Source organism: Shewanella amazonensis SB2B, from assembly GCF_000015245.1.
GTDB classification, from domain to species: Bacteria; Pseudomonadota; Gammaproteobacteria; order Enterobacterales; family Shewanellaceae; genus Shewanella; species Shewanella amazonensis.
On record NC_008700.1, the window covers coordinates 786029 to 901371 of the forward strand.

Sequence of the window (115343 nt, forward strand, 5' to 3'; positions counted from 1 at the left end):
GTCTGGCGCCGGACTCTGCTTGCGTCACATTGTAGTAGTAGTCCACCAAATCGGCACTCTTATACACGCCGCCAATCTCTATGCCTGCGGCGCCCCAAGACCAGGCGAAGGACTTTCTGGCACTGAGTTGCCATTCGTAGCCGTTGTGTACACCGGTGACGTCGTAAAACACACCAGTGGTCAGGTCGAACACAGGCGTGTACCAGGTCGCGCTCAGACCGCCGAGATAAGACAGATTGCGCTCTACCGGCTCAAGTTTGGGTGGCTCAACCCCCGGACGAACAATGGGACCGGTATTGGGTTTGTAGCCGAGGATATCCGACAGTAATAACTTGCCAAATCCATCGTACTCAAAATAGATACCGTCATCGTTTAACTGCCCTTGTACGTCCACGCTCAACCAGTCGGTTTCGTAGAGGCTGTATCCCAGGGTGAAATTCTCAACGTAAAAGTCTTCGCCGTAGTAATACCAGCTTGGCAGCACATAGGTGGTGATGTCTTCGGTTTTTTTGCGGGGGTTTTCCAGTATTCCATAGCCAAGGGCCAGCGAGACCTGCCAGTCTCCCGGTGTCACTGTTTGCAACTCTTCAGCTTTCACGGGGAAAGCCAGAGACAGCATCAGCATAAACAGTATCAGGGGTTTCATGGGTTATTTTTTATTAGCGCTTTTGAAATAAGTTTGTGTGTTTTTCGGGCTCTTTGCCCAGAGATTATCACGATAATCTGTGCTCTCCAGCAAATACTGGAAAAGGCTACAAAATGCTACATCACTCCGAAGTGTTTTGATTTTGTATCAATTGTGAAATCTGTCTACAAAATGCTACATCAAAGTGTTGAGGTTCTTCCTTCAGACGGTGCTTAGATGATGCCTTCCTGACCGGTTTTTCACCGGCGGACGAGCAAGCATTCCAATAACAACATCGGAGATAGCGTCTTGAAACTGAACCTCGTAACCAGTGCTGTGGTAGCGACCCTGTATGGGGCTGGCAGCATGTATGCGGCGGCCAGCTTGAACGTCAACGAGCAGCATAAACTCGAACCCCTGAAGCTGACTACTGAACAAATCGCTCAATTGCAGAGCGGCTCACCCGTTACCGAGGATAGCCTTGGTCACGGTGAAGGTCTGAATATCCAGATCACCCCGCAGTCCCGCCGCTTCGAGTACGAAGAAGGCCTCAGCGGTGAACATGTTTACATCGTTACCTTGCGCGACAAGCCGCTGGCCAACTCCGGTGTGGGTATCCAGGCTCGCAGTGCCAAGGGTGGCAAAGGCAAACTTTTTGTTGCCGGTAAGCCAGTGTCCAACGAAGTGGCTGCTTACCGTTCAAAACTGCTCAGCAAACAAAACGATGTATTGGCTGCGGCGTCCGCCGTTGTGGGACATCGCGAAGTGCGTGCCCAATTCACCAATGCCGTAAACGGTTTCTCCATGGCCATGACCCGGGACGAAGCCAAGCGTATGTCAGAGGTAGCCGGTGTTGCCACAGTGCGCCGCGCCAAGACTTACGAGCTGCTGTCCGATGCAGGTCCGGAGCTTATCCAGGCCAATAAGATTTGGGATGGCAGTGTTACCCAATCCGTACCTTACAAGGGTGAAAATGTGATTGTCGGTATCGTGGATACCGGTGTGAACACTGACCATGCCTCTTTTGCCGATATCGGTGGTGACGGTTACGATCACACCAACCCATGGGGCGCGGGCAACTACGTTGGTGACTGTGCCAAAGAAGGCTTCGAAACCCTCTGTAACGACAAGCTGATTGGTGTACGTTCTTACCCTGTTATTACCGACAACTTCACCAGTGGTGTGTTTGGTGATACCCGTCCAGCCGTGGGTGAAGATTACCAGGGCCACGGTTCACACGTGGCATCGACTGCGGCCGGTAACGTGCTCTTTGATGTGCCATTCTCATCGCCAACGCCTGATGCTGTCTCTGATGGTGCCATCATCAAGGAAGGCCTGTTCCCCCGTATCAGCGGTGTAGCACCGCACGCAAACATAGTGTCATACCAGGTATGTCACCCTTCCAACGACGTGGGTGAGTTCCGCGGTTGTCCGGGAGAGGCGCTGATCGCCGGTATCGAAGATGCCATCAGCGATGGTGTGGATGTGATTAACTTCTCCATTGGTGGTCAGGATTCTCACCCATGGAGCGACGATGTGGAGCTGGCCTTCCTGGCCGCCCGTGAGGCAGGCATTTCTGTGGCTGCTGCTGCTGGCAACTCAGGTCAGCCCGTTGGCTACAAAGAGTATTTTGGCGCCATCGACCATGCATCTCCCTGGCTGATGAACGTGGCTGCCACCACCCACGACCGTGAAGTGGTTATTGAGACCAAATTGACTGACCCCATGGGTGGCAACGAAACTCCCCGTTGGAGCGAAATCGTCGGCGGCGCCATCAACGACACGCCTGTGACAGGCATGGTGGTACAGGCCAAAAACTTTGGTGACGAATACTGCGGTACGCCATTCCCGGAAGGTACCTTTGACCTTCAGGATAGCGGCGGCAATCCGGTCGACGTGATTGTAGTTTGTAAGCGCAACAGCCTGAGCGATCCCAATGGTATCGCCCGTTCAGCCAAGGCCGATAACATCAAGGCCGGTGGCGCCGATGGCATGATCATGTACAACTATGCCAACAACGATCCTCTCGTTGCTTTGGCCAAGTACTCTGTGCCATCTATCCATATCACCAAAGAAGAGTGGGATGGTCGCTACGATAACGGCATGGCGGGTTATGGCCTGAGTGATTGGCTGGCCAAGGGCACAGACCACATGTTGACCATAGGCAGTACCCGCATTGAGCGTGAGTTGAACGCGGAAAATGCGGATTGGCTGGCGCCTTTCTCTTCCCGTGGCCCAAGCCCATCAACCCCTGAAGCGCTGATCCCGGCCGTTGCCGCGCCCGGCGTGGATATTTACGCCGCCTTTGCCGACGAGCATCCGTTTACAGCAGCCCCAGGCTCAGGTGACTATGCTTTCCTGAGCGGTACCTCCATGGCTTCTCCCCATGTAGCCGGTGCCATGGCGCTGCTCAAACAGGCTCAGCCTTCCTGGAGTGCCACTGAAATCCAGTCAGCCCTGGCCATGACCGCTGAAAACAAGGTGCAGTATCGCCGCCTCAACGAAGCGACCGGTGATATTGAACTGGCATCCACTTACCGTGCCGGTACCGGCCGTATCAACGTGGCCAACGCCGTGCAGGCCGGCCTCATCATGGATGAGACTGCCGATAACTTCCGCGCTGCCGACCCACTCAATGGCGGTACCGTTCACAAGCTGAACACCCCTCAGCTGGTGAACTTCAGCTGCAAGCCAAAGTGTCAGTGGATCCGTACTGTAAAAGCGACCAAAGATGGCAGCTGGTCTGTGACCCATGATGATGTGGTGAACTGGGCGTTTGATTCCCGCTCTCAGTCTGTTCAGAACGGCGTTAACATCAAGGTCAGCCCGAGTGAATTCACCCTGGCAGCCGGTGAAACCCAGACGATAGTGATTGAAGCGTCAATCATGGATACCCAGGACTGGTTCTCCAACGCCGAAGTGGAGCTGCACTCCAACCTGATCTTCTCCGAGACCAGCGGCAAGGCACCTGAGGCTCACTGGCCTGTGGTGTTCAAGTACGACATGAACGACATGCCTGCCCGTTTGGCTGCTACTGCGCACCGTAACGAAGGCAACGCCGTTCTCAAGGGCATTAAACTGCCCGAGGGTGACAACATCCATGGTCGTATCTTTGCGCCGGTGAAAGCCGATGTGCAGACCCTGGTACTGCCAAAGGATGACGACAACTCTTTCCCATGGAGCAGCAATGCCGACATGTCGGTGCCCATGGATCAGCGTTTGGATGAAGCCACTGCTACCGTGATGATTGACGTACCGGCCAATGCCCGTCGTCTGATCGTGGAGTCCTTTGGTACCACTGAATCACCACTGGAAGGCAACTTCGACAAGGGTAACCTGCTGGTGTACGTAGGTAAGGATTACAACGGCAATGGCCAGGCGGATCCGTTCGAGGAATTGCTGTGTGTGTCCAACCACATCACCTACAACAACTTCTGTAACATCAATCAGCCGGAAGAGGGCCAATACTGGGCTGTGTTCTACAACCCACGCAAAGGTTCTGCCCAGAACAACTACCATGATTTCCCGGAAGAAACCTTCCAGTATGCGGCGACCGTGGTCGTCGATGAGTTAGCCAATGGTTTGACCGTGGATGTACCAGTCAGTAATGGCAAGGAACCTGTGGATGTACAGGTTAACTGGGCTATGCCTGAAATGGTCGAAGGTGATGTGTACTACTCACTCATCGACTTTGGTACCTCAGTAGCCAATGCGGGCAACATAGGCAAATCTGCATTTAAACTGACCCGTGGTAAGGATGATGTCAGCCTGAACGTGCCCCAGACCGGTGCAAAAGAAGGTGATGTGATTCCGTTCACCTTTACCGTGCTGCCCAACGATTCGGGTGCTGACCGTGCCTTTACCATCAGCGCAGATGTACCTGCTGATCTGAGTCTGAGTGCCGAAGATGTGTTGACCTCGTCCAAAGCCATGGTGACCGATATCAAACTGGAAAACGGTAAGCTGACCATCAGCGGTGTTCAGCCCGATACCAGCGATTTGGCCCCTTCCTACAATATTACTACCAACGCTGACGATGCCATGTGCCGTACGCCGGACTTTGGCAACAGCAACCCCGGTGGTTATGTGAACCTGGAAGAGTTCCGCATCTACCCGATCTTCAGTGGCTTTGCCCCTGTGGAATACGATGCCAATGGCCGTGCCATCAGGGGTAAGGACAATGACATCCTGACCCGCAACGGTATTGTACTGCCTATCGATCTGATCTTCGGTGGCCGTTACGACAGTTTCCATCTGTACAACAACACCGAAAACCTGAATGCCAGTCAGCAAAACGCCCTGGATATCCATGCCCACGGCATAGTGTCTCTGTGGGAAGGTCAGCCCTTCTTCTTCCCATACCATGACATCTTCCCGTACAACAGCTTCCCCTATGAAAGTATCGGTATGCTGTGGCGCGGTTATGGCCTGGCAGCGGATGCAACCAAGGCCATTCTGGCCACCCCGCTGAATAATGGTTTCGGTGATAAATCCGGTATCAGTATCGCCAGCACCCAAACCGGTTGGGCCATTCTGGAGTACGACAATGCCCGCTCCTACCTGCCGGCAGGTCGCGATGCCAATCGTGTGTACCAGTGGCAGGAAATGGATGACAGGTTCGACTTCGAGCTGATCTTCAACGTCAATACCCGCTTCGGTGACGGCGAGTACGAGATGATGATGGCCTATGACAACCTTAACTTCGACGGTGATGGCCGTGGCTCCATCGGTCTGCAGGGCTTCCGTGGTGGTATTTACCCTTACGGTCCGCTGGAAGGTTATAAGGGCGAGCTTGTAGCCTTCGATAACCTGGATGAGAAACTCGAAAACGGTCTGGTGATCTGTTACGACTACCAGGGCCCTGAGTCCTCTCAGTTCGAAGTAACGGCATGGACCAAGGTCAAGCCAAGCGCAGCGGGTAAGACCCTGGCCTTCAACGCCGTAAGCCAGGTTGAAGGCATGGCCGATATCGACATCAGCCACGAGATCGCTGTACCCGGCAATATCACCATGGGTGCCATTGCCGACCAGAGCGTGAACGAAAACACCACGCTGGAAGGTATCGAAGTGCGCTATGCCGACGAGCAAAACAGCGTTAACCAGATTACCGTGACCGGTGAACACATCACCGCCACCGTATCCGGTAACAGCTCTGGCAGCACCATCAGTATCACGCCGGAAAAAGATTTCCATGGTGAAGTGGAAGTGACAGTGACTGTAAGTGATCTGGAAAACCCAAGTGATGCTGCTTCGACCAGCTTTATGCTGACCGTAGTATCTGATGGTGTTGAGCCACAGCCTCCAGTGACGACTCAGCCTGAAACGCCAACCAGCAACTCTGGTGGTGGCAGCACGGGTCCTCTGGCACTGATGATGTTGCTTGCTCTGGGTCTGCGCCGTCGCTTCCTGTCAAAGTAATTGACGGTGAACAACGTCAACTGCCCATAATGCAGTTCAGGCCCGCAAGGTGAAAATCGTGTCCGGGCCTGCAAAACCCAAAACCACCGCGTCAGCGGTGGTTTTTTTATGTCAACTTGATGTCACAAAGATGTCATACTCTGATGCCATTGCATTGGAGGAAAACTCAGGGCTATGTGGCAGATTTTCGTGCGTTTTTTCATGTTGGGATTGACCAGCTTCGGTGGGCCTGCGGCCCATATCGGTTACTTCAGACACACCTTTGTCAACGAACTCAATTGGGTCGATGAAAAGCGGTTCGGTGCCCTGGTGGCATTGTCGCAGTTTTTGCCCGGGCCCGGTTCCAGCCAGCTGGGATTTGCCATCGGACTCACCCGTGGCGGCCTTGGTGGCGCGCTGGCAGCGTTTATTGGTTTTACCCTGCCATCGGCCATGTTGATGTATCTGCTGGCCGTGACCAGTGCCAATCTGCTGGGGCAGTCCTGGTTTGATGGTCTGATCCACGGACTTAAACTGCTTGCCGTGGTGGTGGTGATGGATGCCTGTCTTGGCATGTTCCGCCAGTTTTGTCAGCACAGGGCAGCAAGACTGATTATGGCTGCCAGCACCATAGCGCTGCTGCTCTTCGGACTCAGTTGGGTGCAGTTTGTTGTACTGGCTCTGGCGGCCGTGGTCGGTGTGATCTGTTTGTCGCCTGCGGGAGAGGCGGGGGGCAAGCTTGCCGGCATCGGCTGGGGCTGGCTGCTGGCCTTTACGCTGTTCCTTGTCGGCGCCTTTTATGGTGTCGAAGCCTTCAGCGGCGGCAGTGAGGCCTGGCTTGCGGCAGTGAACTTTCAGGCTGGCTCTCTGGTGTTCGGCGGTGGCCATGTGGTGCTGCCGCTGCTGGAAGGGCACTTTGGTGAGCTGATGTCGCCGGACAGATTTTTGACTGGCTATGCTGCTGCCCAGGCAATCCCCGGCCCCATGTTTACCCTGTCGACCTTTTTGGGCGCCGATGCAGCGACCGGGGATGCTGTGCTTGGCGCTGTGATTGCGACCCTGGCTATCTTCCTGCCGGGCTTTTTATTGTTGCTGGCGTTTCTTCCCGCCTGGGAGGGCCTGAGCCAACGCCCCAGGGTTGCAGGTGCCGTGGCGGGCGTAAATGCTGCCGTGGTGGGACTGCTGCTCAGTGCGCTCTATCAGCCGATATGGCTCTCTGCTGTGGTGGGTCCCATGGACATGGCACTGGTGGTTGCCGGTTTTGCGGCCTTAAAGGTGCTCAGGTTGCCCATTCTCGTGCTGGTGGCAGGCTTTGCACTGATTGGTGGGGTTTTGCTGTAAGGGATGGACTCAACATAATAAAAAAACCAGCGCCAAGGCGCTGGTTTTTTTATTGTCAGACCGGCAATTACATGCCGAGAAATGACTTGGACTTGGTCTTGCGAATTTCTTTTTCATCGGACCATTCGATAAGGCCGGTTTCCAGATCCATCAGACGCATGGTCATCTTGTAGTACACATCCTTGGTGCTGCCTTCCTGCTTGACGATACTGGACAGGTTGCCATAGAGCATGTACTGGGCGCCGATTTGGCGTCCAAAGCGGATGGCTGTTGATGGGTCAACCATGCCTGAGTTGTTTTGGTAATCCAACTGCTTACGAACGGCATCCACCTTGGTCATATCGATAAAGCGGAACTTGCCGGAGCGCAGCAGCTTGTTGCTGATGGAGTCGGTCACTGACTCGGTATCTATGTGCTCTGAGGTTTTGTTTTTGATTTTGTCCACGAAGATGATGGGACGTTGTTTGGCAGTCATGGCGACCACTGGCGGGAAGGTCAGCATGCTGTCCACCATCTTGGCGGTAATGGCCTGCAGATCGGTGGAACCGAAGTTCTCATTCACCGTTTCCACTTCGGTGGCGTCTCCGTACTCAACCCTGGATTGACAGGCGCCCAGGCCAAGGGACGCTGCCAGGATGAAAATCAGTTTGAAGTGTTTCATAGTCAGTTCCATTTACTTTTGATGTTGATTGAATAAAAGCGGATGTTGCTGCCCGTGTCAATCGCCCATACCAGGGTGGTCTGTCCGGGACGTATCTCTATGTTCCTGCTGGCATTGCCAAGGGTAACACTGTAATCGCCCTCAGGTAAAAACCGGCGGCCAATCTGTGCCTGTTTTGGCAGGGTCAACCAGCTGCGTAAATCGGCCTGTTCGCTTAATACATTAAAAATCTGCATGGCCACGGCGGCGCCATCAAATTCGTCCCGGCGTTTTTTGCTTTGGCTTTCCACACCGCGGGTCAGCTCTGATTTGGCATAGACCCGGGCAGCCTGGCGAATGAGCAGCGCGGGCAAGTCCTCTTTAAGGGCATTGATGGCGAGTGCATCAATGTTGGTGATGGTCGCCGGTTGCAAGGGGGTATCCAGTCCCATCAGACTGAGGGGTTGAGGCGCAGGACCACTGCTGCCATAGGTTGGCAGCGACACAGTTTGCCAGTTACCGCTGATGGTAAAGGGGACTGTCAGTGGCTGCTTGGCCAACACAAAATCTCGCTCCAGCAGCAGTACCAGTTGACCGTCCTGTTGGCCGGGCAATATGGCGTCGCCGAACCTGTCTTTAAATTCCTCATACTGAGGCATGGCGAGTTTTTTGGCCAAACGCACTAAATCCTGCTCCAGGTATGGATTACCCGGGAGGATTTGAGCGGCCTTGCGATAATCGATAAAGGCGTCGTTTTCTTCACCCAGGAGTTCATGGATAAGGCCTGTGGTGTAGTAGCTGTAGGCATTTAAGAAAGAACTGGTGACCTGACCTGCCTGCTGTTCGAGGCGGTTTATTTCACTATCCACGGTTCCGTTGGCCATGGCCTTGACGGACTCTTTGGATTTTTCATAGCGTTTTTGCTCCTGCGCCTGTAATTCGTTGGCCCGGCGCACCTCCACCAGAGCCCCTTCAAAGTCGTATTGAATCAGGTAATTGAGCGCCTGATACTGGTGTAGCATCACACGCTCAAATCCCGGCCCCCGGTAGGGAATAACATTATCATTCAATACCAGACTGCCGGCATTGGCACCGAGGTTGCTGAGGCTGACGGTGGCCTGGTCGTCGAATTTGGCATAGGCCGCAATGGCACTGCGGTAATAGTCCTGGCTTGCCTTAAAGTCGCCTCCGATCTGGGCGACCCGTCCCGCTTCCTGCGCATAGAGCAGGCCATCTTTGCCGCTGAGCTCAGAGCTCATTTGTGTCAACGGCGACAGGGGTGTTGGGCCCGAAAGGGCTTGCTTTACCTGTGCCATCTGCGCCGGATAACTCATAAAGAAGCCGCCCATGGCGCAGCCGCCAAGGAAGAGCGCTGTCATGAGTACTGGGGCCCGTTGACTCACAGTGGCGTCTCTCCCGCGTTCATCGTGTGCGCTTGTGCGGCCATGGTGACGCGTTCCAACAGGGTGATGCCATCGAGATGGTCCAGCTCATGCTGAAAGATTCGGGCAATAAAACCATCAAGACGACCGGAGTAAGCATTGCCCTGTAAGTCCTGCCACTTGGCTTCGACCCAGCGATGGCGAGCGATAGACAGCCTTTTTCCCGGAACCGACAGACAGCCTTCTTCACTCGATTCCCATTCTGAAGATCCCGACAGCAGCGCAGGATTGACCATCACCATGGGCTCCATCAGGGGCGCATCGGGATAACGCTCATTGGGGCGGGATGCGACGATGAAAAGCCGCTGGCTCACACCAATCTGAGGCGCGGCTATACCCACGCCTTTGGCCTGCAACATGGTGGCCATCAGGGTTTGCGAAAGCCTCTCCAGACTGTCATCAAATACAGTGACAGGTGCGGCTTTTTGGTAGAGCACCGGGTCACCTGTGATGGCGATGGGGGCGGTTTGGATGCTGGCCATGAAATTCCCTGTTCCTGCGGCGGATTATTAGTAGTGCGGCGGCGGTGTTTCTTCCGCCTGGGTCGCGATATTGCTCGGTTCCATCGCCTTTAGCTTACTCACCAGCATCTGGATGGCGTGAGTTTGCTTGGCAACAACATCGTTGAGCTTAATGACTTCCTGATTAAGCTCTTCCACTGTCATTTCGGTGAAGGCGAGCTTGGTTTGCAGCTCTTCGATTTGCTGTTGCATTGCCTTTATATCTGTTTGCATTGTTACCTCGTTGACCAGTATTCCACTCTGCCACTGCTGCTGATACTGGCAACAGGTGTTTGTGGCAGGCCGGTTTCGGCCACTGAGTATACAACGGCACCTTTGTTTTGCGGTCGATTGGAGAGACTTACCTGCCAGCGACCGGTTACTTTTCCATCTTTTGTTTGCCAGCGAAGCACTTCCCGAAAGGGGGTTCCCGTGAGCAAGGCCGTATTGCTTTGGCTGAAGCGGGCGGCAGAAAAGGTCATGGTGCGCTGCTTTATCCGTAATTCGCTGATGACTTTGCCTGTTTGGCTGGCAAAAATCCGGGCATCGGCCTTGGCGTCGGCGGCAAAGGCCAGCTCACCGTCGGAGGATATCGCCACTGCCAGTACCCGAGCGTCAAATTGCTGAGTTTGCAATGGCTGTCCGGTATCGGCCTGCCAGAGAATGGCTTGATAGTCGTTGCCTCCGCTGAGTGCCAGCTTGCCATCGGCCGACAGCGCCACGCTGTTGACCTTCTCGCTGTGTCCAAGGAAACGGATAAGTTTGGTTTGCCCGGCCACGAGAGACATCACTGAGCCATCGGCGAGTCCTATCAAGAGGCCACCGCCATCAGAAAGCGCCAGCGCCTGCCCGGCTGAGGGCAGTGACCAAAGCCCCACCTGAGCGCCGTCATCTATCCTCCACAGTGCAACTGAATCCCGGCTTAATGAGGCGGCATAAACGCCGTTGTCCGACAGGGCAAGGGCAATGGACTCGTTACTGGTTGGTCCGTGCTGCCATCTGTGCTTGAGGGTTTTGGGAGAGAGTTGCCACAGCTCAACACCAGCGGACTCGGTGCTGATGAGCGCCAGGCTGGCATCCTGGCTCAGGGTTGCACCATAACTTGGTGCGTCACTGAGCACCAACACCCCATCGGCTTCCTTCGGGGAACAGCCTGACAAGAGCACAAAAACCAGTGCCAGCCACAGATTACATAGGTTGAACTTATTCCACATGCCCAGGTCTCATTGCTGTCTGTATTTCCGGACAGCCCCCGCTTGGTGCTGCCCATGGCATAAGCTTAGTAACTAGTATAAAGTGGGGCGGTTTGATGAATAACAAAGGTTATTGTAACCACTTGAGGACGCTAAGGAAGCTTCAATGAAATCTATTTATAAATACTCACTGGTCGCCCTGGCCGTAGTAGGTTTAACTGCCTGTAATAAAGAAGAAAAAGCAGCAGAAGTTGCACCAGCTGTTTCCCTGACCACTGAGGCCCAGAAAGAAGCTTACAGTGTTGGCGCTTCCATCGGCAGCTACATGTCTGGCCACATCAAGGAGCAGGAAGCTCTTGGTCTGCCAGCCGATCGCGCTCTGATCGTTGAAGGTTTTGCCAACGGCCTGAATGGTTCCCTGAAGCTGACCGAAGAAGAAATGCAGACTGTGCTGCAGAATCTGGACAAGAAGCTGAACGACAAGCGTGTGGCTCAGGCTGAAGCGATGGCCGCCAAGAACCTGGAAGACGGTAAAAAGTATCAGGAAACCAACAAGGCCAAAGAAGGCGTAACCACCACTGAGTCTGGTCTCCAGTACGAAGTATTGGTTGCCGGTGAAGGCGACAAGCCAGCCGCCGAAGATGTGGTTGAAGTTCACTATGCCGGTACCCTGATCGACGGCACGCCATTCGACAGCTCTTACGATCGTGGCCAAACCGCGAAGTTCCCTCTGAACCGCGTTATCGCCGGTTGGACTGAGGGTGTGCAGCTGATGTCTGTAGGTTCCAAGTATCGCTTCGTGATCCCGGCTGAGCTGGCCTATGGTGAGCGTGACAACGGTACCATTCCTGCCAACTCGACTCTGGTGTTTGAGGTGGAACTGGTGTCCATCGAAAAAGCCGCCGCTGCCGAAGCCGCTCCCGCACAGTAATAGTGACTGTTGGAGTACAAAGACGCCTCAGGGCGTCTTTTTTTTGGGGAAAAACCACCTCAAATGTCCGGAAAGTGATTGAGCAAGATTTTGAATTTGGTGCAATAATAACAACTCGCCGAATCGCGTTCTGGAGTACCAATGAAGCAGGTCGATTTTCGAACTATCGATAAAATTTTCATCCGCATGTCCATTAACGACAAGATGTGGGTTGTGTTTTTGCTGTTTGTACTGGCACTGGGAACCACTGCCGGGTTGCGCTATTCCCAGAGTGTCGATGCCATAGAGGCAAGCTCGCTCAAGGCTGCAGAAGCCCGATTGGCAGGTATGCTGGACACGCTGAATGCCACCGGCCAGTTTGAGAAAGCCGCCAGTCTTGGATTAACCACGGGGCGTGGCAAAAATCGCCATGATGGGGATTCAGTCACCGTCAGTGCCATTGCGGCCAATGGCCAGAGCTACTCGCTGGAACAGGATGTTCGCAGTCAGGAGAGCAAGGCACGCTCTGCGGCCAGTGCTGGCCTGCTTTGGACTGGCTTGTGGCTGTTACCGTTTGGCCTGTTTTTATACTGGGTGGCCACCTTTATCGGCGGTGCCCTGTGGGTGCTGTACACCACCACAGAGAAAATTGGCTCAGGGGATTTGACCTCTCGTTTAGGCTTCCACCCGGGGCGTGATGAGTTCGGTACCATTGGCTGTGCACTGGATAAAGCCATGGACACCCTCACTGAGCTCGTTAAGGTGGTGAAAGCCAACGCCGACACCCTGAGTGATACTTCCGAGTCCTTTGAGCGGGAAATGAAGCAGAGCCTGCAGCAGATTAATCGCCAGTATGTGTCGCTGGACTCGGTTGCCACAGCCATGGAAGAAATGACGGCTTCAGCGCAGGAGGTGTCCAATATCTCCCGTCAGGCCACCGAAAAAACCGAGCAGGATGCCACCCAGGTGGAAAGCAGTTTCCAGCGGGTGCAAAAGGCCATTTCTGACATTGAGCAGCTGTCGGGGCTGATTGAACAGGCCTCAAGTTCAGTGGCGACGCTCAATGTAAACACGACACAAATCAACGAAGTGATCACCACCATTAATGCGATTTCTGAGCAAACCAACCTGTTGGCGCTCAACGCCGCGATTGAGGCGGCCCGTGCGGGCGAACAGGGCAGGGGCTTTGCCGTGGTGGCAGACGAGGTGCGCACCCTGGCAAGCCGCACCCAGGCGGCAACCGTTGAAATTCAGGCCATGATTGAAAAACTGCAGGGCGAGAGCCGTAACATCGCCAATATTACCGAAAAGACGGTCAGTCAGGCCCAGTCAAGCAGTGGGGTTATTGCCAACATAGGCGCGGATGTGAGGGGTATTGCCGACTCCTCCCGTGCCATTACCGACATGAGCATCCAGATATCCACCTCCGCCGAAGAGCAGAGCAGCGTGGCCAACAGTATTGCCGCAGAGCTCAGTGACATCCGTAACCAGTCCAACACCATACGTACGGTGGCGGAGCAGTCATCGGAAGGGGTCGCCAGACTCGCTGAGGCCTCTCGCTCCCTGGGTAAGGTATTGGCCCGTTATCGCACCAATTGATGCTGGCGGTTTGCTGAAAGTCTCAGTTGTAGTTTGTCACTGAGATTGAAACCGAAAAAAGGACGCCGATGGCGTCCTTTTTGTTAAAGCCAGCGTTTTCGGTAAAACAGCCAAAGCTGCAATACCACCAACAGCACCAAAATGGCGCAAAAGAGGGCAAAGGCCCAGGGTGTGTCGGCGCCGGGGATACCACCGATATTGACGCCAAGCAGCCCCGTCAGAAAACCCAGCGGCAGGAATACTGCGGTCACCAGCGACAGAAAATACAGCCGCTGGTTAAGCTCTTCGGATTGGCGGCTCATCAATTCTTCCTGGGTCACGCTGGCCCTGTCCCTGAGGGCATCGAGGTCTTCAATGGCGCGGGTGAGGCGATCGCGAATTTCCCGCATTTTCAACTGTTCACTCTTTTTAAACAGTTGCCCGGTTTCGGTTTGCAGCGTGGTAAAGGCTTCCCGCTGCGGCGCCAGATAGCGGCGCACCATGACGGTTTGGCGCCTGAGATCGGCAATGTCGTTTCGCAAATCCTTGCTCTTGCTGCCGACGACCTGGTCTTCCAAGAGATCCAATTTCTCTTCAAGCTCGTGAATAAAATCGGTTTTGCGGGTGGTTAACTTGTCACACAGGGACAGAATAAACTCAGCCGGTGTCGCGGGGCCCGTTCGGGCTTCTATCAGGGCGGCTATTTCTTTGACGGATTGCAGGCTACGACGACAGGTGCTCACCACCCTGTGCTTATCGGCAAACAGCCTAAGCGCCACCATGTCTTCCGGTGCTTCGTCAGGATTGAGATTTACTCCGCGCAGCGCCAGCAGCAGACCGCTGTCTGCCGCTATGGCCCTTGGCCGGGTATCTCGGGACAAGAGGGCATCAATTTCAAGTTTGGGCAAATCGGTTCGGTGCAACCACTCCCGTGCGGCTTGGGAATGATAATTGAGGTGGACCCAGATATTCCCCTGTTCGGGGCTCCAGGCGCTCAGCGTGTCCTCATCGAGGGGGTGTCCGGCCCGATCGCCGCTCAGCCAATAGCTGTAGATGAATCCCTGTGACATGTTTGGTTCCTTTTCAAAGCTTTTCATGACACTAGCCCAGAGCGGGGAGAGGATTCAAGTACCGCTTTGGTGCGGCGAAGAGGCAAGAGCCGCGTGTATAGGATAAAATTTCCATATCGATAACGATGTTTGAATCACAGTGGATAGATTATGGAGTACGAATTTCGCCGCAACGGCCTGGATGGTTCCGTGATGGCTCGTTTCAGCATGGAACATGAGGTGATGGGGCGATGGTTTGGTGAAGAGCTGGGTGACAAGCCCGCTGCTACGGCAGCTGTATTAACGGCTATTGCCGCGATTCAGGCCGGGGAGCTGCGTGAGTGGCGCTTGACGGGCCGGGAATTCAGCCTGGAGCTGGATGAAGAGCAAGCCAGGGTCTATGCCAACGTGCTGGGGTATGACAACCAGGATGAGCTGGACGATGGCATGTCCCTTTACGATGCAGAGCTTGAGGCCAGCTGTGGCCTCGAAGATTTAGAAGCCGCCCTGCAAAGCTGGCAGGCATTTTTAGTTGAAACCCGCTGAAACCCGGGGATTGAAAAAGGCAGCCTCGGCTGCCTTTTTTGTGTTTAGCGGTTCAGGTATCTGACCGCCATCTCGGTGCGGGATTTGGCGTTGGCCTTTCGCAGCAGGTTTTTCACGTGTACTTTCACCGTGCCTTCACTGATGTGCAGTTGCTCTGAGATCAATCGGTTGCTCAGGCCTTCTGCCAGCTGTTCGAGGATCTGCAGCTCTCGCGGTGTCAGGGCATCTATCCACTCGTTTTCGTCGGTCGCATTTTTCAGCTCAAACAGGTACTCCTCCACCGCTTCGCTGATCACTCTGTGCCCCAGCATGGCGTGTTTGAGTTTTTCAAGCAGCAGATCCGGCTCTGTGTCCTTGAGCAGGTAGCCGTCGGCACCGGCCCGCAGCAGGCGGATTACATCCTGTTTAGCATCAGACACTGTCAGGATAACGATACGGGAGGTGACGCCTTCCTGGCGTAAGCCGTTGAGGGTATCGAGACCCGTCATGCCTTTCATGTTCAGGTCCAGCAGTATAATGTCCGGCTCGTCATTGGCCACCGCACTCAGAGCATCCAAACCGCTGCCTGCTTCCCCAAACAGAGTGAAATCCTTATCAGATGCAATGAGCTGACAGATACCGCGGCGCAGCAGAGGGTGGTCGTCTACCACCAGAACTGAATAGGGCTTACCCATGTTGACTTGACTCCTGATGTGGGGGAAGTGTGAGTGTGACAGTTGTACCACCGGCTTCATTGCTGGAAAAGCGCAGTTGGCCCTCGAGCTTGCTGGCTCGCTCGTGCATGATGCCAATGCCGAAATGCTGATCCCGCTCTTTGAGGTGTTCTATACCAACACCATCATCACTGACACTGATATTGATCATACCTTCGTTATTCTTAGCGCATTGAATCACAATTTCACTGGCGTTGGCATGTTTTATGGCATTTAAGGTGGCTTCGCGGGTTAATTGCAGTATGTGAATGTGCTGGTTGGCGCCAAGCAGTTGCTCGCGGATACCGTAATCCAGGGTGAGCTTGGTGTGCGTTTGACTGCGAAGCTGCTCCAACATGGCTTCGAGCGCGTGTTTGAGATTGGGCTCTTTGATGGTGAGGCGGAAGGTTGAAAGCAGTTCCCTGAGCTGCACATAGGCGGTGCTCACGCCTTCATTGATTTCATTGAGTTGTTGCTCGACTTCAGGGTTGCGGCAGCTGTCGTCAAGGCCTTTTCTGAGCAGGGTGATTTGGATTTTGAGGAACGAGAGCACCTGCCCCAGCGAATCATGCAGCTCGCGGGCAATCACACCCCGCTCTTCCATCAACGCCAGTTGCTGACGCTGCTCGGCTGATTGATGGATAAGAATGGAACGGGCCAGCATGATGGCGAAGTTCTCAAACAGGGGGCGATTGGGCGCCTTGTCTGACACCATCTCGAGGTAGCCCAAATCCGTATGCTCAAAGGTGAGTGGAAAACGGCACGAAGCTTCAATCTCTGCCGGCCAGCCACCTTCGGCTTCAATGGCTTCTTCTATGTCCCCTTCGTCCTGAATAATCAGTCGCAAATAGTCCAGCTGTTCATATTGTTTGAGCTGATCCAACGCTGCTTTCAGTGCGCGGTAATCGAGGGTTTTGCCGTGCAGCATCACCAGGTTGTCGTAGAGAAAGTTGAGTTCCTGATTGGCACGGGTCAGTGCGAGGGTTTTTTCCTGAACCTGAGACTCAAGATCCCCATAGAGCGCAGACAACTCCTTGGCGGTGGAGTCCAGTGCATCGGCCAGCGCCTGCAGCTCGATATACTCAGTCTGGGGCATGTCCACATCGAAATTGCCTTTGGAAATGGTGTTGGCGGAGAGCATCAATTGGTTTAACGGCTCCACCACCTTGCGCTTGGTGTAGCGCACCGCCACCAGAGCAATGGCAAGCATCATACCCAGGCCCAGTAACTGGCTGGCTGCCAGCAATTTTAATTTAAAGGCGGCGTGATGTTCGGTTTCCAGCACGAACAGGTCGATGGTATCGACAAAGTCCTTTAACGAAGAGGCATACAGGCGCGAGTTTTCCTCTTCGATGAAGTATTTCATCACCTTCCATTTGTCGATAACCAGCAGATATTGGTCTTTCAGGCGTTGGGGGGTACTCCAGTTAAGGGAGTTTTTGAGTGCAGGTGAGTAGAGGGTGGCTTCAAACTCACGGATTTTGTCTTCGGCCTCTTCACTGCCTGAATTGGCGTAAAACATCAGCCGGTAGCTTTGCATCCGCAGTGAGCCGGAGGCATTGATTGCCCGGGCATCGCCAAGGCTGTACGACAGGTTGGCGAGCGCAAAGATAGATAGCCCACTGGAGAGCAGGATAAGCACCATCATCAGTCCGAGAATTTTGGAGGTGAGACTGCCACGTTTCATGAAATTTCCTGTCGGCAAGGGCGCTGGCGTTTGCAACTAAAGCCTATGTTCTACATTAGCTTTTTCTTTATCACATCTGCCCTCATGCAAAAGTGTGAACAATAACACATCCAGAGTTTGATCTTGTGCAAACTTTGACTTGGATACCACTTAATGGGTATGTAAAAGGAGGGTTAACAGGACTACTTTTGACCCTGGAGATGTCGTGGGTATTTCAGAAACACAAAAACTAACACGGAGATGAGATGGTGAAAAAGCTAACCGGAAAATCCTTTGCGCTGAGCGCATTGGTCGCCGCCAGCTTTGTAGCTGCCGGTGCGATGGCCAGTGATAAAACCGAGCCACGCAATGACGTATACAAAGACAAATTCAGCAAACAATATAACAGTTGGCACGCGACTGCCGAAAGCGAAGCTATCACAGATGCGCTGGAGCAGGATCCTGCACTGGTGATTTTGTGGGCTGGTTACGGTTTTGCCAAAGACTACAATGCCCCCCGTGGTCACATGTATGCTCTGACTGACGTGCGTAACACCCTGCGTACCGGTGCTCCAACCTCAGCCGAAGATGGCCCGATGCCAATGGCTTGCTGGAGCTGTAAGAGCCCTGACGTGCCCCGTCTGATTGAAGAACAGGGCGAATCAGGCTATTTCACCGGTAAGTGGGCAAAAGGCGGCGCCGAAGTGGCCAACACCATCGGTTGCAGCGACTGTCACGAAAAAGGCACCCCTAAACTGCGCCTGTCTCGTCCTTTTGCTTCCCGCGCCATGGAAGCCATTGGTACCCCATTCGACAAGGCTTCCAAGCAGGACAAAGAATCCATGGTGTGCGCCCAGTGCCACGTGGAGTACTACTTCGAGAAGACTGACGATCGCAAAGGTTTCGTGAAGTTCCCATGGGACGGCGGCACCACAGTGGAAAACATGGAAGTCTATTATGACGCCATCCAGTTTGCCGACTGGACCCACGCTGTGTCCAAAACCCCAATGCTGAAAGCGCAGCACCCAGGTTATGAAACCTGGAAACTGGGTACTCACGGTCAAAACAACGTGTCCTGTGTTGACTGTCACATGCCGAAAGTCACCAATGAACAGGGCAAGAAGTTTACCGATCACAAAGTGGGCAACCCCTTCGATCGTTTCGAAGAAACTTGCGGTACCTGCCACAGTCAGGACAAAGAACACATGCTGACCGTCTACAAGGACAACAAGTCCAAGGTGATGGAGCTCAAGTCCAAGGCTGAAGCTCAGCTGGTTGCTGCTCACTTCGAAGCCGGTGCTGCCTGGAAAGCCGGTGCCACCGAAGATGAAATGAAGCCTATCCTGACCAACATCCGTCACGCTCAGTGGCGCTGGGACTACGCCATTGCCTCTCACGGCGTGTCTGCACATGCTCCAGCTGAAGCACTGCGTGTACTGGGCACTGCCGTAGACAAGGCTGCCAACGCCCGCGTTCAACTGGCTCAGTTGCTGGCCACCAAAGGCGTGAAGCAGCCTATCGAGCTGCCGGACATCTCTACCAAGGCCAAAGCTCAGGCTGCTCTGGGTATGGACATGGACAAGATGAACGCCGATAAGGCCAAGTTCAAGCAAGAAATGCTGCCCAAGTGGGAAGCAGACGCCAAGGCCCGCGAAGCCACTTACAAGTAAGCAGCAAACCCCAAGCCTGCATACACAAAGCCCCCGCAATGCGGGGGCTTTTCTTTGGCAGACGTGAGTAATAGAGCGGCTTATTTGATGAGTTTCAGCAGTGCTCTGAAACTGTCGCCTACCGCATGATGTTGCAGTTCAAACAGCAACGACTCGACGTTGGTGAGTTTGGCGCCAGCCTCACCCATCATTTGTAGTCCCAATGCTTTGTTCTCGGCGGTGCGCGACCCCATGGCGTCGGCCACCAGATGCACATCAAAGCCGTTGTCCAGCATGTCGCGGCAACTTTGATACACACAAATGTGGGTTTCTATGCCGCACAGCAGCACCTGCTTGCGTCCGGTATTGTTAAGCGCTTGCTGAAATTCATCGCAGGCCCAGCCACTGAAATGTTCTTTGGGAATTGGGCTGAAGCCTTCCAGCACCAGTCTGAGTTCTTCAGAAGTGGGTCCCAGTTTGTCTGGTAATTGCTCCAACCAGAGAATGGGTATATCAAAAATTCTTGCCCCGCTTATCAGGGTGATCAGCTGCTGGTGCATGGCTTCTGAGTTGTACATCAGTCGGGCCAGTTTGCCCTGAACATCCACGACGACAAGCACAGTTTCACTTGGCTTAAGCATGTATCGCCTCCTTGGTTTTACCCAGTTAACCCCTTTTTAATGCCGCTGCCAATACGCCGAAAGTCAAATGCACCACCTTGGTGCGCCGTCTGCATAAGTGCACTTTTTTTGTGCGAATTTATGCGCTCAATTTGTGCGTAAAATGTAATAAATATATTAAAAACATTGGGTTGAAACTTTGGCGCGATGCTTGAAATGTCTTTGTCAGGCAAGACATACAACAATCAGCGGAGGCCGGGAATGAAACTGGTGAGTGCAATCATCAAACCCTTCAAACTCGACGATGTGCGTGAAGCCATCGCCGGCATGGGTATCGAAGGTATGACAGTAACCGAGGTCAAAGGTTTTGGCCGTCAGAAGGGGCACACCGAACTATACCGGGGTGCCGAATATCAGGTGGATTTTCTGCCCAAGATAAAGCTGGATATCGCTACCAAGGCTGAAAATGTCGAGCTGCTGTTGGAGGCCATCGTAAAAGCGGCCCATACCGGCAAAATCGGTGACGGTAAAATCTTTGTCACCGATTTAGAGCAAGCGGTCCGAATTCGGACCGGTGAAACTGACGACGAAGCACTGTAAGGGGAAGCGAGATGGAAGAAATCAGCAAACTGGGCCTGACAGTGGCCGAACTCAGATTCGCACTGGATACCTTTTACTTTTTGATCTCCGGGGCCTTGGTCATGTGGATGGCGGCAGGCTTCGCCATGTTGGAAGCGGGTTTGGTGCGCTCCAAAAACACCACTGAGATCCTCACCAAAAACGTGTGTCTCTATTCAATTGCCTGTATCACCTACCTGATAGTGGGCTACAACATCATGTATGTAGACAACCCTGAAGCGGGTTGGTTGCCAAGCTTCGGTACCCTGATTGGTACCCAGGCCGCCGATGCCGACCACTCCCTGGAATCAGACTTTTTCTTCCAGGTGGTATTTGTGGCAACCTCTATGTCGATTGTGTCCGGAGCCGTGGCTGAACGCATGAAACTCTGGGCCTTCCTGGCGTTTTCTGTGGTGATGACTGCAGTTATCTATCCGGTCGAAGGTTTCTGGACCTGGGGTGGCGGTTTTGTCAGTGCAGCAGGTTTCGTGGACTTTGCCGGTAGCGGTATTGTGCACATGGCCGGCGCTGCCGCCGCACTGTCCGGCGTGATTTTGCTGGGCGCCCGCAAAGGTAAATATGGCCCATCGGGTCAGGTCAACCCTATCCCCGGCTCCAACCTGCCAATGGCGACTCTGGGTATGTTTATCCTGTGGATGGGCTGGTTTGGCTTTAACGGTGGCTCCCAGTTGATGGTGTCTGATGCCGCCAACGCCGCCTCTGTCGGTAAGATCTTCGTCAATACCAACTCGGCTGCGGCTTTCGGTGCGATTTCCGCCCTTGTCGTTTGCAAAATGATTTGGGGCAAGGCCGATTTAACCATGATCCTGAACGGTGCGCTGGCAGGTCTGGTGGCCATTACCGCAGACCCCCTGTCACCTTCCCTTGAGTTCGCCGCAGCCATTGGTTTGCTGGCAGGTGCTCTGGTCGTGTTCTCTATCGTGGGCTTTGATCGCATCAAGATTGATGACCCCGTAGGTGCTATATCTGTACACGGTGTGGCCGGGGTGCTGGGTTTGCTGTTGGTACCTGCATCCAATGCCGATGCGACCCTGGGCGGACAGCTGTTTGGTATTTGTGCCATCTTCGCCTGGACTTTCGGCGCCTCTTTCCTTGTGTGGTTTGTCCTTAAGGTGACCATGGGGATCCGTGTCAGTGAAGAAGAAGAGTACAATGGTATGGATGCCTCCGACTGTGGTATCGATGCCTACCCCGAGTTCGTGACGGTGAAAACCGCCGGTTAAAGGCAGTCAAACTCCGAAAAACAGCAGGCTCAGGCCTGCTGTTTTTGTTTTGCTTGTATTTGCCAAAGCTGGGGAGTGATACTGATTTAAGCCTTGATATCAGGCCAGGCGCACCATGCTGAGGATGAATGGAGAGCGGGGTTGAAAGGAGAGTTGGAGATGCGGATAAAGAAATTACTCGTACTGACTATGCTGCTGAGTGTGGGGGCCTTTGCCGGGCAGGTGGTGGTGCGAAAGAGTGATGAAGCCTTCGATGCCTTTGCGGTACGTGACCAATTGGCCCGGGAGCATCAGTGGCAGGAGGCTATACGGGCTCAACAGCAACTGGACATACTGCAATCTCTGCCACTGGGTTGTGTATTGGTGCCACAACCTTATCGTTATTTCAGCTGCAATGGCCTCTTCTACCGACCCTATTTATGGCAGGGACGAGAGCTCTACATTTCCGTTCCCAATCCCAAGGCAGGCGGACAACCTGCTAACCAATCACTCGAGGGAAAAGAGCGTTAAACTTTTGTTACTTATTGCGTGGGCTTTTCATGCCAAATTGACGTAGTCTCAAGTGAGGCCAATCGATTTTGGAGGCGCCGATGTCTGCAAGAATACTCTGTTGCCTGTTACTTCCTTTGCTGGTGTCCTGTGCCTCCACTCCCGAGCATGAGCATCAAACCAGTGTCAGTACCTTATTTCACGATGAAATTTTTGCGCCAGTCAGTGGCTTGCCTTCCCCCGAAGAGGTCTTTTCTTTGCCGCCTGGCGTGGCGCAGGAATTAAGGCGCGCCTTCGAACGCCAGCGCAACATGCCCGGGGGCGACAATCAGCTGGCCCACACTTGGCTCTCTTCTCAGCTTGCTGCGGCCGACGGTGGGTTCAGTTATCAGGACAACGATACCCGTATCGCGACCGATACCTATTATGACAGGGCCGGGAATTGCATGTCGTTAGTGGTATTGGCGACGGCCATGGCCGATGCACTCGGGGTCGCCGTAGACTTTCAGGATGTGTTGGTTCAGCCGGTTTGGGACCGACAAGGGGACTTCTATCTGGTCAACGGTCATGTGAATCTGCGCCTGTTACCGCCCTCGGAAGCGAATGTGGTGCATTTGCGAGGTCCGATCCTTGTGGATTTTCTCCCCGAGCGCGCAGTGCGCGGCTATGACAGGGTACGTATCAATCGCAGCATGCTGCTGGCGATGTTTTACAATAACCTGGCCGCCGAGGCGCTTATCAATAGAGAGCATGACAAAGCCTATGGCTTAATTCGTATGTCGCTTGCGCAGAGTAATACCTTTGTGCCGGCCCTCAATACCCTTGCCATTTTGTATCGCTATCATCAACGGGAAGATCTTGCTGAGGAGGTGTATCGGCAGGCGCTGAAGCAAGAGCCTGAAAATATGACCACCCTCTACAACCTGGCGCTGATTCTCTCTGCCCAGGACCGGCTCGACGAGTGGGCCGATGTGCACAAGGTGCTGGAACTGGCCAGGATCCGCAATCCCTATTACTACTACGATATGGCCGAGCAGGCATTGTCTGAGCATGAATATCAACAGGCGGTAAACTGGTTTTTACAGGCCGTGGAAAAGGCTGACTACCGCCATGAGTTTTACTTTGGACTGTCCCAGGCCTATTGGGCGTCCGGTAATCCCAAGAAAGCCAGGCAAAGTATGGAAAAAGCCCTGGCACTCAGTGGCGATGATGGAGATAAACGGCGTTATCAGGCCAAGTTGAACGCCATGGCAAGCCATTAAGCCGCTATCTGGGCTACACCTGTATATCATATTTGGCCCGAGGGTTTCCTTGGGTCATTAATTTGCCATAATAATGCATTTTTATTCAATGATTTATGTTATTCCAGCACGCCCGCCGCTGTCATTATCCCCGAGCACTTACTCTGGCTATCTGAACCAATCAGTCCCTTATGTCGTACACTATCCGTTAGAGCCTGACGAGTCCTTTACTGTGTCATCGCAGGTCCATCGCAGATATGGGTTGTCGCGGAGAAACAGATGTTTAATCAAAAATTGAAGCAATCATTGGCCTCTTATCGGTCGGAAATTCAACGATATCAGGCGCGGGCAGCCGCCGTCAGCGCGTCAACGGCGATGATAGAATTTTTGCCGGACGGCACTATTGTCACCGCCAATGACAATTTTTTGTCCCTTGTGGGATACCGACTCGAAGATATCCAGGGAAAACATCACCGTATTTTTTGTACTCCTGAGTATGCCAACAGCCATGAATACAAAGCATTTTGGCGAAGTTTGGCAGCGGGGGAACACGCCAGTGGTCGCTTTTTACGGCTTGGTCGGGATGGCAAAAATCTGTGGCTTGGCGCCTCTTACAATCCCATTCGCAATGAAGAAGGCAAGGTGGTGAGCGTCTTGAAGCTGGCAGCGGATGTCACGGAAATTGTGGAAATCGAAAACGAACAGCAAAGCATGATAAATGCAATCGATCGTTCCATGGCGGTAATTGAATTTACCACAGACGGCGAGGTAATCCGGGCCAATGAAAACTTTTTGGCCGTAACCGGATATCGTCTGGATGAAATCAAGGGGAAACACCACCGGCTTTTTTGTGCGCCAGAATATGCGGCCTCACAGGAATATAAGCACTTCTGGTCTCGCTTGAATCAGGGGGAGTTTTTTACCGGCCGTTTTCAGCGTCAGGATAAATTGGGACGGACAATTTGGCTCAGCGCCACCTATAACCCTGTGTATGACGCGCGCGGTGAGCTGTATAAAATTGTCAAGTTTGCCAACGACATTACCGAGCGGGTGAATCAACAGCAGGCAGAGTCGGCCGCTGCCGTGCTGGCGTATGATATTGCGCTGACTACCGACGCCAATGCGCGCAGCGGTGCCCAGGTGGTACAGTCCACCGTTGAGGTGGTGAGAGGCATTGCCGAGGAAATTAATCTTGCTGCCAGGGGCATTGAGGATGTGAGCAACCAGTCGGAGAAGATAGGCAATATCGTGCAAACCATTCGCAGTATTGCCGATCAGACCAACCTGCTTGCCCTGAACGCGGCCATTGAGGCTGCACGGGCCGGGGAGCAGGGCCGCGGCTTTGCTGTCGTGGCCGATGAGGTTCGCAGCCTGGCGGCACGAACCGCCAATGCCACAGTCGAAATCGTTGATGTGGTACGCCAAAATCAGGTCTTGTCCCAGGCAGCAGTGGCTAACATGGAGCAGAGCAAACACAAGGTTGAGCAGGGCGTTGCCCTTGCCGTGGAGGCCGGCGAAGCCATAGAACAAATCCGGGAGGGGGCACAGCAGGTCGTGGCCGCAGTGCAGGAGTTTAAATTACAGCTGGATAAATAAGTCAGACCGCTGAATACACCGCCAATATGGCATCAAGCTGACAAACAAAAGGCTCCCGGGGGAGCCTTTTCTCTGTCAGCGTTACAACTGTAGCGCCTTGTCCTGGAACGACAATGTTGCCATCTGTCCCTGATCCTTAAGCTCAAGTTCCCGAATCTGGAAAGGGGCTTTCAACCCGGAGCGTTCAATCAGCTCCGCGGATAGCGGGAGAGTCAGACTGTCGCTGCCCTCGAACCAGCGTGCCGCTGCACTGCTGTGAATAGCGACTTCTTTCCCATTGCTGTCCGTTCCCGTGAGAACTGCCGAAAGTGCATATCTGCCGGCATCTGCCAGTTCCAGATTAAAGGTGACTGCCACCGGCGTCTCGCCTTGCCATTGTACACGGGCGTCGGGTAACACCCGGCCGCTGGGGGCAAAGTGTTTGAACGCCGTCTTAATGGTGCGCTTCACTGCAACCCCATCGACACTGCTCTGAACATCTATCAGCAATTCGCTGAGCTCAGCAGCAGACTCAGGTACAAAGCCCTCGGGCATGGCAGCGCTGAATGCGCCATTTTCCAGCGTCAGTGGCAGTGGCAATTCCTGGGTTCCTTGCCTGAGCCTGGCCTTGGCACTGCTTAACGGCCCCAGTCCATCCAACGTCAGTGAACCTGCCAGGGACTGCCCCAGGCTAAGGCCCATGGGCGCTCTGAGATGTAACACCAGCGGGCTGCGTTTTTCCTTCACATTCACCAGATACTGACTACGGGGGTCAACGGCAGTTCGCACCTTGAGACGGTATTCCCCTGCAGGGGCGGCGCTGGATAACAAGAGCGCACTCGAGTCATCATTCATGCCCGCCGACGCCAGTGCTTCGGCATTGGCCATGGAGCGCACCAGATTAGGCACCTGTGCACCTTTGGGGGCAGAAAGCTCCAGCGATGCAGGTTCAATGGCCGGGGCATGGAACAAGGCACCGGAACTCATGTCGGCCCTTGGGGCGAGACGTATGACGGCGCCCCCCTGGCTGATAGTCAGGGGAAGACCTTGATTCAGCGCCTCTCCCGATACCGGGAACCAGTATTCATCACTGGCTACCAATTGGCTTCTTTGCCATTGTCGGGGCTGATATTCACCCGACATAGGGGACACAAATTGGATGTCATCCCGGCGAGTGTTTAGCCCTTGTGTGACAGGCGCCTGAATCTGGCTAAAACCCATGTCGCCAGAGGACAGAGGAGACAGCTGTACCAACTGCGCTCCCATGGCTGCGGCGTTGTCTTGGCTGTTTTCTCCCTGACAGGCGCTAAGCATCAGTGACATCAATACCGCAGCGGCCAGTTTGTTGTGAGTCATCATGGTCGCGCTCCTATATGCGATTGCGGATAAAGACGTCGAGGCCAAAACAGGCTCGGCGACTCTGCTGATGGCTTAATGGTTCGCTGCCCCAGGTTTTTTGCTTGTCCTTGAACCAGACGGTACCCGCGGCACTCTGTGAGCTGCATTCCAGGAAACCGTCCGAGCAATCGTCCAGCCAGTTTTGGGTGGTTTCAAGGGCGACCTGATTTTGATAGCCACCGCAATAGCTGTCGCTGTCCCAAATGGCGGAATCCACATCCGAGCCCACCACAACTTCAAAGGGTTTGCCAAGGGCTGGGCGCCCAGCTGTACCCTTGAGCCAGTTGGCATTGTAGTAGGACATCCAGCTGACCTGTTGCTGTTTCACGGCATCGCTGCCGTAACCCAGCAACCAGCCGAGGGTGGTTTCGAACACATTACCCTCAGTCACGGCATCGGCCAGTGGTGTACCGGCACTGGAGGGTGCCAGCGCTATGACCCGCGAAGTGGCATTGATTACCTTGGGGTAGCGCGCGTCCCAGGTGGGGTTGGAGAGGATCCAACGCACCACATTGCCACCATTGGAGTGGGTGAGCAGTACCAGATCGTCGATATTTTTACTGTCGATAAAGCTGCCCAGCTGGCTGGCGAGGCAACCGGCGGCGGCCTCATCCCACATATACTGGTCAAAATCGCAATTGATGACGGTGTAATTGGCGCTGTTGGGCAGACCCTGGCGGACGGAGTTGACGAATTCACCGGTCCAGTAGTCGTTAAGCGCATCAGTTTGATGACCTGTGCCATGAATAAAAGCTATTCCTGACGCGGCCAAACTCAGGGGGCTGACTGCAAACAGACCCAGAAGCATTAGCGTGTTGGCTGTCTTCATTTGTCTGATCTCTATGCTTGTAATTATATGGTTTTGTTGAAACAGGTAGGACGTCCGACCTGCGCAATTAACCTATCGCTAACATTTTCAGGCTGGCAAGTCTTTTAAATGGTACGCTTGTACTGTTTAGGGTGGTGGCTCGACACGCTGGTTTGGTGCTTTTGCTCTATCTGATTATCTTGTTGATATAAAATATTATTTATTCTTATTGCGATTCGATGGTGTTTAAAACTGCATGAAAAAACACCAAAATTTATTGCGGTACGCAATTCTGTATCAAGGGGCTGTCTTACGATGAGAAATTATTGTGTTCGGTGGTATTGCAGCCAGGTGAGCCGGATAGCTCTGTGCCGCTTACTTCAGATAATTATGAATTTTCATGATATAAAAATAATATAATTCAATATGATAAATTTGAATTTGTGAAAAAAGTATATCTTGATTGCCACCGCTTCGTTTAGTCGCTAAATTGACAGGGTCATAACAGATAGAGAGACACCTGATTTAACCCATTCCGGAGCTTGCAAAGCCTATGTATTACCAAAATGATGACGTTCGTATTAATGAAGTAAAAGAATTGCTGCCACCTATCGCCATTCTCGAGCGATTTCCTGCAACAGAGAACGCATCTGCCACGGTTTTTAATGCCCGGAGCAATATTCACAACTTGCTGGCAAAAAAAGACGATCGCCTGCTGGTCGTGATTGGCCCCTGTTCAATTCACGACCCCGAAGCGGCGCTGGAATACGGTCAGCGTTTGCTTGCACTGAGAGAACAATATAGCGACCAGCTGGAAGTGGTGATGCGGGTGTATTTTGAAAAGCCCAGAACCACGGTTGGCTGGAAAGGCTTGATAAACGATCCCTACATGGACAACAGCTTTAAGCTGAATGATGGCCTGCGCACGGCCCGCAAGTTGTTGTTGGAATTGAACCACATGGGCATGCCGACTGCGGGTGAATTTCTCGATATGATCACGCCCCAATATGTTGCTGACCTCATGTGTTGGGGGGCCATTGGCGCTCGCACCACTGAGTCTCAGGTGCACAGGGAGCTGGCGTCCGGTCTCTCCTGCCCGGTTGGGTTCAAAAATGGCACCGACGGCACCATCAAAATTGCCATCGATGCCATAGGCGCGGCGGCTGCGCCCCACCACTTTTTGTCGGTGACCAAGTTTGGACACTCAGCCATTGTGTCCACCAAGGGTAATCCGGACTGCCACATTATTCTTCGCGGTGGTCGCGAGCCCAATTACAGCCGCGAGCATGTCGCCAAGATCCAGACCGAGCTGCAAAGCGCTGGGTTGCCTGACAATGTGATGATTGATTTCAGCCATGCCAACAGCAGCAAACAATTCACTCGCCAGATGGTTGTCGCCGATGATGTTGCCGGTCAGCTTGCCGATGGTAACAAAGGGATTTTCGGTGTGATGGTTGAAAGTCATCTGAATGAAGGTCGTCAGGAGCATATCCCGGGCGTGCCGCTGGAATATGGCAAAAGCGTCACAGATGCCTGCCTTGGCTGGGACGACAGCGCCAAGCTGCTCGCTACCCTGAATCAGGCCGTGCTGGCAAGGCGCGAGCGTAGCTGATATCAAAAAGGCGCCTGAGGCGCCTTTTCTTTTACTTATACTTACTTTTTCAGGTTTTGCGCCAAGTACTCATTGGCCTTGGCCAGGCTGCCAAAAGAATTAATCAGATTTCGACGTCCCTTTTCCTGAAGCTCCGGATTGCCTGATTCCATCATCATCCATACCCAGGTTTGGATCAAAGTGAGCGGTGGGTATTGAACTTGTGCAGAATCTAACATAAATCGCCCTTAAGTTATTGTATTTCACAGAAATTAATTCTGAACTCTTATGTCGGACCAAAAAAATGTGCCAGGTCGGACACTAAGGTGGTCACAGATTAGCAAATTCTTTTTTCTTGTATAACCTCAGAGACGCCCGGAGGCGAAAAAAATCGGCTTTGGTAGTAATAAAGTGTCATATTTATTTGGCTTGAGTAAGTCGAAAGATTGATTTGGTCGCCACTTTAATGGAATGAAGTACTATGAATGTGCCTGTGTCACTGCCTGTGTCACTGCCTGTGTCACTGCCTGTGTTACTGGCGACTACGGGGACGGTCATCAGCACCTTGGTCAACAATTATCGTGAGTTTGCCAACAACAAGACGTTCAAACCCGTTTCAGGGTGATAGAATCCCTCTCAAACTCCCTTTCGTCTTATATCTATGCGCCCAACAGCCTATTTTGAAGGCCCCATCGAAAAGCTGAACTGGAAAGTACTTGGCCTGCTATGGCCCTATTTACTTGAGTTTAAAGGACGTATTTTGCTTGCGCTGCTTTGCTTGCTGATTGCCAAGCTGGCGAGTGTAGGCATGCCGTTTTTGTTGAAGGGGTTGGTCGATGACCTGGATGCAGGCAGGAGTGAAGCCCTGGTTGCCGTACCATTGGGGTTGGTGCTGGCATACGGTGGAACCCGCTTGTTGATGTCCATTACCGGGGAAATCCGCGACACCCTGTTTGGTCGTGTCACAGAGCGGGCCATCCGCCGATTGGGACTGGCGGTGTTCGATCATTTGCACCGCCTTGATCTGGACTTTCACCTTGAGCGCCGTACCGGTGGTCTGTCCAGAGACATAGAAAGGGGCACCAGTGGCGTGAGTTTTCTGATGCGCTTTATGGTGTTCAACATAGTGCCGACCTTACTGGAAATCGCCTTGGTGGTGGGTATCTTTTTTGTCAAATACGGCTGGCAATTTGCCGGTATCACTCTGGTTTCAGTCATCCTTTATATCGGCTTCAGCGTGGTCGCCACCGAATGGCGTACCGAATATGTGCGTCAGGCTGCCAAGGCCGATTCCGTTTCCAATACCCGCGCCATCGATAGCCTGTTGAACTATGAAACCGTGAAGTACTTTAACAACGAGCGCTTCGAATCGGCCCACTATGACAAGGCGTTGGAAGCCTGGGAAACGGCCAAACGGAATAACCGCCTGTCGTTATTTGCCCTCAACGGCGGGCAGGCATTGATTATTGCGATTGCCATGACAGCCATGATGGCACTCGCTGCCAAGCATGTAACCGAAAGCCAGATGACACTGGGCGATTTTGTGCTCATCAATGCCTTTATGATGCAGCTCTTTATGCCGCTGAACTTTTTGGGCTTTGTATACCGGGAAATTCGTGGCGCACTGGCGAACATTGAGCGAATGTTTGGCCTTTTGGACAAAACGCCGCGCATCGAAGACAAGACCGATGCTGTGAATTTTGCCTGCCAACGGGGGGAAATTCGGTTTGAGCAGGTTAACTTCAGCTACGACGAGCGCACCATTTTGTCGGATGTGAGTTTTACTGTGGCTCCCGGGGAAAAAGTGGCCGTGGTGGGTGACAGCGGCGCCGGAAAATCCACCCTGATTAAGCTGCTGTTTCGCTTCTATGACGTCGATTCCGGGCGTATTTGCATTGATGATATGGATCTTCGCGACATGACCCAGGACAGCCTGAGAAGAGCCATCGCCATAGTGCCTCAGGATACAGTGCTCTTTAATGACTCGTTGCTTGAAAACATCCGCTACGGCCGCCCGGATGCCAGTGATGAAGAGGTTCGGGCCGTAGTACGTCATGCGCATCTGGCTGATTTCGTTGCGGCATTGCCATCGGGTTGGGACACCAAGGTGGGTGAGCGCGGCCTTAAACTCTCTGGCGGGGAAAAGCAGCGGGTTGCCATTGCCCGGGCCATGCTCAAGGGCTCTCCGATTCTGGTGTTTGATGAAGCCACCTCTTCACTGGACAGCCGTGCCGAGAAGGCGATATTGGATGCCTTGAAAGAAGTGGCCACCGGACATACCAGTTTGGTGGTTGCCCACAGACTTTCGACCATAGTGGATGCCGACCGCATTTTGGTGCTGAGCAAGGGACGCATTGCCGAGCAGGGGACCCATAAACAATTGCTTGCAATGGATGGTCTTTACGCCAGGCTTTGGCATATCCAGCATGAGCAAAAGATGAAGTGAAGTTCAGGTGTGATTCAGCAAAGCGCTCGCATAATCTTCAAAAGTATAAAAATTGTCACGGAGTCGCTATGCAGAACATCGCCTTGCTCGTCAATTTGGAAGGTATGAGTGAAAAAGTCACCACCGACTGGAACGCGGTTTCGGCGACCTTGAAAAAGCGCCAGGTGACTCAGGAAGCTTTGGTGGATATCTACGCACAGCTATGTGCGGGGCTTAAGGTGTCGACCCGAGGATTGACACTGGCCAAGCTAAACGCAGACATGGTGTTGGACAATGTGATCCGTAGTACCCAAACTGCCAGTTATCCTTCGGCAGGTTTTTACGGCTAGGACTAATCATTTAGAGGTGGGGGGTTTACGCCATCCCTCACACAGCAGTGGCAAATGCTTTTCCCCTTCGGCAGGCGTCAATCGAATGATACGCCCGTCCCTGAAACAGAGCTGTTCACCTTCAATCTCGGTCAGTCTGTCGCAGTTCTGACAACTGCTACTGCGAGGTTTTACCTCGGGCATGTTTGGCTTGTTCACAATCCGGATCCTGAGCTTTAAGTGGTTGATCCAGCCCCCACTTTACTCCCTAAGTGTTAACTGAATCAATCTTTGGGAGGCCATTATACTCAAGACGGGTTAAGTTTAAATTAAAACTTAAGTCGAGTATGTACCCCGTTGCTTTCGTGCAACACAAGGGCGACTTTTTACTAAAGTTGTACAAAAATTATCCGATATATAGGCTGAGTCGACTTGTGTCAGGATCGAGGTAATCCATGGAAATTCGCCCTCCCCAACCCAATCACGGTGCCACCGTGTCTCAAGTGGCAAAAGATAAAAGCCCTGTCGCTGGTAAAAACCATGGTGAGACGGTTGCCGTCGTTGCCAGCCAGAAGACAGCCGCACATTCAAGCCGTGCCTTGATGAACGCTGCGATACTCTCTGCACAGCAGGAGGTTAATTTAAGTGCAGCCGACGAACCCATGGTATTACTGTATCGTGCCGCTATCGAAGCCATTAATGAACAGCTCGCGCCCACAATGGGGGAACAGGCCATTGAGCGCCTCGCCGAGGAAGGTGTTGATACCTCACCCGAAGCCACGGCTGGCAGAATAGTTGATTTTGCCACCCAATTCTTCAGCCTCTATCAGTCTCAAAATAGCAGCCAGCCATTGGAACAGCAGTTGGAAGGGTTTATGGGGGTGATTGGCGGTGCTATTGATCAGGGCTTTAAAGAGGCCAGAGACATACTCAGTGGTCTTAAGGTGCTGGAAGGGGATATCGCAGATGGCGTTGATAGGACCTACGCTCTGGTGCAGCAGGGGCTTAAGGATTTTGCCCAGAAGATGAATCCACAAAGTAAAGAAGAGAGTGCAGCAGGATAAACGCCTCCGATAAAAAGGGTTTTTATTTTTTTCTCCCTTGCTTATGCTGGAACTGCAGCCACAGAGTAGGGGAGGCGATATGTGGGTTGAAGGCCGGGTGTTGCAGCGAAGGGATTGGACCGACAAGTTGTTCAGTCTCAGGATTGACGCCAAAATAGCGCCCTTTATCGCGGGCCAGTTTATCAAACTCAGTTTACCCAGCGAGGATAAGCGCATTGCCCGTGCTTATTCTCTGGTTAACCCTCCCAGAACCGATTATATCGAGGTGCTGGCCGTTGCCGTTGAAGAGGGCGAGCTCTCTCCAAGGCTGCAGGACTTAAGCCCTGGTGATGTACTTCAGGTTTCGGCCAGTGCAACCGGCTTTTTAACCTTGAATGAATTACCCGACGCTCCTGCAGCTGGGCGTCAGCTTTGGATGCTGGCCACAGGCACCGCCGTTGGCCCCTTTATTTCCATGCTTGGCACCGAGGAGCCCTGGCAAAGGTTTGAACACCTGGTGCTTGTGTATGGGGTTCGCCGGGCTGAGGATTTGGCTTATCTTGACGAGTTGCAAGCCCTGGCAGCAAGCAGGCCCGGACTGCAGCTCATCTTATCGGTTACCCGGGAGTCAGTACCCGGAGCCATGCAACTGAGGATACCCGATGCGTTGGCCTCTGGCGCGCTCGAAGCTGCCAGCGGCCTTACATTGTCTGCCGAGCATTCTCAGGTGATGATTTGTGGTAACCCCGAGATGGTTGCAAGCACCCAGGCATTGTTGCTGGAACGTGGTCTTAGTAAAAACCTTCGCAGGGCACCCGGGCAAATCACCGTGGAAAAATACTGGTAAACACACAAGGAACTCTCCATGAAGCTTTTATGCTCTGCACCTTCGCCTTATTCCCGCATGGTCCGAATCATGGTGCGCTACCTGGAATTGGATGTCGAAGAGCTGAACACCAATCCATTGGATAATGGTGATACCTTGCTCAGTGCCAATCCGCTGGGGCAAATTCCCTGTTTGTTTTTGAACGATGGCGCCGCCTTATATGACAGCGAAGTGATCTGCCGCTACCTTGATGCGACCTACGCCAAGAGTCAGTTGTTTGGTGAGCCTGGTTTGGATTGGCATGCCCAGTGCCAGTTTTCACTGCTGAAAGGGCTTATCGACAGTGCAGTAAAACTGCGGCAGGAACAGATGCGTGAAGAAGAGGGGGTACGCTCAGCGTTTTGGACCTCGCGTTTTGAAGAGGCGCTCTTGAGGGGGATTCGTGAGCTTGAGCGTCAGGGCGCAGGTTCTTCTGACCGCATCAATGCCCGCAGCATGGCGTTGGTGTGTTTATTGGATTATATGGACTACCGACATCCGGCACTGGAATGGCGTAACCTTGCTCCCGCTCTGACACTGTGGTTTGAAGAGGTACGCGAACTGCCAATATTCCGTGAAACCCGTCCGGATATTGTCTGCTAAACATCGGTAATGCGTCGCCCTTTGGGGAGTTGACGTTTGTTTTTTTCACCGAAATGTCCATACAGCTCTTCGGTCAGCCCATACCTGGCCCGACGATCTGAGTGTGGTACCCGGCGGTCTTCAAAGTGCTGATAATGGCAATGGCAAGTTTCTGCGTTACAACCTTTCAGCGGGATAGCAGGTGCTTCACCGGATAGAAATCTGTGCCCATCAATGGCCTGTCTGGCGTTACAGTCATTCAGGCCTGCAACCACACTGACACAATGAAATGGATGCAGCCCCTGTGGTCGCGCGCCATTGATTCTGGCCTGATGCTCAACCTCTTCGAGTGATTCATAGACACCATAATCCTTGGGTATCTCCAACTCGTGGGGCACAACAGCGCGCTTTTTGTGTCTGCATTCCCTGTTTCGTTGATGCCAGTGATCCGATTGATACTTACTGTAAACAAACCAGCCTACTGACAAAGCCAGAGCCAGCAACAGCAAAAACACGTCCATGATGCTCGCCCTCTGTCGGTAAACAATTAAGTTTCAGTTTAGTTTAGTTTGAGATAATTCGCGGTTTGCTTGCAGTGCAATATTGTAAGGCATTGAGTAATATTGATAAATTTCATTGATACAGCTAACAATTTGACGAGTTTAAGTTGTCAGAGGAGACCCCTTGGATTACCCTATCTGTAGTGATAATAATTATCATTAGTTTGTTTTGGTTTAACCAAATTCTGGGAGTTCGAGATGAAATTGTCCAAAGGGGTATTGTTAGCAGGCTTGGCCTGCTTGACCGGCTCTGCCATGGCGGCTGATACGTTGACTGTCTATTCCTATCGGCAGGCGTTTTTGATCGAGCCCATACTGGCAGAATTCACAAAAGAAACTGGCATTCAAACCCAGCTGGTATTTGCCAAAGATGGCATAGCAGAGCGTTTGCAACGTGAAGGTCGCCTGTCTCCGGCGGATTTGGTATTGACCTCCGAGTTCTCAAAGCTGATGGAACTGGTTGATAAGGATCTGGTGGACAAGGTGCAAAGCCCCGTACTCGAGAGCAACATTCCAGCACAGTTGCGCTCTGTCGATGGCGATTGGTATGCCCTGACGGTGCGTACCCGCAGCCTGTACTCTTCAAAAGAACGGCTGGGTAAGCTGGATATCGACTATGAAGATCTGGCCGATCCCAAATACAAAGGTAAAATCTGCACCCGCAGCGGTAAGCACCCCTACAACATCTCACTGGTCGCTTCCATGATTGCCAATAAGGGCGAGGCCGAAACCAAAGTGTGGCTCGAAGGCCTGAAAGCCAATCTGGCGCGTAAACCTCAGGGGAATGACAGGGCCCAGGTCAAGGCCGTAAAGGAAGGCCTGTGTGATATCGCCATTGGCAACAGCTATTACTTTGGTGCCATGATGCAGGACCCTGAGCAAAAGAGCTGGGCCGAAGCCGTATACATCAACTTCCCAAACCAGGCTAACCGCGGCACCCACATCAATGTGTCCGGCATGGCCATGCCAAAATATGCTCCCAACAAGGAGCAGGCCGTTAAGCTGATGGAGTTTTTGGCATCGGACAAGGCACAACATGCCTATGCTGAAGTCAATATGGAATACCCTGTAAAAGTCGATGTAAAGCCCTCAGAGATGGTGGCCTCCTGGGGCGAATTCAAAGCCGACACGCTGGCCATTGAAAAGCTTGCCGAGTATCACGGTGCTGCCGTGAAATTGCTCGATGAAGTGAAATTCGATCTCTGACGATAGCATTCGCCTAATTCGTGCGGCGCCAACGGAGGGCGCCGCCTCTGGAATACACTATGGTAGTTGGATTGCCCAAGCGCTGGTCGTTTTTGGGTTTTTTTATTGCTTTTCTGTTTTTAACGCCGCTGCTGGCGCTGTTGGCTACCGCCGCCTTTCCCGATGGCGAGGTGTTTGCACACCTGGCCGACACAGTGCTGCCCACCTATATCCTCAATACCCTGCTGCTGATGCTGGGTGTTGGCTTGCTCTCGGCACTGCTGGCGATTCCCGCAGCCTGGCTGGTGGCGCGCTGCGAAGTGCCGGGCAGACGCTTTTTTCAATGGGCTTTGCTGCTGCCACTTGCGATGCCAGCCTATGTGGTGGCCTACGTATACACCGACCTGCTTGACTATCCTGGGCCAATCCAGCGTGCCGTGAGGGCGCTGCTTGGCATTGATGCCGGCGCCGACTATTGGTTTCCTGATATCCGCAGCCTTGGCGGGGCCACGCTTATCCTGGCGTTTGTGCTTTTTCCGTACATCTTTTTGCTGGCCCGCACCGCCTTTATGGAGCAATCACTGAGTTTGCTGCAAGCATCCCGTTTGATGGGCGCCAGCGAGCGGGAAAGCTTCTGGCGTTTGGCACTGCCCATGGCAAGGCCCGCCATTGCAGCCGGTGTGGCGCTGGTTGCCATGGAAACTGCCGCCGACTTCGCCACTGTCAGTTATTTTGCTGTGCCTACCCTGACCACGGCGGTGTACGACACCTGGCTTGGCTATGGCAGTCTGGCCTCGGCTTCCAAGCTGTCGATGATCATTTTGGTGGCGGTATTTTTACTCATCTGGCTGGAGCGATTTGCCCGGCGCAGGCAGCAGCTGTTTCAGCGCCAGGCGCTTACCGGACAAATCCCCCGCCTGCGTCTGGGACGCTGGCGTTGGCTGGGCTTGGGCTATTGCAGCTTGTTGCTGTTTCTCTCTTTCCTGTTACCCTTAGCCATCCTGCTGGGCTATGCCGTGCGCTACTTTGATCTGAGCTGGCAGGGCGATTTCTGGCGTTACAGTTGGAGCAGTTTTTCACTCTCCGCCATCGCAGCCGTGCTTTGTGTTGTATTTGCGCTGGTGCTGCTGTTTATTGCCCGTATCAGCCCGCGAGCGCAGGATGCGATGCCCGCAAGGCTTGCATCAACGGGTTATGCCTTACCGGGTACAGTGCTTGCCATCGGCGTACTGGGACCCCTGACCTGGCTCGATTTTGGTCTTAACGATTTCTGTGCCTGGCTGGGCATTGATGGCCCCGGGCTGCTGTTTACCGGCAGCACCATCGCCCTGATATTTGCGTTTTGTGTGCGCTTTATTGCCATTGCCATCGGAGGCATTGAAAACAGCTGGCGGCGGCTGTCGCCTTCCCTCGATATGGCGGCGCTCTCCATGGGGAGGGGGCCGGTTGGCCTGTTCTTCAAGGTGCATTTACCGCTGCTTCGCACCGGCATTTTGGCCTCGTTGCTGCTGGTGTTTATTGAGGCCATGAAGGAGTTACCGGCAGCGCTGCTGTTAAGACCCATTGGATTTGAAAACCTTGCAACCAAGGTGTTTGAGTATGTGTCCGATGAGCGGCTGGAGCAGGGGGCTCTTGGCGCCATAGTGATTGTATTGGTGGGACTGATTCCTTTGGTGTTTTTAAACCGTTCCATCGAGAAGGAGAGCTGAGATGTCGACGTTAAGCATTCAGGGACTTCACAGTGATTATCGAGGCGAGCAGGTGTTGCGCGGACTCAACCTCACCCTGACCCAGGGCGAAATCACCGCACTGCTTGGCCCCAGTGGCTGCGGAAAGACCACCCTGCTCAGGACCATCGCAGGGCTACAGGACATCTCGGCCGGCAGCATTGCCATCAATGGCAAAACGGTCAGTGCAGATGGCTGCTTCGTTGCACCGGAAAAGCGCAGCATAGGGATGATATTTCAGGACTATGCGCTCTTTCCTCATCTCACCGTTGCCGACAATATCCTCTTTGGGGTCCGTCAGCTTGATAAACAAAGCCGCAGCGTCAGGCTTGAGGAAATGTTGAGTCTGGTCAAGCTGGAGGGGCTCGGTAAGCGTTATCCACATGAGTTGTCGGGTGGTCAACAGCAACGGGTGTCCATTGCCAGAGCTTTGGCCTATGAGCCGGATCTTCTTTTGCTGGATGAGCCTTTTTCCAATATTGATGCTCAGGTACGCCGGGCCCTGATGCTGGAAATCCGGGCCATACTCAAGGCGCGCAATGTCAGTGCGGTGTTTGTGACCCACAGTAAAGATGAGGCCTTCGCCTTTGCCGATACCCTGGCACTGTTTGAAGCGGGCCGGATAGTGCAGCATGGCATTCCGGAAACCCTGTATCAAAGCCCCAACACACCCTATGTGGCCGATTTTCTCGGTGCCAGCAATTATCTGGATGTGAGGCTCGAAGCTGGGCAACTCATCAGTACGCTGGGGGCTTTCCCATTACCGCAAGACTTTAAGGCAGCATCTGAAACCGGCCGCTGGCTGCTGCGCCCCGAGCAGTTATTGATTGAAGCCAGAGCCGATGGGGCAGGGGAGATACTTGAGCGTCGCTTTCTTGGTAACGGTTGCCATTATCTGGTGCGCCTTGGCGAGCAAGTGCTGGATATCCACAGCCACCTTGGCCATCTTGCCTGTGGTAGTCGTGTCAGCTTGTCTGCTGCGGCTGATACACCGGTAATCTTTGCTTAAACAGGTGATTATTGAGGTAAACCTGTGTAGTTTGTGTTCTGGGAGGACTCAGCATGAACCGGTTTACAATCACTATTTTAGCCCTGGCCGCTATCGGACTGGGCTGCAGCGAAGGAGTGTTGGCCATGGACAGGATCACAGGTAAGGCGTTTGCCAGTCGTTCGGAGGTATATGCCACCCAGGGCATGGCGGCGACCAGCCAGCCTTTGGCCACTCAAGTTGCTCTGGATATATTGAAAGCCGGCGGCAGTGCGGTGGATGCCGCCATTGCCGCCAATGCCATGTTGGGGCTGGTAGAACCCACAGGCTCGGGTGTCGGTGGCGACCTGTTTGCCATCGTCTGGAGCGCTAAAGACAAACGCTTATACGGCTTAAATGCCTCGGGCCGCAGCCCAAAAACGCTCACGCTGGATATGCTTAAGGCGCAGGGACTTGAATTTTTACCGCCCTTTGGTCCATTGCCTGTGTCTGTGCCCGGCGCAGTGGATGGCTGGTTTGAGCTGCATGACCGCTTTGGCAAATTGCCAATGTCGCAAATTTTGTCGCCATCCATTGATTACGCGCGCAAGGGCTTCCCGGTTTCTGAACTCATCGCCTTTTATCTTGAAGGCAGCGCCCGACGTCTCGCCAAATATCCGGGGTTCAGTGAAACCTATATGCCCAATGGCAAAATGCCCGCCAGGGGCGACATCATGAAAAATCCCGCCCTGGCCAACACCTACGAAAAAATAGCCAAGGGTGGCCGGGATGCGTTTTATAAGGGCGACATAGCCCGCAGCATAGACAAGTACATGAAAGCCAATGGCGGTTACCTCGGCTACGAGGACCTGGCCTCACATACCAGTGAGTGGGTTGAACCCGTATCGGTAAATTACCGCGGTTTTGATGTGTGGGAGCTGCCGCCAAACGGTCAGGGCATAGCAGCGCTGCAAATTTTAAAAACGCTGGAGCCGTTTGATTTAAGAGCCATGGGTCATGACAGCGTTGAGTATGTGCACCATTTTGTGGAGGCTAAAAAGCTTGCCTTCGCTGACAGAGCGCGTTTTTACGCCGACATGGCCTTTGCTGATGTGCCCGTGAGTGAGCTTATTTCAGAGCGCTACAACCAAGAGCGTGCCAAGCAGATAGGCCCCAGAGCGGCCAAGTCGGTAGAGCCGGGCAATCCCAATCTGCAGCAGGGCGATACCGTGTATCTCACCACCGCAGACAGTGACGGTAACATGGTGTCACTTATTCAAAGTAATTTCCGCGGCATGGGCTCGGGCATGACACCTCCGGATCTCGGCTTTGTACTGCAGGACAGAGGGCAGTTGTTTGATTTAACGCCGGGGCGCCCTAATTCTTACGCACCCGGCAAGCGTCCCTTCCATACCATCATTCCGGCGTTTGTGACCAAAGACGGTAAACCCTGGCTCAGTTTTGGGGTGATGGGCGGTGCCACACAGCCGCAAATGCATGCGCAAATTATCATTAATCTCATCGATTTTGACATGAACCTGCAGGAAGCCGGCGATGCGCCACGTATTCTGCATTCAGGCTCCAGTGAACCCACCGGCGAAGTGATGACCGATGGTGGTTATGTGAGCCTGGAGTCGGGCTTTTCCATGGAGACGCGTCGAGAACTGGTGAAAAAAGGCCATGTGCTCCGGGATGCCCTGGGGGAGTTTGGTGGTTATCAGGCTATCGGCATCAATGTGGAAACCGGTGTCTATCGCGGTGCTTCCGAGAGCCGCAAAGATGGTCAGGCCGCCGGCTATTAGGGTGAATAACAAGCAATCTTGTGTAATGTGCGTCGGTCGGTGATATTTTTTCCTAAAGTACGGGATAATGTGACCGACAAAGACATACTCAGTAAGGCCTTAATTATATGGATAATCAGGTTATGCCACGTGAACAGTTGGGCGTATGCGCCGAAGGCAATCTTCACGCAGTTTATCTGATGTTCAACGCCAATGAAGGGGTTGAGCAGTCGCTGCGTGCGAGCCTTGCCAGTGTTGCCCAATACCTTTACGACCTCACAGACCAATATGCCGACAGTGCCTTTAATGGGTTCGTGGCTGTGGGGGCTAACTATTGGGACAGTCTCTTTGGTCAGGGGCGCCCGTCTCAACTCAAGCCCTTCCCGGCCATGCACGAAGGCAACCGGGAGGCTCCGGCGCTGGAGTACGACTTATTCGTACACTTGCGGTGTGATCGTCTGGACATACTGCATCTGGTGGCCAATGAAGTGAATCAGATGCTCGATGAGCTGGTGGAGCTGGTGGACGAAGAGCGCGGTTTCCGCTTTATGGATAACCGGGACCTGACCGGATTTGTGGATGGTACCGAAAATCCCCGTGGTCGCCACCGTCAGGATGTCGCCTTGGTGGGGGATGAAGATCCGGCGTTCCGTGGAGGGGCTTATGTGCATGTACAAAAGTTTGCCCATAACCTGTCGAAGTGGCACCGTTTGCCGGTGAAAAAGCAGGAAGACATCATTGGCCGTACCAAGGTAGACAATATCGAATATGAGTCTGCCGATAAGCCTTTGACCAGCCACATCAAAAGAGTGAATCTGAAAGATGAGCAAGGTAACTCGATGGAGATTTTGCGTCAGAGCATGCCCTATGGCTCGGTGAAAGAGCAGGGTTTGATGTTCATCTCTGTCTGCCGTACCCCCTCTCATTTTGAAAAGATGCTGCATTCCATGGTGCACGGCGATGGCGAAGGAAATCACGATCACCTGATGCATTTCACCCGCGCCCTGACTGGCTCATCGTTTTTTGCGCCGTCGCTGGATTATTTACTCCAGGGGCAGGATTAAAAAAAGCGCCCCGAGGGGCGCTTTTCAGTAGGCATTATGGACTTGCCCCAATGTGTGCTGGGTTACTCGCTGTAATTAAACAGGGACTTAACCGTTTCCAGCGTATCTTCGATGGTCTTGATACTGGATGGACAGATAAAAATGGTATCGTCACCGGCGATGGTACCCAGGATGCCTTCGGGTTTGCCGATGGAGTCCAGTAAACGGGCTATTAACTGGGCAGCCCCCGGGCTGGTACGCACCACTATCATGGCCTGGTTATGATCCACATCCAGCACCAGATTCTTCAGTGGACTGCCGGCAGTGGGCACGCCGAGTTCGGCCGGCAGGCAGTACACCATCTCTTGCTTGGCGTTTCGGGTACGTACGGCACCGAACTTACTCAGCATGCGGGAGACTTTGGATTGGTTGATATTGCTGAAGCCTTCGGCCTGCAGCGCATTAACTATCTCGCTCTGGGAACCGAAGCGCTCTTCCTTTAACAGCGCTTTGAAGGTTTTGACGAGGTCATCCTGATTTTTTTGCATAGTGGGCTGCTTTGTTGTTATTCAAAAATCCAGCGTATTTTGCATATTTAAAAGCCAAAAGTCAACAAATCCCCGCTCTTTGTGAATAAAAATGCAGATAATGGCGGCCGTCCGGACGGCTGGTCAAACACCTGTTTCAAATTGCTGACAATCACACCGAAAAATGCCGCTAAACCTTGGCCACAGGCGACTAAGGGATAATTGAAATTTGTGTGACGATGCTTTAATGTGGCGCCATCATTTGAGGATCTACCTCACAAATTCCGAGATATAACGGAGAATACCTATGAAAGTTGCTGTTCTTGGTGCCGCCGGTGGTATCGGCCAAGCCCTCGCCCTACTCCTGAAAACCCAACTGCCTGCTGGTTCCAAGCTGTCTCTGTATGACATTGCCCCTGTCACGCCAGGTGTTGCCGTGGATCTGAGCCACATCCCAACTGCCGTTGAGGTGAAAGGTTTTTGCGGTGAAGACCCAACGCCTGCGCTGGAAGGTGCCGATGTGGTGCTGATTTCTGCCGGTGTGGCCCGTAAGCCAGGTATGGATCGTTCTGATCTGTTCAACATCAACGCAGGTATCGTCCGTAACCTGATTGAAAAAGTGGCAGCGACCTGTCCAAAAGCGTTGGTTGGTATCATCACCAACCCCGTAAACACCACCGTGGCCATTGCCGCTGAAGTGCTGAAGAAAGCTGGTGTTTATGACAAAAACCGTCTGTTCGGTGTAACCACTCTGGACGTTATCCGCGCCGAGACCTTCGTTGCCGAAGCTAAGGGCGTTGATGTAGCCAGCGTGAAAGTAAACGTGATTGGCGGCCACAGCGGCGTGACCATTCTGCCTCTGCTGTCTCAAATTGAAGGCGTAAACTTCAGCGATGAAGAAGTGGCTGCTCTGACCAAGCGCATCCAGAACGCCGGTACTGAAGTCGTTGAAGCCAAGGCCGGTGGCGGCAGTGCGACCCTGTCTATGGGTCAGGCGGCTTTCCGTTTCGGTATGTCTCTTATCCGTGGTCTGCAGGGCGAAGCCAATGTGGTTGAGTGCGCCTATGTTGACGGCGGCAGCGAGCACGCTGTGTTCTTCGCTCAGCCAGTGCTGCTGGGCAAAAACGGCGTAGAAAAAGTACTGCCTTATGGCGAGGTGAGCGCGTTCGAAGCCAACGCCCGCGACGCCATGCTGGACACCCTCAAGGGTGACATCCAGCTGGGTGTAGACTTCGTTAAGTAAGTCGTGTCGATGTGAAGAAACGGAGCCTGGTGCTCCGTTTTTTTATGCCTGAAATCAGCGATTGTGTTGCGACACCGATTTGCTCATATCCCTTGCATTTATGTGGAAACTTATTGGTTTTGTTGTCAAACTGTTAACCACTTAATGCTGTTGCACCTTTACAGGAGTTTCCCATGAGCAAGCTCAGGCCGTTTTCAGGGATAGGTATTGCCGCAGTGCTGGGGGGCTTTTTGCTCTCCTCAGCCACGCAGGGCATTGCTGGTGAGGCCCCCAGGCCGGTTAAGGTCAGCCAGATAGCCCTGGCCGATAATATGAATCAAAGATTGCTACCGGCAGAAGTCAGGGCATCTGAGCGCGCAGGGCTTTCATTTCGGGTCAGCGGCGAAATCATGGACATTTTGGTGCGCCCCGGCGAAGAGGTCAAAGCCGGACAGTTACTGGCTAAGCTTGACCCGGCACTCTACGAGCAGCAGCTGGCAGTGGCCAAAGCCCAGTATGCACTCGCCAAGGTACTCTATGAGCGTAACCTCAGCTTGGTGGAACAAGGGGTGGTGTCGCGCAACGATTTTGACAAATCCAAGAGTAATCATGATGTCGCCAAGGCTGCACTGGATAAAGCCGAAGTAGAACTTGCCTACACCCGTCTGTTGGCCCCCTATGATGGGGTGATTTCCAAGCGCGACAAACGCCAGTTTGAATATGTGCGGGCTCAGGAGCCTGTCCTGAGTGTGCGCAGTGAAAACCTGATTGATGTGAATTTTCAGCTGCCTGAACAGTATATAAGCCCGATCCAAAGTTATCAGGCCAATACCGGTAAGATACTGGTGCCGGAAGTACGTTTTGACAGCCGGGACTCCTGGTTTGCCGCGTCTCTGAAGGAGATGAGCACAGTGGCCGACAGCAGTACCGGCAGTTACACAGTGATCCTGACGCTGCCAATGCCTGAGCAGCTCAACATTTTGCCGGGCATGTCTGCAACGGTACGGGTATCCCTGCCTACCGAAACCCCAATCCCCCCGCCTGAGATCCCAGCTGGTGCTGTGGTGCAGGAAGGAGATAAGACCTGGGTATTTCGCTGGTTGCCTGAGTCGCAGTTATTGCAAAAGGTGGAAGTGGTTCTCGAGGGCCACGTCCTGGTCTCCGGGCTGAATGACGGCGACTTTGTCGTGGTGGCAGGCGCAGATGAACTCAAGGATGGCCAGAGCGCAGTGCGCTGGGTGAAGGAGCGGGGGCTGTGAACATGACAAGAATGATACTGATGCCTCTGGGGCTGATTGTGCTGCTGGGGAGCTGTCGTCAGGCACCGGATATTGAACACACGCCTGCCAGAGTGGCGGTTTACACCATTCCCAGCACCGAAAACCAGGTTACAAGGGTATTCAGCGGAGTGGCCAGGGCGCAGGATCTCACCGCCTTGGCATTTCGTGTTGAAGGCCGTATCGCCCGCATTCCGGTTACCAAGGGGCAAAGGGTTAAGGCCGGAGATGTGTTGGCCGTGCTTGAAAAAAACGACTTTCAAATTGCCCTGAATGATCGTCGTGCTCGCCTGGACGTGACCCGCAAGCAGGCCGAACGCTCCAAAACCCTGGTGGATCAACAATTGATGGCGCAGGCGGAGTACGATCAGATGAATGCGGAATATCTGGTTGCCCGCGCCGAGGCCAGACAAGCTGAGCTGATGCTGGAATATACCAAACTCAAAGCTCCCTTCGACGGTTTGATTGGCGATGTATTTCTCAAGTCCTTTGAAAACGTTCAGCCCGGTACCCTGGTGCTCAGCGTCCATAGAACAGAGCGTATCGAAGTCGATGTGCAGGTGCCCGACCTGCTGATAGCTGTGTCGCGTCGCGCCGAAACCGGTCAACAAAAACAGGGCTTTGATGTGGCCTTTGAAGCCTTTCCAGACAAAAGCTTTATTGGCCACTTGCTGGAAGTAAACACTGAAAAAGATCCCCAATCCCATACCTACGTTGCCACCGTCGCGGTTGAGTTACCCGAGGGGGTTAAGGTGCTCGAGGGGATGCCCGCCAAGGTCACTGTGGATTTGGGCAAGGCTACCTATACCTACCGACGTGAATATCTGTTGCCAATCAGTGCCGTGGTGATGCGAGACGGCAGTGATATTGATTTGCAGGATGCCGGAGTGTGGCTTTACGACTCTGCCACTGGCACCGTTAAATTCAAGCCTGTGCGACTTGGCGTGATTGTGGGCCAAAGTATTGAAGTCGTTGATGGCCTCGCCGATGGACAGCAGGTGGTGACTCAAGGGGCTTCACGCCTCGTGGACGGCCAACAAGTTGAACTGATTCAGGGATAAGGACAGACAATGAGCGTAGCAGGCTATTTCGTCAAAAACTCCGTCATCAGCTGGATGTTTACCCTGATCCTCTTGTTGGGAGGCAGTGTTGCCTTTCTTGGCCTTGGCCAGCTTGAAGATCCACCGTTTACCATTAAAGACGCTGTGGTGATAACCCTTTACCCCGGAGCCACATCCACCGAGGTTGAAGAAGAGGTTACGTATCCGGTAGAGAAAGCGATTCAGGCGTTGCCCTATGTGGACAAGATTAAGTCGCTCAGTACCTCCGGGTTATCGCAAATCACTGTGACCATGAAAAACACCTATGGCCCTGACCAGCTGCCGCAAATTTGGGATGAACTCAGGCGCAAGGTCAATGATATGGCCGCGAGCCTGCCTCCCGGCGCACAGCACCCCATGGTGAACGACGACTTTGGCGATGTGTACGGCATCATGCTGATGATCACGGGTAAAGATTTCAGCTACCGCGAGCTCAAAGACTACGTGGACTATGTAAAGCGTGAGCTGGAGTTGGTGCCCGGTGTCGGTAAGGTCTCGTTGGCCGGTGAGCAAAAAGAACAAATTTTTGTAGAAATGTCAGTGAACAAAGCTGCCAGCTCCAACCTGGACCCCAACCTGATTGCCAACTTGCTCAATTCACAGAATATGGTGTCAGATGCAGGCAATATTCAGGTCTCTGGCGACAACCTCAAAATTCGCACCAGCGGAAGCTCTCGCTCGGTGGAGGAGTTGCAGGAACTCATTATCCCCGGCACCCAGGGCGATAAGCTTATCTATTTGAAAGATGTGGCTACCGTGCGCCGCGGTTATCAGGAAATCCCCACCAATGTGCTCAGTTACAACCGCGAGCGTGCTATCAATCTGGGGATCTCATTTTCATCCGGCGTCAACGTGGTGGCTGTAGGTAAGGCAGTTGATGATAAATTGGCTCAAATCGACTCGGCCCGCCCTGCGGGCATCAAAATTGAGACCATGTATAACCAGCCGGTGGAAGTGGACAATTCTGTCGGCAGCTTTGTTTGGAATCTGATAGCCGCTGTCGTGATTGTGATAGGCGTGCTGCTGTTCTTTATGGGCGTAAAAAGCGGCATCCTGATAGGCCTTATCCTGTTTTTAACCTGTTTGGGCACCTTTGTGTTGATGCTGCAGGCTGAGATTGAACTGCAGCGTATTTCCCTGGGAGCGCTCATTATTGCGTTAGGGATGCTGGTGGATAACGCCATTGTGGTGGTGGAAGGGATTTTGATTGGCCGCCAGCAGGGAAAAACCACCTTGGAAGCATCCGATGCCATTGTAAAGCAAACCATGTGGCCACTGCTTGGGGCTACAGTCATTGCCATCACCGCCTTTGCGCCCATTGGTTTGTCACCGGACTCCACCGGCGAGTTTGCCGGCTCGCTGTTTTGGGTGCTGCTGTTTTCCCTTTTCCTTTCCTGGATCACCGCCATCACCATCACGCCTTTTTTTGCCAGTCTCTTTTTTGGTGATAAAGGGGAGGAACAGCTTGAAGGTCAAACCAAAGACCCTTATGGCGGCGCCTTCTTTACCCTTTATAAAGTCGCACTGGATGTGTGCATGCGCTATCGCTTTATCAGCGTGATTGCGGTAGTGCTGGCGTTTGTGGCGTCTGTGGTCGGGTTTGGTTACGTGAAACAATCATTTTTCCCACCCTCAACCACCCCCATATTTTTGGTGGATGTGTGGCTGCCTGAAGGGACTGATATCCGCGAAACCCAGCGGATAGTAACTGCCATGGAAGATAAGGCTGCGCAGCTGGCGGATGTGGAATTTGTGGCGTCCACCGTTGGCAAGGGATTCCCCCGATTTATGCTGACTTATGCCCCGGAAAAGAATTATGCCTCTTACGGCCAGATAGCCATTCGCACCAGCGCGTTCGAGACACTCGAAGGGGTGATGACCCAGTTCCGCCGCGAAATGGAGGCGGGCTTTCCGCAAACCCAACTCAAGTTTAAACGGCTGGAAGTGGGACCCTCCACCGATGCCAAGATTGAGGCCCGGATCTCAGGACCGGATCCTGATGTGCTAAGAACCCTCGGGGCAGAGGTGCAGGCGGTATTTGCGGCCACACCGGGCACAGTGAATGTGCGCCACGATTGGCGCGAACGGGTGAAATACATAGCGCCCAGGTTTAATGAAACCCAGGCCAGACGTTTGGGCATTGTGAAAAGTGAAGTGGACAAGGCGCTCAAGTTTTCCTTTGCCGGATTGCAGATAGGGGTTTATCGCGAAGGCACTAATCTACTGTCTATCGTGGGTCGGTTGCCGGATGATGAGCGGGTCGATATCGAATCGATGGAAAGCATCCGGATCTGGAGTCCTGTGCTGAACACACTTGTGCCTCTGCAGCAGGTAGTCGATGGATTCGAGGTGAAGTTCGAAGACCCCATCATTCAGCGCCGGGATCGCAAGCGCACACTGACAGTCTTCGCCGATGCCGATTTTGAGTACGACCTGCTGCCTGCTGAGCTGTTTGCCAAAGTTCGACCACAGGTGGAAGCCATCAGCATGCCGCCCGGATATGAACTTGTGTGGGGAGGCGAGTTTGAGTCATCACAGGATGCCCAGGAGTCGCTGTTTGCCATTTTGCCGATGGGTTTCCTGTTTATGTTTTTGGTAACGGTATTCCTGTTTAACTCGGTGCGTAAGCCGCTGGTGATCTGGGCCTGTGTCCCGCTGGCCATTATCGGTATTACCCTGGGATTGTTGGTACTCGATAAACCCTTCAGCTTTATGGCGTTGCTGGGGATGCTCAGTCTGTCGGGAATGCTGCTTAAGAACGGCATAGTGCTGCTTGACCAAATCAATCTGGAAATCAATGAGGGTAAGGAGCCCTTCCAGGCGGTGTTTGAGTCTACGGTTAGCCGCGTCAGGCCCGTATGTATGGCGGCTGTCACGACCATTTTGGGGATGTTGCCGCTTATCACCGATGCCTTCTTTGAGTCCATGGCGGCGGTGGTCATGTTCGGCCTTGGTGTGGCGACAGTGCTGACCTTGCTGATTGTGCCTGTGTTTTACATCATCTTTTTCAAGATACCCTATCGGGCCTACGGCGACTTTCAGAAGTCCAGCGGCTGATAAGAGGCGTTTTTAAGCCTGAATAAAGCGACCCATTCGGGTCGCTTTTCTATCATGGCTCAGATTGCGCAGGGTTCCGGTAACACCCAGTCGTCAGCGAGTGAGGGGGACTTTGGGTTCACAATTGAGCCGCCTGCGAGGCCGTGATAGATTCAATCCCACAAAAAATCCTCAGACGTTGCAGCAGAATGAGTGCAAAAAGCAGGCTATCCCAGAAAGCATGAGATATCTGCACAGGGGGCTCTCTGGCGACGGAGGATGACAGCCCCCACAAAGCGATTTACCCCAAATGCAGGAGCATAGCTGACTATGGCGAACCTTCTTTCCGAGCTTCCAGAAAATCTCTGTGAGGAAGTCTTCGAAACCCTGATTAAGTCTTCAGATTGCCGCATCGAGCGCATCGTCTCTCTGGGGCACAGTACAGCGGCGGGCCAATGGTACGATCAGGACGAGCATGAATGGGTCGTGCTGCTCAGCGGCAGTGCGGTGCTGGCCTATGAAGATGGCACTAGTCTTGCCATGGTTCCCGGCGATTACATCAACATCCCTGCCCATGTACGCCACCGAGTCGAAGCGACCGACCCTGCCATTCCCAGCGTATGGCTGGCGGTGTTTTACGGTTCTTCCAACCAGATAGTGGGCTGATTATTTTTTAAACGCCAGCGCATAAGTCTTTCCTGAAAGACTGGCTCTGCTATACTCTGCGTCCGATTTTTCTACCGGGCCATTCAGTCAGGCCAGCAGACGAGTTTGATTCATGAGTACAGAAGGCGTTGAGATTTTTATTCCCGGCAAACCCCAGGCCCTGGTGACCCCAGAGCCGGTTAAGCTTGCCGATAATAAGCTGGAGTTGCTGGCTCCCGCCAAAAACGCCGATTACGGAATCGAAGCCATTCGTCATGGCGCCGATGCAGTTTACATAGGTGCCCCCGCCTTTGGCGCTCGCCACACCGCCGGTAACAGCATTGCCGACATTGCCCGTCTGTGTGAATTTGCCCACCGTTACCATGCCCAGGTGTTTGTTACCGTTAACACCATCTTGTTTGACTCAGAGCTGGAAGACGCCCGCAAACTGATTTGGGAAGTGTACGAGGCCGGTGCCGATGCCATTATCGTGCAGGATATTGGTCTGCTGGAACTTGATCTGCCGCCGATAGCGCTGCACGCCAGTACCCAGATGGATAACCGGGTGCCGGAAAAGGTGGCTTTTTTGGAGCACGTCGGTTTTTCTCAGGCGGTGCTGGCACGTGAGCTGAGCCTGACTCAAATTCGCGCCGTGGCGGCTGAAACCAAGATGCGACTTGAGTTTTTTATCCATGGCGCCCTGTGTGTGGCGTTCAGCGGCCAGTGCTATATCAGTGAAGCCTATACAGATAACCGCAGTGCCAATCGGGGTGAGTGCTCACAACAGTGTCGTATGCCGGGGAACCTCAGTACCCGCAAGGGTGAGGTGATTGCCACCAACGAGCACATGTTGTCGCTCAAAGACAACAACCAGACGGAAAACCTCGAAGCCCTGATTGATGCCGGTATTCGCTCTTTCAAGATTGAGGGGCGTCTGAAGGACTTGAGTTACGTAAAAAACGTGACTGCCCACTATCGTCAGCAGCTCGATGCCATCATGGCCCGCCGCCCCGAGTTTGAGCCTTCGTCCCATGGCCGCTGTAGCTACAGCTTTGTGCCTGATCCGGACAAGAGCTTCAACCGCGGCAAGACAGATTATTTCGTGCATGACCGTAAGCCGGGCATTGCCGACTTCCGTACCCCAAAATACCTCGGGATTGATGTGGGTAAGGTCAGCAAAATCGCCAAAGACCACATAGTGGTAGACTCCAATGCCGAATTCAATAACGGTGATGGTCTGGGCTTTTTTGCCAAAAACTATGAAAAAGCCCGTTTGTCAGATGACAAACTCACCGGATTCAGGGTGAACCGCGCCGAAGGCAATGTGCTCTATCTCAAGACAGTGCCGGAAGATCTGCGGGTAGGTGTCACCCTATACCGTAACCACGATCAGGCGTTTGAGATGCTGCTGGCTAAAGAGTCGGCCGAGCGTTTGGTGACGGTAAACTTTGCCCTGGCCGAGCGGGAGCAGGGGCTGGCATTGACCGCCTTTGATAACCATGGCCATTCAGTGACAGTGACCGCTGACTTTGATAAGCAGCAGGCCAAGGATATTGACCGCAACTGTGAAGGGCTGAAAAAGAATCTGGGCAAGTTAGGAAACACTGACTTTTGCCTTGGTGAGATTGAACTGGGTGATGCTGCTGCCGTGTTTGCGCCTGCGTCTGTCATTAATAATCTGCGCCGCGATGCGGTGGAGGCGCTTGGTCAGGCCCGTATTCAGGGCTACCAGCGCCCAACGCCCTGGGAGCGTGATGACAGCGTGCGCTATCCCCAGCGCAGCATGACTTACCTCAGTAACGTCGCCAACCAGAAGGCCAAAGACTTCTACACCCGCCACGGTGTGGTTTCAATCCGTGATGCCTATGAGGTGCGTCCGGTAAAAGGTGATGCGCCCCTGATGATCACCAAACACTGCATCCGCTACAGCTACAACATGTGTCCCAAGGAAGTGCCGGGCATCAAGGCAGACCCGCTGCAGATGGAACTGGGTGGCAAGGAATTCAAGCTGGTGTTTGACTGCCACAAGTGTGAAATGCTGGTAGTAGGCTAAGCCCCAGTACCATCAAAAACGGCGACCCAGGGTCGCCGTTTCTATTTCGCCGCTTTTCTCTGTGCACTTTTTATTTAAGGCAATTGGCCGATGCGATAGTCTTGGATGAGCACAAACCGGTAACACAGCAGGAGAAGGTAATAATGGGATTTTTGGATGCCCTGATGGGCAATGCCAGTGAAGTGGATTTGGGCAAGTTAGCGGCCGAGTTGTCGCCTATTCTGGGTGACAACGAAGAGTTGCAACTGGCCTATAAAATGGTGCGTGACCTGTTTGTCTTTACCAGCAAGCGATTGATATTAATCGATAAGCAAGGCGTCACGGGCAAGAAAGTGAGTTATCATTCCATTCCCTACAAGGCGATAGTGCATTTTCAGGTGGAAACGGCAGGCACCTTCGATATGGATGCTGAGCTGAAGCTGTGGATCTCGGGGCAACACGAGCCGCTGGTAAAAGAACTCAAGCGCGGCACCGATGTCGTTGGCATTCAAAAAACCATCGCCCGATACGCTCTGGGTTAACGTATCCCCCTTCCGGAAAGGCCACCTCAGGTGGCTTTTTTGTTGGCCTGGCCTTGCTGGCAGCCATCAAAATGCCGCCTCTATTTAATCTCTATCTCCTCAATCAATACCCATACGATGCGGCTGAATTTGCTCTTAACCAATTGAAAATATTTAAATAGATTTTAAATAGAGATAAAAGGGGGATAGAAACGACACCCGCTGAATTGCCCGGACTCTACAGGCACCGTAAAACCTCAATTGCCGTTAGTGCTTTGTTAACAAGGTTAATAAAGATTGCGGAAAGGGAGGGGGCTTTGGCAACAGACCAGAGTCTTTGCGCGTTATAAAAAGTTCAGCAAAACACTGCAACAATGCAGGGAAGGGTGAGAAGCATGAAAAAGACCATTCTGACATTGGCCATTCAGGCTGCGGTCTTGGGCGGCGTGTCCATGACAGCAGTGGCGGCCGACGAGGTTGAGGTTTCCCAGGTTAAAGGAAATCAGCCCCAGCAAAGCGCTGAAACCGAGCAGCAAACCATTGAAAAAATTTCCGTCACTGGCTCACGCATCAAGCGTGACAGTTTTTCCGTTGCCACACCCCTGGCAACTCTGGACAAGGGCGCCATCGAAGATGCTGGTATTGGCTCCCTGGCGGCCATTCTGGTGGATGAACTGCCACAGGTAGCAGAGGGCGTCAGCAACGCCAACTCCCAATCCAGTGTACAAAACACGGGTCTGTCCACCATTGACCTGCGTAATCTGGGCACTAACCGTACCCTGACGCTGATCGATGGCCGCCGCGTGGTGTCAAACAGCTATTCAGGCAACTACGTAAGCCTTTCCACCATTCCCAGTACCTTTGTCGACAAGGTGGAAATTATCACCGGTGGTGCGTCGGCGACCTACGGTTCTGACGCTGTGGCCGGTGTGGTCAACATTATCACCCAGCAAGATCAACAGGGTGCCAAGTTCAACGTCCGCGGCGGTACCACCGAAAAAGGTGGTGAAGAGATGAGTGTCGATGGCGACTTCGGCACCCTGTACGCCGATGGTAAGGGTTATCTGTTTATGGCCGCTTCTTACACCAAGGAGTTCGGCCTGGACTACTGGGACAGAAACCGTGCCCAACAGCAGGAATCCTGGTCTTACGATGACAAGCGTATGTGCAATACCATGCTGACCGACACATACGATACCGCGCTGAAAACCAATGCCCAGTGCATGCGGGATATCACCCAGGCAGATTGGCGTGATCTTAACGACTCTATTCCCGGCGGCGTATTCAACGAAGCCAGCAGTCTGCGCCCGAACGCCGGCTTTTGGTATGACGGCCAGACCCTCCGTGATGACTGGCACGAAGAAAAGTACGGTATCCATTTTGCACAATATGACTGGCTGAAAGTGCCTGAAGACACGGTCGCCGCAGCAGTGAAAACCGAGTATGACTTCGATTCCGGTGTGCAGGCCTATTTCCAGCTGCAATATAGCCGCAACCACTCTGAAAACCCCAAGTCGCCAGAAAGCTCTGATGAGAATGAATTTGCACTGGTCCGTAACCCAGCCACCGGCGAGTTTGTTGAAGAGTACGTGGGCCGTATTCCGAAAAACAACCCCTTCGTTCCTCAGGAAATTTTTGACGGCGCCAGTTCCCGTGGTATCACCTGGGACAGAAACTTCGCCGAAGTGGGCGCCATCGTTAACGAAAACACCCGCACCACCTATCGCAGCTGGGCTGGCCTCAGGGGTTTTGTGTGGGATAACTGGGAATGGGATTTGTCGGTGGGCTACGGCAAGTTCAAGCAGGAGCAAAATCGCCAGAACGAAATCGATGTGCTGAAGCTGCGCGATGCCTTGCAGGCAGAGAAACTCGCCGATGGCACTATTCAGTGTATCGATGCCGATGCCCGCGCCGAAGGTTGTGTGCCCGTAAACCTGTTCGGTGAAGGCTCCATCAGTGCCGACGCTGCTGACTATATCCGCGCCAACCCAACCATTACCACAGATATCAGCATGACCAACGTGCTGGGTTATGTCACTGGCGATTTATTTGAGCTGCCAGCCGGCCCGGTGGCATCCGCCTTTGGTTTTGAGTATCGCCGCGACACCCAAAGCGTTGACACCAACGTGCCGAACGGTGGTGTAACCTTCAACTATGTCCCCACCTTTGAAGGCGATGTTGATGTCTATGAAGCCTTCGGGGAAGTGTCCCTGCCGCTGCTGCGTGACATGACTGGGGTACGTAATCTGTCGATGGATCTGTCGCTGAGGGTGGCAGATTACAGCTGGTCTACTACAGATCTGATGAAGAGCTATAAGGCCGGTATCGTGTATGAGCCCGCCGAGGGATATATGATCCGCGCCAACTGGGCAACGGCCCAGCGTGCCCCCACCATTACCGAACTCCTGTCGCCTCCACGGGGTGATTACGACGGCTTCGATGATATTTGTGATGGTGTGACGGCCACTTCCACCGGTCCTGGCCATGACAACTGCCGCCTTGAGCCGGGTATTGCCGCAGCCATTGCCGCCGATGGTGTGTTTAACGACGAAAACAATGGTTATTCACCCAACGTAGGTAATCCTGAACTGCAGGAAGAGTCGGCTGAGACCTTCACCGTGGGTGTCTCAATGGCTCCTTCTTTCATCGACGGGCTGCGTGTTGCCATCGACTACTATGACATCTCAATTGAAGATGCCATGACCAGTCTGGGCAATGAAGACATCATCGGCTTCTGTTATGCCTCGTCCTTGCCCTATGGGGGTGACAACCCCTTCTGTAACGACGTGAAACGCGACGGTGAAGGCCAAATAATCGAAGTGCAGCAGCGGGTTATCAACGCAGATGAAACCAATACCAGTGGTTACGATCTGGCGTTGGATTACCGCTACGATCTGGATGGTTTGGGCTCGCTGAAACTGAAGCTCGACTGGAGTCATGTGCTCGATTACAGCATTACGGCAACCGGCCCCGATGGCCAGTTTACCGACAGCTACGTAGGACTGCTGTCTTCGGGTATCTTCGAAGACAAGGCCTCCGCATCCCTGAGCTGGCATCTGGAAGACCTGCGCATTCGCTGGAGCGTCAAGTACAAGAGCAGTGTGCGTCGTAGCCAGTCTGCCCATGAAGATTGGGAAAAGGACATCGCGGCCAATGCTGAAAACTGTGCTTCCGGCAGTGCCAGCTGTGTTGAGAACCCAGAGCCGCTCTGGGGCAATGAGCTGCCTTCCGTGACAACCCACAACTTGTCGGCGTCTTACAGCTTCGATGTGGGACAGGATACCCAGGTTCGTCTGTCAGGTGGCATCAACAACCTGTTTGATGAAAAAGGCCCATTCGTGATTGGTGGCAGCGGTAACTACAACAGCCTTTACGGCGGTGGTGTAGGCCGTTACTACTACCTGGGTGCCGAGCTGAAGTTCTAAGGTGAGCGATACCCCGGTGATTGCCTGAAGGCAAGGCCGCTTCCCACATCTCCCGGGAGGCGGCCTTTTTTATTGGTGTGCCAGCTTATGGCAAAGCAGATTCACCGTCTGCGAAGGCAAAACACTTACCCCTTGCAACCCCCATAGCAGCTGGGTTTGCGTGGGCACACATTGCCCCGGGAGCAAATCAATCTGGCACCCTTGTCGATACCGCGCTCCACCCAATTGATATTGAGAATCCGGGCAATGCTCATCAGCTGGCGTTTTATGGCAGTGGGAATTTCCCCCTGACCACCTGATGCTACACAGTGGCTTTTGAGTGCCTCGGCGAGACTTAAGGCATCGGTGCCCTGGGCATCGATGGCGGGGTTCAAATCTATCCCTGCGCAGAGCACATGGTGGTTTCCGGCCAAATCCACCACCTTGGTGGATTCACAGCAGTAAATCCGTGGGCTGCCGCCCACATCCAGAATGGAAATTTGCGCCGAGCTGCCATCGGATGGCTCGCTTATCATGCGAAATACTGCCCAGTGCTGGCAGGGGTCCGGCACCTGACGCATGTTGCCCCAGGGCAGGGGAATGCCGTTACCCCGATATACCGCCTTGAGCTTGCCCGGCGCATAAGCATCGAAGTAATGCCAGTGGGGATAGGGAGAGACCACAGTCATACGGCGCATGGCCACCGAGGCAGACACGCCGATTTTTTTATGGGTATCAATTTCATAGCCCCCCCGCTCCAATAGCTGTCGGAAAGGCACCTTGGGACAAAGCAGGGCGCCGGCAAAAAAGCTGGATTCAAAGTCGCGCCAGGCACTTAAGATATCCTGGGCATTCACGGTGGAGGATATATCGGCATCCTGCTCACCTGTGCCTATACCACGTCCCACTGCCAGTACATTCTTCAGGCCGTCCTTGTTGTGCAGCACGCAGTGGCCTATGTGTACCGCCAAATCGTATTTGAGCCGCTCGGGATTTTTCTTCAGGGCTTCATTGATAAAGATGGTGGAGGGTGGCTCGAAAAATGAGGTGACCAGTTGATGGGTGGACACGCCGTTAGCGTCAACCTGATCCTGAGGTGGCTCTTTGAAGAAGCGAATTTTCATGCCCATCTGTTTGCAGATGGCCGTCAGATCGTCGCCACTGAGATTCAGCCGCTTATCACCAACTTCTTCTGCGGCACGTTCCAGATCGGGGAAATGATTTTGATGATGCTCCTGATGGGCGCGGATCAGCAAATGGGCAAACTGGCGGCCGCTGATCCCGGTCTGCGACAGCATTTCGGGAATGGCAATCTGCAAAATATCTTTGGAAAACAAAAAGCCCGGCTCCAGCGCCATGCCGCTGATGCCACCCCGGCGTCCCTTGTCCGGGGTGATGGCGTCTTCTTCGGGCGCATCGTCCAAAAACCAGTCCGGTGATTTCTCAAATACCTTGGCAATCACCTCCAGCATGGCGGCACTGGGCACCCGTTTTCCCCGCTCAATCATCGACAGGTAAGATACGGAGGGCGCCGAACCGGGATCCACACGTACACAGCGTGAAGACAGATCTTCCATGGTTAAGTGATTGCGTTTCCGTAAGTTTCTGATTTTGGTGCCCAGAAAATGGGATTGGCGCATCAGGCTTTTTTCACTGGTCATTTTGTAAAATTCACACTGTAAAATTTTTATTGTGAAATTGTAGTAAAAAATAACATAGACTAAAAATCAAGCGAAATTCACCGACTGCACGACGCACCCCACCGGCAGGATTTCGTGGCAAAACCCAAAAGAAGCTAAGTGACCGAGGACAAGGCAATGAACATGACCATGATGAATACCCAAAATCAGCAACAACTGCATCACTTCATCGGGGAAGCCATTGCCGCAGTGGTGAATGGTGCCAAACGGGGAGTCAGTCTCGAGAGTGCGACCGAATTTCTTGACCGCCGCTTTCCGCTGGCGCGGGGCAGTCATAAGATGGTGAAAAGCTATGTGGTTTACTACCAGCACCTGCTGGCCTTCTTTGAAGACGGCAGCCACAGTGGGCTGGAAACCTCTTCCCAGTTTGTAGCCCTGAGCGGTCACAAGGAAGAGCCCTGTGCCATCCTGCTCAAGTCAGGTGATATTCATGTGGAGTTAACCCTGGATAAGAATGGCCGCATGGGCAGTGCCAATCCGGCCCATATCGAGGACATTCAGGTTGAGTCCCCCGGCTTTTGCCTGAGAGAAAGCGAAGGCTGTGCCACAGAAGCCATCAGCCAATGCCGCAACTGGTTGAGCCTGCTGCACTCGGCTCCCTGCGATGATGATTGCCGTCAGCGCAACGAGCGTCGCTTTACCGCAAAAGATGGCGGCGAGTATCAGTTGATGTCACTGGGACTCTTTTAACAAACGTCCTGGCTTCCATAAGCAAAAGCGATAAGTAAAAGGCCCGGTTAAACCGGGCCTTTTGCATTCATGCTGAGATGGTCATGGCTACTCAGTGCCGGCATAGGCCTGTCGTCAGCCCGGCGCCATTTCGTCATTGGCCCAGACGAAAATCAGACACGATTTCTCCCGCCTCGCGGGCCTCCTGCTCATGGGCCTCATCACGCCAGGGTTCGGCCAGTGCCGACTGATACCAGCTCTGCATGCCCGGCAAGTCGAGCAGGGCAGCGACATAAGCGTCAGAGGCCTTCGACAGCTTGGGCGCATAAGTCTGTACCCTAAAGGCAATAGGGGCGAAAAAGGCATCCACTGCACTGAAGTGCTGACCGCCGAGGAAGGGGCCGCCGAAGCGGGTAAGTCCCTGTTGCCACAGCTCATCAATACGGGCCCACTCTCGCTCGAGGGCTTCCTCCACCGCGTGCAGCTTAACCCTGATGCCACAGTTCATGGTGCAGATAGAGCGAATAGTGCCGAATCCTGAGTGCATCTCGGCAGCGGCGCAGCGCGCATAAGCCCGTGCCTGTTTGTTCTCGGGCCAGACGCCTGGGTAGCTTTCGGCCAGATACTCGATAATCGCCAGTGAATCCCACACGGGCTCGCCTTCGTCCAGCAAACAGGGCACCTTGGCTGTGGGGGAGAAATGTTTGAAGTCGCTGTCGCCAAAGGGCTGCAGCTTTTCTTCGAAGGGGATACCCAGTTCGGTCAACAGCAGCCAGGGGCGCAGCGACCAGGAGGAGTAGTTTTTATTGGCAATGTACAGCGTCAGCATGGGGAGTTCCTTGTCAAAATACGGCTACATTTGGCGATTGATGAGTGGTGATTCAGCCAGCACGGTAACTGCGCTTGAGCTCCAGCACTTCTACCTGATAATTCTGATACCAGCGTTCGGCACCTGTTTGCTGGGCGACCCTGTGCAGCGCGTCCTGCTTCCAGGCGATGATATCGGCTTCGCTGTCCCAGTAGGAGATGGCGATTTCCTGCTCTCCTTCTGTGACGGCAATAAAATCCCGGCAATTGTATTTCTCAAAGGCGAGCTTTCTGAGTTCGGCGGCCATGGCGCTGTATTGGTTATCGAGTTTGCTGACAGTGGCTTTGAAAATAACGGCGAACATAGGGCTCCTCTGTTTTGGTGGATTTGCGCTTCTGGTTGTTTTCCGGAGTTTTGGGGTAATAAAAAAGCGCCCGCAGGCGCTTTTTATCAGATAGCTTGGGTGGCCTTGGTCAGCCAGGTCAGCTCGTCACCGGACATCAGTGGTGACAGGGTGCTGTATACCTTGCTGTGGTAACGGTTGAGCCAATTCACCTCGGCCTCTGTCAGCAGCGCCTTGTCGATAAGACGGGTATCGATGGGGATAAGGGTGAGGGCTTCAAACTCATAGGTTTCGCGCTCGGCGCCTTTCAGCGCCTCGCAGTGGCGCACCACAATCAGGTTTTCGATGCGAATACCAAAGCCATTGGCGCGGTAGTAGCCGGGCTCGTTGGATACCACCATACCGGGCAGCAGTGCCACTGCATTGCTGTTTTTGGCGATGCGTTGCGGTCCTTCATGTACACTCAGGAAGTGGCCAACTCCGTGGCCTGTACCGTGGTCATAGTCAAAGCCATGTTGCCACAGGTACTGGCGGGCGAAGGCATCCAGCTGCTGGCCTGTGGTGCCTTTGGGGAAACGGGCGCAGTCCAGTGCAATATGGCCCTTGAGTACCAGGGTAACCATTTTCTTTTGCTCGTCGGTGACTTCACCGATAGCCAGGGTGCGGGTGACATCTGTGGTGCCATCCAGATATTGGGCGCCCGAGTCCACCAGATAGATGCTGTTCATGGTCAGTTTTGCCGGAGTGCCATTATTGTGGTTGTAATGGCACATGGCGGCATTGGCACCGGCGGCAGAAATAGTGTCAAAGCTTGGCTCACGGTAGCGAGGGTCTTCCAGACGGAAGCTCTCAAGCTTATCGGCCAGCTGGGCTTCATCGTACAGGCGGCCCGAAGCCACTTCATTGTCGAGCCAGGCAAGGAAACGACTCACGGCCACGCCGTCGCGCACATGGCATTCGCGCATGCCTTTAAGCTCAGAATCATTTTTGGCTGCCTTTGGCAGGGCGACCACGTCCATGGCCGCAACGAGTTTGGCACCGGCGTTACGGGCAGTGAGCTGGCTTGCTGCATTGGCACTGTTGGGGTCGGCCAGTAGCTTCTTGCCAGTGAGCTCCTTAAGGGCGAGCTCGAGTTCAGATTCAGCGTGCACACTCACGCCTTCGCCCACATGGGCGGCGAATCCCTCAGGAACTTTGGCGGTATCCACAAAGAGCTGCATACGGCCATCCTGCCACAGCAGGGCACAGCCCAGCACCACAGGCAATCTGGGCACATCAAAGCCGCGGATATTGAGCAGCCAGCAGAAGGAATCAAGCGCGGTAATAAGCGCGACATCGCCACCGGCTTTCTTCACCAAAAGGCCGGTTTCGGCACGTTTTTGGGCGCTGGTCTTGCCCGCATCGGCATCACTGAAGAGGTGCAGGGGTTTTATTTCCGGCACGGGGCGATCGTGCCAGTGCTTATCAATGGGGTTTTCGCTCACGGCAACGAGCTCTATACCGGCCTTATCCAGCACGGCCTTGGCCTGTTCAAACCAGGCCAGGGTATGCATACGGGCATCGAATCCAACCCGGGCGCCTTCGCTCAGGGTTTCCGCAAGATACTGAGGCTGGGGCGTATCGGTCAGGCTCTCATAGGCGTAAAGGCGTTCGTCTACCTGATCGCGTACCTGCACAGTGTAGCGGCCGTCGACGAAGATGGCGGCGGTCTCTTTCATCACAATCGCCATACCGGCAGAGCCAGTAAAGCCGGTGGCCCAATGAAGACGCTCATTATGCTCAGGCACGTATTCCCCAAGATATTCGTCGGCGCGGGGGATGATGAAGGCATCGAGTTTACTTGCGGCCATTTCAACGCGAATGGCATCGAGGCGCTTGGAGATTTCACTGCTGGCGACTGCTGACATGGGTAACCTTTTCCTGACGTTTTGCTTGTGAGTGGGTACTGATGTTTGCGTACTTGTGCTTGAGCACCGGTAATTTGCCCGGGTACTGTCCCGTGGCTTATGGATATCCGCCGATTATCGCAACCCCAACTGGCAGTCGCAAGGCAAGGTATGATGAAAATGCTTTGAGCAAGCGGGTAGGCTTTGGCAGAAGAAACCGTAATCCTGTTCCTGTAACCGTCTCAGGGTGTATACCTTGACGCCGGGCCGACAGCAGGGGATATTCGTAAGTCCATTTTTACGGTCTTAATTTTGGCATATATTTCATGGCGTTTTCGGCTTGGTTTCGCACTACACCCCTGGCATTGATGGGGAAATTACAGGGATGGCCGCGCAATGTGTGGTTGTTGACGTTGGCCCAGGCCCTGTCCATGAGCGCCACCCCCATCATGGTGCTGCTGGGCGGTTTGGTGGGCGCAAAAATAGCGCCCACAGCGCAGCTTGCCACGGCGCCTATCGCCGTAATGATCCTCGGCCTTGCCACCGCCGTGGTGCCCGTGGGTCTGCTTGGCCGCAAATACGGCAGACGCAGGGTGTTCCTGCTGGGTAGCTTGTTGGGCACTCTGGCGGGTTTAACCGCTGCCCTCGGGGTATATCAGAACGACTTTGTGACTTTCTGTGTAGGTGCGCTGCTCCTGGGGGCTGCCGGCGCCGTGGTGCAGCAGTATCGCTTTGCTGCGATGGAGGCCGTTGATCCTGTCAAGGCGCCAAGGGCTGCTTCCCGGGTGCTTCTTGGTGGACTGGTCGCCGCTTTGCTTGGCCCTGAGCTGGCGGTCATAGGCAGTGATTTGATTGATAACAGTTACGCCGGCGCTTTTTTGCTGCTGTCGGCCATCGCCCTGTGTGGTGGTTTGGTACTGCTGGGATACAGCAATGAGTCCCAATGGCAAGGCGATGCCGGTCCTGCGGTGTCTGAGACTGAGCGTCCCCTCGGTGAACTCCTGTCCCAGAGTCGACTCTGGGTGGCCATTGGCGGCGCGGCCATCGGCTACGGCATGATGAGCCTGATCATGACGGCCACACCGCTGCACATGCATCATATGGAGCATCACTCGCTGGCCGACACCAAGTGGGTCATTCAGAGCCATATCATTGCCATGTATTTGCCGTCTTTTGTCAGCGGTGCCCTGGTAGCCCGTTTCGGCCAGGGGGCCATGATGATGGCAGGCCTTGGGGCATATGGGGCAACCATCATTCTGGCATTGTCCGGTAGCGATCTGCTGAATTACTGGACTGCGCTGGTGTTGTTGGGGGTAGGTTGGAACTTCCTGTTTGTGGCTGGGACATCGCTCCTGCCCTCCTGCTATCGTGGTGCAGAGCGGTTCAGGATACAGACCTTCAATGATTTTGCGGTATTTGGTTTTCAGGCCATGGCGTCGCTTGGGGCAGGTGCTTTACTTACCGGCCTTGGTTGGCAGGTTTTGCTGGTGGCCTGTTTACCCTTTATCGGGGTGCAGCTTATGCTGCTGGCATGGTGGAAGTTGAGTAAAAGCAGGGTGTTACAAGCTGATAACAATTGATTTATTCAATTACCAGTCGGTGACACTGTGATAAACTTCGCCATCCCTGCTCGGGGTCAGAGCAGGGCGTATCAGTGGAGTAAATGATGCAAACATTGACACTTGATGTGGGGGGAACCAACGGCCTGTTTGAACTCAGGCACGAAGGTCATACAGAACAATATAAATTCCCCACCGGTGATGGTTTCTCTATCCGGGATTTAAACGAGCAGATCCAGGCCTTTGAACAGGACTTTGCGCTGGAACATTACCGCCTGGCCATGGCCGTCCCAGGCCTGGTACGGGATAACCGTTTGGTTACCTGCAAATCGCTGCCGGGACTGACGGGGCTGCACCCTGCTCAAATCCAGTGCAGTGGTGAACTCGCCTTTATCGCCAACGATATGGACGCGGGTATCCAGGCCATTGCCGAGCCTCGCCACGATTGCGAAGTGCTGGTGATGTGTGGTGCGGGTCTGGGTATGGCGATTGCCATGAATGGCCAGGTGTTCAGCGGTGCCAGCGGCTTTGCCGGTGAGCTGGGTCACTGCCGTATCATGACTGAGGGCGGTGAGTTCAGTCTGGAGCAATTGGCATCTGCTGAAGCACTGCGTGGTCGTAAACAGGTAGTGGGGGACGACTTGGCTCAGGCGGGACGTCATCTGGGCATGGGGTTGGCGTGGGTGGTTAACCTTTTCAATCCCAATCGCATATACCTGGCTGGCAGCATGATGCACAGTGCCGATTTTTACAAAGGTTGTATCGGCGCCCTCAGGGATATGGCCTTGGGTGCGCCCATGGCCAATTGTCAGGTTCACAGAGTCGATGATATGGAAACTCTGGTGTGCCGCGGGCTGGCCAGCATGTTGGAAAAACAGCAGTCAGCAGCTGAGTGATAAATTCCTGTCACTAAAAACGCCGCTAACGCGGCGTTTTTTTATGGGCTGGTTTTATGCTCTCAGCCGGGGCTGTGTCAGCGGGATATCCATGTCGTTATCATCCCAGCTGGCCATATAACGCATCTCATCTTCCGCCCGACTGAAATTACCCAAAGGCGTGAGGAGCTGCGGCAGCGGCTCCTGTGTGTCCCGTCGCTGCTTAACGCCGATGAGCAGTGCCAGCAACCACCATATCGATATGCCCATACCCAGAGCCGCTAGCCAGGCTGGAGCAAGGTACCAAACCAGCCCAAGCGCCAGAGCCGAGGGCAGTAAATACCAGACAGTGACACGGCCCAGTCCCAGGGTGAGCTTGTGTAGCCGATACCAAAAGCCCCCCGGTTTGAGGGCGCCAAGGTCGAGTCCGGGCGCCGGGATACCCAGGGCGCGAAAATAGTCAAAAGCGCTCTTGCCTTTTTTATCCAGCACCCCGGCACTGGCACCCGCCTCGAGCAATACGGCCGCGCTCTTGTGGCTGAGCATGAGGATGGCACTCATCAGCGGTGTTTGTCCGCGCTGATTTTGGCTGTCGAGCGCACAGCCGGCGGCAATTAACTGCGAGCACAGGTCCTCGTCGTGCATGGCGCCCATACGGGCGGCCAAATGCAGCGGCGTATCGCCGTCGGCATCGTTGCCGTCCTCAAGGGATAGCCCACTGCGCAACAGGCAGGGGAGGAGCGTGCCATGGCCACGGTAACAGGCGATGTGCAGCAGCGACTCGCCCTTAAACCATTCCTGGGCATCGGCGCCCTGCGCCAGCAAATATTCTGTCAATTGCCAGTGGCCATTGGCGACGGCGAAATAGAGGGCGCTACAGCCCTCACTGTCACTGGCTGACAGGGTTGCGCCCCTTTCAAGCAGCAATTGCGCCATGCCCAGATCTCCACGGTAAGCGGCATAACACAGCAGTGGTGCACGTCCGTTGGGGAGCAGGGGTTCCCGCAGTGCCTCGGCCTCCTGGCGCAGACGGCTTAAGGTGCCCAGAAGCACCTCGAGGCTGCGATGGCTTGCCCGGGTCGAGCGGCTTGGGATCTTCAGGGTGTCGTTGGCCTCGGCGCCGACATCCAGCAAGAGGCGCGCAATACCCAGATGTCCTTTGGCAACGGCGATGGCGAGGGCCGTATTGCCATCGTGGTCTTTATGGTCGAGGGCTTGCTCCCGGGCCAGCAAAAAAGCCACTATGTCGCTGGCGCCATGACGACAGGCGTGCAGCAGCAGGGTGTCGCCCTGGTGGTTTTCCGGCTGTTTGTTTCGAAGCCGCAACCAGGCCTGCTCAAATCCCTGAGTATCCCGGTAAGCAATCAATAACCAGATGTATTCACTCACCGGCAGATCGAACAGTGCTGTGTGGAATACCTGATGCAGAGCCGCTTCGTTGGGTCTTTGGCGCAAGAGGGCCTCAAAAACGGTTTCACCGTCTACATTGGTCTCGGCAGGGTTCTCGCCGGCGGCCAGCAGCATGCGGGCGGATTCGGGGCTCAAATCTTCCAGATAGTCGTGCAACAGGGGGCTGCGATAGCGTGTTGGCTTGTTGGCCTTAAGGAGTATCTCAATATTTTTCAGTGCTTTGTGGTGGATTGCCGTGCCGATGGCGCGATTGTGGTCGAACAGTCGAATTCGGTTCGCCAAAATGGCAATGAGCCTGTGTGCCCTGTCGTCGGCCACCAGATACTCCACCAAATCGGCCACACAATCATCTATGTCCAGCGTCAGGGCTTCGGCTTTGAGCAGCAGGTAGGCCACCAGACGGAAAGCGCCACTGGCGGCAGCGCCCTGCAGGAGTTCCACCATATCGTCGCTGTTATCTTCAAGCTTCAGGCCAAGGCTTTCCAGTAACTTAAAACCCAGCAGGTTGTCTACCTGGGTGCACAGACCCGCCAGTACCATCAATTGATCGTAGTTGAGGTTTAAGCCTGACAGCAGGCGCTGCAGCACGGGTTGGTCCTGATGACGGATAGCCGTTTTTATTTGCTGCTCTGTGCTGCCCGCGCTGTAAATCCCGTGGGGGCGAAGGAAGGGAAACCCCTGGCGGTGAAGCCTGGCGGCCAGTTCATAATCCAGTGCAAATGCATGCCACAAGATGGAGCCCCCATCCGGCAATCTGTAATGGGCGGGCCAGCCCTGTTGCAGTAAGGCTTCGATAAAGGGGGCCAGGCGTTTGTCATTGTCGGCGAACAGGTGTGTCATCAGATCCTGCCCGCTACTATCGAGTTCCTCGACGTTGGCCCCCTGTTCAAGCAGAAGGGTAAACATCGACAGGCTACGATAATGCACGCAGGCATAGATAAGCGGTTCATCTCCGAGGGGGGCATTGGGATCCAGGCCTGAACTCAGCAGCCGAGTCAGCTCGGCAACATCCTGATTTCGTACGAGAGTATCCAGGGTATCTTCGGGTAGAAACCTTGCCAGCAGGCTGTCGAGTTCATCGGGTGAGGGCCGGATACCGCGATAAAAATAGGCGTCAAAACCGGCATCCAGAGCAGCACAGCGGGCGTTTATCTTGATAAACACCACTCCCAGAGCCTTGCTGGCGCGCATCAGCCGATAATTGATGCCAGCGTCGCTTTGGATATCCAGCCTCAGGTGATTACTGAAGAGTTTGAGGGATGTGAGGTGTTCGGTCGGGGTTAAATACCCTGACAAACCAAGGGCATCGAGCGCCTGCTCGGGTGACAGGGACGCAGTGGTCTGCCGGATGCGTTCGCTGTCGCTGCTTGACATACACAGGCAGTACCTGAACCAATTTGCCGACATGGCGCCTTCTGACACTTTGTTCCCCCAGTGACGGTTGCCCTTGGCCCGGCAGGAGCGGCGGCCTGTGCAACATTGGCGTCACAATACTCACAAGTGCCCTGAATGGCAACCGAATTTGGCTTACAGGACGCGCGAGCACGGCATTTCGTGGTGCCAGGTTTGTGCCTTGTCGCGGCATAGCAGACAGCGTATTTGGGTTATCCGGGATCCAGGATAGTGAGCCAGGTCCATGCTGTGTTTGCCTCTGAAGCATCACAGCTTCCAATGTGCGCGTGTCAAACCTGCTTTTACCGTGTTGGCTTAACCCCATCTGGGATGTGAATAAGGCGCCGGTACTCCCCTTTAGAAGGCTTGGCGCGGGTAGTTGTTAGCTGCATTCGGCATTCTTGAACAGAATGAGGTTCAATGTTTGTATATTTTATGCTAGAAATGCGCATCTGAATTGCGCCTCTGGCTGTGTTGGCCCGCGGCAACAAATGATTTAAAGGTGATGTATGACCATAGGTGTTGGTGGGCTGACGGCCCAAGAGGCTCTGGCCAAACTCAGTGATATGACAGCGGGCACAGGCCCCATTGACGCGGCTGAATTTCAGGGGCGTATCCTCAAGGCGCAGGGGCTGATGAAAGCGGCAGGGTTGGATGCTGTGTACCTTAATGCCGGCACCAATCTTTACTACTTTACCGGTACCCGCTGGTACGCCAGCGAGCGTATGGTAGGTGCCATTCTGCCCGCAGAAGGGGCGTTGGAATACATAGCACCGGCTTTTGAACTCGACACCCTCAAAGGCTATATGGCCATCAAGGGTGAAGTGAATACCTGGCATGAAGACGAAAGCCCTTATCAACTCTTTGGCTCAGTACTCAAACGCCTTGGCTTGGGGCAGGGGCGGGTGGGTATGGATGAATCGGCTGCGTTTTTCATCAGTGAAGGTATTCGTGATGCCAACCCTGAGCTTAAGGTCGTAAGCGCCAAGGCCGTGACGGCCGGTTGCCGGATGCAAAAATCGGCCGCTGAGCTGGCACTGATGCAACGCGCCAAGGACATGACCCTGGAAGTACATAAGGCTGCCGCTGCTATGTTGCGGCCCGGTATCACTGTGAGTGAAGTGGAAGCCTTTATCGATGCTGCCCATCGTAAAGTGGGAGCTCCGGCCGGCTCTTATTTTTGCATTGTGCTATTTGGTGAAGACACGGCGTATCCCCACGGCGTGAAAAATCCCAAGGCGCTGGAAGAGGGCGATACCGTCCTGATTGACACCGGCTGCCAGCTCTATGGTTATAACTCAGATATCACCCGCACTTACGTTTATGGCACCCCGAGTGCGCGTCAGCGTGAACTCTGGAACCTGGAAAAACAGGCGCAGGCGGCTGCCTTTGAGGCGGCCAGATTGGGCGCCCCCTGTGGCAGCGTCGATAAGGCCGCCCGCAGCGTGCTTGAGGCCGCAGGCTTTGGCCCGGGCTATGCTGTTCCCGGCCTGCCACACCGTACAGGTCACGGCATAGGGCTGGATATTCACGAGTGGCCCTATCTGGTGGCGAATGACACTACACCGCTGGCGCCGGGAATGTGTTTTTCCAACGAGCCCATGCTCTGTGTACCCGGTGAATTTGGGGTACGCCTTGAGGATCACTTCTACATGACTGAGTCTGGCCCCAAATGGTTCACTCTCCCTTCCCATTCCATTGACAATCCGTTTGGCTTGTAAGGGACAATAAAAAAACGGAGGCACAGGCCTCCGTTTTTTATTTCGCTTCAGTCAGCATTCATTCGATGGCTATCAGTTCCACATCGAAAATCAGCACAGAACCACCGGGGATTTTGCCTACGCTACGGTTGCCGTAACCCAGGCTTGCCGGGATGAAAAAGCGCATCTTGTCACCTTCTTTCATCAGTTGCACGCCTTCGGTCCAGCCCTTGATAACCCGATTCAGCGGGAAGGCAATGCTCTCACCACGCTCAACTGACGAGTCGAACACAGTGCCATCGGTCAGGGTGCCGTGATAGTGCACGCGCACAGTGTCGCTGGCACTGGGATGACGTTCGCCACTGCCGGCAATCAAAAGCTCATACTGCAGGCCCGATGCCGTGGTGGTTACACCGTCACGCTTGGCGTTTTCAGCGAGGAAGACGGCGCCTTTCTCTTCATTGAGCTTGGCGGCCTTTTGATTATTCATGGTGGTGAAAAAGTAAAAAATGACGCAGGCAATCACAATAACAGCGAGGGCAACTCTCATGGGATGGATTCCGTAATGGCTGACTTTTGACTATCGTATGGAACTCAATATCTTATGGTTAAGCTGCTGCCGGGTAAAGCCTGGATGTCGGTGCCAAGGCTTATCCCTGGGCTGGCGCTGCTGCAGTGACGTAATAAAAGGCGCCAAGTGCCAGCAGCAGATGCAGCAGGGTCGCCGCGTAAAATGGCCACAAAAATCCGCGTTTACTGGTTTTATGGCGAAACAGCGCCATGGCCAGCATGGCACCACCGAAGCCACCAACCAGTGCCAGCAGCCAGAGCTTGATTTCGGCGGTCCTGGGTTTGTCTTTTAAGGCGGCGCGTTTATCAAGAGCAAAGACCACAAAGGCTGCCAGCCCGAGTCCGCCATAGCCTACAAGCAGCCACAGCGGCAACCAGTTCAGTGCCACCCCAATGGCCAGCAATAAATAAAACACCAGCGCGAAAATAATCATGAGTTTACCCCGTGGGTATTCGTTGCCCTCTGAGTGCGACCAAAGGCGAGATAGCGCCATAGTCTTTCCAGTGGCCCTTGTTTAAAGCACCTCAAATACCAGGACGCCAGCAGTATTTGGCATGCCGCCCAGGTCAGGGCCGTTATCAGATAATGGATGCGATCAAAACTTTGCAGCCAGTCGGGGAACAGGTACCGGAAGCAGGCAATCCCCAGCAGCGACTGCAAAATGTAAAGCGATAACGCCAACTTGCCCACGTTTTGCAGCGGCTTCAGCACGGTTTCACTACCCCGGCATAGCCGGATAATGAGGTCGGCATAGAGCACGGATACGGGTATGGCACTGAATATCACTGTGATTTCAGCGAGATTGACCAGGGCGCGGGATTCACTGAAGTACAGGGTTAAGTCCACCGCGCCCAGCAGGAGTGCCAGCAGCAGTAACCTGATGCGGGCCGCATCAGTGAGCCCCTCGTTGAAAAAGTGGCTGCGATAGAGGTACATGCCCAGCAGCATCATGCCGAGGATGTACCACAGCAGGGCGATGGGCAGCATCACCAGCGTCATCATCAGCATCATCGCCAGATGTTGCAACACCTGGCCCAGATAGGGACCAATCCAGGGCGCGAGGGAAGCCTGATACTCGGGGCTTAGCCGGGAAGGAAGGGGCTCTGTGGGCAGGGCCTGGGTCAGGAGCAACATCACTATGGCCGAAAACCCGAGAAACTGCAGGGCTCTTTTGTGGATATGGTCGAGGGGTGCATCCAGATAACGAATGGCAACCATGGCGGAGAGACCGTAGCTGAGCAACACATCACCGGGCCAGATAAATATGCCGTGGAGTAAACCGAATAGCATCAGTATCTTAAGTCGGCGCTTAATGGGAAACACCTGACCAAAGCGCTGATATTGAATCACCAGCCCGACACCAAAGAGCATGGTAAAGAGACCGATAAAGCGCCCTTCCAGCAGCAACCGAGAGAACACTTCCAGTGGCACGTCGGATGCCGCAGCCGGAATGGTAGGGATATATCCTTCGAGGCTATTGCCCATAAAGAGGATGTTGATAAAAAAGATCCCAAGTACCGCGAGGCCGCGGACACTGTCGATGTTGGGATTACGCATCTGTGAGTTGGCTGACATCCATTGTCTTCCATCATCTTGTTATCAAAGGTGTTCAGCCTATCATGAAAACAAAAAAGCGGGCCAGAGGCCCGCATCATACCCTACACATTTGTTATTGCATCAGGCCGGCAATCCAGTGCTGGTAAAGTGGCAACCCTATCAGCACATTCACCGGGAAGGTGATTCCGAGGGATGCCAACATGGCCAGGCCAATGTTGGCATCGGGAATGGCGGCGCGAATAGCGGCCGGCGCTGCGATATAGGAGGCGCTGGCCGTGAGGCCTGCCAGCACCAGCACGGTGCCTGCGGGTAGGCCCATGGTGATGCCAGCACCAATGCCGACCCATGCCAGTACAAAGGGGGCTATGGCGGCGAATGCCAGTAGGCGCCACTGTTTCAGCGGCAGTGGAATACACACCTTGGCAGTCACCAGCCCCATCTCCAGCAGGAACAGCGCCAGCAGGGTTTTAAAACCGCTGAGTAACATGGGGGCCAGAGGCTCCAGGCCCTGAGGTCCGTACAACCAGCCGATGATGACACCCCCCAGAAGCAAGACCACACCACGGCTGGTCAGGGCTTCATGGAGAATATTGCCGCCGCTTTGGGTTTGCTCCCCCTTGCTGAGGCGACGATGCAGCCAGAGCATAATCACGATGGCGGGCAGTTCCAGCATGACCAGATACAGGGTGGTTTCAGGTCTCAGCTCCCAGCCTGCGGTTTCGGCCATGGCCATCACCACTGCAAAGGTTCCCGCGCTGACCGAGCCATAGTGAGCGGCGATGCTGGCGGCATCAGAGGTTGTGAGTCGTACCAGCAGTCGCAGTATCGGAAACAGCGCCAGTGGAATGATAAAACCCAGTCCAACCACGGTCAGCAGTTCCATGGGTTGAAGGTGGTCGGTTTGACCATGTAGTGACATACCGCCTTTAAGCCCCAGTGTCAGCATCAGCAAAATCGACAGGGTCTCGTAGATGGATTGTGGGACCTTAAGATCCGATTTGATCACTCCGGCCAGGAGGCCCAAGGCAAAAAATGCAATAACAATATCCGGCATAGTTGACTCCAGCAGCCCGGTTTCCACCGGGGATAAGGCAAGTTTGACGGCTGGAGATTGTGCCCATGATTAGCTATATTGAAAAATAAATTTTATGAGCACCATATATAGATGTTTATCTATATATGGGTTTGCCTTTAACGGGTCGACTGATGGATAACCCCAGACTTAAACAACTCAGTATAAGACTGCTGCAGGTCTTCATTACCGTGGTGCGCCTTGGCAATGTGTCGGCCGCGGCCAGACAGCTGCATCTCACTCAACCCACGGTTTCTCTGCAGTTGAAGAAGATTGCCGAGCTGGTTGGGGAGCCATTACTGGAAAGCCGGGATGGCGTCATGCGACCAACCGATGTGGGTGAGGAAGTGTACCGGGCCGCCTGCGATATACTCTCGCGCCTTGATGATTTGGACGATTTTCTTGGCGGCATAAAACAAGGGGAGAGCGGTCATATTCGCATCGGACTTGTCACCACGGCCAAGTATGTGATGCCCCGCATTCTGGGGCCTTTTTATCGTCGCTTCCCCAAGGTGCAGGTGACGCTGAGTATAGGTAACCGTGCTCATGTGCTGAATCGCTTTGCCCATCAGGAGGATGACCTCTACCTCTTCAGCCATCCACCCGCAGGGGAATCTGTGCTGGCTTCGCGGATTATCACCAATCCGCTTAAATTGATTGCCCCGGCCGATCACTGGGCGGTGGGGCAAAAAGGCCTTGGATTTGACGTGCTCAAGGGCGAGCGTTTTATTATGCGCGAGCCGGGTTCGGCCACCCGGATGATGTTTGAAAGCTGGCTCAGTGCCCGTGGCATCGAACTCACTGACATCATGCAAATCGAGAGTAATGAAGCGATACGGTTAAGCGTGGCATCCGGGCTGGGGTTGTCGGTGATTTCTGCCCATACCCTCAGCGAGGGCGATATGGGGCCTGAAAAGCCTGCGGTGCTGGACGTGGCGGATTTTCCCCTGCGCAGCAACTGGTATCTGGTGGCACGGCGCGATAAACGGCTCCCCCAGAGCGCATTGCAGCTTATTCGTTTTATGGCAGAGCATTTGGGGGACTGTATTGACCCCGGTTATGTGGCCGACAACATAGAGGCACTCCACCGCGTCTTCACCCCTTCCCGTTAACCGCGTCCGTCTTTGGTTTTACTGATTGGCGGCAACTATACTTTGAGATGCAGTATACGGGTATGCTGCCGGGGCGCCTTGTCCGTAACACACAAGCCGATTGACCGATTTGCCTTCGACCTTCATGTCGCCGTTATTACATGTAACAACACCGGAAAACAGTTACCGGAAGTAGGTATTCAGAGGCAAGGGGTTGCCTGAGAGCATATCCAGGGACGTTTCACTCATCAGAGGATAGTGTTATGACCAAGAAGAACCCCTTGCTGAGGGCCTTGCCCTGTGCCCTGGGGCTGGCAATGGCCGGTGCTGTGGCACCGCTTTATGCCTCAGATACTCAGGCTTTGCTGGACGATGCACTCAGCGCCGCACCTCCCACCTTGAGGGACAAGGTGACAGTGATGGACTGGCAACACAATGTGCTGCAACAGGGCAGCAGTAACTATACCTGTTTCCCCACGCCGCCCAGTCTGCAGGGAAAGGCGCCCATGTGTATGGACGGACCCTGGATGATGTGGGCCGATGCCTGGTCCAATAAAAAGCCGTTTCAGGCCAAGTCGATAGGTATTTCCTATATGCTGGCCGGTGATGGCGGCGCCAGCAATACAGACCCCTTCGCCGAGGGCAAGACAGAGGACAATCAGTGGATAGTCGAAGGCCCGCACCTGATGATTATTACCCCCGATGCCGCCCTGTTGGACAGTCTGCCAACCGATCCCTATGAGGGTGGCCCCTATGTGATGTGGAAAGGGACGCCCTATGCCCACATCATGGTGCCGGTGGGACCGAGAAAGTAACCAGTCAAACGCCCATTCAGGGCGTTTTTTATAGACAGAATTCAGGATGCATGGCCTTTTTGCGCCATTGCATGCAAATCAATGTCTCTCCTCCATAGCCAGCTTGAACCAGGCCGTCTTGTCCAGGTGTTACACCTGTTCTCGCCAAAGAGGAAAATCAGGGGATATCACCCAGGTCAATGATTTTGAAACCATAAATACATATGTGCTTAACTTGTTGAAATTATGTGATTTGAGATAGATCAATGCCATCGCTTTTTGCAATTGTGTTTTACCAGACCCTCCTCTAGAATGCGCCGCCCTCTCAGCCTTCCCGTGCTGCAGCAGGTACACCAGATCCCGACCCGTGGCATCAGCTTGCCGCTGGTTTTTTACTCAGGAGTTAACTATGTCCACCCCTCTGGCCAACCCCGCCCCACTCGGGCTGATGGGCTTTGGCATGACCACCATTTTGCTCAATATCCACAATGCCGGTTTCTTTCCCATCGATGCCATGATCCTGGCCATGGGGATTTTTTACGGCGGTTTGGGGCAGGTAATAGTCGGTATCATGTGTTTCATGCGTGGCGATACCTTCGGTACAACGGCCTTTACCTCCTACGGCCTGTTCTGGCTGACGCTGGTGGGGTTGATTTTAATGCCAAACGCCGGCGTGGCAGCGAGCCCAGCATCCTTTATGGGTTGGTATCTGGCACTGTGGGGTGTGTTCACTGGCTTTATGTTTATTGGTTCGCTGCGCTACGCCCGCATCAAGCAGTTTATTTTCGGTTCCCTGACGCTGCTGTTTTTCCTGCTGGCAGCCCGTGATTTCACCGGCAGTGAACTGATTGGCACCATCGCCGCCTGGGAAGGAATTATCTGTGGCGCATCAGCCATTTACTTTGCCATGGCGCAGGTGATTAATGGTGAGTATGGCCGCACTGTACTGCCCGTTGGTGAACGCAAGGTCAAGGCGCCAGTGGTTGCCGTGAGCGAAGCCAAAGCCGCCTGACGCCAGCAGCCTTCACTATTGCGAGAAGCTAAAAATGCCCTGTCATACAGGGCATTTTTGTTTTTGTGTGGGGAATGAGATAGCTCAGTCACCCACTTTTTTATAGGTAAACTCGAGCTCGCCGCCCTTGGTATTGCGCAGCAGCGTCATTTCAGTCCCGGAGATGTTGATAAGCTGGCTTTTATTCAGCCGTACATCGGCCTCGGTCTTGGATTGGCCATTGGGAAGCGATATCGACTTGGTTTTTATCTGCACCTGAAGCTCATTGCCTATCAGTTTCCAGCTACCTTTGAGAGTTAATTTTGAGCCGAAAAGATTCGCATCTCGGCTATAGCTGCCATCGGGGGCGTAGGTATCAAAGGCGTCGTTCAGCATATCGTCCTGCCAGCGTCCCAGCAGTTGTTTGGCAGCGAAAGGGGCTGAGGACTTCTTTACCCCCGAATCCGTCATCAGGCTTGCCCCAGAGGTGGCTTCATCATTATCGGCATATTCAGCATCGGTGTCGTCGCTGCTGGGCGAACTTATGGGAGCTGACTTATCGGTTACCGTGAGTTCCTGGGCTTCTTCCGACGTTGGGCGGTCACCGAAATGAACTTTGCCGTCCTTATCCACCCACTTGTAGACGTTTTCCGCCTGAGCGAGCTGTGCCATGCTCAGACCAACCAACATCCCGAGCAGTACGATGTGCAATTTCATGGCATATTTCCTTATATTTCCAAGCGCGCCATCTTCGCAGGTGATGTTGTCAGGACGCAATCACCTGCCAAATGCGGTTGACCTTAGCCGCTACTTATTATCGGACCTCAGCACCAACTCTACCCGGCGGTTTTGGCTCTGGCCTGCCTCGTTGGCGTTGCTCGCCACCGGGCTGAATTCCCCCATGCCATGGGCTTCAAGCTGCGCCGGTTTGATTTGATAATCCGCTCCCAAGGCCTTAACCACGGCGGCGGCGCGGCGCTCAGACAGGCTGAGGTTGTAGGCTTTATCGCCCTGATCGTCTGTGTGGCCAACCACATAAAAATTCAGTGCCGGGTTTTGCTTAAGGTAGCTTGCCAGTACCTCCAATACGGGTTTGGATTCAGGCAGCATGCGGTCGCTGTCGTAGTCAAACAGCAGACCGTCGAGGGTGGCTTTGCCTGTTTGAGTGATGGCGTCTGTGAGGGCATTGAGATCGATACCAACCCGGTTATCGTTCAGGCCGGTTGCCTCTATTATCTTAAGCTCGTTCCACAGTGCGCCCGAAAAGCCAAGGGTATAACTGGAGACAGTGATATCCCCCTCAGGGCGACTGAGGCGATACAGGCTATAGAACAGGCTTTCATCATTGCCGTTGGACACTGTGGGCTTAAGGGCATAATAGATGGCATCCTTGCTGATACAGCCCTTGGCCTCGCAACTGAAAACCTCTTGAAATCCCAACTTTTTAAGCGCTGCCACATAGTTGGCATTCACTTCAAATTCGGAGTAGCTTCGCGGCAGGCTGTAGGCGATTTGCGTGAGTTTACCCTCTTGAATGGCCGTGATAGCTTTTTTCCCTTCGACGCCGGTCAACACAGGGGATTTTGCATACCCCAGCTGGCTGTATTTGGCAATGAAGGCGCCGGGCAGGCGCTGCATCAGGGGATGGTCGACGCTGCCCCTGACATCTTTTGTGCTGTTATCGGCCACCTTGATGTCGGTGGGTTGAGCGGTGAGCATGGCAGTATTTATCTTGACCAGATCAAGAGGTTCGGGGGTGGCTTCGAGCACATCCAGTTGCAGATTGGTGCCCCTGTGCCAATTGGCGCTGTACAGGCTGATGTAGATATCACCGCTGGCTCTGGAGAGTTTGGCGGTCAGCATCGATGGCTCACGCTTACTCACGCTGGATAAGGGCGATACCTGATAGTAGAGCTTTTCTTCGTTACCGCAGTCGTTGCCGTGGCATTCAAACAATATGTTTGCCCCTTGCTGCACTAACTGCGCCTTGTGGTTATTGATGATGTGTTCAGGAGTAAAGCTCGCAGGCAGCTTGTAATTGATGCGACTGAGCACACCGCCCACGTCAGTAACGCTATAGACTTTACCGCCCATTCCCGTAATTAACGGATAGGGAATATAGTGCCGCTGCTCTTGTGTCTCTATTTTGGCTTCGGGAAAGACCGAAAAAAGCGAGGGTAAATCGGCCGCAACTGTTTGTGTTGGCAGCAATGTGGCCGGAAGATAAATCGCCATGGCACAGGTGAAAATATGTCTTTTCATACTGCTGTAAATCCTTATCTGTTTGATTCTTTGATGCTTTGCAAAAGCTGGCTATTCCATGTCCGAACGCAGCACCAATTCCACTCTGCGGTTGAGTGCCTGGCCTGACTCGTTTTCATTACTCGCCACCGGGCTATATTCCCCGTTGCCATGGGCGGTTAATTGTGACGCCGGGATGTGATATTGCTGCGTGAGGCTTTGAATAACGGCATCGGCGCGGCGCAACGACAGACTTTGGTTGTAGGCGCGCTCTCCCTTGTCATCGGTATGGCCAACCACGTAAAAGCCTTTAGCCGGGTGCTGTTTAAGATAGGTTGCCAGCACCTCCAGCACCGGCTGGGATTCAGGCAGCATCCGGTCGCTGTCGAAGTCGAACAGCAAACCATCCAGGGTTGCCTTGCCGGTTTGTGTGATGGCGTCATTGAGGGCGTCGAGATTGATGGCGATCCTGTCCGTTTTCAGGACAGACAGCTCCATAACTCTGAGCGTGGTATCCCCCGGTGTTGCGTCGTAACGGCCCTGGGAATAGATATCGAAATACACATCACCCTGAGGGCGGCTCAATCTATACAGCTGATATTCCTGCCACTGATCTTCGGCATCATCCTGGAACAATCCCATGGCTTTGATAAGCGCATCATCATCGCCACAGCCAGTGCCTTTGCAGTAAAACACCTGCTCTGCGTTAAGCTTTTGTGCAGCAGCGGCGTAATTGCTGTTAATTTCAAACAGCGAGTAACGCTCGGGCATCTGATAACGAATTTCAGTGAGCCTGGCGTCCAGAGATTGGGTCTGAATGCCGGCTGCTGAGATGCCTACTATGACCGGAACCTGGGTAAGATTGGTTTGTTTGTAACGCGTGATATAATTGCCTGGCATGCGCCCAAGCAACGGATGATCGGCTGAGTCCTGGGCATCGTCACTGCGTCTGTCAGCCATCGCCACATCCTGTGTGCCCTGCTGCAAAAAATTGCTGTTTGCCTCAACAAGATCCAGCGGTTCCGGGATGACTTCAAGGGTAACCAGCTGCACCTTGGTGTAACTGCCCTCACGGTGAAAGGCGTAGATGCTGCTGTAGACATCTCCGCCCGCACCTTTAAGCTTTGCTGCGACGTAAGCGCCGGGATAACTGGTATCCACTGTTATCAGGGGTGCCAGCTGGTCCCGCATGGCCCAGCCATCGCCGCAGCCTTCAGCCTCACATTGAAATAACACCTCGGCATTGAGGTTTTTAAACTGCGCCAGATAGTTATTCATTACCAGTGCCAGCGGATAGCTGTCCGGAAGTTCAAATGAGTTGTGGGTCAGGCGCCCTGAAACCGGCTTAAGCGTGAAGCCCTGGTTACTGACGGCCGTGATGATGTGAAAAGGCGTGAAATGGATGCGTTTTTCTTCGGGATACTTTGCATTAGGGAATGGACCAAATAAGCTCGCAGCATTAACAGATGTGGCTAAGCTGGCGAGAAGTGATACAAATATTAACGTATTTTGTCCCATAAAAAATCCTTTTCAGCGGGCCTTTCTTGCTTTAGCGTAAATAAGCGCAAGGACGCCGATCATATAACAAGTACATAGAAAAGTCCTTATTTGGCGTGTTCACGTATTGTTAATATGAATAAACCCTGAGAGTTATATGGATATCAAAACTGAAGTCAGCCTGAAATTGGTCGGGACTGGTTTGGATCTTTTGCCTGAATTAAAGAATCTATATCAGACAAATGGTGGATGTTTTAAGCGAGTTATTTCTGTTAATGGCTCATTATCCATGTCTGAAATACATCTCGTCGATCAATCTGAAGCTAACTCTAAGCCCACTGTTTTACAGCGCAGCGTACAGATTGCTTATATTGCCGTAGTTAAATCTATTCAACAGGATGATGAGCTGAATTATATTCGGGCGGGCTTTCACGGTGTACTGGCAATCGGTTGCCCCCTGGTGGCGCAGCTCTCTGCAATTGATAGGGTCGCCAAGGGTGAAATGCTTTACTCTATTCGAACATTGTCATCCTATATCATTGAGATAAAAGAGTTTGGCGGAGGTTTTGTGACCCGAAAACCGTCGTTGGACGTTACCATTAAAGAGCAAAAAGTGGTTGATTGCATATTCAAAGGAATGAGCAATACACAAATCGCCGAGTCGCTCAATATTTCACCTAATACCGTTAAGATGCATCTTCAAAATATTTATCGTAAGAATAAATTGAAGGGGCGTGTGCACCTCATTTCTTCATACTAATGCATTAATCCTTCGGGGTGTAATAAGGCTTTTATTTTTATCTTTGAGGGTAATAGAAGGGCATACGAATACGTGTGATAATTTCGCCGAATATTTGTTCTATTTATGTTTCAAGGAGTGATTCATGAAAAAGCGTAAGATAAAGGGTATGGCTGCAACCGAATATGTGCTGGTACTGGCTTTGGTGGCCATTGCTGCCATTGGTGTATACAGCTTCTTCGGTAAAACACTGCGTAACCAGGTAGCAGGTTTGGCGACTGAATTATCCGGTCGTGATGCTGCCGATAATATTAAAGCCTCCCAAGATGCCGCCGACGATGGAAAAGACGTAGCTGACCAGAACTATAACCTGGGTAACTACAACGAAGCTGCCAACAAGTCTGCCGCCAGCAACTGATCCTAGCCCAGCAGTACTTCCAAAGGCAGCAGTGCAGACTGCTGCCTTTTGTTCTGGTTTTCAAGGAGGGAAACATGAAGCAAGCACAGACCGGGATGTCGACAGTAGAGTATGTGCTGGTTTTGGCACTGGTGGCCATAGCCGCCATAGGTGCCTTCAGCTTTTTTGGCAAAACCTTGCGTAATCAGGCCGCGGGCATATCCACGGAGCTTTCCGGACGTGATTCTCAGGGCAACATCGATGCCGCGCAGGGCGCCGCAGATGCCTCAAGTGATGTTGCCAACCGAAATTATAACCTGGGCAACTATAACGAAGGTGCGAACAAGGCTGCCGAAGGAGACTCCACAGGCGGTGGTGGTACCGGAGGTGGGGGTCCCGTGGTGGACTGACCCAGTGCGATAAAGGATTGCCGGAGAAGCAAGGATGTTGAAATCTCGTCAAGGCGGCCAGGCCATGGTCCTGTCCCTCATTTTGCTTGGTTTTACCGTGATGGCGATGCTGTTTGGATTTAACGCATCTCAGCTCAATCACGAGGGTACCAGGCTGCAAAATACTGCTGACAATACGGTTTACAGCCTGGCAAACATCGTAGCCAGAGATATGAATTTCAAGGCCTATACCAACAGGGCCGCCGTCGCCAATCAGGTCGCTGTCGCGCAAATGGTGGGCCTGTCTGCCTGGTTTAATATGACCGACACCTTCACCGATAACGCCTGTACCCTGCTGTGCTGGGTGCCTTATCTCGGCCAGGCAATCAATGCGGTCGCCAGGGTGACCAACAGCATCAATCAGGGGGCACAGCCCTTCTTTAAGGCCATGGTGAATGTGGAAAACCTTCTCCTCAAGGCTATCAGTACCGCCCAGGTGGCAGTGAACTACGCGGGACTGGTCGGCGGCATAGATACCGCCATGGAGGTGGTTAAGGCCAACGACCCCACGGCGCGACTCGATTTAATGCAAAACCCGTTGGCGCTCGAAGATGTCAGGCATATCTGGATGGATTTCCAGCAAAGATTCAGTCGGGATAAATCCAGAGACGGTACCCAGTACAAAGACTTTTTGGCCGTGACGTCAAACTCCAGGGATGGCTTTACCAAAGGCACAAACTACAAACTCGGATTTCCCTGGTCACTGAAGTCCTGGCCGCTGCGCTGGGCAACCAAAAAGGCCGGTGGCAGCGACTTGATTTCAAACGGCGATCGCGAGGCCGAAACCTGGACGTCAGCCCACACCCTGGGCATTCACCTCGAACGCTGGAGCTGTAAGCGATTCCGCTGCAAATGGCGTGGCGGCGAGATCCCGGTTGGCTGGGGCGGTACCCGTTCCGATGACAGAAAGAGCCTGCGCAATGTCTCCGGCAACAAGGTCTGGGGTGGCAGTCGCGGCGTAAACCGCAGCGCCACCAATCTGGCGGCGTACAACGAAGAAACCCGCGGTAACTACGATGGGGTGCAGCCCTTCTATGCGCTGGACAAAGACGGCGACAGTGTCAGTGAGACCAAAAACATCGCCATAGTAGTGTCCAAACCACAAAACCGTATCCGCACCAGTGCCAGGCTCGATGTGGGTCATGACAACACAGACCCCGCTACCAACGAAGAAATGTATGGCGATCGAATGTCGGCAATGGCATCGGCCAGCGTGTTCTATTCGCGGCCTCAGGATCTCACAGCCTGGCGGCGCAAGGATGGGCGCAGCGAATACGGCAACCTGTACAACCCCTTCTGGCAGCCCCATCTGACCGATAACTCAGGTGCGGACCGTCGTTGGGTTTACGTACTGACCGCGGCCTTGTAGGAGTTGTTGATGAAGCACCAAAAGGGACAGGCTCTCGTCGAAAGTGCCATCGCCATGGCCTTTATTATCATTCCTGTGCTGCTGTTGCTGCCGTTTTTGCACAAGATTTCTGAGGTCAAACACAGGAATACCCAGGCAGCCCAGTACGCCGCCTGGGAGCGCACCGTGTGGCGGGTAGACAGGCCCCGTGAGTTTCCCGGTGGCCAGTTCCACTATGCCAGCAAAACCGAAGCCAATCTGAACGCCGAATTGCCCTGGCGCTTTTATCAGCAAAATGGTCAGGCGGTGCGCAGCAACTATACCGAAGAATGGAGTTGGCAGGAAAAGAGTCATTCGCTGCTCAAACACACGCTGTCCCCCGATGAACCCCAGTCACTGCTGCTCAAATCCGCCAGTGAAACCCCCGAGGACAACAAGGGGGCAGACCGTTTGGCGGCCAGTGTCTCAGGGCGTAAAGCGCCGGGCCTGTGGGAGACCAGCGTGGGCACGGCGAGAAACCTGCTTTCTTACACAGGCTTCGCCCTGGACCGCAATCGTTTCTATGTGGCCAATGTAGGGACAGACCTTGAGAAATTTCGGGTCTTTCCCCTGAAAGGCGCCGATGGCGACCCGATGGAAGCGCTGGACCTAAAAATTGAAAGCAAGAGCGCGCTTTTGACCCATGCCTGGAATGCCGGTGGCCCGGCACATGCCAAACGCCAAACCGAGCGGCTGGTGTTGACCAAGTACGCGGACATCAAGCCGGTGACCCTGCTGCAAAGCGTCCTGGGGCTTATCCCCTTTGGCCGGGAGATCAAGCCAAACAGCCTGAGATTTGGCCACACGGATGTGGAAGCATTACCCGCAAATAGGCTTTGTAACTATGGTTCTGCCAACTGCGGAGACGGAGGAAAATGATGCGTTGCCTGTTACTGATAAGCCTGATTTGCAGTCTCTCGGTGTTGGCCGATGAGTGGCCGGATATGCCGTTCCCGGACAAGGGCAGCGCGCAAATAGTCGCGGATAACATGAACTTCATGGGGCTGCCGATGAAAACCTGGGTACTCCACTATCCCGGCAGTGCCGTGGTAGTGGCCGACTTTTACGAGCAGCAATGGAAGGACCACAGCGAAAAGTTCGATAAAAACACCCTCAATGGCGATGTCATCATCAACAGCTGGCAGCCGCCGTTCCTGCTTACGGCCCGAATTCGCAGCCAATACGACTCGACGCTGGCGTATGTGGGTATTTCGCAGAACCTCGGCTTTTCGGAGTTTGAAACCCAAAGCAGCCAGAAATTCCCCTCTTTGTCCGGTACCACTGTGTTGTCAGATATCAGCTCGGTGGATCTCTTTAAACGTGGCCGCACCGTGGTGTTGGTGAGCGAACGCCGGGTATCTGAGAGTTATCACTATTACAAAAACTACTACACCAGCCGGGGATGGCACGAAGTCGTGGGAATACTGGAGCCCTCAGTCAATCAGGCGGTGCTGCGTCTAAACCGGGAAAACGCCTTTCTGGATGTAAGTATCAAGTCTGAGCAGGGGCGCACCCACATAGTCGCCAATGAAATGTCGGAGGGCCTGTGAGACAGAAGTTTGCCCGGGGCCAATCGTCACTCGAGTACCTGTTGGTGTGTGGGGCACTGATTGCGGCACTTTTGGTGCCCATTAATCCGGATACAGACGGACGCAACGTAATGGAAATTTGCAGGGATGCGTTGAAGACCTGGTACACGGCTTTTGCCCACGCAAAGTCTCAGCCGCCACTGCCGTTTTAAGTCACATAAGGAAATCATTGAAATGCAGTCGAAACGCATAGACTTTAACTGGGTCTTGCTGGGGATAGCTTTGGTGCTGGGTAGCCTGGCGGCCTGGGCAACAAAGAACTATTTCATTGTTAAAGAACAGGAAATCCGGGCAGAGCTGTCAAACAGCAATGTAAAAATGGTGGATGTGGTGGTCGCCACCCAGGAACTGCGTAAAGGCGACATCGTCGATGAAACCAATATGTCGGTTCGCTCTATCCGTGCCGATGTCATCCCACTGGATGCGATTCGCCCATCCCAATTCAATGAAGTGGCAGGTCAGATGTTGCTGAGCGAAATGTCTCCTGGGCGGCCGCTTATCAGTGCTTATCTACCCGGCTTCAAAACCAGGCAGTTTTCAGATCTGCTACAGGAAGGCCAGCGCGCCGTCACGATCGACATCAATGAAGAAAACTCGACGGCGGGCATGTTGGTGCCCTCGGATCTGGTGGATCTTTTCCTCAGCTACACAGTGGAAAACGGTGACAGCGAAAGGGTCAAGATGGAGCTCTTGATTGAAAAGGCTCAGGTTTTGGCTACGGGCAAGCGCAGCATAGATGTACATCCCGAGCTGGTGAACTCCATTTACGACAACCCGGATTCTTACAACACAGTTACCCTGGCGCTGTCCACCGAGGATGCGATTCGGGTCTCCCTTGCCAAAGGCCGTGGCAAATTTGTCACCTTGCTGCGCAACAAAGCCGAGTCCGCCCCCGTTGCCGTGACCAATATGTTTGGCGATCAGATTTTTGGTATGTCCGGCGACAAAGGTAGCCATCAGGTTGAATACATCACAGGGGGAGGTGGACTCAAGAGCAGCTTCCAGGAATACCCCTTACCAAAAGAATTGATGGACGAATTAGCTCAGGGAAAAGTTAACACCGCATTATGAAAACTATTAACCAACTGATGATTTTAGGCTGGGTACTTTGCTCAGTGATGCTTTCGGTCGCTTATGCTCATAACAATCAACCGCTTAAGCTTTATGTCGGCGCGGTAGAACTCTATAAGATTGCCAACGTTGAGCGGGTTGTGGTGGGTAACGGTGGCGTGCTCAGTGCCAAGGTATTGGACGAGAAGAATGTGATTCTTATCGGCGAGAGCGAAGGCTTGTCTGATATTCAGCTTTGGCAAAAAGACGGCACCGTGCGCAAGTTAAGCGTGGTGGTCACCAAAGAAAACGCCCAGACCACAGTGGGTACCATGAAGCGGATGCTGGCCGAGTTTCCGTCCATTGAAGTGACAGAGTCGGACGGCGTGATAGTGATCCACGGTGAGGCCGATGCCTCCCAGCGTGAAACTCTGGAAAAGGTGCTGGATGGCAAGGACAACATTCTGCCACTCATCAAATACGTCAAATACGGTAAATCCATCGAGCCCATGGTGAAGATGGAAGTCAAAATCGTTGAGTTCAACAAATCCACCCTGAACAACATTGGGGTGCAATGGGAAAATGTGATGTCGGGTCCCGCCTTTGGGGCCGCCAAGGCATTTACCGCCAACCCGATTTTCAGCGTGTCGTCGCCCGGCCAATATGCCAACAGCATAGGCGGCGCCGTGTCCGATGCCATTGGCGTTCTGGATACCCGAGGCTGGAGTTACTTTGGCATAGTGACAGGTATCGGCTCTCAAATTCAGTTGCTGGCTGAGAAGGGCGATGCCCGCATGCTGGCCGAGCCCAATCTGACCACCCGCAGCGGCGAAGCCGCAAGTTTCCTCGCCGGGGGCGAGATCCCCATCCGCACCGTGAGCGGAGTGGGCTCGGTAGATATCCAGTACAAGGAATACGGCATACGTTTGAACATAGAGCCCGTGGTGGATGCCGATAACAATATCGTCAGCCGGGTGATGGCCGAGGTGAGCGCCGTCGACCCTTCCATCCAGCTCGAGGGCAGTGCCCCCGGCTTTCTGACCCGTCGTACCGAGTCTGTGATTAACGTTAAAAACAAGCAAACCATGGTGATTTCCGGGCTGGTTAACAGCGAAATGTCCAAGGTGGTCAATAAGTTTCCATTGCTGGGTGACATCCCCATTCTGGGTGAACTCTTCAAGTCCCGTAATTTCCGTGAGGAAAAAACCGAGCTGGTGATTTTTGTGACCCCGACCGTGGTGTATCCCGGGGAAGACAGCCATGAGAAGTCCCTCTCCCGCGCCCGGGAGCTGGTTGACGATGCGGCGAAACTGGAAGCCTTTTACATTCTGGATTAGGAGCTGCCATGTTTAACATCATCGTCAGTACGACCAAGGGAACCAAGGTCGGTGAATTCAACTGTATTCACCGTGAGTGCCATATCGGTAAGGACCCGGGGCACCTGATTGTGCTTCGGGGCATTAAGGTGGCCCGTCATCACGCTACACTGCGCCGGGAAGATGACGGCATTTTCATCGAAGACAACCGCAGCATGACAGGCCTGAGGGTAAACGAGCAGCGGGAGAAGCTGTTTGGCCCCCTCAAATACACGGATAAAATCCAGATTGGGGATTATTTTATTCGGGTGCAGGACTCAGACAGCGGCAGCGGATTCACCACCGAATCAGCGGCGCCTGATACCACTCCGGCTGGCACCAATGCCACAGACGTGCCTGCTCATCCTGCCGACGCGTCATTATCAAGTGTCAGCGCGCAATTAAGCGTCAGTGCGCTCCCGGGCGCCGTTGCCACCGGAAAAGCTAAACCACCCGAAGCGCAAACGCCCGAGCGTGAGCAAATTAAGTTGCGCAACCACTGGCGCCGTCAGGTGCACAGGGAACTCTTAAAACAGTTCGATTTGCGTCGGGTAAATGTCAATGAAATGAGTGATATAGAGCTTCGTGAACAGAGTGAAGCCCTGATATTGCACATAGTCGGCCAAATGGCCTTGCCCGAGACCATTGCCGCCACCGACCTTATCCGCGAAGTGCTGGATGAGACCATAGGTCTTGGGCCCCTTGAGGCCCTGATTGCTGACGCAGATGTCACAGAAATCATGGTCAACAGCCACGACCAAATCTTCTTCGAGAAGTCCGGGCAATTGTATTTGTCTGATATTTCCTTCTCTGACGATCAGGCGGTGCTGGGGGCCATCGAGCGCATCGTGGCCCCCATTGGCCGGCGTATCGACGAAGGCTCGCCCATGGTGGATGCCCGTTTGAAGGACGGCTCGCGGGTAAACGCCGTGATCCCGCCGCTGGCACTCAAGGGCCCCTGTATCACCATCCGTAAATTTATGCAGCGTCGTCTGGGTGCCAGCGACCTGGTTGGCTTTGGTTCCATGAGTCAGCACATGGCGGACTTCCTGGAAATGGCGGTGAAGCAGAAGTGCAATGTGGTGATATCCGGCGGTACCGGCTCGGGTAAAACCACCTTGCTCAACGTGCTGTCGAATTTTATCCCGGAAGATGAGCGCATCATTACCGTGGAGGATGCGGCAGAGCTCAGGTTGTATCAGCCCAACCTGGTTTCCCTGGAAGCGCGTCCGCCCAACCAGGAAGGCAAGGGTGCCATTGAGATTCGCGATCTGGTGAAAAACTGTTTGCGGATGCGCCCCGACCGGGTGGTGATTGGTGAGTGCCGCGGCGGTGAGGCGCTGGACATGCTGCAGGCCATGAACACCGGTCACGACGGTTCTCTGACCACGGCCCACTCCAACTCCCCCAGGGACTGTATTTCGCGCCTGGAGGTGATGGTGATGATGTCGGGTATGGACCTGCCCATTCAGGCCATTCGCGAACAAATTGCCTCTGCGGTCAATATCATAGTGCAGCAATCGCGCTTCTCAGATGGTTCGAGGCGTATCACCAGCATCTGTGAAGTCACCGGGATGGAAGGCAGTACTGTGCAGCTGTCAGAAATATTTAAGTTTCAGCAGACCGGCTTCAGTGAGCAGGGCAAGGTGATGGGGTTTTATACCGCCACAGGTACCATTCCCGAGTTTTACGAGTCTCTGCGCCGACGGGGAGTGCGGGTTCAGTTGGATATCTTCGACAGGGATGCGCGTTATGGGTGATGTGATGCTCGCCATGGTCCTGGCCTTTGTCTCAGTCACAGTGCTGGTGTGGTCTGCCAAGCATCTGGGTGAGTCGCTGGCCAAACGATACCGGGAAACCTTTACCACCTCGGCCAGTACCAATCTGGCCGACATGTTCCTGTTCATTGAGCCGGGCCAGCTGTTTTTGCTGAACGTGCTGACCCTGGTCTCAGTGCCTTTCTTCGGCCGCCTGTTCTTTGGCTCATGGGTGGTAGGGATATTGCTCAGTGTGCTGTTGGCACTCTTGCCCCGTTATCTCTACCGCTATCTGCATCAAAGGCGCAGACGCAGGTTTGTGCACCAGTTACCGGACGCGCTGAATATGATTGCGGCGTCGATGCAGGCGGGTGCCAACGTGACCAATGCCATCGAGTTTATGGCCGATGAAATGGATGCGCCCATCAAGCAGGAGTTCCAGTTGTTTTTGCGTGAGCAGCGGCTGGGGGTGGAGTTCAACACGGCGCTGGATAACGTCTACAAACGCATCCCCGAGAGCGAGTTTCAGCTGGTCGTTGCAGGGATGCAAATCTCCCGCGATGTGGGTGGCAACCTGGCCGAGGTGCTGGTGCGGCTGTCTGAAACCCTGCGTAAAAAAATCGAGATGGAAGGCAAGATCACCTCGCTCACCTCACAGGGCAAGATGCAGGGCATAGTCATGACCCTGTTGCCGGTTGCGATCGGCTTCACCCTGTATCATATGGAGCCTGTATCCATGGGACGAATCTTAACCGAGCCCGTGGGCTGGGCCGTGATAGCCGTGTCGTCCCTGTTGCTCTTTGGTGGTTACATGACCATCAAGAAAATCATCACCATCGATGTGTAGGAGCGACCATGGTTAATCTGATTGTGACCTTTTACACCCTGGCGCTGATTTTTTTGCTGGTGTCCTGCGCCCGCATTTACCGGCGGGTACCCGAAGAGCGCCGGGAGTTTATGGACCCCCTCACCCCCGGGCTCAAGCTGATTTGGCCGTTGGTGAATGTGGTGGCCTTTTACTTCAGCGAAAAGCTCAGCGTGGACTATCTGGAGCGTATCGCCAAAAAACTGCAGGTATCCGGTTTATCGTACCTGATGACGGCAGAGCAATACTTTGCCATCCGCATCCTGAGCACCCTGTTTGCCACCTTTATTGTGTGGCTGGGTTGTTGGATGCTGGACGAACTATCGGCCAACTACCTGCTGCTGGCCGCCATCGCCGGTTACTTTTTGCCCATGCTGACCCTGAACGATCTACGCCGTACGCGTCAGGAGCAAATCGTCAAGGTGCTGCCGGTGTACCTCGACTATCTGACCATGGCCATTGAGGCCGGACTCAACATGTCTGCAGCCATTGCCCAGGCGGTGGAACGCGGCCCCGATGGGCCGCTGAAAATCGAGTTTGAAAAGGTGATCCGCGATATGCGTGCGGGTATCTCCCGGGCACAGGCATTTCGCAACATGGCCGACCGGGTCCAGATAAGTGAGCTTAACAGTCTGGTCAGTGCGCTGGCACAGGCAGAACGTACCGGGGCGAGTCTGGGTTACACCCTGCGGATCCAGGCCGATCAGCGCCGGGTGGAACGTTTCCAGCGCGCCGAGAAAAAGGCCATGGAAGCGCCCATCAAACTGATGTTCCCCCTTATCATGTTTATCTTCCCGGTGACCTTTTTGATCCTCTTGTTCCCCATCCTGTCCAAGTTCCTGTTTGAGATGTGACATGAAGCGAGCGCAATTCAAACATGGCCCCAGTGGCAAGGCAATTGAGGTATGGCTCGCCAATACCCCCTGGCTGAGACTGAGGGGATTGTTGGGGAGGCCCCCTCTGGGCGAACAGGAGGCCATGCTCATCAATCGTTGTGGCTCAGTGCACACCTGTTGGATGGGCTATGCACTGGATTTGGTGTTTCTGGACAGGGAATTGCGGGTGCTGAAAGTAACCGAGCAACTGCGCCCCTGGCGCAGCGCCTCCTGCATGGGGGCATTTCAGGTAATGGAGCTGGCCCCGGGTGCCGTGGCCGCAATGCAAGTTCGTGTGGGAGATAATTTTCAATGGATAGAGTGAGTAAAATGTGGGCCTCCGTGGCCCTGAGTCTGATGTTGGTGGCGTGTAGTTCAACTGCCAATAAGCCCGATCACAACGGCAATCCACAGATTATGGCACTGCAATCCCAGGCCGAAGCCGCCTATAAGATGGCAAAGCTGGATCAGGCCGAGAGCCAGTATCTGCAGGTGCTGCAGTCGGTGCCCAACTATGCCCCCGCCTGGTTTCGTCTGGGTAACATCTATACCCGTACCGGTCGCCACGATGCCGCCATCGCCGCCTACCAACGCTGTATCGAACTGGAGCCGGATAATCAAAAAGCCTGGTACAACATGGGCTTGGTCCGTCTCAAACAATCCACCGAAATCCTGGAGTCCATTGAGCGCCGTGGTGATAAAGAGTCCCCCGTGGGCAGGCAGATAAGCGCCCTGTTGGACGCACTCAATCAATTGCAACGTGAACCCGGCGCTGACACCCAGGTGGGTATGCAATGAAATTGCATCTGCGTCGAACTCAGCGCGGTCAGGCCATGTTCGAATTCAATCTGGTGTTGCCGCTTCTCATCCCCTTCGTGCTGCTGGGGATGATGCTGGCAGTACAGTGGGCGTTTGTGTATGTGGCTAAAACCACGCTGGATTCGGCGACTGCCAAAGCGGTACGTGCCGGTGCACTGGATCACGGCAGTCGCAGTGCGATGAATCGGGCGTTGGCCGAAGGTCTGGTGCCTTTGTATGTCCGTGAGACAGGACTGACAGACGCGCAGCTGGCCATGGTCGAAGCGAGAGCCGCCGTGGCGCTGCAAAGCAGGCTGACAGTGCTCAGCCCCACACAGGCTGTGTTCGACCGTTTTAAATACCGAGCCCGGGTCAACAATAACTCGGTATACGAAATCCCCAACGACAACCTCATGTACCGCAGCACGGCACAACAGGATGTGGGTGACGGCCGTAAGCTCAATATTCAGGACGCCAATTTACTGCAAATAGAAGTGCGATGGTGCCACAAATTGGTGGTGCCATTTGCCAACTATATGATTGAAAAGATTATTACCTCGATAGAGTACCTGCCCGGCAATGAACAGCTTGCCTGTAATGCTCTGGGTGCCGCCACCGGGGATGTGTATTTGGCCATGGTTTCACAGGGGATGATGCGGATGCAAACCCCCTTCAGGATGTAAGTGATAAGGGAATAACAATGAACCATAAAAAGCTCACGCTGGCGTTGATGGTTGCCAGCTCTTTGGCCCTGGGCGGCTGCAATGGCGAACTCGAGCCAGGGGAGGGGGGCACACCCACCACTCCGCCTACCACGCCACCGGATTCGGGCAACCCCACTACGCCGCCTACCACCCCCGACGATGAGGACAAGGTGGGGACCTGGGAAAACAAAGATGAAGATGATGATGGCATCGCGGATGACAAGGATGATTATCCCTTCGATGCCCAGCGCAGTCAGTATCCCAGCTTTAATGAAGCAGAACCCAACGATAATCCCGGGGTGGCTACGCCCATCAGTCTGGACGGCGGCGTTGTGGTTAACGGGGTGATCTCCTCTGAGCTGGACAAGGGCGATCTCTATCGTTTTTCGCTGACCGAACCCACATCGCTCACCGCATATTTGTATGCCCAGTCACCCAGATTCCTGCCTCAGGTGTATGTCTCCAATGAGCAGGGGCTGGTGCAGAACGATATAGTGTTGCACAAGAGCCAAAGCCCCAACGTCTATGTAGTGAATTTTCAGCTGCATGAGGCCGGTACTTATCACCTCAGTGTGATAGATGAAGCCTTCTCGGGTGAACCCGATTTGAGCTATCAGGTCACCATGTTTGTGGATGCCGATGTTGACGCCTTCGATGATGAGAAAGAGCTGGCTTTAGGCTCAGATATCGAAAATCAGGACCTCGATGCCGATGGCATCATCGATGGTTTGGAGTTTTCCGGCACCCTGGCTTTTATTGGTACGGATATCGATGGCGATGGGCAGCCAAACTGGCGTGATACTGACGCCGATGGCGATGGCTTTGACGATGTCGTTGAAGGCGTAAGTGATCTGGACAGGGATTTGAAGCCGAACTTTCTGGATCTGGATGCCGATGGTAACGGCATAGACGATGCCGTGGAAGGGGGCGATCCGGCCGATCCCCTCAACACAGACGGCGACCGCTTTATCGATCATCTGGATCTGGATGATGACAACGACGGCATATTTGACGTCAATGACCTGCAGCGCCTCGTTCCCGCCAACACTGTGGTGTGGCAAGCGCCGGGTGATCTCTTTGTATCTCAGCTTCACACCCTGTTTGAGGGCAGCAGCATCCTTAACTTTATCCGCGCCGGTGACAGTTTCGAGCTGTGGGTAGAAGGCTATCCCGCAGCGCCGGAAAGTCCACTGCTGGTGGCCAATATCAATGGCCAGGATTTCAACCTGTTCCCCACCCAAACGGTGCGTGAAGGCGAGATTACCCGCTTAAGATTCAAGCTCCCTGAGGTGGCGGGTAAGGGCCGTCTGTCAGTGGTGGCGGGTACTGAAAAGTCAGAAGCCTTCCCCATAGAAATTGGCGATGCCACTTTGCCGCTGCTGCTTAAAAGCAACCCGGTCGAACTTAGCGCCGGGCAGCAAATCACCCTGAGCGGTGACAACTTCGATGAAGATACCACGGTATTCTTCAACAAGTTGGCAAGCTCCATCAGCCTGATTGATACCAACACCCTGAGCGTGACTGTGCCCGAGGGGGTAACCGGCGGCAGCTACTATGTCACCAACAGTTTCGGTACCAGTAATCTGGTGACCTTTATGGTGCAACAGACGGTTGCGGTGAAGGTATCGGCCAGCGCACCCAAGCCTTTGGCAGCCATCGGCGGTATCTATCCTGAATTTGCCACAGCTATCAGTGGCAGCAGCTATGACATGACCAAGGCCGGAACCCTGCCCGAAGTGGTGTTCTCTTACACCCGCAACGAGCAGGGTGAGCTTGAGTCCTATCTCAGTGCGCTCTACCGGGTAGATGACACCGCAATCGACTTCAGCTTTGAAAGCACGGTGCTGGCCAATATGGTGCTGCACTTAAGCTTTTATGCCGACGCCAGGGGGCTGAGCACAGATGCCTTCGTGGCCTTGCTGAAAACCACCGACGCCTATGCGGCCTATGTCGCCGACGCTACAGCGCAGCTGAACGCTGACAATGCTTTCTTTGCCTTTAAAGGGCGCAGTGACGCCACAGTGGCATTGCTCAAGCGCCATGAGGCAGCCATTAAAGAGGAGCTTTCGGCCCGTCATCCCGCCATGGCTAAAGCCCGCGCCAGGGAGCCAGTTGCAGCCTCGGCTGCAGACAATACCCATCTGTCCCATATCGAGCCCAGCATAGTTTCCTACCCCGAAACCAATGGCACCTGGGATGCGTTTGATATGTCACTGGAGGCCACCACTTTTGCTGAGAATTCCAGCGAAATTCTCAATAATTGTGGCGCCGGAGTGGATCCCAAATGGTATGAGATTTTGAATGCCGACGGCTGTGTGGAGTTGCAAAACCGCAGCCAGCTTTACCTCAGCGCCCGGGTCTATCCACTGGACCCTGCCACAGGCGCAATCAACATGGATGAGCAAGCCCTTAACAGCCCGTTGCAGGAACACATCACCACCCCCTGGGACTCTGGCATGCTGGGCCCACAAACAGGCACCTGGCTGGGCTTTTCTCTTTGGTCTGCCGACTCGCTCATCGATAAGTGCGTGTACAAAGATTGCCTGTATCAAATTATCACCCCGGGTGTGGATGGTATTTTCGGCCCCAGCCCATTTACCCTGCGTGGCGCTGCGGACTACGACAAGCGGGCACAGGATGCCCGCAAGATGCTGGCAATCCGCACCATCATCGATAACGTGGTGATTCGCTTTTACTCGATTCTGTTCAACGCCGCCGGTGTTGATTTGAACGACAGCAAGTACAAGAAAGAAGCCACGGCGCTGGCCATCGTTAAGGCGGTTTATCAATATCTGCCGGCAATCAGCACCGAGATCGATAAGATCATGGCCAAAGATAACCCCACAGATGCCGACTGGCTCAACCTGGCCGAAAGCCTGGGGAAAGAGATTTACAGCAAGGAAATCAAAGCTGTTATTTCAGATCCCGCCAACCTGGCTTCCTACGGGCCAATCACCATGGCGATTTTGACAGCCTGCGAAATCGACTCCAGCTACTTCATCAACAAGATGATCCAGAAAGTGGCCGAGAAGTTTATCCCCGGTTGGGGGCAAATCACTGCCGCGTATGAGGCCAGCCAGCTGGCTGACGCCATGATAGATATGGCGTCCACGGTAAAGGATCTGGCTGTGGTACCCACCAAGCTTGATTACGTGGTGACTTGGGGCCTGAAGGCATCTGACATTACCCCAAGAGCGATCCAGAAGACCAATGAAATCAAACGTTTCACCATTGTTGGTAGCGGCATGGCTGTGGTGAAGAACAAATTGGGTGATGACAAACCCGAGGTGAAGGTATTCGATACCGGCAACGGCAACAAGGAGCTGAATACTGAGTTCAACACGGTGAATAAACAGGGTACCGAGCTGGTATTTGAGCTTAATCGCATCGACCAAATCCAGGAAGCCGTTGGGCCACTGCGGGTCGAGGTACACCACAGGGATGATGTGTCTGAAGTGCCCTATGAAATCCTGATTGGCACCGATCTGACCATTGCCAATATAACCCCTGCCAAGGGAACGGCCGGTAAAGAAGTGGTGATCACGGGCATTGGATTCAGTAAGCAACCCATGGGGAACAAAGTCACCTTCAGTGGCGGTGGTGGCGAACGCCTGGTGGCGGCAGTGAAGTCTGCATCAACCGATACCCTGGTGGTGATTGTGCCCAATGGCATCGTCAGCGGTTATGTCACAGTGGGCGTGGCCGAGGACCTCAGTAACGAGTATCCCTTTGCCGGTGCCAGTCAGGTGCTTATTACCTTTGGTGATAACGGCAATATCAACGACGACGTATTCAAGTTGTCGGTTAATGGCAAGGTGCTGTACGACAACAATCAGCCTAAGCGCGCCGTGGGGCCAATTCCTGTGTCGCTGGAAGACGGTGAGCACACAGTCACCCTTACAGGGATCCGCGCCGATGACGGTATCGCCACCTACTACATCGAGTTTGAAGGTGATGTGACCAGCGTCAGCGGCGATGCTCTGTCGGGGCGTGACCTTTGCCCTGATACCCACAAAAATTACCACATTCAGGTGGCGGCCAGTGGCGATACCGGTGCCTCGCCGGCTCCTCAGCGTGTGCGTAAGATATTGGAGTTACAGCCGGAATTGGCATCAGCTTCCGCTGAAACTGTGACAGAATGCCCGGTGAAAAATCCCTGATAACACCGCCGGACATCCGTTGGGTGTCCGGCTTTTTCACAGGAGTAACCACCCATATGAAAACAAAAACAACCCTGGTACTGGCCCTGATAACCGGTTTGGCATCCTCTGCTGCTTTTGCCCGGGATGCGGAGTTTCCCGCGCTGCAGGACAACTGTAAAAAAGCAGTCGACATAGTCACCAACAAAGACCTGGCGCTGATGAAGGAACTCTTTTTGCCCCTGGATATGCCCGACAGCATGTACATGGCGCACATTGAGAAGATCCACCACTGGGCCTTTGTAAAACCCTATACCGGCATCAACAACTTCACCATTGATGGGGTGCGTTGGTTTGAAAACGCCCAGCAAGCTGAAAACGAGACTGTACAGGGCGAAGCCATTGACCGGGGGCTTGAGGAGGTGGTGTGGGTCACCTACAGCTTTGACTCAACCGACAGTCGCAGCGGCAAAGCTACCGTCCGTACCAGCCATTGTCAGTTCGGTTTGAAGGAGGGCAAATGGTACATGTACAACCTGCTCAAGTAAGCTTTTTTATTTATACAAGTCGCTGATTATTAAGAACACAACTGGATTTTTACCCCAAAAAGGAAGTCGTTGAAAATGAAATTGAAGTATCTCTCTCTGGTCGCCGCATTAACGGGTCTTGCTGCCTGCTCTTCCACCGAGCCGCCGCCACGGGTCGCGCAGGACAAAAAAGTGGCCGTGGAAGGTGTTGAGCTCACCTTCGGTGGCAGCTTTGATGAGCGTAAAAATCTGCTGGTGCTGAAGGTGAATGGCGATCCCATCATGCAGGGCTCTTTCCCTCCTTACACCCCAACCCAGAACCTGAGTGCCAAATACAAGGATATGAACATCAAAGGAAATTGCTACTTTGGTTCAGTACTTGGCCGTCAGGGTGGGGCATTCGGCGCCATTGCCGGTGCTATTCAATCGTCCAAAAACAGCACCGCCGACAAGTGTGAGCTGCTGGTGGATGGCAAGCAGGTAGAACAGCTGTATTTCTGATTGTGAGCCTGTGCGGGGCGGTATGTTGCCGCCCTTTTTTATGGATAGTTGATGGAGATGGCCCAGAGCCATACAGGATGTTTCCATGATGAAATTCAAATACGCCCGCAATGTGCTGGCATTGGCAGTAGTGAGTGCATTGGCCGGAGGCTGCGGCGGCTCTGATTCAGATACTGAGCCGCCAACGACACCCGAACATGCCCAAAAGGTCGTGGGCTCGGTAAGTTTTAACGGCGCTGTGGCGGGCGCCTCGGTATGCGCGGACTTAAATTTGAGTGCCAGCTGTGACAGCGATGAGCCAGGGGCTGTCAGCGATGCAGAAGGTGCCTTTACCCTTGAGTGGCAAAGCACTGAGGAAGCGCCCGACTATCTGTTGGTGGCCGACCTGCCACAGGCCGCTTCGGTCGCTGTCATTTCTCCCCTTTCGATGACGCCCAAATCAGTCGCCCCTGCCGGCGCCCCTGCCCGCGCCCCTGCTGGCGCCCCTGTCCACGCCCAAGGTTTGGCCGCAGTGTCACCACCGCCCGTGACCGAACGCTTGCTGGCACGAAAAGACCACGGCGGCATCATCAATCCGCTGACTGATATTGAAGTCAGGCGTCTGGAGGGGGCCGATGCAGCCGACGCTGTCGCCATTTCCGCCCGGCTTAAACTGCTGTTGCCGACGATTTTCGGTGTTGACGCCGGGGACCCCTATGGCGTCACGGCCGCTGAAACTGAGACACAGGCTTTTACCGATGCGCTGGCACTCCTGACTCATATCGAGTCACTGATTGATGGCCAGCTGTCCCAGGCACTCGCCGCCGAAGAGGTGCTGTTTGTCAGCCAGACTTTACTGCAGTCTCTCGCCGGGGAGGCCGGAATGCCTGTGACGGATTGGCTTGCGACCGACCCGTTGAATTTACGCTACCGTGTCAGTGATGTTCTGAAAAATCTTGGGTATATCACATCGCCCATCGATGAGCGCCTGATGTGGGACCAGGACTGGGCCTTGCTAGCCAAAAATGAGACCGAAGATGATGGCGAAAGCCACCTGTTCAATCTGATGACTGTGGGTGACAAGGTGTTTGCCGAGCTCAGAGCCGGCAGCACTGAATCGAGTCTCTTGGTGACTGTCAGCGAGGGTGTGGTATCCCGGATGGAGCTTGGTGGCGAAGCGCTGGCGTCTGAGTGCTGGAACACTGAGCTCAGCCAGTGGGTTGGCCCCAATGGCGCCGACGGTTATGAGGTGCCTGAGCCCATCACCTTGGATAACCGCCTCACCCGTGTCTATGAAGGCACCTACGTGCCTGTTGTCATGACCGTGGATAAGTTCAGTGCCAGCGACTCTGAATTTCAAACCCTGATTGCAACCTTGCCGGCCCCCCTTAAGTTAACCAACGTCAGCTGGCCGGATACCATTTATCGACTGCAATATCAGCAAACCGGGGATGTACTTTGCCGGTCTGAAGGAGCCCTCAGTCATGGCTTTGATACCCCGATGGCTGAGATAGACTCGGTGGCCATTATCGAGGCTCTCTGGCGCTACGAGTTTGATGATGGAGCTTATCAACTGATTGAGGATAATCGCTTTATTATCAAGTCTGATGTAGTGGCGGGGCAGGACATGACCTATGAATGGACACTTCAGACGGCACCCAATGGCTCCCCCATGTTGCACATCCAGGTTGTGGAAGGATTGCCACCGGAGCTTGTGGGCCTCGATGAGGGGGATTACTGGCTTTTGGAGCAGGGCAGTCTCAGCGAGGTAGAGCTCAACCGTAGTTTTGATTCCAGGGCATTGAATTGGCTGTGGTTAAGTTATGACGAAAGCTTTTCGCCCACGCTCAAGGCCCACCTGAACGGCCTTTGATAAAAGCGGTTTATCAGTCATTAAGGGCGCCTGCAATTGGGCGCCCTGTTTTTATCCACGGTTTGGCATTGCGGGGATGACAGAAGAATGCGTCACGGTATTTATCGACGCTTCTACTCACGCGTTTTCTGGCGTTGAATCTGATGCTGTTGCCTGAGCCTGCACGCAAATTGCGAAACCCATTGGGCGCGCACTTAAAGGGCTAAAAGCCTTTAAATCGTTCAATTTGCAACGTATCCTGTATGGCTCATGGACGCATATCAGCAAATAACAGGGACGAGATTATGCTCAAGCGCGCTTTTTTTCACGCCCATATTTCTCAGACAGTTCATCTCCGGCAAGCTCCTTTGCTCCCGGCCGTTTCTTACGCTCTGATGGGGCTTGTCGCCATGTCTGCACTCGCCATTCGCCCGGCATTGGCTGCGGACAGAGACAGTCTTATCGCCGAATTTGAAGCCCAAACCAAGCCACTCCTGCGCAAGGGGCGTACCAAAAGCCATGGCTGGGACGATGAGGCATTCCGAAATGGTCTGGAGCGACACAATGGTGATGCGAAGGCACTGCTCGGCGAAGGCTGGCCCGCGCGATTTTTAGCCGATGCAAAAGGTCAGCGTGTACTCGCTGGCCAGTACCGTGCCGCCCTGGCAAAACTTATCAGTGACATGCCAGCCGAAAGCCAATGCAAAGACCCTGCCCCTCTGGCGCGGGTGGATGAGGCACTGGCACAGACAGATGCTTACATCGAGCGCCTTAAGGGCTATGGCACCATTGCCGACCAGGGCGCAGCCTATCAGGCGGTGATGGACATGAGCATCAGTCACAGCCGGGTGCTTTCTGTAATGGAGCTGGGGGAAACCTTCCGCACCTGTGTGCTGACCGATGATGTGCCGGCAATGTCCCAGGGATTATCCGGTGACAACGGCGACATGATAGCCAAGGCGTTGATAGCGGCGCTGGCGGGTGAAAATATGGATGCATCGGAAGACCAGACAGAGTTGACTGGCGACTATGACCCGGCCCGTTCAATGGAAGGTTCGGATACTATGCTGAGTGAAAATCTCAGTGGCATGGGTGAGAGCGAGGGTGAGGCTGCGTCAGCCCAAATGCACTCAATCCGGGGCGACTCACAGCATGATGAGGCACAGCCATTGGCGAGTATGCCCATCTCGACGCTGCAGTTTGCCGACCCTGTAATCGGCGAGTGTATCAAGGCCGCCGCCAAGCGTTTTGGGGTCAGTTTTACAAACGAGCTTGAACTGCTTTCCTGCCCGCTTAAGGGGGCGTCGGTGAGCCTTGATGATCTCCAGTACTTCAGTGAACTTGGCACTCTGTCGCTGGAAAATGGCAGTATCAGGCAGATACGCACCGGCATGCCACAGTCGCTCCAGTCATTGTTGCTGAATAAGGTGAAACTGCAGAGTTTTTCGGGCTTTACGGCGGTAAAAATGTTCCAGCTGAGCCGTGTTTCGGTGGCAGATTGGTCTGCTATAGCGTCGCTCAAAAACGCCACCTTGCAGCTGGAGCACATCGACTGCGCCGGACTCAAATCCCAGGTGGATGCCGGGGCTGTGGTGGTGATAACCAAAGGACTGACTCCCGCTTTGCAGGCAGAGACATTTGCCCTTGCCGAACGCACTGGTATCCCCCTTGCCACCTCAGATTGTCCGGCAGGTTGATAAATGAAGAAACAAGCTCCATCCGATTCGATTGCACAATCCACGAGTGTCCTCAGGCAAGCTGACCTTCGCCAGCTGGGACGGGGCGCGCGCATGCACCTTCACAAAGATGCTCGGGGGCATTGGTATTTTCGCAGTGAACGTCAAAGCCAACGGGTGATATACGGTGCCATCGCGCTGGTGCCCATGGGGGCGTCGCTGTTTATGTCTTTGGTGCTTAAAGGCAACGAAGCGGTGATCTATGGGGTGTTTGCCGCGCTCTTATCGCCAGTTGCCCTGGTACTGCTGGGTTACCGTGAGCATCTGGTGTTTGTGCCCGGCAATCTGATTAGAAGACGCAGCTTTTGGGGACGCGGCGAGAAAGACGTTGAGCGCTGGCCCACAGGTTCTGTTTCCCTGGTGGCAGAGCCGTTGGTGCAGCTCGACAAGGGGTGCTGGCTGTCGCTGGAGGCAGGAAAACGCCTGTCCCGTTACAGCATAGGTGAAGAGGCCGAAACCCTGGCCCTGGCAAAGTGTCTGGGAGCGCAAACCGGTGCGGCGGCATGCGAGCGGATGAGTGATTATCCCCACGCCCGCCCAATACAAGCTGCGGCTGACTTTGATAGCGAAACCGCACCAGACAAACATCCAAATGCAGCCGTGACGGCTGTTCCGGCTCCACAATCCTCAGCGCAGGCGCCCTTCGCGACAGTACGCGGCTCGTTTTGGCGTGCTTTGTTGCCGCTGCCGATGTTTATTGCACTGGGGACGCTGCTCTTATGGCTGGGCTACTGATTTTGCTGATGAGAATTGATTTGAACAGGCGACTGAACCGATGAAGTGGATCAAGGAAAGCGACGCCCGTGGCAGTCTGGTGCTGGGGAACCGGGTTGCACTTGTGATTCTGGGGATGATTCCGCTTATCCCAACGCTGATATTTTCGGGTATTGGCTTTAACGGCAATAGCAGGCACATGTTGCTGTGGGCTCTCACGGCCAGTTTCAGCTGGCATTGCCTGTTTGCCAATCACAGGGTGACCATAGACAAGGGGCGCGGACTGCTCAAACGCCGAATAAGCAGCCTCTATACCCTGCTACAGGTGCAGGTCAAACTTGAAGATATCCAGGCCTTTGTGGTCACCCGCCGAGGCGGCGACAGGAATAAGTACCAGTTGCTGGTCTTGGGTAAGCAAGGGCAACGGGAGCGATTATTGGTGGGATTCAACAGCCAGATGATGGAGGCGGGTAAACATCTGGCCGAATTCTGCGACAAGCCGCTGGTGGAAGATTAGTTGGTTTCCACCTCCCAAAGTGGCGTTTTATTCTTTGCCCTGACAACAAATTCTGTTTAACATTTGCGCCACATTTTTACTTGGCAGGAAAACGCCCCGTCGAGGCTGGAGACAGAACCCATGAGCAAGGGACAAGGGATCACATTTATTGGCGCCGGAACCCGGCTTGAAGGCGAGATGATGCTGGAAAGCGCGGCCTTGGTATCGGGCGAGTTGCACGGACGGGTGAGCTCCAAAGGCCAAATAAAGATAGAGCAGGGTGGCCTTATCGAGGGGGAACTCACCTGTCATGAGCTGAATGTCAGCGGCACCTTCAGGGGTAAACTCAGCTGCCAAAAATTGACCATCATCGCTGGTGGCGTCGTGGAAGGTGAGGTGGCCAGTAATCAGATGGAAATCTTCGAAGGCGGCCAGTTTATCGGCAGTCGAAAGCGTGGCCCTGAGCCTGTTGAATTGCCTGCGGGCACAAAGGCGAGCTTGCCAACAGAGGGCCGTAAGGGGCATTTAAAGTTGGTGCTCGGTATCGCTGCGGCGCTTGGGCTTGGATATCTGGTGACTCAAACCGGCTTCATTCAGGGGATTAAAGATGGGTATCAGGCCGGCAGTGCTGCCCGCTCGGAAATGAAAGAACAGGCCCAGGCGCCCTCACAGGAACACCAGAGTCAGGCACTGATGGCGACGGCCGCTGACGGCGATGCATCAGGCTTGGCAGCAGAAAACATCAATGCTCAGGCCGGTGACTACTTTGCCGAAGACACAGACGCCATGGAAGCGGGCAATGCGCTGCTGCTGGAAAATGGCTTTGATGCCGGGGTGACAAAAACCGATACGGATGGGGCAGATGACGCTCAGCCTGCGGCGCTGGAGCCCGGTGCGCAAAGTCGCCCACTGACCCCGGACAGCGACACCAGTGCCCTTAATACCCAGGGGGCGTCAGATTTGCCTGCAGCACCCGCTAATCGTATGTAATTCAATAAAATAAAAGACGCGGCATTGCCGCGTTTTTTATTGCCGTTTGCTGCCTGGTGAAGGCAAGCCGAGAACCAAGCGGGCGCCTCGCCGGGCGCCTTCAAGTTTTGTGCATGTTGCTGAGATGAGGGCGACATGATTTGCGATGTCGCGTTAATCAGACAGGTTTAATGGAGTTGTGATTGTTGGGGTTTGAGTGCCAGCACATCGCATTTAAGCTGATTGAGCAATTGCTCCGATGCCCGGCCTTTCAGGGTGCTCAGCATGCTGGTGTGCTCGCTGGCACCCATCACAACCAGGTTGCTGTGCCACTGACGTGCGGCTTCGGGCACCATGTCGTCGGGCAAGCCCGCAGCCAGATGCAGGCGTTTGTCTTCCAGTGACAGGGGCTCGGCAGTTTGGCGCAGGCGGCGCCATTGCTCAGCAACCCAGGTGTGATGGTTCAAGTCTCTGTTCTCAAAGGACACATTCATATCGTGAGCCTGATAACAGGTCAGCAGATGCAGCTCCATTCGCAGCAAGCGTGCCAGTTCATCGGACACATCAAGCAACTGCCGATTAAATTGACGATGGCGTTCGCCTTCATCATCCACTTCCAACGCGGTCAGTAGTTTGCCATCGTTTTCCCAGGGTTCGTTACTGACAAAAAGCACGGGAATGGGTACCTGCTGCAACAGCTGCCAATCTTCGGTATGGCCGAATTCGCAGCGCAGGGCTGAATACTCGTGATGCTCCAGGATCAGTAAATCGTAATCACGTTGGCTGAGCTCATCGAGTACGGCATTGGCGAGTGTTGGGGCATGACAATGTTTAAGCACCAGACGTATGTCTTTGTCCGGATAGCTGGGGTGTTTTTGGCGTTGATGACTGATGTTTGGGGCCGTCAGTAATTGCTGTAACCACTGACTAAGCCCTGCCTGCTTTGGGAGCTGAACCCTTAACATAGTGAGATCTGCATGGCTTTGATTCGCTAAGTGAACCGCCTTTCGCAACGCAGGCTTGGCATGTAGCCCATCGTCGGTAGCGACGAGGACCCGTGAAAAATGACCCATGGTACTTTCCTCTGTGGTGGCTGGTACTAAAACTCCCTTTCAAAAAATTTTAGTGTTCAGTCCTCTGAAGGACTAAATACCCTTTTGGACTTGAAACCCTTGCCAATAGCGGCTTTTAATCTGTTTATCATGGGTGTTTTGGTGCATTTTTTGCCGTCAGTGACCTGATGTTTTAAACGCGGATGTGAAAATAGAAGGGTTTTCAGGGCAGCTTATCGAGCCGTTTTATCTCCCAGTCGGGGAGCTTTTGCTGCAGGTCAGGCAAGAGTAATGTGGCATCACCTTTGATAACAACCCAGGGTGGATTGCGTAAATACTGAGCAGGGAAGTTGCCCATGTCTGATGCCCTTACCAAGGGGGAAGGCAAGTACTCTGGCAGGGAGGCGTCACCGGCAAAATCTGCTTGTTCGAGCATAGCGAGCCACTCTCCCACAGCGGACCCTTCTGTGTCGGCGTTGACCTTGTACTGACCGATAAGGTAGCTGTCCAGCGCCTGTAGCTCGGCTGCGCTTGGCGCAGTGCTGCCAAGTAGGCTCAGATGATCCAATATGCCCCGGACAAAGGCGCCGGTACTTTCAGTGGCGCTTGAGCCGTAGAATTTCAGGGTGCGGCTCAGAGGATTATCGATACAGCTGCCATACACGCCGTATGTCAGGCCCCGGCGACTGCGAAGATCGTAAAACAGGCGCCCGGCCTGGCTGCGACCAAGCAGCGCTGCCGTGGCTTTGCAGGGGGCATTGTTGCCGGTGGGGGGAAGTGAGTAGCCAACCCTGACCTGTGACTGCACTTGCCCGGGCGCATGAAGCAGGTAGAGCACTTTCCCCGTGTTTTGGCGCCGTTCAGACACCGACTCGCCGATACCATATGGAGAAGCGATAAAAGCAGGCTTGACTGCGCTCGTCAAAGACTCAGGGGCCCTGGCACCGATAAGATGCCAGCGCCCCTGGGCTGCCAATGCCTTTACTACATCAGCAAGGTCGGGGCGCTTTGATTCCGGGGTGTTATAAAGCGATAAATAAGGGTGGGATTTACCCAGTACAACCTGAGCCCAGAGCCGGTCTATATCCCTGCCACTGAACGCCTCTATGTGTTTTGCCAGCTGACTTTCCCGTATCACCCTGTCGCTGTTGTCCTTATCAAGGGCACCGTAGCGCTCGATAAGGCTCCTTACCCTCATCAGCAGGGCCATTGGCCCATCGCAGCGACTGGAAAACACCACACTGTGTGGCCTTGCAATGACGCTCAGGGTTTCGGCGCAGCGCTCCCCCGCCAAGGCATCAAGGCGCAGCTGCGCCTGCATTTGCCGGGCGATGAGAGGGCCAGAAGTAATAACCCCTGCTGTGGTGATAACAAGGTGTGTCGCCTCAAGCCGTTCGTCATGGTGAAAGCTCAGCATTCCTTTGTCATCTGCCATGGCCATACCAGTTGCCGGGCGCGGTGGGTTGACGGCAGGATGCAGCACAGGAAAGGGAATCCCCTGGTGTGGAACCGTGCCAGTCGCTGTGGCATTCTCGTTGGTAACTCGGTTATCGGAAGCATTGCTGGCAAGGGGCATGGCGAGCAGCGCAGGCGTGCTGAAGTCGGCAAGGACCGGAGGCGCGATGGGTTCGTACTCCAGCGCCTTATGTTGGCAGCCAGCCAGCAAGCCTGAGCCCAGCACGGCCAAAAGCAGGTGTCTTCTGGCGCTCATAATGCAAGTTCCTCAAGGCCTTCGGCCCAGCTTTCGGGGAGCCATTCCAGCAGACCTTTTCCAAGCCGGGTGTGCCATGCCGGTTTTAAATCGAGCCGGACGCTGTGGCCTGCAAAATAGCGCTGCGCCACCCGCATCAAGTCGTCCTCACTGACATCCCGTATCCTGATCCAAGGGCTGAGCAGAGGCTGTGCATTATCCGTGGCAGGGCTTGCGGCGAGCCACTGCGCCAGGGTTTCATCACGGCTGAGCTGCTCCTGGTAGTCGGCGAGCCAGAGCTGTTTCAGTTGGCAAAGCGCTGTGTTTTTCATGGGCTCTCGGGCAGCCTGGTCTATCAGCTTTTCGATACCCGCAGCCAGGGTATCCAGGCTCACATTGGCCCGGGGCACCAGTACCAGATTGGTCATGCCATGGTGCTCCATTTCCAGCGGCAGAGAATAGTGCAGCAGGCTCTGCTTGCCACTGATGCCAGCTCGCTCGAGACCACTGGCGATACGCTGAAACAGCCTGAGCTCCAGCAGCTTGATGGCGGCGGCATCCCGGTGACTGCGCCCCACCGTGTGCCAGGCCATCAGCAGCCCGGGCCAGGGGGCTCGTTCATCTATGACTTCGCCATGTACGGGTGCGCGCAGAGTGAAATCTGGCTTCGCTGCGTCATCAGGAACTGCCGCTTGGTTGAACCCTGCTGTTTCGGGTGGCTGTGCCGGCTCATGCCAGGTGCCAAATTGGCCCCTGATCTGGGTTTCAACATCCCCGGGCAGGGCACCGATGAGCGCCATACTCAGACGCGATGGCCGATAAAAGCGCCGATGAAAAGCCCTAAGGCTGTCAGCATCGGCACCGAGGATGTCGGCGCGACTGCCGATAATGGCGTGACGGTAAGGTGTATCCGTCGCCTGGCTCAGCAAAAAGGTCATCGCCGCACGAAAGTAGGGTTGGTTATCTATGGTTTGTGCCATTTCGGCCAGCACGGTTTTTTGCTGATTGGTAATAGCCTCGACGGCAAATTGCGGATGCTCAAAGCGGTCCCGCTCCAGCGCCAGGGTAAAGGCCAGCCCCTGAGCGGGGATTCGGGTGTAGTAGCGGGTGTCATCGAACAGGGTGCTGGCATTAAAACTGGCTCCCATGGCGTTCATCAGCTGGCTGTAACCATCGCCGGGGGCCTGGCGACTGCCCTTGAAAAGCAGATGCTCAAACAAATGTGCCCAGCCGGTTTGTCTCAAAGCCTCGTGGCGAGAGCCTACGGCAAAGCGGCTCGCCAGGGTGATGCTTTGTTTGCCTGCCTTTGGAAGCCAAAACAGTCGGATACCATTATCAAGCTGCCTTGTCACAACGGCGTCATCCAGACGCCTTAACGGCTGGTCATCGAACTGGCATTCGGAAAGGGGCGCGAGTGTCATCATCGTCAGGCCAAGTACTGCCAGCAATCCCATGAATATCTTCCCCAAGCCTTTGGAATGGCATTCAGTTTTTCATCATTACTGATATGATGGCAAGAGCTTTCAACCTACTTGTTATTAAGCCAAGGATGCCCTTTATGAGTCGTTCCCCCTTCCAAACCTTTGTCTGGCGCAGTGAGATATTTGAATGTCAAAGCACCGACATCCAACGTTTTTACAGCTTGCTTGCCATTGAGACAGAGCGCCTTGGTCTTGGCAGCAAAATCCTGGGGCAGGCAGGGCACCATCCGTTGTATCTGTTGCAATCACCGGGGCAGAAAGCCGGTTTGCCCAATTTGCTTATCAGCGCCGGTTTCCACGGTGAAGAGTCAGCCGGTCCCTGGGGGCTGCTGCACTTTTTATCGCAGCTGGATGGCGAGCTGTTCAAGCGGGTGAACCTGAGCGTTTTGCCGCTGGTTAACCCCACTGGGTTTGCCAAAGGGCACAGGTTCAATGAGCTGGGTGAAAACCCCAATCGCGGCTTTTTTATTGAAAATGGCAAAGCAAAGCCCGGCGCCGATACCTCGGCAGAAGGGCGTATCTTGCTTGAACACGCCCACCTGCTGCAGGTGGCCAGCCGCGATGGCATCCTCACCTGCCATGAAGATGTGCTGATGACAGACACCTATGTGTATACCTTTGAGCCAAGCCAGGCTCCGGGGCGTTTCAGCCACAGCTTGCGGGATGCGCTGGGGCAGTATTTCCCCATTGCCGCCGATGGTGACGTCGATAACTGTCCGGTACGCAGTGGTGTGATTTTCAACCACTTCGATACCTCGTTCGAATCCTTTTTGGTGCGAAGCGGCGCCCGGGTGGGTTGCTGCAGTGAGACTCCGGGCCAGCAGCCACTGGATCAACGTATCCTGGCCAATGCCGCCGCCATGAACACCTTTGTGAATATGCTGGCACCGGAGCTAAGTTAATCGTTCAGCCCGTGAGCGTGTCAGAGCATAAATAAAAACAGCCACATCGTGTGGCTGTTTTTATTTATCTGGGTGTCAGACGAGACCAACTCAGGGGTTGATGCGGGTTGGCATGCCGGTACGGGCTTCCAGCAGACGCTTGAGCACGAAGGAGTCGGTTTCGGCATGAGCAACAAAGCGGCTGATGGCCGTGGGTAGAGTCAGTGGCACAGGCTCGGCAGAATCAAACTCAGCCTGAGTACGTGACAGCGGCTGGTGCACTTCGAGGTAGCGCGCGCCATCGGGCTCTTCGGTGGCCTTGATGGGCTGGTTCACAAACTGCACCCGGGTACCCACGGGCACACTGTTGAACAGATGCTCGATGTCGGTGTCACGCAGACGCACACAGCCCTGGCTTACTCTCAAACCAATACCAAAGGTGGCGTTGGTGCCGTGGATGGCGTAAAGGTTGCCAATATAAAGTGCAAAGAGCCCCATGGGGTTGTCGGGGCCAGCCGGCCACACGGGGGGCAGGGTCACGCCCTTGGCTGCATATTCCTTGCGGATACGCGCAGTGGGAGTCCAGGTTGGGTTGGCGCGTTTACGCTGCACCGTGGTGACCCAGTTTTCCGGGGTGTCACGGCCTACCTGGCCAATCCCTATGGGCAGTACTTCCACGATTTTTTTGCCCTTGGGGTAATAATAGAGCCGCATCTCGGCGATGTTGATCACTATGCCTTCCCTGGGCGCATCGGGCAGGATCAGCTGATGGGGAATGATCAGGGTACTGCCTGGCTTGGGCAGGAAGGGGTCGACCCCCGGGTTGGCTTCCATCAGGTTTGACAGACCCAACTGAAACTGAGCGGCTATGTCTTCGAGGGTGCGCTTATCGTCAGGCACAACATAATACTGGTTTTCTCCCACCAAACGGCTGTCTTTGGCTGGCAGGGGATAGATCACCGCCAGTGCCGATTGGCAGAAGCTGATGAGGCTGAAAAATATGACGAGGCTAAAAACAGGTTTCATCTGACTCTATTGACTCTCACTGGTGCGGCACAATCCTGAGCCTGTGGGATACCTTGATGTCTGACTCCATGGCAGAGCAGGCATCCTCATCGAATTCGCGCAGAATTTCAACTGCTATTTGACAATAATTATTTCAATCCGAGCCGTTTGGCCAGCCGGTGCAGGTTACCGGGATCCAGTCCAAGTGCTCTGGCGGTGGAGGCCCAGTTACCGCGATTGGCGCTGAGGATCTGGCCTATGTAAGCCGCCTGAAATGCGTCAGTAGCCTCCTTGAGGTTTTTGCCTTCCACCTGAGCGCCCGTCACCGGGCTTTGCACTGGCAGTGATGCGCTCTGGCCACCGATGGCGAGCATCTGGGGCTCTATCATCACGGCGCCGTCGTCGCTGGCGGCTCTGGCCAGGGTGGCAGCCCTTTTTATCACGTGTTCAAGCTCGCGCACGTTGCCCGGCCAGTCATGGTTTTTCAGGCGACTCAGGGCGTCGGGCCTTATTCTGAGCACCGACAGCCCGAGAGACTTGCGGCTCTGCTCAAGAAAATGACCGCACAGGGGGCCAAGATCTTCCGGCCGCTCCCTCAGCGGCGGCACGTGAAGCGGGAAAACACTGAGACGATGATACAGATCAGCGCGGAAACGACCGGCCAGTACTTCCTGTTTCAGATCCTTATTGGTGGCGGCAATAATGCGTACATCCACCTTGAGGCTGCGGTCATCGCCGATGCGCTGCACATCACCGTATTGCAGTACACGGAGGAGCTTTGCCTGCAGTCCCAGTGGCAGCTCACCGATTTCGTCCAAGAACAAGGTGCCCTTGTCGGCAGTTTCAAATTTACCGCTGCGGTGACTGATGGCGCCGGTAAAGGCCCCTTTCACATGGCCAAAAAGCTCACTTTCGGCCACCGATTCAGGCAGGGCGGCGCAGTTGAGGTACACCAGTGCTTTATTGGCCCGTGGGCTGGCTTGGTGCACGGCGCGGGCGACCAGCTCCTTGCCTGTACCTGTTTCGCCCAGTATGAGTACACTCAGATCCGTGCCTGCCACCGCCAGAATTTCCTGACGCAGGCTCTCCATCACAGGGGCATTGCCTACCATGGGCGGGGTATCGTTATTTGCCTCGCGACTGCCATGACCAAGCAGCGACACCCGCTCCAATTTATCCAGCAGCAGGGCATTTTTCAAAGATGCAGCACTTAAGGCGCCAAGTGCTCTGAGCTCCATGGTGCCCAGATTATCGAATCGCTGCGGGTCGAAGGCATCCAGTGTCAGGGCGCCTATCAATTTTTCATCGTCAAACAGTGGCAGGCCAATGCAGGCGTGCACGTGCAGCCTGTCCTCCTGATTGGGAATAAGGCCGTCGTAAGGGTCTGGCAGGGCACTGTCGGCGGGGAAGCGTACCAGATCGCCTGCTCTGGCAATGGCTTCGAGGCGCGGGTGGCTGTCGATGGCAAAGTGGCGTCCGGCCACGTCTTCGGCCAGCCCTGCCGTGGCAAGGGGCACAAAATGGCGGTCGCGGAATTCCAGCAGCGCGGCGGCATCACAACCCAGATTGGCTTTAACTGTGTCCACCAGTCTGGCAAAGCGGTCACGGTGCGACAAGCCGGAAGTGATGTCCAGTGCGATGCGGGTGAGCAGGGTTTGGTTGAGCGGCATTGAGGTAGACTGCCCCGATATGAATGGCGTTGGGGTCAGCATACTCTGGTTGGGGGAAATTGTCATTTTGACATGGGGGCGCACAGCGCCCCCTATTAAGGTTAGATAGTGGAGGTTTGGATAGCGGCCACAGTGCGGCGTGACATTGCCTTGCGAACAATATCCACCAGGAACATGGCCAGCAGCAGACCACCGACGCTGAAGATAACGTCGCCGAACACCCGCATCCACACCAGAGTTTCCACCGTGGAGGAGTGGATAACCGCTGGTGAGCGGGCAAACCAGTAACCGTTTTCAATCACAGCGAAGAACTGGGTGATACCCATGGGCAGCAGCGACATAAATACCATGGCTGCCAGGCCTAGGTTCAGACTCCAGAACGCGCCCTTGAGCAGCTTCTCATTCCAGGGCATTTCCAGGGTCAGGCCGCGCAGACAAGAGAGCATCAAACCTATACCCAGCATGCCGTACACGCCCATGAAGGCAGCGTGGCCGTGGGTTGCCGTGGTGTTCAGACCCTGAATAAAGTAGAGCGAGATTGGAGGATTAATCAGGAAGCCGAGTACGCCGGCACCCACCAGGTTCCAGAAGGCCGTGGCGACGAAGAACATGATGGCCCAGTGGTAGCGCTGCATCCAGGGGGCTGCATGACGCAGGCGATAGCTTTCAACCGCTTCAAAACCAATCAGAGCCAAGGGAACCACTTCCAGTGCCGAGAAGATAGAGCCCCAGGCGATGATGGAGTTGGTGGTGCCGGTAAAGTACAGGTGGTGCAGGGTGCCGATAAGGCCACCGGTAAGGAAGATTACAGTGGCGAAGAGCACGGCAGCATTGGCATTGCGGGCACGGATCAGACCCAGACGAACCAGCAGCAGGGCGATAACCGAGGTGGCAAAGGTTTCAAAGAAGCCTTCTACCCACAGGTGCACTACCCACCAGCGCCAGTATTCGGCCATCGCCAGGTTGGTGTGTTTGCCCATAAAGAGGCCCGCACCGTAGAAGAGGCCAATGGCAACGCAGGAGGCGTAGAGCACCCAAATCACAGGACGCATCTCACCTTGCAGCTTAAGAGCGGGGCGAATAGCGGCAGTGACCAGAGTCAGCCAAATCATCAGGCCCGCCAGCAGCAGAATCTGCCATACTCGGCCAAGGTCTACATATTCATAGCCCTGGTGACCGAAGAGGAAGTTGTTGTCGAGGCTGAAATACTGCTGAACACCCAACCATTCACCGGCCATGGAACCCAGAACCACCACGACCAGAGCAACCCAGAGTACATTCACACCAAGACGCTGATACTTTGGCTCATAACCCGACAGTGCAGGGGCGATGTAAAGACCTGTGCCAAGCCAGGCAGTGGCAATCCAGAACACGGCCAGCTGGGTGTGCCAGGTACGGGTGACCGAATAAGGCAGGATCTCGGCCAGTGGCAGACCGTAGAACTGTTGACCTTCCACCGCATAGTGGGCAGTGATGCCCCCCAGTACTATCTGCAGCAGGAACAGGCCAATGGCGGTGATGAAATACTTGCCCACGGCCTTTTGTGATGGGGTAGGCTTGAAGCGGAACAGGGGGTCTTCTTTTGCTGGCTCTGGCAGTGGATGGGCCTTACCTGCTGCGTGATACCACACCAGACCGCCAATCCCGGCTATCAGGGTGACAATACTCAAAATCGACCAGACGATATTGTCTGAGGTGGGGGTATTGCCAAGCTGAGGATCGTAGGGCCAGTTGGCTGTGTAGGTGTAAGTTTCACCGGGGCGCTCAGTGATGGCCGCCCAGGCACTCCAGAATACGAAGGCGTTGAGCTGCTGACGATTTTCAAGGTCGGGGATGGTGCCTTCCTTCATGGCATACTGCTCACGCAGAGTTTGCATGGAGGCATCGTCACCGAAGAGTGCCACATAGTGCTCAACCACCTGACCAATAGCCTCGATGCGTGTTGCGCTCAGCTGCACTTCCAGTTTATCGCCGTTGTTAAACAGGGTGTTGCGGCGCATATCGTCCCGCAGCGCCTGTTCAAGCGCGGCCTGCTGCGACTTATCCAGTTCAGCAAAGGCTTTGCCATACTGGTTTTGGGCGCTGATATTCAGCCAGGCTTCGGCCTCACGGTGTAACCAGTCGGCTGACCAGTCGGGCGCCACATAGGAGCCATGGCCCCAAATAGAGCCCAGTTGGTGCCCACCCATGGAGCGCCAAACCAGCTGGCCGCGAAGGATGTCGTTTTTGCTGTAAAGCGTTTGACCGCTTTCACTGGTGAAGGCATCCGGAATGGGAGGCATCTCCCGATAGATTTCACTGCCAAGACTCAGCAGTACGGTGAAGGAGGCAATCAGCACTATTAGCAGTGCAATTGCCGTTTTGCGAAGTGAACTCATTGTGGCCTCTCTAGCGCTTGTTCTAATGTCAGCACTATAAGGCAGAATTCGTGCCACCTTTAAATATTCAATAATTACAGTATTTTAAATTTATTTTGTATTATTGAATTGTTTTTAAAACAATGTCGCCTGATGTCATAAAGACATTTCAATTGTATAAATGACACTATTCAGTGCTGATGAATATTGCCGGGATCTTGATTGAAAGTGGTAACCAAGAGGATTGAGCGGGCTAAACAGCAATTAAGTCATAAAAGTCACTATAAAATATGGAATTCTATTTTGGGGTTTCGACATTAAATTTGCTTTAAAAAGTCATTATGTCGCACATTGTCTGTATAATTGTCGCGATTTATTGATGTGGAGGCGCAATGATTGCAGAAAACATGAATTTGTTGTTTTTGGTCGGCGCCTTGCTGGTGGGACTCAGTGTGGTGTTAAGCCCACTGTCTTCGCGCTTGGGGGTACCCATATTGCTGGTATTCCTCGGCGTGGGGATCCTCGCCGGAGAGGATGGCCCCGGCGGTATACAATTCAACGATTATTCCACGGCCTATCTGGTGAGCAACCTGGCGCTGGCGGTTATCCTGTTGGATGGTGGCCTTCGAACCAAGATGAGCAGCTTCAGGCTGGCGCTCTGGCCTTCGCTTTCCCTGGCGACACTTGGTGTGGCCATTACCACTGTATTAACCGGCTTGCTGGCTGCCTGGCTGTTCGACCTGAATTTGCTTATGGGGCTGCTGATTGGCGCCATTGTTGGCAGTACCGATGCGGCTGCCGTGTTTTCGCTGCTTAAGGGCAGGGCACTGAACGAGCGCGTGGGTTCGACCCTTGAAATTGAGTCGGGCAGTAACGACCCCATGGCCGTGTTTCTCACTGTTAGCCTGATTGCCATGATAGCCGCAGGCGGGAACTTTGATGGTCCCGGGCTGATGCGCGACCTGGCGCTTCAGGCCGGTATGGGGTTGGCCGCGGGTTTTGGTGGTGGGTACCTGATATGGCATCTCGTCAATCGCAGCGTGTTGGCAGATGGGCTCTATCCCATTTTGGTGCTGGCGGGCGGCCTGTTGCTGTTTGCCCTGTCCAGTTTGGCCGGTGGCAGCGGTATCCTGTCTATCTACCTCTATGGTCTGTTTCTTGGTAATCGTGGCATGCGCGGTAAGCACAGTACCCTGGCGGTGATGGACGGCCTGACCTGGTTGGCACAGATTGGCATGTTCCTGGTGCTGGGACTACTGCTGACGCCTTCATCATTGCTCGAGGTCCTGTTGCCCGGGTTGGTGCTGGCGCTGGGGATGATATTTATTGCCCGGCCACTGGCAGTGTGGATAAGCCTGGCGCCCTTCAAGCGTTTTGTGGCGCGGGAGCGCTGGTTTATCAGTTGGGTGGGGCTCAGGGGAGCTGTGCCCATTATTCTGGCGGTATTCCCCATGATGGCCGGTCTACCCAATGCCGAGCTCTACTTCAACCTGGCCTTTTGTGTGGTGCTGGTATCTTTACTGCTCCAGGGGTCTACCTTGCCGCTGGCGATGAAGCTCGCCAGGGTAGGGTTGCCGCCCAAGCCAGAGCCCATCAGCCGCGCGGGTGTCGACATCTTTCCAGCCAGCGAGTGGGAAATTTTTGTCTATCGCCTCAAACCCAATAAGTGGTGTGTGGGCGAGCCCTTAAGGCGTTTGTCTATGCCGGAAGGAACCCGCATCGCGGCGCTGTTCAGGGAACATAATTTGCTGCACCCCTCGGGCAGTACCGAGCTTGCTGCCGACGATGTGCTGTGCGTGCTGGGCCAGGCCAAAGACTTGCCCGCCCTCAGTCAGCTCTTCAGTGAGGCGCCGGAAAACCCTGCCATGGCAGGCTTTTTTGGTGACTTTATGTTGGCTACTTCGGTACGTCTTGCGGATTTGGCGCCGCTTTATGGCTTTGGCCTGCATGAAGACGAAGTGGGGCTGACTCTGGAAGACCTGATGCACCAAAAGCTGGGTCGCAACCCGGTAGAGGGTGACAGCTTTGAGTGGCAGGGCTGTGATTGGGTGGTGCGTACCATGGAAGGGGATTGTCCAACCTGCCTTGGTTTGAAGCTCAAGGCAGGCTGAGCTGCTGATACCTAACGCGAATTCGAGACGCTGTTACTTGTAGAGCGAAGGCGCATCCTGCTCCGGGCGCGTCTTGAAGCGGCGATGCAGCCACATGTATTGTGGCAGATTGCGGGAAATCAATGATTCGACCACCTGATTACCACGGATGGCGTCGGCGGTTTCGTCTTCACCGGGAAAGTCTTCCAGCGGCGGCAAAATCTCAATGCTGTAGCCCTTATCATCAGCGTTCCGCTCCACAAAAAACGGCAGTACCCTGGCTTTGCCCAACTTGGCCAGGGTGGTGGCTCCGGTAATGGTGGCGGCATCCGGCACGGCAAAGAAGGGAATAAATACAGCGGAAGAGCGGCCAAAATCCTGATCGGCCGTGTACCAAATCACCTCGGCATTCCGTAAACAGCGCACCATCTGACGCAAATCGCGCTTGGGCACCAACCCCTTATTGGAGCGCAGACGTCCTTTCACTTGCAGATATTCCATCACCGCATTGTTGTGGGGGCGATATACACCCACACCGGGTTGAAACTGGCCAAAAATCCGTGCGCCCATTTCCAGTGGCAAACAATGTACCGCAAACAGGATAACCCCCTGACCTGCGGCAATGGTTTGCTCCACATGCTCGGTTCCCTTGATGTGCATATGCTGCTTTACACGCTCATCGCTCCACCACCAGGCACAAATGGTATCGAACACGGCTTTGCCGGTTTCTTCGAAGTTACGTTTAAACAGGGCGTCGCGCTCTGCGTCGCTCATGTTGGGGAAGCAGAGTTCCAGATTACGTCTGGCGGTATTGCTGCGACTGCCTGCCAGTATCCTTACCAGTTGGCCAAGCCCTTTACCCAGGGACATCTGCCAATGCAGGGGCAGCAGCGACAAGGCGCGCATCAATCCTACACCCAGCCATAACAGCCAGTACTTGGGGTGATACAGGTGATTGGAAAATTGGGCACTTTCTACCACTTGGGGCTCGCTCTGTTGCAAAAATTCGTGCTTATTCTAACGCAAAACATGCGCAACAGCGGGAGAAAATTGGGTACAATCCGCTTTTAGTTTCGGCAAATTCAATGTGAGTACTATGAAGGTTACGCTGCCAGCTTTTGAGAAGGCCCGGGTTTTGGTTGTTGGGGATGTGATGTTGGACCGCTACTGGGTGGGACCGACCGGACGTATCTCCCCCGAAGCCCCTGTGCCCGTGGTGCGCATCAATCAGATTGAAGACAGGCCAGGCGGCGCTGCCAACGTGGCGCTGAACATCGCGGCCCTGGGTGGCAAGGTACAGCTCTCAGGCCTTGTGGGACAGGATGATACCGCAGATGCGTTGACCCGCGGGGTGCAGGCACTTGGCGTAGAACCCCATTGGTTGGTGGTGGAAGATAAGCCGACCATCACCAAGCTCAGGGTGTTGTCCCGCAACCAGCAGCTTATCCGACTCGACTTTGAAGAAGCCTTCGACAAACACAGCAGTGACGCGCTGCTGAATCAAGCGCAAGCCCGGCTCGATGACGTGGACGTGGTTATCCTGTCGGACTATGCCAAGGGCGCCGTGGGTGAGCCCGCCGACTTTATTGCCAGCGCCCGCGCCAAAGGGGTGAAGGTACTGGTGGACCCGAAGGGCAGTGACTTTGCCCGCTACCGTGGCGCAACCCTGCTGACTCCGAACATGAGCGAATTTGAAGCCGTGGTAGGGACTGTCACCAGTGAAGCGGATCTGGTTGATAAGGCCCAAAAGCTGCTTCAGGATCTGGCCTTGGATGCGCTGCTGGTGACCCGCTCCGAAAAGGGTATGACCCTGATTACCCCCAATGCGCCCGAGCTGCATATTCCCACCGTTGCCCGTGAGGTGTACGACGTCACTGGTGCCGGTGATACCGTGATTTCGGCGCTGGCGACGGCTCTCGGCGCTGGCGCTGAGCTGCCGCAGGCCTGTGCCATCGCCAATACCGCTGCCGGTGTGGTGGTGGGCAAGCTGGGTACCTCAACAGTAAGCCGTATTGAACTGATTGAAGCCCTGAAATCCCATCAGGGTGAGTCTGGCATTGGCGTGGTCAGTGAAGATCAACTGGTGTATGCCCTGGAGCAGGCCAAACTTCGTGGTGAGCGGGTGGTCATGACCAACGGCTGTTTTGACATTCTCCACGCAGGCCATGTGAGTTATCTGGCTCAAGCCAAGGCGCTCGGCGATCGCCTGATAGTGGCCGTGAATGACGATGACTCTGTGCGCCGTTTGAAAGGGGATGGCCGTCCTGTGAACTCAGTCGATCGTCGTATGGCGGTGCTGGCCGGGCTTGCCTCGGTGGACTGGGTGGTGCCCTTCAGTGAAGACACGCCCCAGCGGGTTATTGCCAGACTCTTGCCAGACCTCCTGGTAAAGGGTGGCGACTATAAGGTGGAAGACATTGCCGGTGGCGCCGAAGTGATTGCCAATGGTGGCCAGGTGAAGGTGCTTGGTTTTGAAGATGGGGTGTCGACCACAGCCATCATTCAGAACATCATGAGCCGCCACTGATGCCGTGGCGACTGACACTGAATCTGCTGCTGTTGATGGCCTGTTGTGGCCTTAATGCGGCGCAGTTCAGTGGCAGTCTACAGGGCCATAAACAGCTGACTGTGGCGGGTAAGGAGGTGATTCTTTGTGAACTCGCCGAAATACCTTCCTGTCTTGCCAGCCTTCCTGAAGAGGTGACAGCGCAATTACCTGCGGATATCCCGGCACTGTTGGGTTATCGCACTGCGCTGGTGACACCCGTATCCCATCCCGCGATTGCCGGGGTGATTGTGATGGTGCCTGAGCGTGCACCCAGCCGCGAGAGTGCTATCGTCTCCGGTGCTTTGCTGGAGCTGCCGTTGGCAGAACAATCCACCTTAACCCTGTGGCATGAGATTGGCCATTTGGAGGTCAGAGCTTTGCAAGGCTCTGTGTTGCCGGATATCCTCAGTGTGCGCGAACAGGAATGGCTGGCCGATGCCTATCTTTATTGG

General features: G+C 54.2%; 99 protein-coding genes and 2 pseudogenes (2 of these 101 running past the window's edge). 66 read left to right on the forward strand and 35 right to left on the reverse strand.

The window, feature by feature from the left end; genetic code table 11:
- Positions 1 to 646, reverse strand: partial view of a MipA/OmpV family protein gene (locus SAMA_RS03365; RefSeq protein WP_011758752.1) — the 5' portion only. Its footprint begins 191 nt before the window's first position; the window shows 646 of its 837 coding nt (coding positions 1–646); it begins with the start codon at positions 644 to 646; its stop codon lies beyond the left edge, outside the window.
- Between the two features lie 288 nt (positions 647 to 934).
- On the opposite strand from SAMA_RS03365, the gene SAMA_RS03370 reads away from it, so the two are divergent.
- On the forward strand, positions 935 to 6043 hold the full coding sequence (locus SAMA_RS03370) for a S8 family serine peptidase (protein WP_041409668.1): 5109 nt from the start codon (positions 935 to 937) through the stop codon (positions 6041 to 6043).
- Between the two features lie 174 nt (positions 6044 to 6217).
- Entirely contained in the window at positions 6218 to 7363 is a 1146-nt protein-coding gene (gene chrA, locus SAMA_RS03375) for a chromate efflux transporter (RefSeq protein ID WP_011758754.1), read from the forward strand.
- A gap of 67 nt (positions 7364 to 7430) precedes the next feature.
- On the opposite strand, the gene lpoB is transcribed toward chrA, so the two are convergent.
- From lpoB to SAMA_RS03400, 5 genes are read right to left on the reverse strand one after another with little or no spacing between them, the layout of a single operon-like run.
- Positions 7431 to 8024 carry a penicillin-binding protein activator LpoB gene (gene lpoB / locus SAMA_RS03380; protein ID WP_198134298.1) on the reverse strand — a complete coding sequence of 198 codons (594 nt, stop codon included), beginning with the start codon at positions 8022 to 8024 and terminating at the stop codon, positions 7431 to 7433.
- Positions 8025 to 8026: 2 nt separating this feature from the next.
- On the reverse strand, positions 8027 to 9382 hold the full coding sequence (locus SAMA_RS03385) for a COG3014 family protein (RefSeq protein WP_049757783.1): 1356 nt from the start codon (positions 9380 to 9382) through the stop codon (positions 8027 to 8029).
- 20 nt (positions 9383 to 9402) lie between these two features.
- Positions 9403 to 9927, reverse strand: a complete 525-nt coding sequence (gene def / locus SAMA_RS03390) for a peptide deformylase (protein WP_011758757.1) — start codon at positions 9925 to 9927, stop codon at positions 9403 to 9405.
- Between the two features lie 27 nt (positions 9928 to 9954).
- Positions 9955 to 10179 carry a SlyX family protein gene (locus tag SAMA_RS03395; RefSeq protein WP_011758758.1) on the reverse strand — a complete coding sequence of 75 codons (225 nt, stop codon included), beginning with the start codon at positions 10177 to 10179 and terminating at the stop codon, positions 9955 to 9957.
- Positions 10180 to 10181: 2 nt separating this feature from the next.
- The gene (locus tag SAMA_RS03400) at positions 10182 to 11159 is read right to left on the reverse strand and encodes a WD40 repeat domain-containing protein (RefSeq protein ID WP_011758759.1); all 978 of its coding nucleotides are present in this window, start codon (positions 11157 to 11159) and stop codon (positions 10182 to 10184) included.
- Between the two features lie 145 nt (positions 11160 to 11304).
- Between SAMA_RS03400 and fkpA the strand changes: the two genes are divergently transcribed.
- Together fkpA and SAMA_RS03410 are read left to right on the forward strand one after the other, a co-directional pair.
- Positions 11305 to 12069, forward strand: coding sequence for an FKBP-type peptidyl-prolyl cis-trans isomerase (fkpA, locus tag SAMA_RS03405; RefSeq protein WP_011758760.1), 765 nt, complete (start codon positions 11305 to 11307; stop codon positions 12067 to 12069).
- Positions 12070 to 12210: 141 nt separating this feature from the next.
- Positions 12211 to 13647, forward strand: a complete 1437-nt coding sequence (locus SAMA_RS03410) for a methyl-accepting chemotaxis protein (protein WP_011758761.1) — start codon at positions 12211 to 12213, stop codon at positions 13645 to 13647.
- A gap of 83 nt (positions 13648 to 13730) precedes the next feature.
- Here SAMA_RS03410 and SAMA_RS03415 read toward each other — a convergent pair whose 3' ends face one another.
- The gene (locus SAMA_RS03415) at positions 13731 to 14696 is read right to left on the reverse strand and encodes a zinc transporter ZntB (protein ID WP_011758762.1); all 966 of its coding nucleotides are present in this window, start codon (positions 14694 to 14696) and stop codon (positions 13731 to 13733) included.
- Between the two features lie 150 nt (positions 14697 to 14846).
- Here SAMA_RS03415 and SAMA_RS03420 point away from each other — a divergent pair, with 150 nt between their 5' ends.
- The gene (locus SAMA_RS03420) at positions 14847 to 15221 is read left to right on the forward strand and encodes a YacL family protein (protein WP_011758763.1); all 375 of its coding nucleotides are present in this window, start codon (positions 14847 to 14849) and stop codon (positions 15219 to 15221) included.
- Between the two features lie 44 nt (positions 15222 to 15265).
- Here SAMA_RS03420 and SAMA_RS03425 read toward each other — a convergent pair whose 3' ends face one another.
- Together SAMA_RS03425 and narQ are read right to left on the reverse strand one after the other, a co-directional pair.
- Positions 15266 to 15895 (reverse strand): response regulator, encoded by a 630-nt coding sequence (locus SAMA_RS03425; RefSeq protein WP_011758764.1) that lies wholly within the window; start codon positions 15893 to 15895, stop codon positions 15266 to 15268.
- Positions 15888 to 17600, reverse strand: a complete 1713-nt coding sequence (gene narQ, locus SAMA_RS03430; protein WP_011758765.1) for a nitrate/nitrite two-component system sensor histidine kinase NarQ — start codon at positions 17598 to 17600, stop codon at positions 15888 to 15890. The genes SAMA_RS03425 and narQ overlap by 8 nt, the downstream gene beginning before the upstream one ends.
- 245 nt (positions 17601 to 17845) lie before the next feature.
- Here narQ and nrfA point away from each other — a divergent pair, with 245 nt between their 5' ends.
- Positions 17846 to 19249: an ammonia-forming nitrite reductase cytochrome c552 subunit gene (nrfA, locus tag SAMA_RS03435; RefSeq protein WP_011758766.1), complete on the forward strand. Its 1404-nt coding sequence runs from the start codon at positions 17846 to 17848 to the stop codon at positions 19247 to 19249.
- An 80-nt stretch (positions 19250 to 19329) separates the two neighbouring features.
- On the opposite strand, the gene SAMA_RS03440 is transcribed toward nrfA, so the two are convergent.
- Entirely contained in the window at positions 19330 to 19869 is a 540-nt protein-coding gene (locus tag SAMA_RS03440; RefSeq protein ID WP_011758767.1) for a hydrolase, read from the reverse strand.
- 240 nt (positions 19870 to 20109) lie between these two features.
- Here SAMA_RS03440 and SAMA_RS03450 point away from each other — a divergent pair, with 240 nt between their 5' ends.
- The 6 genes and pseudogenes from SAMA_RS03450 to SAMA_RS19915 all read left to right on the forward strand — a co-directional run.
- The gene (locus tag SAMA_RS03450; protein WP_011758768.1) at positions 20110 to 20448 is read left to right on the forward strand and encodes a P-II family nitrogen regulator; all 339 of its coding nucleotides are present in this window, start codon (positions 20110 to 20112) and stop codon (positions 20446 to 20448) included.
- A gap of 11 nt (positions 20449 to 20459) precedes the next feature.
- The gene (locus SAMA_RS03455) at positions 20460 to 21710 is read left to right on the forward strand and encodes an ammonium transporter (protein ID WP_011758769.1); all 1251 of its coding nucleotides are present in this window, start codon (positions 20460 to 20462) and stop codon (positions 21708 to 21710) included.
- Positions 21711 to 21869: 159 nt separating this feature from the next.
- On the forward strand, positions 21870 to 22220 hold the full coding sequence (locus SAMA_RS03460; protein WP_011758770.1) for a hypothetical protein: 351 nt from the start codon (positions 21870 to 21872) through the stop codon (positions 22218 to 22220).
- Positions 22221 to 22300: 80 nt separating this feature from the next.
- On the forward strand, positions 22301 to 23461 hold the full coding sequence (locus SAMA_RS03465; RefSeq protein WP_011758771.1) for a tetratricopeptide repeat protein: 1161 nt from the start codon (positions 22301 to 22303) through the stop codon (positions 23459 to 23461).
- Between the two features lie 258 nt (positions 23462 to 23719).
- Positions 23720 to 24496 (forward strand): annotated as a pseudogene (locus SAMA_RS19910) (PAS domain-containing protein); the annotation flags it as partial.
- 99 nt (positions 24497 to 24595) lie between these two features.
- Positions 24596 to 25036: pseudogene (locus SAMA_RS19915) on the forward strand (methyl-accepting chemotaxis protein); the annotation flags it as partial.
- An 81-nt stretch (positions 25037 to 25117) separates the two neighbouring features.
- On the opposite strand, the gene SAMA_RS03475 reads toward SAMA_RS19915, so the two are convergent.
- Entirely contained in the window at positions 25118 to 26374 is a 1257-nt protein-coding gene (locus SAMA_RS03475) for a DUF4785 domain-containing protein (RefSeq protein WP_011758773.1), read from the reverse strand.
- Positions 26375 to 26384: 10 nt separating this feature from the next.
- A complete protein-coding gene (locus SAMA_RS03480) occupies positions 26385 to 27242 on the reverse strand; it encodes a lipase family protein (protein WP_011758774.1) in 858 nt (285 codons plus the stop codon).
- Between the two features lie 532 nt (positions 27243 to 27774).
- On the opposite strand from SAMA_RS03480, the gene aroG reads away from it, so the two are divergent.
- Entirely contained in the window at positions 27775 to 28833 is a 1059-nt protein-coding gene (aroG, locus tag SAMA_RS03485; protein ID WP_011758775.1) for a 3-deoxy-7-phosphoheptulonate synthase AroG, read from the forward strand.
- 41 nt (positions 28834 to 28874) lie between these two features.
- Here aroG and SAMA_RS19495 read toward each other — a convergent pair whose 3' ends face one another.
- On the reverse strand, positions 28875 to 29051 hold the full coding sequence (locus tag SAMA_RS19495; protein WP_011758776.1) for a hypothetical protein: 177 nt from the start codon (positions 29049 to 29051) through the stop codon (positions 28875 to 28877).
- A 242-nt stretch (positions 29052 to 29293) separates the two neighbouring features.
- Here SAMA_RS19495 and SAMA_RS19570 point away from each other — a divergent pair, with 242 nt between their 5' ends.
- The 3 genes from SAMA_RS19570 (at position 29294) to SAMA_RS03495 (ending at position 31587) form a co-directional block, all read left to right on the forward strand.
- Entirely contained in the window at positions 29294 to 29437 is a 144-nt protein-coding gene (locus SAMA_RS19570; RefSeq protein ID WP_157608297.1) for a hypothetical protein, read from the forward strand.
- A 36-nt stretch (positions 29438 to 29473) separates the two neighbouring features.
- Entirely contained in the window at positions 29474 to 31258 is a 1785-nt protein-coding gene (locus SAMA_RS03490) for an ABCB family ABC transporter ATP-binding protein/permease (RefSeq protein WP_011758777.1), read from the forward strand.
- A 68-nt stretch (positions 31259 to 31326) separates the two neighbouring features.
- A complete protein-coding gene (locus SAMA_RS03495; RefSeq protein ID WP_011758778.1) occupies positions 31327 to 31587 on the forward strand; it encodes a hypothetical protein in 261 nt (86 codons plus the stop codon).
- A gap of 6 nt (positions 31588 to 31593) precedes the next feature.
- On the opposite strand, the gene SAMA_RS19315 is transcribed toward SAMA_RS03495, so the two are convergent.
- A complete protein-coding gene (locus tag SAMA_RS19315) occupies positions 31594 to 31785 on the reverse strand; it encodes a hypothetical protein (protein WP_011758779.1) in 192 nt (63 codons plus the stop codon).
- Between the two features lie 236 nt (positions 31786 to 32021).
- On the opposite strand from SAMA_RS19315, the gene SAMA_RS03500 reads away from it, so the two are divergent.
- The 3 genes from SAMA_RS03500 to SAMA_RS03510 all read left to right on the forward strand — a co-directional run bounded on the left by SAMA_RS03500 (position 32022) and on the right by SAMA_RS03510 (position 34077).
- Positions 32022 to 32630, forward strand: coding sequence for a DUF5610 domain-containing protein (locus SAMA_RS03500; protein ID WP_011758780.1), 609 nt, complete (start codon positions 32022 to 32024; stop codon positions 32628 to 32630).
- A gap of 79 nt (positions 32631 to 32709) precedes the next feature.
- Positions 32710 to 33456: a ferredoxin--NADP reductase gene (locus tag SAMA_RS03505; RefSeq protein ID WP_041409670.1), complete on the forward strand. Its 747-nt coding sequence runs from the start codon at positions 32710 to 32712 to the stop codon at positions 33454 to 33456.
- Positions 33457 to 33474: 18 nt separating this feature from the next.
- Entirely contained in the window at positions 33475 to 34077 is a 603-nt protein-coding gene (locus SAMA_RS03510) for a glutathione S-transferase (RefSeq protein WP_011758782.1), read from the forward strand.
- On the opposite strand, the gene SAMA_RS19085 is transcribed toward SAMA_RS03510, so the two are convergent.
- Positions 34074 to 34577, reverse strand: coding sequence for a hypothetical protein (locus tag SAMA_RS19085; RefSeq protein ID WP_011758783.1), 504 nt, complete (start codon positions 34575 to 34577; stop codon positions 34074 to 34076). The two genes, SAMA_RS03510 and SAMA_RS19085, sit on opposite strands and share 4 nt — an antisense overlap.
- A 237-nt stretch (positions 34578 to 34814) precedes the next feature.
- Here SAMA_RS19085 and SAMA_RS03520 point away from each other — a divergent pair, with 237 nt between their 5' ends.
- The 5 genes from SAMA_RS03520 to SAMA_RS03540 all read left to right on the forward strand — a co-directional run bounded on the left by SAMA_RS03520 (position 34815) and on the right by SAMA_RS03540 (position 41340).
- Entirely contained in the window at positions 34815 to 35822 is a 1008-nt protein-coding gene (locus SAMA_RS03520; RefSeq protein ID WP_011758784.1) for a Fe(3+) ABC transporter substrate-binding protein, read from the forward strand.
- A gap of 59 nt (positions 35823 to 35881) precedes the next feature.
- Complete coding sequence (locus SAMA_RS03525) at positions 35882 to 37510, forward strand: ABC transporter permease (protein WP_011758785.1); 1629 nt, start codon at positions 35882 to 35884, stop codon at positions 37508 to 37510.
- Position 37511: 1 nt separating this feature from the next.
- The gene (locus tag SAMA_RS03530; RefSeq protein WP_011758786.1) at positions 37512 to 38537 is read left to right on the forward strand and encodes an ABC transporter ATP-binding protein; all 1026 of its coding nucleotides are present in this window, start codon (positions 37512 to 37514) and stop codon (positions 38535 to 38537) included.
- Between the two features lie 53 nt (positions 38538 to 38590).
- Complete coding sequence (gene ggt / locus SAMA_RS03535; RefSeq protein ID WP_011758787.1) at positions 38591 to 40297, forward strand: gamma-glutamyltransferase; 1707 nt, start codon at positions 38591 to 38593, stop codon at positions 40295 to 40297.
- Positions 40298 to 40404: 107 nt separating this feature from the next.
- Entirely contained in the window at positions 40405 to 41340 is a 936-nt protein-coding gene (locus SAMA_RS03540) for a Dyp-type peroxidase (protein WP_011758788.1), read from the forward strand.
- A 62-nt stretch (positions 41341 to 41402) separates the two neighbouring features.
- On the opposite strand, the gene argR is transcribed toward SAMA_RS03540, so the two are convergent.
- Entirely contained in the window at positions 41403 to 41867 is a 465-nt protein-coding gene (argR, locus tag SAMA_RS03545) for a transcriptional regulator ArgR (protein ID WP_011758789.1), read from the reverse strand.
- A 286-nt stretch (positions 41868 to 42153) separates the two neighbouring features.
- Here argR and mdh point away from each other — a divergent pair, with 286 nt between their 5' ends.
- The 8 genes from mdh to SAMA_RS03585 all read left to right on the forward strand — a co-directional run bounded on the left by mdh (position 42154) and on the right by SAMA_RS03585 (position 55104).
- Entirely contained in the window at positions 42154 to 43089 is a 936-nt protein-coding gene (gene mdh / locus SAMA_RS03550) for a malate dehydrogenase (protein ID WP_011758790.1), read from the forward strand.
- A gap of 173 nt (positions 43090 to 43262) precedes the next feature.
- Positions 43263 to 44327: an efflux RND transporter periplasmic adaptor subunit gene (locus SAMA_RS03555; RefSeq protein ID WP_011758791.1), complete on the forward strand. Its 1065-nt coding sequence runs from the start codon at positions 43263 to 43265 to the stop codon at positions 44325 to 44327.
- Positions 44328 to 44329: 2 nt separating this feature from the next.
- Entirely contained in the window at positions 44330 to 45406 is a 1077-nt protein-coding gene (locus tag SAMA_RS03560; RefSeq protein WP_011758792.1) for an efflux RND transporter periplasmic adaptor subunit, read from the forward strand.
- A 9-nt stretch (positions 45407 to 45415) separates the two neighbouring features.
- Positions 45416 to 48502, forward strand: a complete 3087-nt coding sequence (locus SAMA_RS03565; protein ID WP_011758793.1) for an efflux RND transporter permease subunit — start codon at positions 45416 to 45418, stop codon at positions 48500 to 48502.
- Positions 48503 to 48811: 309 nt separating this feature from the next.
- On the forward strand, positions 48812 to 49147 hold the full coding sequence (locus tag SAMA_RS03570) for a cupin domain-containing protein (RefSeq protein WP_011758794.1): 336 nt from the start codon (positions 48812 to 48814) through the stop codon (positions 49145 to 49147).
- Between the two features lie 112 nt (positions 49148 to 49259).
- Positions 49260 to 51179, forward strand: coding sequence for a peptidase U32 family protein (locus SAMA_RS03575; RefSeq protein ID WP_011758795.1), 1920 nt, complete (start codon positions 49260 to 49262; stop codon positions 51177 to 51179).
- A 143-nt stretch (positions 51180 to 51322) separates the two neighbouring features.
- Positions 51323 to 51700 carry a PH domain-containing protein gene (locus SAMA_RS03580; RefSeq protein ID WP_011758796.1) on the forward strand — a complete coding sequence of 126 codons (378 nt, stop codon included), beginning with the start codon at positions 51323 to 51325 and terminating at the stop codon, positions 51698 to 51700.
- A gap of 374 nt (positions 51701 to 52074) precedes the next feature.
- A complete protein-coding gene (locus SAMA_RS03585; protein WP_011758797.1) occupies positions 52075 to 55104 on the forward strand; it encodes a TonB-dependent receptor plug domain-containing protein in 3030 nt (1009 codons plus the stop codon).
- A gap of 125 nt (positions 55105 to 55229) precedes the next feature.
- Here the strand turns inward: SAMA_RS03585 and SAMA_RS03590 are convergent, their stop codons facing one another.
- Complete coding sequence (locus SAMA_RS03590) at positions 55230 to 56744, reverse strand: DUF3612 domain-containing protein (protein ID WP_011758798.1); 1515 nt, start codon at positions 56742 to 56744, stop codon at positions 55230 to 55232.
- Positions 56745 to 56900: 156 nt separating this feature from the next.
- Here SAMA_RS03590 and SAMA_RS03595 point away from each other — a divergent pair, with 156 nt between their 5' ends.
- The gene (locus SAMA_RS03595; protein ID WP_011758799.1) at positions 56901 to 57473 is read left to right on the forward strand and encodes an aldolase/citrate lyase/malate synthase family protein; all 573 of its coding nucleotides are present in this window, start codon (positions 56901 to 56903) and stop codon (positions 57471 to 57473) included.
- Positions 57474 to 57606: 133 nt separating this feature from the next.
- Here the strand turns inward: SAMA_RS03595 and SAMA_RS03600 are convergent, their stop codons facing one another.
- The 3 genes from SAMA_RS03600 to SAMA_RS03610 form a co-directional block, all read right to left on the reverse strand.
- Positions 57607 to 58281: a glutathione S-transferase family protein gene (locus tag SAMA_RS03600; RefSeq protein ID WP_011758800.1), complete on the reverse strand. Its 675-nt coding sequence runs from the start codon at positions 58279 to 58281 to the stop codon at positions 57607 to 57609.
- Between the two features lie 52 nt (positions 58282 to 58333).
- Positions 58334 to 58624, reverse strand: a complete 291-nt coding sequence (locus SAMA_RS03605; protein WP_011758801.1) for an antibiotic biosynthesis monooxygenase family protein — start codon at positions 58622 to 58624, stop codon at positions 58334 to 58336.
- An 86-nt stretch (positions 58625 to 58710) separates the two neighbouring features.
- On the reverse strand, positions 58711 to 60510 hold the full coding sequence (locus tag SAMA_RS03610) for an aminopeptidase P family protein (protein WP_011758802.1): 1800 nt from the start codon (positions 60508 to 60510) through the stop codon (positions 58711 to 58713).
- A 305-nt stretch (positions 60511 to 60815) separates the two neighbouring features.
- Here SAMA_RS03610 and SAMA_RS03615 point away from each other — a divergent pair, with 305 nt between their 5' ends.
- Positions 60816 to 62069 carry an MFS transporter gene (locus tag SAMA_RS03615; protein WP_011758803.1) on the forward strand — a complete coding sequence of 418 codons (1254 nt, stop codon included), beginning with the start codon at positions 60816 to 60818 and terminating at the stop codon, positions 62067 to 62069.
- Positions 62070 to 62155: 86 nt separating this feature from the next.
- Complete coding sequence (locus SAMA_RS03620; protein WP_011758804.1) at positions 62156 to 62944, forward strand: ROK family protein; 789 nt, start codon at positions 62156 to 62158, stop codon at positions 62942 to 62944.
- Between the two features lie 54 nt (positions 62945 to 62998).
- On the opposite strand, the gene SAMA_RS03625 is transcribed toward SAMA_RS03620, so the two are convergent.
- Positions 62999 to 65707 carry an ankyrin repeat domain-containing protein gene (locus SAMA_RS03625; RefSeq protein ID WP_011758805.1) on the reverse strand — a complete coding sequence of 903 codons (2709 nt, stop codon included), beginning with the start codon at positions 65705 to 65707 and terminating at the stop codon, positions 62999 to 63001.
- Positions 65708 to 66234: 527 nt separating this feature from the next.
- Between SAMA_RS03625 and SAMA_RS03630 the strand changes: the two genes are divergently transcribed.
- Positions 66235 to 67446 (forward strand): M24 family metallopeptidase, encoded by a 1212-nt coding sequence (locus SAMA_RS03630; protein ID WP_011758806.1) that lies wholly within the window; start codon positions 66235 to 66237, stop codon positions 67444 to 67446.
- A gap of 58 nt (positions 67447 to 67504) precedes the next feature.
- Here SAMA_RS03630 and SAMA_RS03635 read toward each other — a convergent pair whose 3' ends face one another.
- The 4 genes from SAMA_RS03635 to SAMA_RS03650 all read right to left on the reverse strand — a co-directional run bounded on the left by SAMA_RS03635 (position 67505) and on the right by SAMA_RS03650 (position 70607).
- Entirely contained in the window at positions 67505 to 67975 is a 471-nt protein-coding gene (locus tag SAMA_RS03635; RefSeq protein WP_011758807.1) for an FKBP-type peptidyl-prolyl cis-trans isomerase, read from the reverse strand.
- Positions 67976 to 68075: 100 nt separating this feature from the next.
- A complete protein-coding gene (locus SAMA_RS03640; RefSeq protein ID WP_011758808.1) occupies positions 68076 to 68429 on the reverse strand; it encodes a DUF1294 domain-containing protein in 354 nt (117 codons plus the stop codon).
- Positions 68426 to 69571 carry a DUF418 domain-containing protein gene (locus tag SAMA_RS03645; RefSeq protein WP_011758809.1) on the reverse strand — a complete coding sequence of 382 codons (1146 nt, stop codon included), beginning with the start codon at positions 69569 to 69571 and terminating at the stop codon, positions 68426 to 68428. Before SAMA_RS03645 ends, SAMA_RS03640 begins: the two co-directional genes overlap by 4 nt.
- A 94-nt stretch (positions 69572 to 69665) precedes the next feature.
- Positions 69666 to 70607 carry a sodium-dependent bicarbonate transport family permease gene (locus SAMA_RS03650; protein WP_011758810.1) on the reverse strand — a complete coding sequence of 314 codons (942 nt, stop codon included), beginning with the start codon at positions 70605 to 70607 and terminating at the stop codon, positions 69666 to 69668.
- Between the two features lie 152 nt (positions 70608 to 70759).
- Here SAMA_RS03650 and SAMA_RS03655 point away from each other — a divergent pair, with 152 nt between their 5' ends.
- From SAMA_RS03655 to SAMA_RS03665, 3 genes are all read left to right on the forward strand, one after another.
- Entirely contained in the window at positions 70760 to 71737 is a 978-nt protein-coding gene (locus SAMA_RS03655; protein ID WP_011758811.1) for a LysR family transcriptional regulator, read from the forward strand.
- Positions 71738 to 71979: 242 nt separating this feature from the next.
- Positions 71980 to 72531, forward strand: coding sequence for a hypothetical protein (locus SAMA_RS03660; RefSeq protein ID WP_011758812.1), 552 nt, complete (start codon positions 71980 to 71982; stop codon positions 72529 to 72531).
- A gap of 388 nt (positions 72532 to 72919) precedes the next feature.
- Positions 72920 to 73522, forward strand: coding sequence for an acetate uptake transporter (locus tag SAMA_RS03665; protein WP_011758813.1), 603 nt, complete (start codon positions 72920 to 72922; stop codon positions 73520 to 73522).
- An 84-nt stretch (positions 73523 to 73606) separates the two neighbouring features.
- On the opposite strand, the gene SAMA_RS03670 is transcribed toward SAMA_RS03665, so the two are convergent.
- From SAMA_RS03670 to SAMA_RS03680, 3 genes are all read right to left on the reverse strand, one after another.
- Complete coding sequence (locus SAMA_RS03670; RefSeq protein ID WP_011758814.1) at positions 73607 to 74218, reverse strand: DUF4124 domain-containing protein; 612 nt, start codon at positions 74216 to 74218, stop codon at positions 73607 to 73609.
- Between the two features lie 90 nt (positions 74219 to 74308).
- Complete coding sequence (locus SAMA_RS03675) at positions 74309 to 75763, reverse strand: OmpA family protein (protein WP_011758815.1); 1455 nt, start codon at positions 75761 to 75763, stop codon at positions 74309 to 74311.
- A 51-nt stretch (positions 75764 to 75814) separates the two neighbouring features.
- Positions 75815 to 77260 carry an OmpA family protein gene (locus SAMA_RS03680; protein WP_011758816.1) on the reverse strand — a complete coding sequence of 482 codons (1446 nt, stop codon included), beginning with the start codon at positions 77258 to 77260 and terminating at the stop codon, positions 75815 to 75817.
- 136 nt (positions 77261 to 77396) lie between these two features.
- Here SAMA_RS03680 and SAMA_RS03685 point away from each other — a divergent pair, with 136 nt between their 5' ends.
- From SAMA_RS03685 to SAMA_RS19090, 23 genes are all read left to right on the forward strand, one after another.
- Entirely contained in the window at positions 77397 to 77999 is a 603-nt protein-coding gene (locus SAMA_RS03685) for a helix-turn-helix transcriptional regulator (RefSeq protein WP_011758817.1), read from the forward strand.
- A gap of 124 nt (positions 78000 to 78123) precedes the next feature.
- Complete coding sequence (locus tag SAMA_RS03690) at positions 78124 to 78396, forward strand: Flp family type IVb pilin (RefSeq protein ID WP_011758818.1); 273 nt, start codon at positions 78124 to 78126, stop codon at positions 78394 to 78396.
- A gap of 74 nt (positions 78397 to 78470) precedes the next feature.
- Positions 78471 to 78785, forward strand: a complete 315-nt coding sequence (locus SAMA_RS03695) for a Flp family type IVb pilin (RefSeq protein WP_011758819.1) — start codon at positions 78471 to 78473, stop codon at positions 78783 to 78785.
- A 34-nt stretch (positions 78786 to 78819) separates the two neighbouring features.
- On the forward strand, positions 78820 to 80193 hold the full coding sequence (locus SAMA_RS03700) for a pilus assembly protein TadG-related protein (RefSeq protein WP_011758820.1): 1374 nt from the start codon (positions 78820 to 78822) through the stop codon (positions 80191 to 80193).
- A gap of 9 nt (positions 80194 to 80202) precedes the next feature.
- A complete protein-coding gene (locus SAMA_RS03705; protein WP_011758821.1) occupies positions 80203 to 81090 on the forward strand; it encodes a hypothetical protein in 888 nt (295 codons plus the stop codon).
- Positions 81087 to 81761 carry a hypothetical protein gene (locus SAMA_RS03710; protein WP_011758822.1) on the forward strand — a complete coding sequence of 225 codons (675 nt, stop codon included), beginning with the start codon at positions 81087 to 81089 and terminating at the stop codon, positions 81759 to 81761. Before SAMA_RS03705 ends, SAMA_RS03710 begins: the two co-directional genes overlap by 4 nt.
- A complete protein-coding gene (locus tag SAMA_RS03715) occupies positions 81758 to 81952 on the forward strand; it encodes a class III signal peptide-containing protein (protein WP_011758823.1) in 195 nt (64 codons plus the stop codon). Before SAMA_RS03710 ends, SAMA_RS03715 begins: the two co-directional genes overlap by 4 nt.
- A 22-nt stretch (positions 81953 to 81974) precedes the next feature.
- Positions 81975 to 82871 (forward strand): Flp pilus assembly protein CpaB, encoded by an 897-nt coding sequence (cpaB, locus tag SAMA_RS03720; protein WP_011758824.1) that lies wholly within the window; start codon positions 81975 to 81977, stop codon positions 82869 to 82871.
- Entirely contained in the window at positions 82868 to 84187 is a 1320-nt protein-coding gene (locus SAMA_RS03725; RefSeq protein ID WP_041409673.1) for a type II and III secretion system protein family protein, read from the forward strand. Before cpaB ends, SAMA_RS03725 begins: the two co-directional genes overlap by 4 nt.
- Positions 84188 to 84195: 8 nt before the next feature.
- On the forward strand, positions 84196 to 85965 hold the full coding sequence (locus SAMA_RS03730; RefSeq protein ID WP_011758826.1) for an ATPase, T2SS/T4P/T4SS family: 1770 nt from the start codon (positions 84196 to 84198) through the stop codon (positions 85963 to 85965).
- The gene (locus SAMA_RS03735) at positions 85958 to 86809 is read left to right on the forward strand and encodes a type II secretion system F family protein (protein WP_011758827.1); all 852 of its coding nucleotides are present in this window, start codon (positions 85958 to 85960) and stop codon (positions 86807 to 86809) included. The genes SAMA_RS03730 and SAMA_RS03735 overlap by 8 nt, the downstream gene beginning before the upstream one ends.
- Before the next feature lie 8 nt (positions 86810 to 86817).
- The gene (locus SAMA_RS03740) at positions 86818 to 87681 is read left to right on the forward strand and encodes a type II secretion system F family protein (protein WP_011758828.1); all 864 of its coding nucleotides are present in this window, start codon (positions 86818 to 86820) and stop codon (positions 87679 to 87681) included.
- Position 87682: 1 nt separating this feature from the next.
- Positions 87683 to 88027 (forward strand): DUF192 domain-containing protein, encoded by a 345-nt coding sequence (locus SAMA_RS03745; protein WP_011758829.1) that lies wholly within the window; start codon positions 87683 to 87685, stop codon positions 88025 to 88027.
- Positions 88015 to 88500 carry a tetratricopeptide repeat protein gene (locus SAMA_RS03750; RefSeq protein ID WP_011758830.1) on the forward strand — a complete coding sequence of 162 codons (486 nt, stop codon included), beginning with the start codon at positions 88015 to 88017 and terminating at the stop codon, positions 88498 to 88500. The genes SAMA_RS03745 and SAMA_RS03750 overlap by 13 nt, the downstream gene beginning before the upstream one ends.
- The gene (locus tag SAMA_RS03755) at positions 88497 to 89183 is read left to right on the forward strand and encodes a TadE/TadG family type IV pilus assembly protein (protein WP_011758831.1); all 687 of its coding nucleotides are present in this window, start codon (positions 88497 to 88499) and stop codon (positions 89181 to 89183) included. The genes SAMA_RS03750 and SAMA_RS03755 overlap by 4 nt, the downstream gene beginning before the upstream one ends.
- A gap of 17 nt (positions 89184 to 89200) precedes the next feature.
- Complete coding sequence (locus tag SAMA_RS03760; protein ID WP_011758832.1) at positions 89201 to 93364, forward strand: IPT/TIG domain-containing protein; 4164 nt, start codon at positions 89201 to 89203, stop codon at positions 93362 to 93364.
- A gap of 56 nt (positions 93365 to 93420) precedes the next feature.
- The gene (locus SAMA_RS03765) at positions 93421 to 93891 is read left to right on the forward strand and encodes a hypothetical protein (protein WP_011758833.1); all 471 of its coding nucleotides are present in this window, start codon (positions 93421 to 93423) and stop codon (positions 93889 to 93891) included.
- Between the two features lie 75 nt (positions 93892 to 93966).
- The gene (locus SAMA_RS03770) at positions 93967 to 94371 is read left to right on the forward strand and encodes a hypothetical protein (protein WP_011758834.1); all 405 of its coding nucleotides are present in this window, start codon (positions 93967 to 93969) and stop codon (positions 94369 to 94371) included.
- Positions 94372 to 94456: 85 nt separating this feature from the next.
- Positions 94457 to 96223, forward strand: coding sequence for a hypothetical protein (locus tag SAMA_RS03775; protein ID WP_011758835.1), 1767 nt, complete (start codon positions 94457 to 94459; stop codon positions 96221 to 96223).
- Positions 96224 to 96612: 389 nt separating this feature from the next.
- On the forward strand, positions 96613 to 97899 hold the full coding sequence (locus SAMA_RS03780; RefSeq protein WP_157608299.1) for a hypothetical protein: 1287 nt from the start codon (positions 96613 to 96615) through the stop codon (positions 97897 to 97899).
- 93 nt (positions 97900 to 97992) lie between these two features.
- On the forward strand, positions 97993 to 98673 hold the full coding sequence (locus SAMA_RS03785; RefSeq protein ID WP_011758837.1) for a hypothetical protein: 681 nt from the start codon (positions 97993 to 97995) through the stop codon (positions 98671 to 98673).
- A 40-nt stretch (positions 98674 to 98713) separates the two neighbouring features.
- A complete protein-coding gene (locus SAMA_RS03790; RefSeq protein WP_011758838.1) occupies positions 98714 to 99169 on the forward strand; it encodes a hypothetical protein in 456 nt (151 codons plus the stop codon).
- A gap of 120 nt (positions 99170 to 99289) precedes the next feature.
- Complete coding sequence (locus SAMA_RS19090; RefSeq protein ID WP_011758839.1) at positions 99290 to 100138, forward strand: bactofilin family protein; 849 nt, start codon at positions 99290 to 99292, stop codon at positions 100136 to 100138.
- Positions 100139 to 100305: 167 nt separating this feature from the next.
- Here the strand turns inward: SAMA_RS19090 and SAMA_RS03800 are convergent, their stop codons facing one another.
- The 3 genes from SAMA_RS03800 to SAMA_RS03810 form a co-directional block, all read right to left on the reverse strand.
- Entirely contained in the window at positions 100306 to 101190 is an 885-nt protein-coding gene (locus tag SAMA_RS03800; protein WP_011758840.1) for a universal stress protein, read from the reverse strand.
- Between the two features lie 202 nt (positions 101191 to 101392).
- Complete coding sequence (locus tag SAMA_RS03805) at positions 101393 to 102880, reverse strand: insulinase family protein (protein ID WP_011758841.1); 1488 nt, start codon at positions 102878 to 102880, stop codon at positions 101393 to 101395.
- Positions 102877 to 104313, reverse strand: coding sequence for a M16 family metallopeptidase (locus SAMA_RS03810; protein WP_011758842.1), 1437 nt, complete (start codon positions 104311 to 104313; stop codon positions 102877 to 102879). Before SAMA_RS03810 ends, SAMA_RS03805 begins: the two co-directional genes overlap by 4 nt.
- A gap of 104 nt (positions 104314 to 104417) precedes the next feature.
- On the opposite strand from SAMA_RS03810, the gene SAMA_RS03815 reads away from it, so the two are divergent.
- Positions 104418 to 105242, forward strand: a complete 825-nt coding sequence (locus SAMA_RS03815; RefSeq protein ID WP_011758843.1) for an N-acetyl-ornithine deacetylase — start codon at positions 104418 to 104420, stop codon at positions 105240 to 105242.
- 90 nt (positions 105243 to 105332) lie between these two features.
- Here the strand turns inward: SAMA_RS03815 and SAMA_RS03820 are convergent, their stop codons facing one another.
- From SAMA_RS03820 to SAMA_RS03830, 3 genes are all read right to left on the reverse strand, one after another.
- The gene (locus SAMA_RS03820) at positions 105333 to 106247 is read right to left on the reverse strand and encodes a L,D-transpeptidase family protein (RefSeq protein ID WP_011758844.1); all 915 of its coding nucleotides are present in this window, start codon (positions 106245 to 106247) and stop codon (positions 105333 to 105335) included.
- A 128-nt stretch (positions 106248 to 106375) separates the two neighbouring features.
- On the reverse strand, positions 106376 to 107896 hold the full coding sequence (norR, locus tag SAMA_RS03825) for a nitric oxide reductase transcriptional regulator NorR (RefSeq protein ID WP_011758845.1): 1521 nt from the start codon (positions 107894 to 107896) through the stop codon (positions 106376 to 106378).
- Positions 107897 to 107997: 101 nt separating this feature from the next.
- Positions 107998 to 110274 carry a nitric-oxide reductase large subunit gene (locus SAMA_RS03830; RefSeq protein ID WP_011758846.1) on the reverse strand — a complete coding sequence of 759 codons (2277 nt, stop codon included), beginning with the start codon at positions 110272 to 110274 and terminating at the stop codon, positions 107998 to 108000.
- Between the two features lie 371 nt (positions 110275 to 110645).
- Here SAMA_RS03830 and SAMA_RS03835 point away from each other — a divergent pair, with 371 nt between their 5' ends.
- Entirely contained in the window at positions 110646 to 112364 is a 1719-nt protein-coding gene (locus SAMA_RS03835) for a potassium/proton antiporter (RefSeq protein ID WP_011758847.1), read from the forward strand.
- Positions 112365 to 112397: 33 nt separating this feature from the next.
- Here the strand turns inward: SAMA_RS03835 and SAMA_RS03840 are convergent, their stop codons facing one another.
- Entirely contained in the window at positions 112398 to 113324 is a 927-nt protein-coding gene (locus SAMA_RS03840; protein ID WP_041410099.1) for an LpxL/LpxP family Kdo(2)-lipid IV(A) lauroyl/palmitoleoyl acyltransferase, read from the reverse strand.
- A 115-nt stretch (positions 113325 to 113439) separates the two neighbouring features.
- Here SAMA_RS03840 and hldE point away from each other — a divergent pair, with 115 nt between their 5' ends.
- On the forward strand, positions 113440 to 114870 hold the full coding sequence (gene hldE / locus SAMA_RS03845; RefSeq protein ID WP_011758849.1) for a bifunctional D-glycero-beta-D-manno-heptose-7-phosphate kinase/D-glycero-beta-D-manno-heptose 1-phosphate adenylyltransferase HldE: 1431 nt from the start codon (positions 113440 to 113442) through the stop codon (positions 114868 to 114870).
- A protein-coding gene (locus SAMA_RS03850) for a hypothetical protein (protein WP_011758850.1) crosses the window boundary here: on the forward strand, positions 114870 to 115343 show its 5' portion. 408 nt of this gene lie beyond the right edge of the window; only the first 474 of its 882 coding nucleotides appear in the window; its start codon is at positions 114870 to 114872; the stop codon falls past the right edge of the window. Before hldE ends, SAMA_RS03850 begins: the two co-directional genes overlap by 1 nt.

What these genes read in the sequence shown, in the direction of transcription:
- SAMA_RS03680 (WP_011758816.1), bottom strand. Translation starts at nt 77,260, where the DNA reads ATGGGACAAAATACGTTAATATTTGTATCACTTCTCGCCAGCTTAGCC.
- SAMA_RS03385 (WP_049757783.1), bottom strand. Translation starts at nt 9,382, where the DNA reads ATGACAGCGCTCTTCCTTGGCGGCTGCGCCATGGGCGGCTTCTTTATG.
- SAMA_RS03685 (WP_011758817.1), top strand. Translation starts at nt 77,397, where the DNA reads ATGGATATCAAAACTGAAGTCAGCCTGAAATTGGTCGGGACTGGTTTG.
- SAMA_RS03605 (WP_011758801.1), bottom strand. Translation starts at nt 58,624, where the DNA reads ATGTTCGCCGTTATTTTCAAAGCCACTGTCAGCAAACTCGATAACCAA.
- norR (WP_011758845.1), bottom strand. Translation starts at nt 107,896, where the DNA reads ATGCCGCTCAACCAAACCCTGCTCACCCGCATCGCACTGGACATCACT.
- SAMA_RS03655 (WP_011758811.1), top strand. Translation starts at nt 70,760, where the DNA reads ATGGATAACCCCAGACTTAAACAACTCAGTATAAGACTGCTGCAGGTC.
- SAMA_RS03555 (WP_011758791.1), top strand. Translation starts at nt 43,263, where the DNA reads ATGAGCAAGCTCAGGCCGTTTTCAGGGATAGGTATTGCCGCAGTGCTG.
- SAMA_RS03640 (WP_011758808.1), bottom strand. Translation starts at nt 68,429, where the DNA reads ATGATTATTTTCGCGCTGGTGTTTTATTTATTGCTGGCCATTGGGGTG.
- SAMA_RS03560 (WP_011758792.1), top strand. Translation starts at nt 44,330, where the DNA reads ATGACAAGAATGATACTGATGCCTCTGGGGCTGATTGTGCTGCTGGGG.
- def (WP_011758757.1), bottom strand. Translation starts at nt 9,927, where the DNA reads ATGGCCAGCATCCAAACCGCCCCCATCGCCATCACAGGTGACCCGGTG.
- SAMA_RS19085 (WP_011758783.1), bottom strand. Translation starts at nt 34,577, where the DNA reads ATGGACGTGTTTTTGCTGTTGCTGGCTCTGGCTTTGTCAGTAGGCTGG.
- SAMA_RS03690 (WP_011758818.1), top strand. Translation starts at nt 78,124, where the DNA reads ATGAAAAAGCGTAAGATAAAGGGTATGGCTGCAACCGAATATGTGCTG.
- SAMA_RS03610 (WP_011758802.1), bottom strand. Translation starts at nt 60,510, where the DNA reads ATGTCAGCAGTCGCCAGCAGTGAAATCTCCAAGCGCCTCGATGCCATT.
- SAMA_RS03455 (WP_011758769.1), top strand. Translation starts at nt 20,460, where the DNA reads ATGGAAGAAATCAGCAAACTGGGCCTGACAGTGGCCGAACTCAGATTC.
- SAMA_RS03480 (WP_011758774.1), bottom strand. Translation starts at nt 27,242, where the DNA reads ATGAAGACAGCCAACACGCTAATGCTTCTGGGTCTGTTTGCAGTCAGC.
- SAMA_RS03775 (WP_011758835.1), top strand. Translation starts at nt 94,457, where the DNA reads ATGATGAAATTCAAATACGCCCGCAATGTGCTGGCATTGGCAGTAGTG.
- SAMA_RS03750 (WP_011758830.1), top strand. Translation starts at nt 88,015, where the DNA reads ATGGATAGAGTGAGTAAAATGTGGGCCTCCGTGGCCCTGAGTCTGATG.
- SAMA_RS03625 (WP_011758805.1), bottom strand. Translation starts at nt 65,707, where the DNA reads ATGTCAAGCAGCGACAGCGAACGCATCCGGCAGACCACTGCGTCCCTG.
- SAMA_RS03530 (WP_011758786.1), top strand. Translation starts at nt 37,512, where the DNA reads ATGTCGACGTTAAGCATTCAGGGACTTCACAGTGATTATCGAGGCGAG.
- SAMA_RS03645 (WP_011758809.1), bottom strand. Translation starts at nt 69,571, where the DNA reads ATGTCAGCCAACTCACAGATGCGTAATCCCAACATCGACAGTGTCCGC.
- SAMA_RS03735 (WP_011758827.1), top strand. Translation starts at nt 85,958, where the DNA reads ATGGGTGATGTGATGCTCGCCATGGTCCTGGCCTTTGTCTCAGTCACA.
- SAMA_RS03830 (WP_011758846.1), bottom strand. Translation starts at nt 110,274, where the DNA reads ATGAGTTCACTTCGCAAAACGGCAATTGCACTGCTAATAGTGCTGATT.
- SAMA_RS03540 (WP_011758788.1), top strand. Translation starts at nt 40,405, where the DNA reads ATGGATAATCAGGTTATGCCACGTGAACAGTTGGGCGTATGCGCCGAA.
- SAMA_RS03730 (WP_011758826.1), top strand. Translation starts at nt 84,196, where the DNA reads ATGTTTAACATCATCGTCAGTACGACCAAGGGAACCAAGGTCGGTGAA.
- SAMA_RS03490 (WP_011758777.1), top strand. Translation starts at nt 29,474, where the DNA reads ATGCGCCCAACAGCCTATTTTGAAGGCCCCATCGAAAAGCTGAACTGG.
- SAMA_RS03675 (WP_011758815.1), bottom strand. Translation starts at nt 75,763, where the DNA reads ATGAAAAGACATATTTTCACCTGTGCCATGGCGATTTATCTTCCGGCC.
- ggt (WP_011758787.1), top strand. Translation starts at nt 38,591, where the DNA reads ATGAACCGGTTTACAATCACTATTTTAGCCCTGGCCGCTATCGGACTG.
- SAMA_RS03590 (WP_011758798.1), bottom strand. Translation starts at nt 56,744, where the DNA reads ATGACCAGTGAAAAAAGCCTGATGCGCCAATCCCATTTTCTGGGCACC.
- SAMA_RS03755 (WP_011758831.1), top strand. Translation starts at nt 88,497, where the DNA reads ATGAAATTGCATCTGCGTCGAACTCAGCGCGGTCAGGCCATGTTCGAA.
- SAMA_RS03745 (WP_011758829.1), top strand. Translation starts at nt 87,683, where the DNA reads ATGAAGCGAGCGCAATTCAAACATGGCCCCAGTGGCAAGGCAATTGAG.
- SAMA_RS03760 (WP_011758832.1), top strand. Translation starts at nt 89,201, where the DNA reads ATGAACCATAAAAAGCTCACGCTGGCGTTGATGGTTGCCAGCTCTTTG.
- SAMA_RS03800 (WP_011758840.1), bottom strand. Translation starts at nt 101,190, where the DNA reads ATGGGTCATTTTTCACGGGTCCTCGTCGCTACCGACGATGGGCTACAT.
- aroG (WP_011758775.1), top strand. Translation starts at nt 27,775, where the DNA reads ATGTATTACCAAAATGATGACGTTCGTATTAATGAAGTAAAAGAATTG.
- hldE (WP_011758849.1), top strand. Translation starts at nt 113,440, where the DNA reads ATGAAGGTTACGCTGCCAGCTTTTGAGAAGGCCCGGGTTTTGGTTGTT.
- SAMA_RS03790 (WP_011758838.1), top strand. Translation starts at nt 98,714, where the DNA reads ATGAAGTGGATCAAGGAAAGCGACGCCCGTGGCAGTCTGGTGCTGGGG.
- SAMA_RS03420 (WP_011758763.1), top strand. Translation starts at nt 14,847, where the DNA reads ATGGAGTACGAATTTCGCCGCAACGGCCTGGATGGTTCCGTGATGGCT.
- SAMA_RS03740 (WP_011758828.1), top strand. Translation starts at nt 86,818, where the DNA reads ATGGTTAATCTGATTGTGACCTTTTACACCCTGGCGCTGATTTTTTTG.
- SAMA_RS19495 (WP_011758776.1), bottom strand. Translation starts at nt 29,051, where the DNA reads ATGTTAGATTCTGCACAAGTTCAATACCCACCGCTCACTTTGATCCAA.
- SAMA_RS03395 (WP_011758758.1), bottom strand. Translation starts at nt 10,179, where the DNA reads ATGCAAACAGATATAAAGGCAATGCAACAGCAAATCGAAGAGCTGCAA.
- SAMA_RS03465 (WP_011758771.1), top strand. Translation starts at nt 22,301, where the DNA reads ATGTCTGCAAGAATACTCTGTTGCCTGTTACTTCCTTTGCTGGTGTCC.
- SAMA_RS03705 (WP_011758821.1), top strand. Translation starts at nt 80,203, where the DNA reads ATGAAGCACCAAAAGGGACAGGCTCTCGTCGAAAGTGCCATCGCCATG.
- SAMA_RS03725 (WP_041409673.1), top strand. Translation starts at nt 82,868, where the DNA reads ATGAAAACTATTAACCAACTGATGATTTTAGGCTGGGTACTTTGCTCA.
- SAMA_RS03835 (WP_011758847.1), top strand. Translation starts at nt 110,646, where the DNA reads ATGATTGCAGAAAACATGAATTTGTTGTTTTTGGTCGGCGCCTTGCTG.
- SAMA_RS19090 (WP_011758839.1), top strand. Translation starts at nt 99,290, where the DNA reads ATGAGCAAGGGACAAGGGATCACATTTATTGGCGCCGGAACCCGGCTT.
- SAMA_RS03510 (WP_011758782.1), top strand. Translation starts at nt 33,475, where the DNA reads ATGAAGCTTTTATGCTCTGCACCTTCGCCTTATTCCCGCATGGTCCGA.
- SAMA_RS03410 (WP_011758761.1), top strand. Translation starts at nt 12,211, where the DNA reads ATGAAGCAGGTCGATTTTCGAACTATCGATAAAATTTTCATCCGCATG.
- SAMA_RS03415 (WP_011758762.1), bottom strand. Translation starts at nt 14,696, where the DNA reads ATGTCACAGGGATTCATCTACAGCTATTGGCTGAGCGGCGATCGGGCC.
- SAMA_RS03495 (WP_011758778.1), top strand. Translation starts at nt 31,327, where the DNA reads ATGCAGAACATCGCCTTGCTCGTCAATTTGGAAGGTATGAGTGAAAAA.
- SAMA_RS03635 (WP_011758807.1), bottom strand. Translation starts at nt 67,975, where the DNA reads ATGAGAGTTGCCCTCGCTGTTATTGTGATTGCCTGCGTCATTTTTTAC.
- nrfA (WP_011758766.1), top strand. Translation starts at nt 17,846, where the DNA reads ATGGTGAAAAAGCTAACCGGAAAATCCTTTGCGCTGAGCGCATTGGTC.
- mdh (WP_011758790.1), top strand. Translation starts at nt 42,154, where the DNA reads ATGAAAGTTGCTGTTCTTGGTGCCGCCGGTGGTATCGGCCAAGCCCTC.
- SAMA_RS19570 (WP_157608297.1), top strand. Translation starts at nt 29,294, where the DNA reads ATGAATGTGCCTGTGTCACTGCCTGTGTCACTGCCTGTGTCACTGCCT.
- SAMA_RS03600 (WP_011758800.1), bottom strand. Translation starts at nt 58,281, where the DNA reads ATGCTGACGCTGTACATTGCCAATAAAAACTACTCCTCCTGGTCGCTG.
- SAMA_RS03695 (WP_011758819.1), top strand. Translation starts at nt 78,471, where the DNA reads ATGAAGCAAGCACAGACCGGGATGTCGACAGTAGAGTATGTGCTGGTT.
- SAMA_RS03565 (WP_011758793.1), top strand. Translation starts at nt 45,416, where the DNA reads ATGAGCGTAGCAGGCTATTTCGTCAAAAACTCCGTCATCAGCTGGATG.
- lpoB (WP_198134298.1), bottom strand. Translation starts at nt 8,024, where the DNA reads ATGAAACACTTCAAACTGATTTTCATCCTGGCAGCGTCCCTTGGCCTG.
- SAMA_RS03575 (WP_011758795.1), top strand. Translation starts at nt 49,260, where the DNA reads ATGAGTACAGAAGGCGTTGAGATTTTTATTCCCGGCAAACCCCAGGCC.
- SAMA_RS03505 (WP_041409670.1), top strand. Translation starts at nt 32,710, where the DNA reads ATGTGGGTTGAAGGCCGGGTGTTGCAGCGAAGGGATTGGACCGACAAG.
- SAMA_RS03660 (WP_011758812.1), top strand. Translation starts at nt 71,980, where the DNA reads ATGACCAAGAAGAACCCCTTGCTGAGGGCCTTGCCCTGTGCCCTGGGG.
- SAMA_RS03425 (WP_011758764.1), bottom strand. Translation starts at nt 15,895, where the DNA reads ATGGGTAAGCCCTATTCAGTTCTGGTGGTAGACGACCACCCTCTGCTG.
- SAMA_RS03805 (WP_011758841.1), bottom strand. Translation starts at nt 102,880, where the DNA reads ATGAGCGCCAGAAGACACCTGCTTTTGGCCGTGCTGGGCTCAGGCTTG.
- SAMA_RS03585 (WP_011758797.1), top strand. Translation starts at nt 52,075, where the DNA reads ATGAAAAAGACCATTCTGACATTGGCCATTCAGGCTGCGGTCTTGGGC.
- SAMA_RS03460 (WP_011758770.1), top strand. Translation starts at nt 21,870, where the DNA reads ATGCGGATAAAGAAATTACTCGTACTGACTATGCTGCTGAGTGTGGGG.
- chrA (WP_011758754.1), top strand. Translation starts at nt 6,218, where the DNA reads ATGTGGCAGATTTTCGTGCGTTTTTTCATGTTGGGATTGACCAGCTTC.
- SAMA_RS03780 (WP_157608299.1), top strand. Translation starts at nt 96,613, where the DNA reads ATGTCTGCACTCGCCATTCGCCCGGCATTGGCTGCGGACAGAGACAGT.
- SAMA_RS03810 (WP_011758842.1), bottom strand. Translation starts at nt 104,313, where the DNA reads ATGGGATTGCTGGCAGTACTTGGCCTGACGATGATGACACTCGCGCCC.
- SAMA_RS03595 (WP_011758799.1), top strand. Translation starts at nt 56,901, where the DNA reads ATGAACATGACCATGATGAATACCCAAAATCAGCAACAACTGCATCAC.
- SAMA_RS03525 (WP_011758785.1), top strand. Translation starts at nt 35,882, where the DNA reads ATGGTAGTTGGATTGCCCAAGCGCTGGTCGTTTTTGGGTTTTTTTATT.
- SAMA_RS03785 (WP_011758837.1), top strand. Translation starts at nt 97,993, where the DNA reads ATGCACCTTCACAAAGATGCTCGGGGGCATTGGTATTTTCGCAGTGAA.
- fkpA (WP_011758760.1), top strand. Translation starts at nt 11,305, where the DNA reads ATGAAATCTATTTATAAATACTCACTGGTCGCCCTGGCCGTAGTAGGT.
- SAMA_RS03620 (WP_011758804.1), top strand. Translation starts at nt 62,156, where the DNA reads ATGCAAACATTGACACTTGATGTGGGGGGAACCAACGGCCTGTTTGAA.
- SAMA_RS03500 (WP_011758780.1), top strand. Translation starts at nt 32,022, where the DNA reads ATGGAAATTCGCCCTCCCCAACCCAATCACGGTGCCACCGTGTCTCAA.
- SAMA_RS03820 (WP_011758844.1), bottom strand. Translation starts at nt 106,247, where the DNA reads ATGAAACCTGTTTTTAGCCTCGTCATATTTTTCAGCCTCATCAGCTTC.
- SAMA_RS03440 (WP_011758767.1), bottom strand. Translation starts at nt 19,869, where the DNA reads ATGCTTAAGCCAAGTGAAACTGTGCTTGTCGTCGTGGATGTTCAGGGC.
- SAMA_RS03475 (WP_011758773.1), bottom strand. Translation starts at nt 26,374, where the DNA reads ATGATGACTCACAACAAACTGGCCGCTGCGGTATTGATGTCACTGATG.
- SAMA_RS03520 (WP_011758784.1), top strand. Translation starts at nt 34,815, where the DNA reads ATGAAATTGTCCAAAGGGGTATTGTTAGCAGGCTTGGCCTGCTTGACC.
- SAMA_RS03630 (WP_011758806.1), top strand. Translation starts at nt 66,235, where the DNA reads ATGACCATAGGTGTTGGTGGGCTGACGGCCCAAGAGGCTCTGGCCAAA.
- SAMA_RS03650 (WP_011758810.1), bottom strand. Translation starts at nt 70,607, where the DNA reads ATGCCGGATATTGTTATTGCATTTTTTGCCTTGGGCCTCCTGGCCGGA.
- SAMA_RS03400 (WP_011758759.1), bottom strand. Translation starts at nt 11,159, where the DNA reads ATGTGGAATAAGTTCAACCTATGTAATCTGTGGCTGGCACTGGTTTTT.
- SAMA_RS03700 (WP_011758820.1), top strand. Translation starts at nt 78,820, where the DNA reads ATGTTGAAATCTCGTCAAGGCGGCCAGGCCATGGTCCTGTCCCTCATT.
- SAMA_RS03450 (WP_011758768.1), top strand. Translation starts at nt 20,110, where the DNA reads ATGAAACTGGTGAGTGCAATCATCAAACCCTTCAAACTCGACGATGTG.
- SAMA_RS03770 (WP_011758834.1), top strand. Translation starts at nt 93,967, where the DNA reads ATGAAATTGAAGTATCTCTCTCTGGTCGCCGCATTAACGGGTCTTGCT.
- SAMA_RS03670 (WP_011758814.1), bottom strand. Translation starts at nt 74,218, where the DNA reads ATGAAATTGCACATCGTACTGCTCGGGATGTTGGTTGGTCTGAGCATG.
- SAMA_RS03765 (WP_011758833.1), top strand. Translation starts at nt 93,421, where the DNA reads ATGAAAACAAAAACAACCCTGGTACTGGCCCTGATAACCGGTTTGGCA.
- SAMA_RS03580 (WP_011758796.1), top strand. Translation starts at nt 51,323, where the DNA reads ATGGGATTTTTGGATGCCCTGATGGGCAATGCCAGTGAAGTGGATTTG.
- SAMA_RS03615 (WP_011758803.1), top strand. Translation starts at nt 60,816, where the DNA reads ATGGCGTTTTCGGCTTGGTTTCGCACTACACCCCTGGCATTGATGGGG.
- cpaB (WP_011758824.1), top strand. Translation starts at nt 81,975, where the DNA reads ATGCAGTCGAAACGCATAGACTTTAACTGGGTCTTGCTGGGGATAGCT.
- argR (WP_011758789.1), bottom strand. Translation starts at nt 41,867, where the DNA reads ATGCAAAAAAATCAGGATGACCTCGTCAAAACCTTCAAAGCGCTGTTA.
- SAMA_RS03710 (WP_011758822.1), top strand. Translation starts at nt 81,087, where the DNA reads ATGATGCGTTGCCTGTTACTGATAAGCCTGATTTGCAGTCTCTCGGTG.
- SAMA_RS03815 (WP_011758843.1), top strand. Translation starts at nt 104,418, where the DNA reads ATGAGTCGTTCCCCCTTCCAAACCTTTGTCTGGCGCAGTGAGATATTT.
- narQ (WP_011758765.1), bottom strand. Translation starts at nt 17,600, where the DNA reads ATGAAACGTGGCAGTCTCACCTCCAAAATTCTCGGACTGATGATGGTG.
- SAMA_RS03570 (WP_011758794.1), top strand. Translation starts at nt 48,812, where the DNA reads ATGGCGAACCTTCTTTCCGAGCTTCCAGAAAATCTCTGTGAGGAAGTC.
- SAMA_RS03665 (WP_011758813.1), top strand. Translation starts at nt 72,920, where the DNA reads ATGTCCACCCCTCTGGCCAACCCCGCCCCACTCGGGCTGATGGGCTTT.